Here is a 114,919-nt window from a genome sequence, read left to right on the forward strand (position 1 = left end):
GTATGAGCGCGGGGTCTGCCAGCAGGCTTGCGCTGCTGCCGTCCCATTGCACGCGGGCCTGGTCTTCAGGCGTCATGGCTGCAAAGATGTCACGAATGACGCTGGACGCTTGTATGCGTTGACGCTGTAATGCAGCGCTTTGCGTGTGCACCGAGTGCTGGTTGAGCATGGCCGTTACCAGCTGGTTCACACGCTGTGTGCTGACGCTGATTTTCGCCATGCGTGACAACACTTGTTCGTCGCTGCTAACGCGCTCAACGCTTTGCCGGCAGGCGTCTATGACTGACAAGGGTGTTTTAAGCTCGTGCGCCATCATGGTCACCCAGTCGGTTTGCGCAGCGTGCATCTCACCTTGCAGCACCATGCGTTGCGCACTCATGTGTGCGTGGTTCTGCGCCTGTTGCGCTTGCCATACCGTCTGCTTGTGTTCACCCACTACAAACGGAATAAGCATTAACAGGTACAACGCACTAGAGCTTTGTGCAATGTGGCTCAACACAGCTGGGTGTGCCAATTCAAGTCCAAACAAGTTGAGCACCAGTGGAATATGTAGCGCCACCAAACTGGCGTAAGGCACGACCAGCCAGGCGCTGACAGCGCGCAGCCGCCACACCACATGGGCTACCAAGCTTAGGGTGATCAACGGCAATATGGCACCTGTCAACACGTTGACCAGCAAGGCCTTGGCGTGCAGTGGCGTAAATGCCAGCAAGCCCAGCATCGCGCAAATGTAAGACACGCCACGCAGCACGCGGCCTGTTATGGGCATGTTGGTGCGCAGGTTCAGTACATACGCCGTTAGCCAAGCGTGGCTGCCCACATAAAAGCCTACGCAAGCACTCAGCAGTGAAGAGCCAAAAGGGTTTCTGAGCGCAGGCACCAAAGACCACCAGCCGTTTGATGCGCTGATATAAGCCATCACAACCAGGCTCACTATAGAAAACACCAGGTAAGTTTGCAGGCGCGTGTTAAGCCACAGTATCAGGGCGGCAACGGCAACAACAAAGCCAATGCCAGCCAGCGCACCTGTCACCAATGAGGCCGTGCGGCTGCTCATCATGGCTTGGCCGATGCTTTGTACCGATGGCTCTAGCAGCAGTGAGCTGGTAGACGCTACGCGCACATACACCTGTGCTTGCTGGTTGGGTTGCAGTGTGAGCAACATGTTGGGGCGCAAATCGGCCACTGCGCGCATGTCCCAGTCATGCGTATCCCCTTGTACAGACTGCAGCCACTGTTGGCCATTGATTTGCGCGGCTGGTGTTGGCTTGCCCAAGCTGGCGTTCAGCGTGCTGGGCCAAAAGAAATGCACGTCGTCCAAAAACGTGGGTCCCACACTGAGCAGCTGCTCTTGCGCCAAGGCTGATGTGTTGCGCAAGGTCAAGCGCAGCCACACGGCGGTGTCGCCGTAGCCGTTGGCCACCCAAAAGCGCTTGCTCGTAGCCCAGTCTGTGCGCGCTGCAACCTGGGCCAGACTGGCGTGCGTTGGCACGCCTTTCAGGGCTTCAAGCTGGGTGGTCACGCTGGCTGGTGCGGTCTCGCTTTGTGCCCAGGCATTGCCCAGCATGCAGCACAGCGCAAAAGCAACAAAAGTTGCAATTTGTCGTTTTAAATCAACAAGTTGCTGAATATTTGCCGTGAATTTTCTGTACATTGGCACAATGGGATTGGTTGTAATGCGTTCTGAAAGCCGCCGTGAAACGACCATTTATGATTTGTTTAAACAATCGGGCTTCGCGCTTGTACGCGAACCAGTTTGCCGACCATGTTCACCCCAACTCACTGCTTTTCGGCTTCAAACTGTTAACGCGTAGTGTAGGCGCGCTGGCGTACTCACCTCAAGTGCTTTAAACACATGGCCGCCAGAGCGTATACCGATGGTGCTTGCAATATGTATACACGCTTTGGCGCTCAGACTAGCGCAGCCTGACCCCACCACGTCTGCGCCCACATGCAGTGCAATTTTGAATTGCTTCAAAAGCATTCAAAAACCCTAACAACTCACTTCCATTGCAATTTGTAAGTTGTTCATTTTTAACCACTTTTTATATTGAAGATTGGCCGCGCAACCTCACTAAGTCATTGATTCCATTGAAAAAAACTCGTTAAACCGCTTGCATGGCAACAAAATCCTGATAAAGTGTCAAAAAGTGCAATTAGTGGTGAAAAGTGTTTTTCAAGGATTGATTACGGTGTTTCAAGGGGCTTCATCTTTAAATCTCGATGCCAAGGGGCGGCTGTCAGTGCCTACCCGGTATCGCGACGCGTTGCAAAGCGACGCGCAAGGATGCCTCACGATTACAAAACACCCGCATGGTTGCTTGATGGTGTTTCCCCGCCCGGCTTGGGAAGAGTTTCGTGGCCGCATTGCCGCCTTGCCCATGCAGGCGCAGTGGTGGAAGCGCATTTTCCTGGGCAACGCTTCAGACGTAGAGATGGATGGCACTTCGCGTGTGCTGATCTCGCCAGAGCTGCGCGCCGCCTCCGGCATAGAAAAAGACGTGATGCTGCTGGGCATGGGCAGCTATTTTGAATTGTGGGATGGCCGCGCTTACGCTCACCAAGAGGCGCAGGCCATGAAGGGCGATATGCCCGATGTGTTCAAAGACTTCTCCTTCTAAGGCGCAGCTTTGAATACGTCCTGGTCTCACGAAACCGTTTTGTTGCACGAAGCGGTAGATGCCCTAAACATAAAGCCCGATGGTCGTTATATCGATGCCACTTTTGGGCGCGGTGGGCATTCGGCGCTGATTCTCAAGCACTTGGGTGAGCAAGGCAGTTTGTTGGGCGTAGACCGCGATCCACAAGCCGTTGAGCACGCCAACACGTGGAGCGATACGCGCTTTGCCATTCGCCACCAGGCTTTTCACACCATTGCCGATTTGCCAGACGCCAGCGTTGACGGCCTGTTAATGGACTTGGGTGTGAGCTCGCCGCAGCTGGACGATGGTTCGCGCGGTTTTTCGTTTCGCAAAGACGGCCCGCTAGACATGCGCATGGACACCACGCGCGGCATCAGTGTTGCCGACTGGTTAAAAGATGCTCCCCTAACTGAAATAACGGAGGTGATTCGTGAATATGGCGAAGAACGGTTTGCTGTACAGATTTCAAAGGCGATTGATCGCTGCCGACAGGAGCGGGGCGCTATTCGAACCACCCTCGAGCTGGCCCAAGTCGTGGCTGGCGCGGTCAAAACCCGCGAGCCGGGCAAGGATCCTGCAACGCGGACATTTCAGGCTTTTCGGATTTTCATCAACGCCGAGCTTGAGGAGTTGCAACAAGCGCTAGAGGCCTCTTTAAGTCTGCTAAAGCCCGACGGCCGCTTGGTGGTGATCAGCTTTCACTCGTTGGAAGACCGCATTGTGAAGCAGTTTATTGCCAGGCACGCGCGCGAGGTGGTGGACCGCAAAGCACTGTTTGCACCGCCTGCGCCACTCAGGTTGGAGGCCTTGGGTCGTGTGAAAGCCAGCGCTCAAGAGGTGGCGGTCAACCCCCGCTCACGCAGTGCGGTGATGCGCGTAGCCAAACGTACAGAGGTGGCGCTTTGATACGCGTGAACGCCGTGCTGGTCATTGCCGTCTTGGCGACGGCTTTTACGCTGGTCAACACGCAGTACCAGTCAAGGCGTTTGTACAACGAGGTTGACCAAGCCTCATCGACTGCGCGCCAACTCGCCAGCGACTTTGAATCCTTGCGTGTGCAGCGCCGCGGCGAAGCCGCGCCCGGACGTGTGCAAACCATAGCCGCCAAACGTCTGGGCATGCGAGCGCCAGACCCAAGCATTACCGAGTACGTGAGCACGCCTGGTGCGCCAACTGCAGCGCAAAGCGGGGCTGCGCAATGAGTACCAGTCGCCACACCATTGCCTACAGTGCCAGCCCGTTGTTGGCCAGTCGCACACCTGTGTGGCGCAGCCGCTTTGTGCTGGCAATGTTGGGTGTGGCCTTTGTGGGGCTTGCCGGGCGCGCCGTATACGTGCAAGTGATAGGCAACGACTTTTTTCAAAAGCAAGGCGAGGCACGCTTTGCCCGCACCATTGAGCTGCCACCCAGCAGAGGTCGAGTGCTGGACCGCAACGGTTTGATACTGGCCAGCAGCGTGCCAGCCTATGGCATTTGGGTAGACGGCGGTGACGCTGCAAGCCCCAAAATTGGCGAGTTGGCCAAGTTGTTGGGTATGAGCAAAAGTACTGTTGCAGCGCGTATCAAGAGCTCCAGCGGTGGTTTTGTGTATATCAAACGCCAAGTAGACGAGGCCACGCGCGAGCGCATCAAGGCGCTGGGTATCAAGGGTGTGTCCGACACCAAGGAGTACAAGCGCCAATACCCGGAGGGTGCGGCCGCTGCACACGTGGTGGGATTCACCAACATTGAAAACAAAGGCTTGGAGGGCGTGGAGCTGGCGTTTAATACCCAGCTGTCTGGCCATGCTGGTTCACGTCGCGTGATCAAGGACAGGGCCGGCGCCATCATTGAGGACTTGCGTGACATCGTCCCCGCCGTGAATGGCCAAGATGTGCAGCTGTCCATTGATAGCAAAGTGCAGTTTTTTGCCTATGACCAGCTGCGTAATGCGGTGACCGCACACAATGCCAAAAGCGGCAGCGCCGTGGTGTTGGACGCACAAAGCGGCGAAGTGCTGGCCATGGCCAACTACCCCAGCTACGACCCCAGCGACAGGCGGCAGCTAACAGGTGCGTTGTTGCGCAACCGCGCCATCACAGACACCTTTGAGCCCGGCTCAACCATCAAGCCGTTTGCTGTGGCATTGGCTTTGCAACGCGGCACAGTAACGCCGCAAACCAAATTCCAAACCGCGCCGGGCTACATTGAAATTGGCCGCCATCGTATCAGCGACTCACACGAACACGGCGTGTTGAGCGTGGCGCAAATTGTCGAGAAATCCAGCAACGTGGGTACGGTCAAGATTGCCATGGACTTGCCTGCGCAAGCCATGTGGCAAACCTTTACCGAAGTGGGTATTGGGCAAAAGCCCATAGTGCCCTTTCCGGGTGCGGCCGCGGGCAGACTGCGCAGCTACGAGTCTTGGCGCACGGTGGAAAAAGCCACCATGAGTTACGGCTATGGCCTGTCTGCCTCCTTGTTTCAGTTGGCGCGTGCCTATACGGTGTTTGCCCGCAATGGCGACATGGCACCCATCACCATGCTGAAAAGCACCAAGCCTGTCACGGGCATACCTGTGTTCACGCCTGAAGTGGCAAGGCAAATGCGTGACATGCTGGTCCTGGCCACTGGCGATGAAGGCACGGCCCCAAAAGCGCAAACCCTGGGCTACTCGGTAGCCGGTAAAACCGGTACGGCGCGCAAGGTTGAAGGCAAAAATTACGTACAGAAGTACCACGCATTTTTTGTGGGCTATGCACCAGCCGACAAGCCGCGCGTGGTGGTGGCCGTGATGATTGACGAGCCGCGCAAAGGCCAGTTTTATGGTGGCTTGGTGGCCGCACCTGTGTTTAGCCAAACCGTTCAAAACACGCTGCGCATCATGGGTTTGCAGCCCGATCAAGCGGTGCAGCCCAATATCAACGCAGTGGGTGTGGAGGAGTCGTTTTGAACGCAGCCGCACAACACACGCTAGACACACCGCAAGCCGTGGTGCAGTGGTTGCACGCGCGCAAGGTACAGCAGTTGTGCGCTGATAGCCGGGCTGTTGAGACTGGCGATGCCTTTGTGGCGTGGCCTGGCTATGCCACCGATGCCCGCGCTTTTGTTGCCGGCGCATTTTCAAAAGGCGCGGTTGCGGCATTGGTAGAGGCACGTGACGCAGCCAATAGCGCGTTGCCAGTGGCGCTGCTGGATGACGCGCGCGTTGCTTTGGTCAGTGGCCTGAAGACCATGTGCGGCGATATTGCAAGCCTGTTTTATCAGCAGCCCAGCGGCCAGTTGAACGTGGTGGCCGTGACCGGTACCAACGGTAAAACATCCACCACATGGTGGTTGGCACAAGCGCTAAGCGCCGCTGGCCAGGACTGTGGCCTGGTAGGCACCTTGGGTGTGGGTAGTATGCGCAACCTGGCTCAAACAGGGCTGACCACGCCAGATCCCATTCGTTTGCAGCAAACGCTGCGCAGTTTGGTGGACCAAGGTGTTGCAGCATGTGCGATAGAGGCATCCAGCATTGGCCTGGCTGAGGCGCGCATGGCGGGCACTGCAGTGCGTGTGGCGGTATTTACCAATTTGTCGCAAGACCACCTGGACTACCACGCCAACATGGACAACTACTGGCAAGCCAAGCGCGCCTTGTTTAACTGGCCAGGCCTGCAAGCCGCCGTTGTGAACATAGACGACGCACATGGTGCAGCCTTGGCTCAAGAGTTGGCGGGCCAGCTGGATGTGTGGACGATTGGCCTGGCAGCACAAAATGGTGTCGTACAACAGCCTCGCTTGATAGGGCACAACATACGCGCTACGCCAACAGGCACAGCCTTTGACGTGAGCGAATACAAAGACGCCCAGTTGCTTGAAACGCATAGTCTGGACTTGCCCATAGTGGGCAACTACAACGTGAGCAACATGCTTGGCGTGCTGGCCAGCATGCGCGCGCTGGGCATTGACTTGGCCGCCGCGTGCGCCAGTAGCCACAACCTGGAGGCAGTGCCCGGGCGCATGCAGTTGGTAGACGTTGGCCGCTCAGACATCAGTGTGCTGGTGGACTATGCCCACACCCCTGACGCATTGGTGCAGGCACTGCAAGCCGTGCGCCCCATGGTGCAGGGCAATGGTCAGCGCCTGTGGTGTGTGATGGGTTGTGGTGGTGACAGAGACACCGGTAAACGCGCACCTATGGCGCAAGCTGCGCTAGATTATGCAGACGCCGTGGTGTTTACCAGCGACAACCCGCGCACCGAGGAGCCGCAAACCATTGTTGACCAGCTCATGAGTGCAGCCTTGGCGCACGATCCAGCCAGCAGCAAAACCGTGTTGCAACAAGTCGACCGTGCACAAGCCATTGCCACGGCCGTGGCCAAAGCCAATAGAGGTGACGTGTTGCTGATCGCCGGCAAGGGCCACGAAGACTACCAGGAAATTGCTGGCGTTCGCATGCCATTTTCAGATGTGCAAGTGGCCAGTGCCGCTCTGCGTAGCTTGCGTCCAACAGGAGGCCTGCAATGAGTGTCTTGCAGGCCCAACACCCAGTGGCGCTGCTGGCGCAGTTGCCAAATGCCGTCATGGTTGACCAGGCGCGCGTGGATGACTGGTTGCGCAACTTGCCCGCTGATAGTTCTGTCGCGCGTGTGCACAGCGATACGCGCAGTTTGCAAGCTGCCGATTGCTTTGTAGCCCTGAAAGGCGAGCGTTTTGACGCGCACAGTTACTTGCCACAAGTCAGCAGCGCTGGCGTGCAAGTCGCATTGGCCAGCCACGGTTTGGCCCAGGCCAACCTGGCCGGTGCACAAGTGCCAGACACCCGACAAGCCCTGGGGCAGTGGGCTGGCCTGTGGCGCAACACCTTGGACTTGCCGCTGATTGCGGTCACCGGCAGCAACGGCAAAACCACGGTGACGCAAATGGTGGCGTCCATATTGCGCGCAGCGCATGGCGACAAGGCCTTGGCAACTGCAGGCAACTTCAACAACGACATTGGTGTGCCTCTGACGCTGCTGCGCTTGCGCAAGTATCACGCCAGTGCTGTGGTTGAGCTGGGCATGAACCACCCCGGTGAAATAGCTGGTTTGGCTGCGATGGCCAAGCCTACCGTGGCCTTGGTAAACAACGCACAGCGCGAGCATTTGGAGTTTATGCACAGCGTCGATGCGGTCGCTGCAGAAAACGCCTGCGTGTTTGGTGCGCTGGCCTCGCACGGCGCCGCCGTGTTTCCGTCTGACGACCATTACACCCACAGTTGGCGCGATGCCGTGCAAGCCTTGGACCGTGACTGTCAGGTGTGGACGTTCTCGGACAAAGACCAAGACGCCACCGTATTTGGCAAGGCCACATGGCTGGGCTCGGCATGGAGCGTGCAGATGATAACGCCAATGGGCGAACTCAGCACCTGCGTGGCTTTGGCCGGTCAACACAATGTGCGCAACGCTTTGGCCGCAGCTGCTTGCGCCCTAGCCAGCGGCGTATCGCTTGCGGCTGTGGACCAGGGTTTAAAAGCCTTTAAGGCAGTAAGTGGTCGCTCACGCGCTGCGTTGTTGCGACGCGGCGCGCAAACCGTAGGCCTGGTCGATGACACCTACAACGCCAACCCAGACTCTGTGCAAGCCGCCCTGTCTGTGTTGGCTGCCATGCCTGCACCACGCTGGCTGGTATTGGGCGACATGGGCGAGGTAGGCGAGCAAGGTCTGGCTTACCACCAGGAGGTGTTGCAAACAGCACTCGGCGCAGGCATTGAACGTATAGACGTGGCGGGCGACTGGTGGCAGCAAGTGGTGCAGCAAGCAGGCCCAACCCAGTCGCTTGTGCAGTGGCATGCCAACGTCGATGAACTCGCCAAGGCCGCACCGCAGCTGGGTGGGCAAGCAGCCAGTGTGCTGGTGAAAGGTTCACGCTTTATGCGCATGGAGCGCGTGGTGCAAAGCCTGGAACACGCGTGGCCCACCGAAGGCCCGGCAGATACAGAACAACAGGAAGGAGCGGCTCATGCTGCTTAATTTGGCAGATTGGCTACAAGGCCTGTCCCCTCATTTTGGATTTTTACGGGTGTTCCAGTACCTCACGTTCAGGGCGGTGATGGCCGCGCTGACTGCGTTGCTGATTGGTTTGGTTGCAGGTCCTGCCGTCATTCGCCGCCTGAGCGCCTTGAAAATAGGCCAGCCCATTCGCGACTACGCCATGCAAACCCACCTCATTAAAAGTGGCACACCCACCATGGGCGGTGTGTTGATTTTGCTGGCCATCACGCTGTCCACCTTGCTGTGGTCACACTGGAACAACCGCTTTATGTGGATTGTGCTCATTGTTACCTTGGCATTTGGCGCCATTGGCTGGGTTGATGATTGGCGCAAAGTGGTCGCCAAAGACCCAGAGGGCATGCGTTCGCGCGAGAAGTACATGTGGCAGTCGCTCATAGGCTTGCTGGCCGCGCTGGCCTTGGTCTTTAGTATTTCTGAAGGCTCCAACGCACGCGTGTGGGAGTTGTTTGTCACCTGGGTGCAATCTGGCTTTAACGTGGACTTGCCGTCCACCGCCAGTTTGCAAGTGCCGTTCTTCAAGTCTGTGACTTACCCATTGGGTGTGCTTGGCTTTGTGGTGCTGACCTACTTGGTGATTGTGGGCTCAAGCAACGCGGTCAACTTGACCGACGGGCTGGACGGCTTGGCCATCATGCCTGTCGTCATGGTGGGCTCTGCATTGGGTTTGTTTGCCTACATCACCGGCAACGCCAATTTCTCACGCTATTTGCTGCTGCCCAACATCCCTGGCACTGGCGAGTTGTTGATTTTTTGTGCGGCCATGGCGGGTGCAGGATTGGCGTTTTTGTGGTTCAACACCCACCCCGCGCAAGTGTTTATGGGCGACGTGGGCGCGCTGGCCCTGGGCGCGGCCCTGGGCACCATTGCCGTCATCGTGCGCCAGGAAATTGTGCTGGCCATCATGGGCGGCATCTTCGTGGTGGAGGCATTGTCTGTGATGCTGCAGGTGAGTTACTTCAAGTACACCAAGCGCCGCTTTGGCCAAGGCAGGCGGCTGCTGCAAATGGCACCACTACATCACCATTTTGAGAAAAAAGGCTGGCGCGAAACCCAAGTGGTTGTGCGTTTCTGGATCATCACCATGCTGTTGTGCCTGGTGGGTTTGTCAACCTTGAAGCTGCGCTAATTGTGTTGCACCATGACTGAGCAAACCGCACCATCCGCTGTACTTGTCCTGGGCGCAGGCGTGTCTGGCCTGGCCATGGCGCGTTGGTGCGTGCGCATGGGCGCACAGGTTACGGTGGCTGACACACGTCAGGACACAGCGCGCTTGCAGCAGCTACAAACAGCCTGGCCGCAGTTGAGCTTTGTGCAGTGCGCATTTGACAGCACGCTAATGGCATCTAGCAACTGGGGCGCCGTTTACCGCAGCCCAGGCTTGTCACCCGCACAGCTGCATGAGGTGCGTAGCTGGTGCGATGCCAACGGCGTGATCTATGGCAACGAGGTGGACTTGTTTGTGCAAGGCCTCATAGACCATGAGCCCCCGCCAGACCTGCCGGCGGTTGAGTCAGCGCCCGCCGATGACGACCAAGCCATGTTGGCGCAGGCCCAAGCCTTGAATGAAACCGTAGATGAAGCGGTGACGGAAGCGGTCGCTGACGTTTCAGCAATGGATGACGACCAAGAAGGGCCAGACGACGACATAAAGAATGACGAAGTTGAAGGCGATGCAGAAGGCGATGTAGAAGGCGACGGCGTTGAGGCCCACGAGTGCCCCATTGAGCCTGCCGCGCCCATCAGCCGCAAGCCCAAAGTGTTGGCCGTAACAGGTACCAATGGCAAAACGACGGTATGCGCCTTGACCGCACAGTTGTTGCAGCGCGCCGGCGTAGACGCTATCGCGGCTGGCAATATTGCGCCATCCTTGCTGGACGCCTTGAGCGCATGCCTGGACGAAGGTCGCTGGCCGCAGGTGTGGGTATTGGAGCTGTCCAGTTTTCAGTTAGACCATTGCACCAGTTTGCAGCCCGACAGTGCAACCATAGTCAACATCAGCCAAGACCACCTGGACTGGCACGGTGACATGGCCAGCTATGTAGCTGCCAAAGGTCATGTGTTTGGCAACCTGGGTCTGCGCCTGTTAAACCGTGACGATCCGCAAGTCATGCAGTTTCAGCCAGAGCCGCCCGCAGTGCCCAAGCGTGGTGAGGCCGTTGCGCCCCATGCCAAGTGGGCCAGCTTTGGCACCGACACACCCACGCGCGTAGGCGACTGGGGTCTGGACACTACCAATGGCCTGACCTGGCTGGTACGCGCGCAGCCACTCGATGACACCATACAAAAGCCCAAACGCGGCCAGGTAGCCGCGCCAGTTGAGGTGTACATGCAGCGCTTGATGCCAGCGGACGCGCTGCGCATCAGGGGGCAGCACAACGCGACCAACGCCTTGCTGGCCTTGGCCCTGGCCACCAGCACAGGCGCTGACTTGGCCGCCATGCTGCACGGCTTGCGTGAGTACACAGGCGAGGCGCACCGCATGCAGTCTGTGGCTGTGGTGAACGATGTGGAGTATTTTGACGACAGCAAAGGCACCAATGTTGGTGCAACCCTGGCCGCCATCAAAGGCTTGGGTAACGAGCGCCGTTTGGTGGTGATTTTGGGTGGTGACGGCAAAGGCCAGGACTTCACGCCATTGAACGCCGCCGTGGCTCAATATGCGCGTGCCGTGGTGTTGATAGGTCGCGACGCGCCAGCTATTCGCCAGGCATTGGCCAGCACAGGTGTGCCATTGCTAGACGCTACAGACATGGCGCATGCTGTGACCATCAGCCAAGCGCAGGCGCAAACCGGCGATGCGGTGTTGCTGTCGCCCGCTTGCGCCAGCTTTGACATGTTTGACAACTACGCCCACCGCGCACGCGTTTTTACGCAAGCGGTGTCTGACCTGGCCGCCGATGCAGGCGTGGAGCTGTCATGAGTCAGGCACGCGCCAACCCCAGAAACAGGCCAGCCGTTGGCAGCAAACTGGCGAGCGCATTGCGCCGCATGGTGGGGCTTGTTTGGCAGCACAGAGCAAACGCCTAAGCCAGAGTACATACCGGTGCGCGTGAACAGCCGCGACTTTGTGCGCAGCCGCCCACTGGAAGTGCGAGAGCATGGCTTTGACAAAGCGCTGCTGTGGGTGGTGTTGTCCATGGTGATGTGGGGCCTGGTCATGGTGTACTCGGCCACAGTAGCCTTGCCTGACGGCCCACGCTTTGCCAATTACTCAGCCACACATTTTGTATTGCGCCACAGCATCGCTATTTGTATTGGTGTGGTTGCGGCCGTGCTGGCTTTCCAGGTGCCCATGGCCAAGTGGGAGCAATACGCCAACCACTTGTTTGTGTTTGCACTGGTATTGCTGGTGCTGGTCTTGATACCGTTTATTGGCAAGGGCGTGAATGGCGCACAACGCTGGATTTCACTGGGCTTTTTCAACTTCCAGCCGTCTGAGTTGGCCAAATTTGCAGTGGTGCTGTACGCGGCCAGCTACATGGTGCGCAAGATGGCCATTAAAGAGAAGTTCATGCGCGCGGTGACACCCATGGGCGTGGCCATGGCACTGACCGGCGTGTTGTTGTTGGCCGAGCCAGACATGGGTGCATTCTTGGTGATCGTGGTGATCGCCATGGGCATCCTGTTTTTAGGCGGCGTCAACGCCAAGGTGTTCTTTTTGTTCAGCACCTTGATTGTGGGCGCATTCGCCGCCATGGTGTGGCTTAGCGACTGGCGTCGTGCCCGCATTTTTGCCTATCTTGACCCGTGGAGCGAAGAGCACGCCTGGGACAAAGGCTACCAGTTGTCGCACTCATTGATTGCATTTGGCCGTGGCGAGTTGTTTGGCGTGGGCCTGGGCGGCAGCGTTGAAAAGCTCAGCTGGCTACCCGAGGCGCACACCGACTTTTTAATGGCGGTACTGGGCGAAGAGTTTGGCCTGCTGGGCGTGCTGATTGTCATTGTGGTGTTCATGTGGATGACGCGGCGCATTGTGCAAATTGGGCGTCAAGCCATTGCCCTGGATCAGGTGTTCAGCGGCCTGGTGGCGCAAGGTGTGGGCATGTGGATTGGCTTTCAAGCCTTCATCAACATTGGTGTGAACTTGGGCGCTTTGCCCACCAAGGGCTTGACCCTGCCGCTCATGAGCTACGGAGGCTCGGCCATTTTGCTAAACCTGATTGCATTGGCGGTGGTGCTGCGCATTGACCACGAAAACCGCCAACTCATGCGAGGAGGCCGCGCATGAACGCCACACTGACAAGCCTGCAAAAGCCCTGCGCCTTGATCATGGCTGGCGGCACTGGTGGACACATCTTCCCAGGCTTGGCCGTAGCCAAAGACCTCATTGCCAAAGGCTGGCGCGTGCATTGGCTGGGCGCACCCGCCAGCATGGAGGCCCGCGTGGTGCCCACGTACAACATACCGCTGGAACTGGTGGCGTTTGCGGGTGTGCGTGGCAAAGGCATCAAGACCCTGCTCGCCGCGCCGTTCAAGTTGGTGAAAGCCATAGCGCAGGCCAGACGCATCATGCAAAGCCTGCAGCCTGATGTGGTGATAGGGCTTGGTGGCTTTATCACAGTGCCCGGTGCGGCTGCGGCGCGCATGTGCGGCGTGCCCATTGTGTTGCACGAGCAAAACGCCATCGCAGGCATGGCCAACCGCTACCTGTCTCACATAGCCAGGCGCGTATTCACCGCCTTCCCCAACGTTTTGCCCAAGGGCGAGTGGGTGGGCAACCCCATGCGCAGTGAGTTTTTGATGCAGCAACCCGCGCAGCAGCGCTACGCGCAGCGCACCGGCCCACTAAAGGTCTTGGTATTGGGCGGCAGCCTGGGCGCCAAGGCGTTAAATGATGCAGTGCCCGCAGCGCTGGCATTGATGCCGCAGCAGCAACGCCCACAAGTGGTTCACCAAAGTGGGGCCAATCACATTGACGCGCTGCGCGACACCTACTTTGCCGCTGGCGTTGACGGTGACTTGCGCGCCTTTATTGACGACGTGGCCACGCTGATGGCCAGTGCCGATGTGGTGATATGCCGCGCTGGCGCCAGCACCGTCACAGAGCTGACAGCAGTGGGTGCGCCTGCCCTGTTGGTACCTTTTCCGCACGCGGTGGACGACCACCAAACCGCCAACGCGCAGTTCCTGGTGCAGGCACAAGCGGCTTGGCTGGTGCAGCAAACAGAGCTAAGTCCTCATTGGCTGGCGAACTGGCTGGCGGGTTTGACCAGAGAGCAACTGACGCAGTGCGGCCAGAACGCCAGTGCGGTTGCCCAGACAGAAGCCGTGCAAGCCATTGTGCAAGCCGTGCAGCTATTGCGAGAGGAAGGCGTGTGATGAAGCACGTGATTAAACACATTCACTTTGTAGGCATTGGCGGCTCTGGCATGAGCGGCATTGCTGAAGTGCTCATGAACCTGGGCTACACCGTGTCTGGCAGCGACTTGAGTGAAGGCGCTTCTGTGCAGCACTTGCGTGCCATGGGTGCCACGGTACATGTGGGCCACGACGCGCAGCACATCGTGGGTGCGCATGCAGTGGTGACGTCTACCGCCGTTAAAGCCGACAACCCGGAGGTTGTTGCTGCGCGCACGCTGCTGATACCCGTGGTACCGCGTGCGGTGATGTTGGCTGAGCTCATGCGCATGAAAAAAGGCGTGGCCATCGCAGGGACACACGGCAAAACCACCACCACCAGCCTGGTGGCCAGCGTATTGGCGCAAGCCGGTGCAGACCCCACCTTTGTAATTGGCGGGCGCTTGAACAGCGCGGGCACCAACGCCAAGCTGGGTACTGGCGAATACATAGTGGTAGAGGCTGACGAGTCTGACGCCTCATTCCTCAATCTACTGCCCATTTTGTCTGTGGTCACCAATATTGACGCAGACCACATGGACACCTATGGCCATGACTTTGGCAACCTGAAAAAGGCATTCGTGGAGTTTTTGCACCGCATGCCGTTTTACGGCGCCGCCGTGGTGTGTGTAGACAGCCCAGCGGTGCGCGACATCTTGGCCGATATCGCGCGTCCCGTGGTGACATACGGACTAAGCGACGATGCGCAACTGCAAGCCACCGACATCAGGGCGGTGGGCGGGCAAATGCACTTTACCGTTAAGCGCCGCATGCCTGAGGCGTTGCCAGACATGCCGGTGGTGTTGAACCTGCCCGGCCAGCACAATGTATTGAATGCACTGGCCGCCATTGGCGTGGCCTACGAAATTGGCTTGGCAGATGCCGACGTGCAGGCGGCCTTGGCTGCATTTACCGGCGTGGGCAGACGCTTCCAGTTGTACGGTGACGTGACACTGCCGCAAGGCGGGCTTATGACAGTGGTAGACGACTACGGCCATCACCCCGTAGAGATGGCGGCCACTCTGGCTGCTGCACGTGGCGCCTATCCTGGGCGTAGGTTGGTGTTGGCATTTCAGCCGCACCGCTACAGCCGCACACGCGACTGCTTTGAAGACTTTGTCAAAGTCATTGCACAGGCCGATGCGGTACTGCTCACAGAGGTCTACGCCGCAGGTGAAACACCGATAGTGGCTGCAGACGCGCGCGCCCTGGCCAGAGCCATACGCGTGGGCGGTGTGCTGGAGCCACAATTTGTAGAGTCTGTCACTGACCTGGCCCAAACAGCGTTGGCCAGCGCGCAGGATGGTGACGTGTTGCTGTGCATGGGCGCAGGCAGCGTGGCCGCCGTACCAGCCCAAGTGCTGGAGTTGGCCAAATCGCAACCAGTGGCGCAGCAGGTGAGCGCATGAGCACCAGCACACACAACCAACAGCGCTGGCCGCTGCCTGATGCAAAAGCCATGGGCAAAGTCGCCGTGCTGATGGGCGGACATTCCGCCGAACGCGAAGTCTCATTGATGTCTGGCCAGGGCGTGCTCAGTGCGCTGCAAAGCCTGGGCGTTAACGCGCATGCCTTTGACCCCGCACATCAAGACTTGCAGCAGCTCAAGGCGCAAGGCTTTGAGCGCTGCTTTATTGCGCTGCATGGCCGCTTTGGCGAAGACGGTACGGTACAAGGTGCCTTGGAGCTAATGGGCATTCCCTACACCGGCGCGGGCGTGATGGCATCCAGCGTGGCCATGGACAAAGTCATGACCAAGCGCATCTGGCGCTCGGAAGGTTTGCCCACGCCGGCCTGGGCGCTGGTAGACAGTGTGCACGCCACGCAGCAAGCTTTTGCAACGCTTGGCTCGCCCATGATTGTCAAGCCAGCGCGCGAAGGATCCACCATTGGCCTGACCAAAGTCGAGCATGCCGATCAATGCGAGTTGGCCTACAACTTGGCCGCGCAACATGACCCCGAGGTTTTGTGTGAACAGTTCATCAGTGGCGACGAAGTGACTTGTCCCGTGGTGGGCACGGGCTCACAAGCGGTGGCGTTGCCGGTGATTCATATCAAAGCGCCAGACGGCAACTACGACTACAACAACAAATACTTCACCAACGACACGCAATACATAGTGCCTTGTCACTTGCCCGCTGGCGAAGAGGCAGCCATAAAAGAGCTGATTCTGAGTGCTTACTGCACATTGGGCGTGCGCGCCTGGGGCAGGGTAGACGTGATGATTGACGCCGCCACGCGCAAGCCTTACCTGCTGGAGATCAATACATCACCGGGCATGACTGGTCACTCGTTGGTGCCCATGTCGGCTGGCGTGGCGAATCTGCCCTACGCCGAGCTGTGTTTGTACATATTGGGCATGGCTGCGTTAGACAACGCCTTGCCAGCTGCAGCCACCGGAGGCGTGCAGTGACCTTGAACATGCCCTCAACCCCAGTAGACGTTCGCGTAATGGACGCACTAAGCCGGCTGCTGCTGCTGGTGTTGGTGTGCCTGAGCTTGTTCGTACTGGGGCAGTGGGCATACCGCCACCCGGCATGGCCTGTTCGCTCGCTGGTGTTGGTGGGCGATGTGGTGCACCAAAGCGCACCAGCACTGCGCGCGCAACTGAACGGTCGCATGGCGGGAAGCTTTTTAAGTGTGGATGTAGGGCGTATGCAAGTCTTGGTGGAAGACATGCCCTGGGTGCGCAAAGCCGTGGTGCAGCGCGCCTTCCCAAGCCATTTGCGCATCACCATTGAAGAACACCAGGCGCGTGCCTGGTGGGGTGAAGTAGGCGCGCAGCGCCTGGTGAACAACTACGGTGAGTTGTTTGAGGCCAGTGCCGACGATGCCGTCAGCGACGCCAGTCAGTGGCCAGTACTAGACGGCGCACCAGAGCAGGCGCGCGATATCTACCAAGCCTATTTGTCCATCAACCAAGCTGTGGTGCCGCTTGGCAAAACCGTGCAAAGCCTGCGCATGAGCGAGCAAGGCGGCTGGCACGCCGTGTTGTCGGGCAATGTGCACTTGGACTTGGGTCGTGGCACACCGGCAGACATCACCCAACGCGTGCAGCCCTTTGTCAGCACGGTTTCAGAGTTGACGCGGCGCTACCAGGGTGACCTGGAAGCTGCAGACCTGCGCTACCCCAACGGTTATGCGCTGCGCCTGCGCGGTGTCACAACTGGCAAGCAATAACAACACAACGGAATTTTTGCAAAAGAGAACATCATGGCCAAGGAATACAAAGACCTCATAGTCGGCTTGGATATAGGCACCTCCAAAATCATGGTGGTGGTCGCCGAGGTGCAAACCAGCGGGCAGCTCAAGCTGGCCGGCTTTGGCGTGTCCGAGAGTAGTGGCTTGAAGCGTGGCGTCGTGGTCAACATAGACGCCACCGTACAAAGCATTCAGGCCGCACTCAAAGAAGCCGAGTTTATGGCCGACTGCCAAATCACCCGCGTGTTCACCGGCATCACCGGCAGCCACATACGTGGCATCAACTCCAGCGGCATGGTGGCGGTCAAAGACAAAGAGGTCAGTGCCGCCGACGTGGCCCGCGTGATAGAGACTGCGCGCGCCATCAACATCTCTACTGATCAGCGATTGTTGCTGGTAGAGCCGCAAGAGTTTGTGATTGACGGCCAGGACGTCAAAGAGCCCATTGGCATGAGCGGCATACGCTTGGAGGCCAAAGTACACATCGTTACCGGCGCACAAAGCGCTGCAGAAAACATCATCAAGTGTGTGCGTCGCTGCGGCCTGGAAGTTGACCAGCTCATGCTCAACCCGCTGGCATCCAGCCAAGCCGTGCTCACCGAAGACGAGCAAGAGTTGGGCGTGGCCTTGGTAGACATTGGCGCGGGCACCACAGACGTGGCCATTTTCTCTGGCGGCGCCATTCGCCACACGGCGGTGATACCCATAGCAGGCGACCTCATCACCAACGACATCGCCATGGCGCTGCGCACGCCCACCAAAGACGCCGAAGAAATCAAGGTACTCAGCGGCTGCGCCAAGCAACTGCTGGCCGACCCAGACGCACAAGTAGAAGTACCAGGCCTTGGCGACCGCGCGCCCCGCATGCTTAGCCGCCAAGCCTTGGCCGGCGTCATTGAGCCGCGCGTGGAAGAAATTTTCTCGCTGGTGCAGCAAGTCATTCGCGACTCTGGCTTTGAAGAAGTCTTGTCGTCAGGCATTGTGCTGGCCGGTGGCTCAGCCGTAATGCCAGGCATGGTCGAGCTGGGCGAAGACATTTTCTTAAAGCCAGTGCGTCGAGGCATTCCCACGCACGCCAGTGCCATGTCAGACATGGTGGCCCACCCACGCGCGGCCACCGTTATGGGTTTGGTGGAAGAGGCCAGGCAAGCGCGCCTGCGTGGCCACACCGTGGCGCGCAAAGCCACATCCATGCAGTCTGCACTGGGCAGGCTCAAAGACTGGTTTATGGGGGTGTTTTAACAATGCTGCACATACAACACAAACACCACACTGGGCCACCGCGCAGCTATGTGGGCCTAGACCCCGGCACACGTGGCAGACACAAACGCCACAGACACCGACCGACCAGAAAGCCACACCCCTGTGTGGCCCCCATTTTTGAAATTTGAATTGACCCTCTAGGAGAACTATATGTCCATCGAAATGATTGAAACCGAAGAATTCAACCAAGGCACGCGCATCAAGGTAATTGGTGTGGGCGGCGGCGGCGGCAACGCTGTGGGTCACATGATTGCCACTGGCGTTAACGGCGTCGAGTTTGTGTGCGCCAACACCGACGCGCAAGCACTCACGCAAAGCGCAGCGCACAAGCTCATCCAATTGGGCGGCACCGGCTTGGGCGCTGGCAGCAAGCCAGAAAAAGGCTGCGAAGCTGCCGAGTTGGCCATTGAAGAAATTCGCGAAGCCATTGGCGACGCACACATGTTGTTTATTACCGCTGGCATGGGCGGCGGCACCGGCACCGGCGCAGCCCCCGTGATTGCGCGCGTGGCCAAGGAAATGGGCGTGCTGACCGTGGGCGTGGTCACCAAGCCGTTTGACTTTGAAGGTCAAAAGCGCATGAACAACGCCGACAGCGGCCTGACCGAATTGGAAGCCAACGTGGACTCACTCATAGTGGTGCTCAACGACAAGCTGCTAGAGGTGTACGGTGACGACATCACGCAGGAAGAAGCCTTTGGCCACGCCAACGATGTGTTGAAAAACGCAGTAGGCGGTATTGCTGAAATCATCAACGTGCCTGGCCACGTGAACGTTGACTTTGAAGACGTGCGCACAGTCATGGGCGAGCCCGGCAAAGCCATGATGGGCACGGCCGTTGCCAGCGGCCCAGACCGCGCCCGTTTGGCCGCCGAGCAAGCGGTTGCCTGCCCGTTGCTGGAAGGCATAGACTTGTCCGGCGCACGTGGCGTATTGGTGCTGATCAGCGCGGCCAAGGGCTCTTTGAAGTTGAAAGAATCCAGCCTGGCCATGGAAACCATTCGCGCCTACGCATCACCCGATGCGCACGTGATTTACGGTACGGCTTACGACGACCAGCTGGGTGATGAAATCCGCGTCACAGTGGTGGCAACAGGCTTGGCCCGCAGCGGTGCCAAGCGCCAAAGCACACCACTGACCGTGTTGCGCACGGGTACCGACAACATGCCCGTGACGGACGTGAACGCCAACGGCGGTTATGCCGACAAGCTGGCCGGTGCCCAAAGCAACGTGCCAAGCGTTTGGCGCAACAACCGCACGCAAGCCAGCGAGCGCGTAAACGCCTTGTCATCTGGCGGCATGGAAGACTTTGAAATCCCAGCCTTCCTGCGCAAGCAAGCCGACTAAGCAAAGCTGGTCTGCCAGTAGGTGTATGGCAAGCGCAGCTGCGCTTTGCCTGCACCCATTCATACAATAGCTGCCTATGCTCGCTCAACGCACACTCAAAACACTGACCAAAGCCACTGGCGTTGGTCTGCACAGCGGTGAGCGCGTAGAGCTAACCCTGCGTCCGGCGCAGCCCAATACCGGCATTGTGTTTAGAAGAGTGGACTTGCCCACCCCGGTGGACATACCGGTGAACGCTTTGGCCGTAACCGACACGCGACTGGCCTCAACCATTGAGAACAACGGTGCCAAGGTACACACCATCGAGCACCTGATGTCTGCCCTGGCGGGCTTGGGTCTTGACAATGTGTATGTAGACATCACTGCTGAAGAAGTACCCATATTGGACGGCTCGGCCGCCTCGTTTGTGTACCTGCTGCAAAGCGCCGGTGTGGTGGTGCAAAACGCGCCCAAACAGTTCATACGCGTCACAAAGCCCGTTGAAGTCCGCGAAGGCGACGGCAAAAACGTCAAATGGGCCAGGCTGGAGCCTTACCACGGCTACAAACTCAAGTTTGAAATTGAGTTTGCCCACCCCGCCGTAGACGCCACTGGCCAGTGCGTTGAGTTTGACCTGGGCAGCGGCCAATACGCCCGAGAAATAGCCCGTGCGCGCACCTTTGGCTTTACCCGCGACGTGGAAATGATGCGCGCTAATGGTTTGGCGCTTGGCGGCGGCCTGGACAACGCCATCGTGATGGACGACGTCAAAGTGCTCAACGCCGACGGCTTGCGCTACAACGACGAGTTTGTGAAGCACAAGATACTAGACGCCATGGGCGACCTGTTTGTGGTGGGCAAGCCTTTGCTGGCTGCCTACACCGCCTACCGGTCAGGCCACGCCATGAACAACCAACTGCTGCGCGCCCTGATGGCCCAGCCAGATGCGTATGAAATAACCAGCTTTGCTGACGAGCGCGCCGCGCCCGCAGGCTTTGCGCAAACTGCACCGGCTTGGTGACCAAAAGGCTTAGCGACCAGCCATGATCATTGCCCGCCTAATCATGTTTGCCCTGCTGGGCACCTGTGTGCTGTCTTTTGTGATGTATGCCCTGACAGCAAACGCCGGCTACAAACGGTTTGGCCTTATGGTGCTGAAGTGGACGGTGTTTGCGGGGCTGGCGTTCTTTGCCATTCTGTTTGCCACGCAGTTGCTAAGCTAAGCCAAGCCCTAAGTGCGTCGCCGCTCAGCGTGTGAGCGGTCAACAAAAGCCTGGCCCGCGCCCTTTCAGATGTGGTGTGCCACCGTTGTCATCACCTTGGCCGCCGCACGCATGGCGTGTTGCACCGCTTGGGGCAAAGCGGTGGCACCAGCCTGAGCCTGCGCAGCATGCTGGGCCTCATCCGCCTTCATGTGCGTCACTATGGCCTGTGAGCGTACGTCCGCAGCGTCTAAAGCCTGCATGTGCTCGGCCAGGTGCGCCTCTACCTGCCGTTCAGTCTCCACCACAAAGCCCAAGCTCACGCCCTTGCCAAGACGCGCAGCAGCCAGGCCCAGTGCAAAGGATCCCGCGTACCACAGTGGGTTGAGTAAGGACGGGCGGGCTTGCAGCTCGGCCAAGCGTTGCGAGGTCCAGGCCAAGTGGTCGGTTTCTTCAGCGCTGGCTGCCTCCAGGTGCCTGGCCAAGGCCTCATCGCCATGAAACACGCGCGCGCCCAGCGCCTGAGACGCATACAAACCCTGAGCGCAGACCTCGCCCACGTGGTTTACCCGCATCAAGGCGGCGCTGTGTTGCTGCTGCGTTGGGGTGAGGGTGACATCTTGCGGCATGCCGCGCACGGCGCGTGTGGCGTGGGGTGCGGCAAACAAGGTGCGCAAGCCGCTGTCAAGGGCCTTGATAAAAGCGTCGGTGGTGTGTGTCATAAAAATCAACCTCTTTAGGCGCTAGGTTAGCTGAAAGACAGCAGGCGTTTAGCGCCCGCACCAAAAACACGCACAAAGCAATCTGACCATTGCGCCGCGTGTCTCAGTGACAAAACGCCTATCTTCCAGGTTTTGGCTGTCCAGGTGCCAGCTGTTGCCCCGGTGGTGCCAAGACGCCATCAAGGCGACATACCCCGCAAAACAGGCCAAACGCTGCGGCGGCAGCAACGCCAAAGCTGGCAAATTCGCCAAAATCGGGTTTACCCTTAAAGCCCTTGGTGAGGCCTTGTGTTGGGATAAAAACAAATAATAATCAATGGGTTAGACAATTAATCAGATATTTGGCTTTTAAACCCTGTGGCATTCAAACAACGAAAACAAAGCTTTTTGTTAAAAACCTTTGCCAGCAGTCTCATGATCTGGTGGAATACACACAACTTCCTACTTGGAGGTTGGCGAGGGAAACAATTCCCAAGCCCCTATTTCAACTTTGGAGAAACTCTCAATGAAAAAAACTCTGATTGCTCTGGCTACAGTGGCTGTCGCCGGTGCTGCTTCTGCTCAAGTAACCCTCTCTGGCAAGCTTGCCTATGGTTGGGAAACAGCTTCTAACCCTGCAGGTGTGACCACCAGCAAAGGTTTGAAAGTGACCGACGGTAACTTCACACTGGCTGCCACTGAAGACCTAGGCGGCGGTTTGAAAATGGCTGCAAAAATGGACATCCAAAGCCGCGGTCGTGGTACGGACATTGCTGGTCGTGACGCGTCTTTGACGCTCACTGGTGGTTTTGGTGCTTTGACCATTGGCGCTGTTGAAGCCGCTAACGGCATACTGGACTTGGGTGGCGCGGGTGCACCGGTTATTGGTTTGGACGACAACAATCCTGTATTGATCGGTACTGTCACTGCAGCAACGCAAAACAAAGCCGTGTTGGACAGCGCAACCAACGTGGACGTTCTTGCTTATGCCTTGCCAGTTGGCAACGGTTTGACGCTGACCGTGAAGCGCACAGACGCTAACAAAACTGGCGAAGGCAGCAACCCTGGCACCACCTACGGTGCTGAGTACGCTGCTGGCGCTTTGAGCGCAAAGCTCGACCGCACCAGCGCAGCCTTGGTGAAGCGCACACGTGTCAGCGCCTCTTACGACTTGGGCATGGCCACCATTGGTTACGGTTACCAAACGGTTAAGGCAACAACCGATGGACTGGCTAGCGTGGGTGCTGGTACCAACAAGCAGACCCTTGTTGGTGTTGCTGTGCCGATGGACGCGTGGACTTTTGGCGTGAACTACGGCACCAACAAGAACACCACCACTGGTTTGGACAACAAGGGTACCGACTTGGGCGTGAGCTACGCTTTGAGCAAGCGCACCACTTTTTACGTGCAAAACCAGCGCGTGAAAGTTGGCACCAATGCAGCCTCCAAGACCACACGTGTCAAGTTGATGCACACTTTCTAATTTGACGCTGGCTGGTGTCAAGCCGACATCAGCCAGCTGATAGCCAGATTGCAAGCCCCTAAGGCCAAAAGCCTTAGGGGCTTTTGCTTGTCGCGGGCGTAAATGTAATTGCTTCATGTAGTACTCATTATTAGGAAATATTCCATTAATGAGTACTTTATATTTATTTCACATACAACTCAACCACTTTGTGCGATTTTCCCAACATCCGCACCAAATCGTGTCACAACCAACCCCACCGTGCACTGCAATAAGCGCCAGTGACACAGCGTTTACTTTTTTAGCAGCCAAACACCCACAAGCCAAATTTTCATCACACTTTTGCCGTCTAGCGCTTGAATACCTGAAACAGCTAGCCTTGCGGCATGTATAACCGCGCAACACCCCACAAACAAAAAGCCCCCCGGTATCACTACCGAGGGGCTTTGCTAACTAATCGTCAACTGGCTAATGCCAGCGTTAAATTAGAAAGAGTGAGACAACAACAACTAGCTTTGCTGGTAGCAGTTGCAGATGTATCCCACTTTTCAGTCTTAGCTGTCAAAGCTGTACGCTTGCTCAAAGCGTAAGAAACAGTCAGGCTGTTACCTTTGTTGGTCTGACCAGCAGCGATCGCGCCTGTACCGGTTGTTGGACCGCCTTTAGCAGAACCACGCTCGTAAGACACGGCAAAAGGACCAACTGGTGCGGAGATTTGGATAGCTGTGTTCTTCAGGTCAGCAGTACCAGCTGCGGTGTAAGACTGCTTGCCGTAGAAAACACCAACTTTGGCAACGCCCAGATCGTAGGAAGCTGTCAAAACGGTACGTGCATCAGCTGCGGAAGTGCTGTCGTTCCAGCTCAACGCGCTGATACCAGCTGCCACAGGACCTGCAGCGTACTTAGCGGCGAAAATATTGATCGAAGCATTGCTACCGCCAGCGCCTTTACCCAATTCGGCATCGCCAGACTTGCGTGTGAAGCTCAATGTGACTGGACCGAAAGCTGGTGCTGTGTAGCCAATGGTAGAGCCAACAGTGCCGTTACCCAGAGACATAACTTGGTCAAGCGCAACTGCGTCGCCACCTACACCGGTATTCATAGATACGGTACCAAAACCACCAGCAAGGGTGATGTTGTTGCCGTTAGCCATTGGTGAAGTCGTGCCGTCTGTGGTTTCGATGATGCCATCGATACCGAAAGAGGCAGACAGCTTCAAGCCGCCGCCCAAGTCTTCAGAAGTAGCAAACTTCAAGGATGCGTCGTCAGTACCGAAGCCTGAAGCATCGTCAGATACAGAGTAGCCAAATGCTACTGAGCCAGACATTGTTACTTGAGCAGAAGCAACACCGGCAACAGCCACTGCAGCCAGAGCATCTGCAGTGGCATGTTGCAAGTGGTACCTGGTTGAAATAATGTATACCCCCAAAAAAATGACCACCATACTCCCCACCCTCATCACCTCCATGGCAGACCTTGCCAGTAATCCTGGCCATGTGCTGGCGCAGTCTGGCGATGGGCCTGTGGCGGTGGTGGTAGACAATCGGCCTGCGTTTTATGTGTTGACGCCTCAGGCTATGCAGGCCATGGTGTTGAGTGGCTTGGTGGGTGTGCCGGGTAGCGCCCTGCCCAGCTCGACTATGAGTGCGTCATCTGTGCTGACGCTGGATGTCACTGAAAAAAAACAAGCACAAGAACAAGCACAAAGACCAGCTAAAACCCGTACCCCAAAACGCGGCCACGGTGAGCAGCTTGCACAGCAGCGAGGTGGCGGGGGTAAGGGCAGGGCTGGACTGGATCAGTTTCACCTGCAAGCAGACTTTGAGGCCTTGGCCGATGACCTGATCGCGGCTGAGCGTCGTCGGGTGGCGCGTGGTGAGTTGGTCAACGCCTCTGTGGCCATCATGCGTCAGCGTCTTGATCTGAACATATTGCCGGTGCTTAAAAAAGTGAGGCCAGACGAGGTGGACGCCAACACGCTGGACGAAGTGGTGGACAGGCTTGGCGCGGCGGGTCTGTCTCCCACCACCATTTCGCAGTACATGGTGGTGGTGCGCAAGTTGCTCAAAATGGCGGTGCGCAGGGGTTTGCTGTTGGAGATGCCCGACTTTCCGAAGGTGCATATTAAAAACAAGCCACGTGCCATGTTTAGCGTGGCCGAATACCGTTGCCTCATTAAAACCGCCAGACGCTTGGCTAAAGACAGGCGCCCTGCGCCTTTGGTGAAGGAGGAAGGTGGCGCGCGTGAGCGCTTTTGGGTGCCCACCAAATACCTGCAGTTGTCACCAGACATGGCGTGGGTGATTGCGTTTATGGTCAACAGCTTTGTGCGCCCATCAGACATACGCCAGCTGCGCAACAAGCACGTAGAAATTGTGCGTGGTGAGCACACCTATTTGCGCCTGAACCTGCCCGAGAGCAAGCGCCACGACAGGCCTATTGTGACCATGCGCCCCGCTGTGCGTGTGTTTGAGCAAGCGCTGGCGCACGCCCAGGCCAATGGCCGCGGTGCACCCGACGATTATGTGTTTTTGCCAGAGCTGCGCGACAGGCAGCATGCGTTATCTATATTGGGGTTTTGGTTTAAGTGGGTGTTGCGCGAAGCGGGCATGTCGGCAATAGACCACCTGGGCCGCAAGCGCACGTTGTACAGTCTGCGCCACGCCGCCATCATGTACCGCCTGTTGTATGGTCAAGGCATTGACACCCTCACACTGGCGCGCAACGCGCGAACATCGGTGCAAATGATTGAGCGCTTTTACGCGTCCAGCCTCACAGGAGAGATGAACGTGGGCATGCTGCACAGTAAACGCAGCAGCGCCTCACAACGCAATGCGGCAAACCATGCTGGCTATGCGTAGGCGCAGCGGTGCAGCCGGCTTGCCACGCTTGGCTTAATAGTGCCGCCCATCCTTGAACGCCGCACTCTTGCGTGCGTTGGTGGCGCTGACCTTGTTGATGGCCTGCGTGGTTTTTGCCACTTGGGCGTGCATGATGGCCAAGCCCAAGGCGTCGGCCGCGTCTGGGCCGGGCAGGCGTGGCAGTTTGAGTAGGCGCATCACCATGTCTTGTACCTGGTGTTTGGCGGCTTTGCCGTGGCCGACCACGGCCTTTTTCATTTGCAAGGCGGTGTATTCGGCCACCTCCAAATCGGCGGACACCAGCGAGGTCAGGCAAGCGCCCCTGGCCTGGCCCAGCATCAGACTGGCCTGGGGGTTGACGTTGACAAACACGATCTCTAACGACGCTACGTCTGGTTGGTAGGTGGCGGCCACTTCGCGTATGCCTTGGTACAACATTTTCAGGCGCACTGGCAGCAGCTGGCTGGCCGCGCCGGTTTTGATGGTGCCGCTTGCCACGTAGTCCAGGTGCTGGCCCTGGGCGTCTATCACGCCAAAGCCTGTGCATTGCAAGCCTGGGTCAATGCCTAAGATGCGGGTCATGGTGCTTCCTTGGGCAGTTGTATGTGCGCCATGCGCGCTTGTATGGTGTTGGTGCGCCCGCGCAAATAGCCCGAGTTGGGCCTGTCTTCGAAAAACTTGGGATTGGGCAGCATCACTGCCAGCTTGGCTGCTTCACGCGTACTGAGTGTGGCGGCGGACTTGTTGAAGTAATGTCTGGCCGCTGCCTCTGCGCCAAATATGCCGTCCCCCCATTCAACGCTGTTGAGGTAAATGGTGAGTATGCGTTGTTTGCTTAAAAAGGCTTCCAAGCCAAAGGTCAGCAGCAGCTCTTGGCCTTTTCGCAAAAACGTACGCTCTTTGGAAAGCAGCAGGTTTTTGGCGAGTTGTTGGGTAATGGTAGAGCCGCCCACTACGGCAGGCGCCTTTTTGTTGCTACCCTTGTTGCTACCCTTGTTGGCGTCTTTGTTGGCGCGTTGCTCGGCGCGGCTGTTGCGTTGCCAGGCGCCTTTTATGGCACTCCAGTCCACGCCGTTGTGCTCAAAAAATTCTCCATCTTCTGACGCGACCACGGCCTTGCGCAAATGGTTGCTGATGGCTTGGTCGTCTACCCACACTTGCTGCCACCGCATGTTGTTGGGCTGCTCCATCAGTCGCCAGGCTTCGCTGCGCTGCAAAGTGGTGGACTGCGGGTTAACGACAGCCATCAGCGCAATACGCCCAAGGGCCAGGCCTTGCAACGCCATGCCAGCAAACAGCAGCCAGCCCAGCCAGGACCACAGCGCAGAGCGTTGAGTTGTATGGGCTTTCCGGGTGCGCTTGGCCATGGCTTTGTATTGTTTAGACGCTGGGCGTGTCAACAATGACGCGCAAGCGCTGCAACACATGGGCGGTGTCGGGCTGCACGCCGCGCCATATGGCAAAAGAGGCGGCGGCTTGTTCTACCAGCATGCCCAAGCCGTCCCGGGTGGCAGCACCACGGCTTGCCGCCCAATCTAAAAACACGCGGCTTGCTGGCCCGTAGGCCAGGTCTATGGCCAACGTGTGCGCGCCCATGCAACAAGGTGGCAGCACAATGCGCTGACCGCCCAAGCTGGCAGCACTGGCGTTGATCACGACATCAAACGCGGGCATGTCGCTTTGTGCATTCAGCGCGTCCAGGCTGCCTGCGCTTAATGCGCAGGCGTGCGTGTTGGTCAGGGCTTGGTGGCGTTGCACCAAGGTCAAGGCCTTGCTCTGGCTGCGGTTGGCAATGTGTATGCCGCCACAACCGGCCTCGATCAGTGGGCCCAGGATGCCAGCGCTGGCACCACCTGCACCCACTATGAGCAAGCGCTTGCCCGCCAACTGATAGTTGGCGTTGGTGGTGATGTCGCGTACCAGGCCAACGCCGTCTGTGTTGTGGGCCTTTAGTGCGCCTGCGTCCCACCACAAGGTGTTGCAAGCTTGCGCCAGCAAGGCCGCAGGGCTGTGCCATTGGGCCAGTGCAAAAGCATCGGCCTTGAATGGCATGGTGACATTGCAGCCCAGCAAGCCGCGGCTGCGCAACTGGGCCAGGCCGCTGTTAAAGCCGTCTGTAGGCAACAAGCTGCGCTCATAGCGCAGGCTTTGGTGGGTTTGCTCGGCAAACTGCTGGTGCAGCCAAGGGGACCGGCTGTGTGCAATGGGGTTGCCAATAACGGTGTAGAAGTCAGCCGCAGCGGTCATGCTTATTCGGTGGGTGAGGGGGGTGTGTGGCGGGCCGGCGAGAGCAGTTGCGTGGTCAGTGTGGCGTCGCGCAAAAAGTCAAATTGTGTCACGACCACCAGCTCTGAGGCTTTCCGCGCCAAGTCTGCATCAAACGCGGCAAACCGCATGCCAGCCACCAAGGCTTGTGCGCGCTGGTTGAGCGCGGCGCTGGCGCTGGCTTGCAGTATGCGTGTGGACTGCACGCGGCCCTGTGCGTCTACCGTTATAGCCATGACCAGTTGGCCATACAAGCGCTGGCCGTTGTGTGTGGGAAAGTAGCGCGTGCCACGCGCTTCAATGACCAGGCGCATCTGGTCGTAGTACATGGCGTATACGGCCGCGCGTGTTGCTGGGCTGATGAATTGGCGCTTGGGGCTTGCGTTGTCCAAGCGTATGGCTTGCTCAATGCGGCCAATGTGCTCCAGCAGCTGTAAGCGTTTGTCGCGCGCCTGAGCCAGGGCGTCTGTGTCGACCGCTTGCTCGCCGCTGTCCGATGAAGGTGGCAAGGCCAGCACAGCTTGGTTGGCTACTGTGTTTTTCAGGGCCGTTAGCACTTGTAGCTCTTGCGCTTTGGCGCTGCTGTGCTGCGCTTGGGCCACACTGTCTGTGCCCTGGCGTGGGTTGGGCGCGGGGGCTTGGTCAGACGAGGCAATGGCGCCCGCATGGGCTTGGCCGCCGCCGTCCAGGTTGACTTGCGCAATGGCCTGCGCAGCCGTGGGGGCCTCCTGGCTGTGGGCGTTGACCAGCACCACGTCCAGTGTGTTGGTGTGGGCCAATGGCGCGCGTTCAATAGTGGGCGCGCCGCGTTGCACCAGCAGCAAGCTGGCGTGTGCAGCTACAGACACCAGCAAGGCCACGTACAGGCTACGCGATGACGTCGTCGCTGCGTCACCTGCACGCAAAGCTTCAGCCGTTGCCATCTGGTTTGGCTGCCGCCTCAGCTGCAGTGCCTGCCTCATCGTCCAAGTCCAAGGCCAGCTTGAGGCTGCCGTTGTCGTCTGGTTCGCCCTGGTCGTCATCGTCGCTGTAGTGTGTGTCGTCGGTCACGGCATCAGCGTCCAAATGTTCAATAACAGTGCCGCCAATGTCCAGTGCCATGGTGTCGGCCTGGCCCAGTTTGACGCGCACGTGCGCGCCGCGCGGCAGGTTTTGCGCGCCCATGACGGGCACTACCAGCGGCAGGTGGTCAGCGCGTACCAAGCCTTCTTTAAACAGCTGGGCTGTTAGTTCTGTAATGCCTTGTTGCTCAAGGTGGCGCAGCGTCCAGTAACGCTCCATGGCGTTTTGAAACTGGTTGTAGGCGCTGTAAGTGGCTTCAAAGTTGCTGATGATGGCAAACAACTCTGCGGCTTTGGGCTTGAAGGGGGCCACCAGTGCAGCGGTTGCGCCGTGCTGTGCGCAAGCAATAAGTTGCCATTGGTTGACCAGGTCGGTGTAACGGCGCAGGGGTGAAGTGCTCCAGGCGTAGGCCGGCAGGCCAATGCCGGCGTGTGGTGCCATCTTGGTGCCCATGCGCACTTTTACGCCCGGTGCCATGCTGGCTTGGCTGCGGTAAATGCCCGGCACGCCCAAGGCGCCAAGCCATTGGCCCCAGGTGCTGTTGGCCAAAATCATGGCCTCTGCCACCACCAAATCCAGGTTGGAGCCACGCGCTCGCGTGGTGATGGTGACCAATTCATCGCCTGTTGGTAGCGCGTAAGAGTCGTCCGCTTTTGCCAGTGCAAAGTTGTAGTCAGGGCGGTTAAAGGTCTCTGGCTTGCCGCGTACCAGCTCGCGCCCAGCTTTGAGCTGCTTGGCCAGGCGGTTAAGCCAGCGCAGCTCTGTGCCCCACTTGGGCATATCTGAGGGCGCTTCTTCTGCGTCAAAAAACGCGCTGCCAAACACGTCGCCCAGCTGGTCGTGGCGCAGGTTGTCGGCAATGTGCACGCGCTCCAACACGGTTTGGGTCTCACCCAAGGCCAGGGTATGTTCGTCAATGGTGATGTACAGCGACAACGCCGGACAGTCTCGCCCTGCGGCCAAGGTGTAGTGCTGCACCACCTGGTCTGGCAGCATGGTGACCTTGAAACCGGGCATGTACATGGTGGACATGCGGTTGCGCGCAACGGTGTCTATGGCGTCGTTGGGCTGAATGGCCAAGCCCGGCGCTGCAATATGAATGCCCAGCGTAACGGTGCCGCTGCCCAGGCCTTGCACAGACAGGGCATCGTCAATTTCAGTGGTGTTGGAGTCGTCAATCGAGAAGGCTTGCGCGCCAGACAGTGGCAGTTTGGCCGTGTCTATGTTGGGCGCGTCCAGCGCCGGGAAGCCAATGCCTTTGGGGAACTGGTCGTACAAGAAGCGTTGCCAATGAAACTCGAACGCACTGCGAATAGCCCCGGCTTGCTGCAACAAATGCAGCGGCGCCATTTGGGTTTGCTTGGTAGCGGCCACCACGGCTTTGTATTCAGGCGCGTTTTTGTCGGGCTTGAACAGTATTTTGTACAGCTGTTGCGCAATGGGCTCAGGGCATTGGCCGTTGGCCAGTTCGGTGGTCCAAGCTTCTACCTGGGCTTGCACAGCGGCTTTTTTCTCGATGGCGGCCAGTGCTTGCTGTAGCACTTCGGCGCTGGCCTTTTTGAAGCGGCCTTTGCCTGCGCGGCGGAAGTAGTGTGGGGCCTCAAACAAACGCATCAAAGCGCTGGCTTGCTGCGTGATGGTGGGCTGTTCGCCAAAGTACTCAGACGCCATGTCGGCAAAGCCAAACTCTTGGTCGCCTGCGCATTCCCAGGCCAGGTCCAGGTCTATGTCTTGTGCGCCAGTGGCCGCCGCGCTGAGTAAGTCAGCAGGGCTGGGCTGCTCAAAGCGAATCAGCGCATTGGCCGCTTTAACCTTTTGGCGCTTGCCTGAGGCCAGCTCCACTTGGGCTGAGGCGTCTGTTTCAGACAGTATGCGGCCAGCCAAAAACTTGCCAGCGTCTTCAAATAATAAGTACATCCCCAGATTGTCCCATGCCTGCGGCGGCAAATGTGAGCCTTGGATGGCCGCGCCGCAAGGGCCATGCCGTTGTGAGGCGTTTGTCTGGCTTTCTCTGGCTTAATCTGGCCCGCTCAGCGGCTGAGCTGCAGAAAGTCCGCAATGGGCTCAAGCCAGGGCTCAAAGTCGCTCAGACCGTGGTCACCGTTGGGTAGCAGGTGCAGCTGGGCGTGTTGGTAGTGGACGGCCATGTCGTGCCAGTCTAAAACCTCGTCGCCCTTGGCAACAATGGCCATGGTGTTGGCGGGCACTTGGTCTGCGGCCAGCGCCAGGGTGGCGAGTTCGTCTACATAGCTGGGCACAAATGCCATGGTTTGGCTGGGGTCGTGCCACATGGGGTGGTTGCCTACCAGTCTGTGGCCGTGGGTGTGTGCAGCGACTGCGGGGTTGATGACAACGCTTGGCCAAGCGCGTTGCCGGGCGACATGACTGGCGTAAAAGCCGCCCAGACTGGAGCCCACGACTGCGCTGGCATGGGCTGGCCAATGGGCAGTCTGTGCGCTTATGAGGGCCATGGCCTCCTTGGGCGAGGCCGGCAAAGAGGGTGCCAGCCAGGTCACCGCGGGATAGTGTCGCCCCAACCAGTCGTGTAGCAAACGGGCCTTGGTGGATTGAGGCGACGACCGAAAGCCGTGCAGGTACAACAGGTGCGTGGTGCTCATGATGTGTGTGTGGTTGCTGGGCGCACAATGCGCCGCTTCGCAGACGATAATAGCGGCCATGCCTGTTGTTATTAAAAAGCCGACGTGGTCTGCGCGCCTAAGCCCCTGGTTTGCCGGCTTTGATGGCCCGTTGGTGTTCGCCGTGGTGGTGTTGGCGTGTGCGGGTTTGGCCACCATGTACTCCGTGGGCTACGACCACGGCACCCGCTTTATGGACCATGCCCGCAACATGCTGATTGCAGCGGTGGTGATGTTTCTGGTGGCGCAAGTCTCGCCTCAACGTTTGATGAGTGTGGCGGTGCCGCTGTACACAGTGGGTGTGGCCTTGCTCATTGCGGTCTTGTTGTTTGGCCTGACTAAAAAAGGCGCACAGCGCTGGCTGAACGTGGGTGTGGTGATACAGCCCAGTGAAATACTCAAAATTGCCATGCCGCTGATGCTGGCGTGGTGGTTCCAGCGGCGCGAGGGGCAAATGCGCTCCCTGGATTTTTTCGTGGCCGGTTTGATTTTGGTGATACCAGTGGGCCTTATCGTGTCACAGCCAGATTTGGGCACCTCTCTGTTGGTGCTGGCCTCGGGCGTGTTTGTCATTTACTTTGCAGGCTTGAGCTGGACGCTCATCTGGCCCCCTGTGCTGATTGCCAGCGTGGGCATTGTGACCCTCATCATCATGGAGCCCAGCTGGTGCGTGCCCGGCGTGGATTGGGTGGTGCTGCACGACTACCAAAAGCAGCGCGTGTGCACTTTGTTGGATCCGTTCAAAGACCCATTGGGCCGGGGCTTTCACATCATTCAGGGCATGATTGCAATTGGCTCTGGCGGCGTGTTTGGCAAGGGTTTTATGCAAGGCACGCAAACCCACCTGGAGTTTATTCCTGAGCGCACCACAGACTTTATCTACGCGGCTTTTGCCGAGGAGTTTGGCCTGGTGGGCACGGTGTTGCTGGTGCTGGGTTTGGTGTTTCTGATCTTTAGGGGGCTGGTGATTGCCCTTGAGGCGCCCACCTTGTTTGCGCGCTTGTTGGCCGGCGCCATTACCCTGAATTTCTTTGTGTATGGCTTTGTCAACATGGGTATGGTCAGCGGTATCTTGCCCGTGGTGGGCGTGCCACTGCCCTTTATCAGCTACGGCGGCACGGCCATGGTGACCTTGGGTATGGGTTTGGGTATTTTGATGGCCATTGCCCGCACCAAACGCTTGATACAAAGCTAAGCCATGCACGCCAACACCATGACCATGGGCTTTGTGGGTGTGGGCAACATGGGCATGGGCATGCTCACCCGCTGGCGCCATTGTGGGCACACAGCACTGGCATGCGACGTGGATGGCCAACGTACGGCACAAGCAAGCGCCCTGGGTGCGCAGGTGTTTGACACACCTGCTGCGCTGGCAAAAGCCCTGCCACAGAGTGCACTGTTGGTGGTGTGTGTGGTTGATGCCAGCCAGTGCGAGGAAGTCCTGTTTGAGGCCCAAACCGGTGCAGCCCAACATCTAAAGCCCGGCCATACGGTGTTGCTGACACCCACCTTGTCGCCAAACGACGTACAAGCCATAGGCCACAAGCTGCAAGCGATGGGCTTGCACATGCTGGATGCGCCCATGTCTGGCGGTCCGGTTCGTGCTGCCCAAGGCACCATGAGCCTGATGGTGTCTGGTCCTACGCGCCAAGCATGGTGGCCCACCTTAGAGGTATTAGAGCCCGTGTTTGACTTGGGCGGCACCGTTGGTGACGCGGCCAAGACCAAGCTGGTCAACAACTTGCTGGCGGGCATGAACCTGGTGGCCAGTGCGCAGGCCACACACCTGGCCCAGGCCGTAGGTCTGGACGCCAACCGCACCTGGGATGTGATTGAGCGTTCAAGCGGTGGCAACTGGATAGGCTCAGACCGCATGCGTCGCGCGCTGGCCGGCGACGACAGCGTCAAAGCCCATATGCGCCTGCTGGCCAAAGATACCCGGCTGGCCATGGATATGGCTCAAGCCGCAGGCTTGCAGCCCGCCATGGGCCATTTGGCAGCTGCGCTGTTTGCCCAGGCGCTGGACATGGGCTGGGTTGAGCGCGACGACAGCGCCATGCTGGCCTTGCACCAGTTGCCTTCATAGTGGGGCCAAGTCGCCCGAGACGCACGGACATTTATTAGTTTCTACAATACGGCTATGACCAGCCGAAACCCCACCATTGCCCGTTTGCAAACGGCCTACCAATACTTGCTAGAGCCGCATGGCCTGACCGAGACGCATGTGCGCCGCGCCTTGGGCGACATGCTTAGCGCAGGCGTTGACGACGCTGACCTGTACTTTCAATACACCCGCGCCGAGGGCTGGAGCCTGGAAGAGGGTATTGTGAAAAGCGGCAGCTTTTCTATTGATCAAGGCGTGGGCGTGCGCGCTATCAGCGGCGAAAAAACCGCGTTTGCCTACTCCGACGACCTGTCATGGACGGCCTTGCGTGACGCCGCACATACGGTGCGCACCATTGCCAACCACGGCCAAGACAAGCGCATCAAAGTGCCCACCAAAAAAATAGCCACAGCGCGTAGTTTGTACGCTGCTACAGACCCCACGCAAAGCTTGGACAGCGCCGCCAAAGTGGCGTTGCTGGAAAAGGTAGAGCGTCTGGCCAAAGCCGCTGACCAGCGTGTGGTGCAAGTCATGGCCAGCTTGGCCAGCGAGTTTGATGTGGTGATGGTGGCCAGAGCCGATGGTGTGATGGCGGCAGACGTGCGCCCCTTGTCGCGTTTGTCTGTGACCGTGATTGCGCAGCAAGGCGACAGGCGCGAAGTAGGCAGCGCCGGCGGCGGCGCGCGCTTGGGCCTGGATATGTTTGATGACGCTTTGGTGCAGCAGTATGTGCGCGACGCCGTGGGCAACGCCATTACCAACCTGGACGCGCAAGCCGCACCCGCTGGCGAAATGACCGTGGTGTTGGGCAGCGGCTGGCCTGGTATCTTGTTGCACGAGGCCGTAGGCCACGGCCTGGAAGGTGACTTCAATCGCAAAGGCTCCAGCGCCTTTGCCGGGCGCATTGGCGAGCGCGTGGCAGCCAAGGGCGTGACGGTGCTGGACGACGGCACCATTGCCGACAGGCGCGGCTCACTCAACATAGACGACGAAGGCAACACCAGCCAGCGCAATGTGCTGATTGAAGACGGCATCTTGCGAGGTTACATACAAGACAGCATGAATGCGCGACTAAGCGGTGTGGCACCTACAGGCAATGGCAGGCGCGAGAGTTATGCCCACGTGCCCATGCCGCGCATGACCAATACCTACATGCTCAATGGTGAGCACACGCCACAAGAAATCATTGCTTCTATCAAGAAAGGCTTGTACGCCACCAACTTTGGCGGCGGTCAAGTTGACATCACCTCTGGCAAGTTTGTGTTCTCGGCCAGCCAGGCGTGGTGGGTGGAAAACGGCCAACTCAAATACCCGGTCAAGGGCGCTACGTTGGTGGGCAACGGCCCAGATGCGCTCACCCGCGTGAGCATGATTGGCAACGACATGGCGCTGGACAGCGGCGTTGGTACTTGCGGCAAAGAGGGGCAAAGCGTGCCGGTAGGCGTTGGCCAGCCCACCTTGCGCATTGACGGCCTGACCGTTGGTGGTACGGCCTAAACGCGATGCGGCTAACAGCCGTCAGCAGGCCGGCATTGTGATGTGCTACATTTCAGACTTATGAACAAGCAGTCGTTGTTTGGTTTGGTTACTTTTTTATCTCACGCGCAACAAGCGGTCGAGAGTGAGTAGCCTGAGCCAACTACTGCTTCTTCTCAATCAACCGCCCAGTGAGGCGGTTTTTTTTTGCATCACCCCCATTCATTCACCAACAGTCGTTAACAGTCACACACCAGGAGCTCACCATGACCAGTCACAGCAAGCCGACCAGCCTCACAGACGATGCGCGTATCAAAGACATCAACGTGTTGCCGCCACCTGAGCACCTGATTCGGTTTTTCCCCATTGCTGGTTCACCTGCCGAGACCCTGATTACGCAAACCCGCGGCCATATCCGCGACATGATTCAAGGCACGGATGACCGCGTGCTGGTGGTGATTGGCCCTTGTTCCATTCATGACCCAGCAGCAGCCATGGAATACGCCAAGCGCTTAAAGCCGTTGCGCGACAAATACGCCGATACCCTGGAAGTAGTGATGCGCGTGTACTTTGAGAAGCCACGCACCACGGTGGGCTGGAGGTTTGATCAACGACCCCTACATGGACGAGAGCTACCGTATTGACGAGGGTTTGCGCATGGCGCGCCAGCTGTTGATTGAAATCAACCGCTTGGGCTTGCCCGCAGGCAGTGAATTTCTGGATGTGATTTCACCGCAGTACATTGGCGACCTGATTGCGTGGGGCGCCATTGGTGCGCGCACCACCGAAAGCCAAGTCCACCGCGAGTTGGCGTCTGGTCTGTCTGCGCCGATTGGCTTTAAGAATGGCACAGACGGCAACATCAAAATTGCCACAGATGCCATACAAGCTGCAGCGCGTGGCCACCACTTTTTGTCCGTGCATAAAACAGGTGAAGTGGCCATTGTGCAAACCAACGGCAACAAGGACTGCCATGTGATTTTGCGTGGCGGTAAAACGCCCAACTACGACGCTGCCAGCGTACAAGCCGCTTGTGACGAGCTGGGCGCAGCCAAGCTGCCAGCCCGCCTGATGGTGGACTGCAGCCACGCCAACAGCTCCAAGCAGTTTGAGCGCCAGCTGGATGTGGCCAAAGACGTAGCGGCACAAATTGCCGCGGGCTCAACCCAGGTGTTTGGCGTGATGGTAGAGAGCCACCTGGTACAAGGCGCACAAAAATTTACGCCAGGCAAAGACGATGTAGCTGCTTTGGCCTACGGCCAAAGCATCACCGACGCATGTCTGGGCTGGGACGACTCTGAGGCCGTGCTGCAAGTACTCAGCAACGCTGTGAAACAGCGCAGAGGCTAAGTCGGCGTTACCGCGCTGGGGCTGCTGTGTTCAGCGTCCCAGCTATGCAGTTCAGCCAAAAAGCCACTGCGTTGCAGCAGCGACAGCGGCTGAGCCTGCAACTGGTGCATGTGCAGCGTGCAGCCATGTTTGTGCAGGGTATGGGCTATCTCTTTAAGGCCATCCAGGCCAGTGGTGTCAAGCGCAATGAGGCGCTGCGCATGCAAGTGCACCGCGCAACCGCTGGGTGCATTGCGCGCCAACTCGCCCAGGGTGTCCAGTTTGCCAACGGCGCCAAAAAACAAACTGCCGTAGGTGACCACGTCCACACGCGACGGCGTGGTCTGCTCAATACGCACCTGAAAAATATCGCTTTGGCGTTTGATGAACAGCACAAACGCCATGGCCAAGCCCAGTTGCACGGCCAGTGTCAAGTCAAACACCACTGTTACAAAAAAAGTGGACAACAGCATCAGCCGGTAATGGCCGCTGAAGTGCTTGAGCTTGGCAAACTCACGCCATTCGCCCATGTTCCAGGCCACAAACAACAAAATACCGGCCAGCACTGCCAGCGGTATGTGTACCGCTAGCGGTGCTGCTAACAGCACAATGGCGCATAGTGTGAGTGCATGCACCATGCCTGAGACTGGCGATGTTGCACCCGCCCTGATGTTGGTCACCGTGCGGGCAATCGTGCCAGTCACAGGCATGCCACCAAAAAACGGCACGCTGAAGTTGGCCACGCCTTGCGCCATCAGCTCTTGGTTGGGGTTGTGTTTGGGCAGCTCTATCAGCTGGTCTGCCACGCGTGCGCACAGCAATGACTCTACGGCCCCCAACATGGCGATGGTGATGGTGGGCAACACCAACTGTTTGACGCTGGCCCATGAGAAGTCTGGCAGTGCAAACGCTGGTAGGCCGCTTGGAATGCGGCCAAAGCGTTGGCCTATGGTTTCAACCGGTAGTTGCAGCACATAGGCCAGTGCCGACAAACTCACCAACGCAACAATGGGCCCTGGCAGGCGTGCGGTCACGTTCAAGGCGCGCGACGCACCGGGTAAGTGTTGCAAGTTTTGCAAGGCGCTAAGCGGTGTGTTTTTCAGCTGCTGCCAGATCCGGCTCCAGGCAAACAAACCAACCACGCAAGCGCTGGTCAGTGCAAACGCATAGGGGTTAAAGCTGTGCAGGTGCGTGACCAGCACTTGCATTTGCGAAAAAAAGTCAGCGGGCATGTTGGGTACATCAAGGCCCAGCCAGTCTCGCAGTTGCGACACGGCAATGAGTACCGCAATGCCATTGGTAAAGCCAATCACCACGCTAACAGGCACATAGCGCACAAGACTGCCCAGCTTGAGCCAGCCCATGACAAACAGCAACAGGCCTGCGCAGGAGGTGCTGACCAACAAGCTGCCCACGCCATGCTGTTGGACAATGCCGTAGACGATCACGATAAACGCACCCGCAGGCCCGCCTATTTGCACGGACGAGCCCCCCAGTGCGGCGACCAGAAATCCCCCAATGATGGCAGTCCACAAGCCCGCTTCTGGGCTTAGTCCGCTGGCGATTGCAAACGCCATGGCCAGCGGCAGCGCCACAATGCCTACGGTGATACCAGAGCCAATATCCTTTAGCGCGTTGGCTCGGCCGTAGTGTTTAAGATGCCATAGCACGCGCGGTGAAAACTGCAAACGCGGTATGTGCCAGTGTGACCCGGCGCGCGTCTGGTCTGAGCCGTTGTCTGGGGCCGGGGCTTTGGTGGCAGTCATTGCACCAGATGCCGGTGTTATGGCGTCACTGGATTGGTTGGTTGAGGGGCTGGGCGTTGTCATTTTGAAACATATTACGCCCGCCGACTTACAAGGTGGATCAGCGCACGCGCATACCGGGTTGTGCGCCGGGCCAGGCCTTCATGATGTAAATGCCTGGGTGGGCTTTTTCATCGGCGTGACTGCCAGCCAAGACCATGCCCTCGCTCACACCAAACTTCATTTTGCGTGGTGCCAGGTTGGCCACCATCAGGGTGTATTGACCAATGAGGTCTTCAGGCTTGTAAGCGCTGGCAATGCCCGAGAAGACGTTGCGTGTTTGCGCCTCGCCCACGTCCAGCGTCAAGCGCAGCAGCTTGGTTGAACCCTCAACCGCTTCGCAGTTTTGTATGAGGGCCACACGCAAGTCGACTTTGGCAAAGTCGTCAATGCTGATGGTCTGGGCAATGTCTTCGCCACCGGGCGCAGGTGCGGCCTCTGCCACTGGCTCAGGGGCCTCAAACAATGCGTCCAGTTGCTTCACGTCCACGCGCTGCATCAGGTGCTGGTAGGTGCCAATGGCATGGCCGGCAGGCATGAGCGTGTTTAAGTCAGCGAAGTTCATGGGTTTGATGCGCAAGAACGCTTCGACTTGTGCTGCCAATGCGGGCAGTACCGGTTTCAGCGCCAGGGTAAGCAAACGGAAGGCCTGAATGCACGTGCTGCACACATCTTGCAGGCGTGCGTCAGCGCCGTCCTGCTTGGCCAGCTCCCACGGCTTGTTGGCGTCAACATAGGCGTTGACGTTGTCGGTCAGCGCCATGATGTCGCGCAGTGCACGGGCGTAGTCGCGCTCTTCGTAGCGGGTGCTGACAGGCTTTAGCGCGGTTTGCATGGCGGCCAACAAGGCTGCGCCATCAGCGCTTGAGGCGCTGAGTTTGCCCTCAAAGCGCTTGGTCAAAAAGCCTGCGCTGCGGCTGGCAATGTTGATGTACTTGCCCACAAGGTCGCTGTTCACGCGTGCCATGAAGTCGTCTGGATTGAAGTCCACGTCTTCGTTGCGACCATTGAGCTTGGCTGCAATGTAGTAGCGCAGCCACTGTGGGTTCATGTCCAGGTTCAGGTACTTCAATGGGTCGAGGCCAGTGCCGCGGCTTTTGCTCATCTTCTCACCGCTGACTGTCAGGAAGCCATGCACAAACACGGCGTTGGGTGTTTTGCGCCCGCTGAAGTGCAGCATGGCGGGCCAAAACAGCGTGTGGAAGTAGGTGATGTCTTTACCGATAAAGTGGTATTGCTCTGTGGCTGGGTCGGCCATGAAGGCGTCAAAGTCGCCGCCGGTTTTGCCAAAGTGGTTTTTTAGTGAAGCCAGGTAACCAATGGGCGCGTCCAGCCACACGTAAAAGTACTTGCCTGGCGCATCTGGAATTTCAATGCCGAAGTATGGCGCGTCGCGGCTGATGTCCCAGTCGCTGAGGCCGCCGTTGCCCTCTTCGTCCACGGCAAACCATTCTTTGATTTTGTTGAGCACCTCGGGTTGCAGACGGCCTTCTTCAGCGGTCCACTGTTTTAAAAACTCAATGGCGCGAGGGTCGGACAGCTTGAAGAAGTAGTGCTCTGACGACTTCATGACGGGTGTTGCACCTGATAGGGCTGAGTAAGGGTTTTGTACCTCTGTGGGCGCGTACACAGCGCCGCACACCTCGCAACTGTCGCCGTATTGGTCTTTGGCGCCGCACTTGGGGCAGTCGCCCTTGATGAAGCGGTCTGGCAAGAACATGTTTTTCTCGGGGTCGAAAAACTGCTCAATGGTTTTGGTGGCAATAAAGCCGGCGTCGCGCAAGTCGCGGTAAATGGTTTGGGCCAGTTCGTGGTTTTCGGGGCCGTCTGTGTTGTGCCAGTTGTCAAAGCCAATATGAAACCCGTCAAGGTAGGGCTTGCGACCCGAGGCGATGTCGGCTACAAACTGCTGCGGCGTTTTGCCTGCCTTTTCTGCAGCGATCATGATGGGCGCGCCGTGGGCGTCGTCTGCACAGACGAAATGCACCTCATTGCCTTGCATACGCTGAAAACGCACCCAGATGTCAGCCTGTATGTACTCCATGATGTGGCCAATATGGAAGTTGCCATTGGCATAGGGCAGGGCGGTGGTAACAAACAGGCGGCGCGTGGACATAAAGAACTTCTTTGCAAATGAGGCAGGCGGCTCCGAACAGAGCCCAACCCGCTATTTTAGAAGATGGCATGCAGGCCTTGTTTTTCCATGCTGCTCACACCAGACTTGATTTGCTGCGCATGTTGGCGCGCCACGCACGATTGCAGTGCCTAAAGCCCGTGCTGAATCGGGTTGGGCTTGCAATAGCCATGCGCAAGAGCAAGTCAAACGCCAAGCCTGATAATCGGGCCATGACTTTTTCTATAGAGGCGGCCAACGCGGCCCTGAACGCGTTAACAGACGACCATACCGGCCAGACACTGGGGCAGGCCAAAGCCATTAAAAACCTGCGCCTGGACGGCCAAATGGTATTGCTGGACCTGGTGCTGGGCTACCCGGCGGCCAGCACCCACGCACTGTGGGTGGAGCGCATCAAGGCGGCTATTGCAACCTTGGACGATAGTGCACAGGTGCAGGTCAACGTCACAACCGATATTGCTGCGCACACCGTGCAAGGCGGCACGCAGCGTATTGAGGGCGTAAAAAACATCATTGCAGTGGCCTCTGGCAAGGGTGGTGTGGGCAAGTCCACCACCGCGGTGAACCTGGCATTGGCCCTGAGCGCCGAGGGCGCACGCGTGGGCATTCTGGATGCCGACATCTACGGACCCAGCGTGCCTACCATGATGGGCCTGGTTGGCAAGCCCGAGGTTGTGGACGGCAAGTTCATGAAACCCATGGTGAACCATGGTTTGCAAGTGATTTCAATGGGCTTTTTGGTGCGCCCGGACGATGCGGTTATTTGGCGCGGCCCCATGGCCACGCAAGCCCTGGACCAGCTGCTGCGCCAAACCAGGTGGGACAACTTGGACTACCTCGTTATTGACATGCCACCGGGCACGGGTGACATTCAGTTGTCGTTAAGCCAGCGCGTGCCGTTGACTGGCGCTGTGGTGGTGACCACGCCGCAAGATATTGCGCTGATAGACGCACGAAAAGGCATACGCATGTTTGAAAAGGTCAGCGTGCCTATCCTGGGTTTGGTTGAAAACATGGCGGTATTTTGCTGCCCCAATTGCGGCCATATGGAGCACATTTTTGGCGAAGACGGCGGCCAGGCCATGGCCTCTGAAATGGGCCTGAATTACCTGGGTGCATTACCGCTGAACCGTGGCATTCGTGAGCAGGCTGATGCGGGCACGCCTACTGTAGCGCTGGACGTCAACAGTGAACTGTCGTACTTATACCGTGGTGTTGCCTTGAAGGTGGCCGCGCAAGTCGCCAACAAGGCGCGTGACTACAGTGGCAAATTCCCCAGCATCAAAGTGTCCAGCGCCACCTAACACCACACCGGCAAGCGTTTGGTCTATCCAAGCGCTTATTCAACGCGCCCAATGGCGTTGGTGCGTGATGGCCTGCCCTGAAGGCATTAAAGCCCTTCACGGCGCCGCCTGGGCGCCAAGTCAGGTCTTCTAGTCGAGTAAGCCCAAGTCAAAGTGGGCTTGCATCAGCGCGTACAGATCAGCGTCCAGGTCCAGTGCTATCGCCAGTTCGAAGCGGGCGTTGCGCACAAGGCGCTGGTCATCGACCGACCAGCGCGCCAGGCCTTCTCCGGCCTGGTCAGGTGGGCCGCCATGTGTGTGCAGCCATGCCAACAAGGCCTCGGCATCCGTCACAACGCAGTGTTGGTGGGCCAGCTCAACGCTGGCGGCTATGTCCAAAGCCACGCGCTCGCCGTCGTTTGGGGAGTGGCCAAGGTCTAGCCAGTTAAGACTGCGGCGCATGCTGTGGTTCAGGGGGCTTAGGGATTTAGGGGCTTAGTGCCTTAGTGCCTGAAGTGGCGCACACCTGTAAACACCATGGCAATGCCACGCTCGTTGGCGGCGTCTATCACCTCTTGGTCGCGCATGGAGCCACCTGGTTGAATCACGGCAACGGCACCGGCGTCTACCACCACGTCCAGTCCATCCCGGAATGGGAAGAACGCGTCGCTGGCCACTACCGTGCCGCCAAGGCTTAGCCTGGCGTGTTCGGCCTTGATGCTGGCAATGCGGGCTGAGTCTAGGCGGCTCATCTGGCCTGCACCGACGCCCATGGTCATGCCGTCTTTGCAAAACACAATGGCGTTGGACTTTACAAACTTGGCCACCGTCCACGCAAACATCAAGTCCTGCATTTGCGCTGCGGTAGGTGCCAGTTTGGTCACCACGGTGCAGTCGTCAATTGTGAGCTGGTGGTTGTCTGCTGTTTGCATCAACAAGCCAGAGCCCACGCGTTTGACGTCCATGGCGTTTTGGCCTTTGTCCCAGGCGGATGCGCCACCCGGTGGCAATGCAATGTGCAACACGCGTACATTGGCTTTGGCTTTGAACTCAAGCGCGCCGGCGGTGTATTCGGGTGCCATCAACACTTCAACAAATTGCGTGCTGATGGCCTTTGCAGCGGCTTCATCCACCACGCGGTTGAGCGCAATAATGCCGCCAAAAGCCGATGTCGGATCGGTCTGAAAGGCCTTTTGGTAAGCGCTTAAGGCGTCAGTTGCCACGGCCACGCCGCATGGGTTGGCGTGTTTCACGATTACGCAGGCGGCTTGCTCAAAGCTTTTGACGCATTCCCATGCGGCATCGGCGTCAGCAATGTTGTTGTACGACAGCTCTTTACCTTGCAGCTGTTTGGCTGTCACCAATGAGCCGGGTGCGGGGTGCAAGTCTCGGTAAAACGCAGCACTTTGGTGTGGGTTTTCGCCGTAGCGCAAGTCTTGCAGCTTGACGAAACGCCCATTGGACTGCGCAGCAAACTGGGCGCGCGACTGGTCAGCCAAGTTGAAAGACGACAGGTAGTCGCTGATGGCCGCGTCGTAGTTGCTGATGCGGTTAAAAGCCGCAACCGACAGCGCAAACTTGGTCTCTGTGCTGACTGCGCCAGTGGTTTCCAGCTCGGAAATGACTTGTGCGTATTGGCTGGCGTCTGTGAGGACGGCTACGTCTTTCCAATTTTTGGCAGCGCTGCGCACCATGGCGGGTCCGCCAATGTCTATATTTTCAATGGCGTCTTCAAGCGTGCAGCCTGGCTTGGCCACAGTGGCTTCAAAGGGGTACAGGTTGACCACCAGCAGGTCTATGGTGTTGATGCCGTGGGCTTGCAGCGCAGCCATGTGCTCTGGCAAGTCACGCCTGGCCAGCAAGCCGCCGTGCACTTTGGGGTGTAGCGTCTTGACGCGACCGTCCAGCATTTCTGGAAACCCTGTCATATCGGCCACTTCCGTGACGTGCAGGCCAGCGTCGGCCAGCAGCTTGGCCGTGCCACCAGTGGAGAGCAAGCCAATATTGAGTGCGGCCAATGAGCGTGCAAGTTCAACAATGCCGGTTTTGTCTGAGACGGAGATAAGTGCGTTCATCTGATGATTAGGTAAAGTGAAAAAATGGGAATGGGAATGGGAAAGGGAAAGTGCAGCGTACTGAGTGGCCGTTGGCTTAAATCAGCTTGTGGGCCAACAATTTTTTGCGCAGTGTGTTGCGGTTAAGACCCAGCCACTGCGCCGCCAGGGACTGGTTGTGGTTGGCGCGTGCCATCACGTCCTCCAGCAAAGGCTTTTCGACCACATGCATCACCATGTCGTAAATGCCGTGTGGCTCGTTGTCGCCCAGGTCGTCAAAGTAGGCTTGCATGCTGTGACGCACGTCTTTTTCTATGTCTGCTCGGCTCATTGTGGGGGGTGCTCTGTTTGTTCTGGTGGTGTTGCGCGCCACATGGCGGGCAGTTCATGAAGTTGCTCAGCGGCCCAGGCGCCAAAGTAGTCTTGAACGGCGGTTATTTGTTGCTGTGCATCGGTGATGCGGTTGACGTGCTTTCGTAATAAATCGCCACTGGGCAGGCTTTGCGCGTACCAGCCCAAGTGCTTGCGTGCAGAGCGCACACCTGTAAATTCGCCGTACAACTCATGGTGCTCAGCCAAGTGTGCCAGCATCCACTGACTCAACTCTTGCGGCGTTGGCGCTGCCAGCTCTTGGCCAGTCGCCAGATAGTGGGCTATTTCTCTGAATAGCCAGGGCCGGCCTTGTGCTGCGCGTCCCACCATTACCGCGTCGGCACCTGTTGCCGCCAGCACTGCCTTGGCGGCTTGCGGGCTGTTGACGTCGCCATTGGCCACCACGGGAGTAGACACGCGCGACTTGATATTGGCCACTGTTTCGTGTTCGGCAAAGCCTTTGTAGCCTTGCTCGCGCGTGCGGCCATGAATGGTGAGCATGGACACGCCTGCGTCTTGTGCGGCCAAGGCCAGCGTGAGCGCATTTTTGGCATGCTGCGCCCAGCCCGTGCGCATCTTCAGTGTGACCGGCACACCCTGCGGTGCGCAGGCGCTGACCACGGCTGAGACGATGTCAATGGCCAGCGCCTCGTCTTGCATCAATGCCGAGCCCGCCCACTTGTTGCAGACCTTCTTGGCTGGACAGCCCATGTTGATGTCAATGATTTGTGCGCCACGGGCCACGTTGTAGCGGGCCGCGTCTGCCATCATGGCCGCGTCAGTACCTGCAATTTGCACGGCTATGGGGGCAGTCTCGCCTTCATGATCGGCGCGGCGTGATGTTTTGAGGCTGTCCCACAAGTCTGGTCTTGAGGTGACCATTTCGCTCACGGCATAGCCCGCGCCAAGTGTTTTGCACAGCTTGCGAAATGGCCTGTCTGTGACGCCGGCCATGGGTGCCACAAACAAGTTGTTGGGTAAGGTGTAAGAGCCGAGGTTCAACGTACAGGCGCCACAAATGGCAACGCGCCCCGCAGGGCGCGTGCTTAAAATTTAAGCAGTATTGTAGCTCGGTAAATCGCGTTTGGCCAGTTAAACATGGCACGCCACACCTATACTGCCCAGGCTATGACCGATTGGCTACACATCACCATGAACTGGCTCAGCCTGCCTGAAGTTGGCTTGCCCGCTTTGTTTGTGGCCGCTTTTGTATCGGCCACCTTGCTGCCCATGGGCTCTGAGGCGGTGTTGTTTGGTGTGGTCACACTCCAGCCCGAATTGTTGTGGCCAGCTGTGGCCGTTGCCACGCTGGGCAATACAGGTGGTGGTGCCTTGTCGTGGGCCATGGGCTTGGGGTTGCACAAGGCGGTCGACTTGTCACGCGATAGGCGTGGCCTCGCGCCGCTGCCACAGCAATACCAAAACCGTGCTGGGCGCTATGCCATTGCATGGCTTGAGCGCATGGGTCCCAAAGCGTGCCTGTTGTCCTGGCTGCCCATTGTGGGCGACCCGCTGTGTGCTGTTGCCGGTTGGCTGCGCCAGCCGTTCTGGCCTTGTGTGGCCTACATGGCTTTGGGTAAGTTTGCGCGTTACGTCACCATGACGTATGCGCTGCTATGGGGGCTGGCACAACTGGTTGTAGCGTGCCTGCAGCCCCACTGGAGGCTTAAGAGCTGAACAGGAAGTTCATCACGTCGCCGTCCTTGACCACATAGTCCTTGCCTTCTGCGCGCATCTTGCCAGCGTCTTTGGCACCTTGCTCGCCCTTGAAGCTGATGAAGTCGTCAAAGGCAATGGTCTGGGCACGTATGTAGCCCTTTTCAAAGTCGGTGTGAATCACGCCAGCCGCTTGCGGGCCGGTGTCGCCCACGCGTATGGTCCAGGCACGCACTTCTTTCACGCCAGCGGTGAAGTAGGTTTGCAAACCCAGCAGTGCGTAGGCAGAACGAATGAGGCGGTTCAGACCAGGCTCGTCCTGGCCCAGCTCCTGCAAAAACATATCGCGGTCTTCGTCGTCCATCTCGCTCATCTCGGCCTCTAGCTTGGCGCAAATAGCCACCACTGGCGCGCCTTGGGCTGTGGCAAAAGCGGTGAGCTTGTCTAGCAGCGGGTTGTTGTCAAGCCGTCTTCGGCCACGTTGGCCACAAACATGGCGGGCTTGGCGGTGATGAGAAAAAACTGTTTCAGCTCTGCGCGCTCTTCTTTGGAGAAGTCAATGGTGCGCACAGGTTTGGTGTCATTCAGGGCGGTTTGGCACTTCTCCAGAATCGCCACTTGCTTGGCTGCATCCTTGTCGCCAGAGCGCGCAATTTTGCCCACGCGGTGCAGCGCCTTTTCTACTGCGCCCAGGTCTGCCAAACACAGCTCGGTTTGTATAACTTCTATGTCAGCAATGGGGTCTACCTTGTTGGCCACGTGCACCACGTTGTCGTCTTCAAAGCAGCGCACGACGTTCACGATGGCGTCTGTTTCGCGAATGTGGGCCAAAAACTTGTTGCCAAGGCCTTCGCCGGTGCTGGCACCAGCTACCAGGCCGGCGATGTCTACAAACTCCACAATGGCGGGCACCACGCGCTCTGGCACGACGATGTCGCTGAGCTGCTTGAGGCGCGGGTCTGGCACTTCCACCACGCCCACGTTGGGCTCAATGGTGCAAAAGGGATAGTTTTCTGCCGCAATACCTGACTTGGTCAGTGCGTTAAACAGGGTGCTTTTACCAACGTTGGGCAGGCCAACAATGCCGCATTTCAAACTCATGATGTTCCTCAAAAACTGAACCAGTAGTTTAAGCCACGGGCGCTTCTACAATCTGTTGATGACTACAACCGCCGACATTGCCGTTTATGGCAGCGGTATCACCGCGCACACCACTGCTTTACTCATGGCTGACATGGGTTTGCGGGTGCAGGTGAGTGCGTCGCCGTCTTCCCAGTCAGTGGCCGACATTCGCGCCTACGCCATCAACCATGCATCGCGCAGCACGCTGACTGCGGCTGGCGTATGGCCAGCCTCGGGTGAGGCCGCCTGGCTTACACCGGTAGACCACATGCGTGTGTTTGGCGATGGTGTGGGCCAGTTGTTACTGGACGGCCAGGGCGATCAGCCTGTGGCTTGGATGTTGGATGTAGCCGCTTTAGAGGCTTTACTGGCTCAAAAAGTAAGTGCTCACCCACGTATCGACTGTTGCGCAGCAGGTCAGGCGCCTGTGGGCACGCTGAGCGTGTTGTGTGAGGGCAAGCACAGTGCTTGGCGTGCCAGGCTGGGCATTGACACCCAGCCCGTGATGTATCCGCACCGCGCCTTGGCGGCACGCTTGCAGCTGTCCGAGCCCCATGGCGGCGTGGCGCAACAGTGGTTTGACGGCGACACCATACTGGCCTTGCTGCCTGTGGGCGGTGCCAGCGGGCGTGAGTTGGCCATGGTGTGGTCTATGGCGCAAACCGCTTGCAACGACTGGGTGGCCCAAGCGCATGGCGACGACGGCGCACTGGCCTTGGCGCAAGCCATACAACAGGCCAGCCGCCACACCTTTAAAGACATCACGCTCATAGGCCGCCCGGTTGCGTTTGACCTGGTGTTGTCCAGGGCCACGCAGTGGGTGCGCCCTGGTGTGGCCTTGGTGGGTGACTCTGCACACACCATTCACCCCCTGGCGGGCTTGGGCTTAAACATGGGCCTGGCCGATGTACAGGCGTTGGTCAACGTGGTCGCGGCGCGGCGCAGAGGCCAAAGCGTGGCAGACATGCGCTTGCTGCGTCGCTACCAGCGCGCGCGTGCCACCAGCACCATCAGTTTGCAATGCGCCACACATGGCTTGTTTCATTTGTTCACCCAGCCGTGGGCAAAGGCGCAGCCTGTGCAAGGTTTGCGCAACTGGGGCATGCTTGCAGTCAATGCTGCCACTCCCCTGAAAGCCTGGATAAAAGCACAAGGCATGGGCCGCGCTGAAACTTAATTCCCCCTTTTTACTCACACACCCAATATGACACACATCAAACGCATCGCGCGCGCCCTGACTGCCTTGGCCCTGGTTGGCCTGTTCAGCACACAAGCCACGGCGCAAGAAGCGCCGCAAGCGGCAACGATCAAGAGCAACCTGGCCAGGCAGTTGCCCAACCTGCCCGCTATTGACAGCGTGCAAGCCACGCCCATGAAGGGTTTGTTTGAGGTGCGTTTTGGCGGCAGCGACATTTTGTACACCGACGCGGCTGGTGAGTTTTTGATTCAAGGCGCGCTGATTGACCTCAAAGCCAAGCGCAACCTCACCGAAGAGCGTATCAATGCGCTGTCTGCAATTGCTTTTGACAAGCTGCCACTGAAAGACGCGTTTGTGATCAAGCGCGGCACAGGCGAGCGCAAGATCGCCGTCTTTGAAGACCCCAACTGTGGTTACTGCAAGCGCTTTGAGCAGGGCTTGGCCACCATTGACAACATCACGGTCTACGTTTTTTTGTACCCCATCCTGGGCCCAGACTCGGTTAAGAAATCGCAAGCCATTTGGTGCGCCAAAGATCCAGGCAAAACATTTGAAGACTGGATGCTGGAAGGCGTTACGCCACCGGCGGCCAGTTGCAACACAGACGCCATTACCCGCAACACCGCGTTTGGTCAGCGCAACAAAATACAAGGCACCCCTGCCATCTTTTTTGCAGACGGCACACGCGTGCCAGGCGCGATTTCTGCCGATGAGGTTGAGAAGCGCTTGGCTGCCAGCAAATAAAGACAGCCATGGCGACACGCGCACCTGTCAAGTTGGCACAGAGCAAGGCCGACGTTTCCTACACAGTTGGTGTTGACCATGTGGAAAGCCATTTGTTTCATGTGGAGTTGCGCATTGCAAAGCCCGCCAGACAGCAGCTTCTGAGCCTGCCCGTGTGGATTGCCGGCAGCTATCTGGTGCGTGAGTTTTCAGGACAATTGCAAAGCCTCAGCGCTACCCAAGGGCGCAGTGGCTGTGTGGTTCATCAGCGAAGCAAAAACGAATGGATGGTGAGCACCAAAGCTGGCGCACCACTAACGGTGCGCTACGCCGTTTATGCATTTGATGCCTCGGTGCGCACCGCTTACCTGGACCAGACGCGCGGATTTTTTAACCCCACCAGCCTGTGCTTGCGCGTGGCACAAACCCATGCGCCGCTGCAGTTGACGATCAACAAGCCTGCAAAAGCCGGCCTGGCTGCGTGGCGCGTGTCTACAGCCCTGTTGCCTCAACAACTTGATGGCAAAGGCTTTGGCCGCTATGTGGCCGCCAACTACGACGAGCTCGCCGATACGCCCGTGACCATGGGTGACTTTTGGCGTGGGCAATTCAAGCTGCGTGGCGTGGTGCATCAGTTTGTGGTGACAGGCATGGGCGGCAGTGCCAACCCCGGCTTTGACACCAAGCGTTTGCTGGCTGATACCAAACGCATTTGTGAGGCCCAGATGGCCTTGTGGCATGGCACCGGTGCGAGGGCGACTGCATTGCCATTTGACCGCTATGTGTTCATGTTGCACGCCAGTGGCAGCGGCTACGGTGGCCTGGAGCACAAGCACAGCACCGCACTGATTTGTCAGCGCGCTGACTTGCCGCGCCTGACCACCAACGGCGCGGCGCCAAGCGTGCCGCCCACCGCACAAGATGGCTATACCCAGTTGCTGGGACTGATTAGCCACGAGTATTTCCACACCTGGAATGTCAAGCGCATGCGCCCAGCCGAGCTGGCCAGCATCAACTACGACCGCGAAAACTACACCGAGTTGCTGTGGTTTTTTGAGGGCTTCACCAGTTACTTTGACGACCTGCTGGTCCAGCGCGCAGGCCTTTTTTCGCGCGACACATACCTGGAGCTGCTCACCAAAACCATTAACCAGGTGGCGCAAACGCCCGGGCGCTTGGTGCAAAGCGTGGCCCAATCCAGTTTTGATGCTTGGGTGAAGTACTACCGCATCAACGAAAACACGCCCAATGCCACGGTGAGTTACTACACCAAAGGTGCGCTAGTGGCCTTGTGCCTGGACCTGTGTTTGCGCAGCGCAGGCAGCACACTAGACCAGCTCATGCGCAGGCTATGGGTTGACACCGGTGGTGGTCCCATGCGTGAGCAAGATGTTGTCAGCGCGCTAAAGCAAATGGGCCACGCCGACCTGGCGCGCCAGTTGTTGAGCTGGGTGCACAGCACAAACGAACTTCCTGTAGCGGCCTTGCTGGCACAGTTTGGTGTGCAACAAAGCACCAGTGCCGCTACCACTGCGCAGCAGCTGGGCGTGCGGGTGCAAGAGACCAATGGCTTGCGCATCAGCCACGTTCAACGCGGCAGTGCGGCCGAGGCGGCTGGTTTGGCCAGTGGTGATGAGTGGCTGGCGATTGCTGTCAATGGTCAAACCTGGCGTGTGAACAAACTGGCCGACGTATTGGCCTGGCTGCCCGAGTCTGGCGAGATGCAAGCCCTGGTCAACCGCGATGGTCAAGTGCTAACGCTGGCGCTGCAGTGGCCTGCGCAAAAGCCTTTGCAGCCGGTACAACTGCGCGTTGTCGATGAGGCATTGTTAAAGACTTGGCTAAGCGTTTCTTGATTGAACGCCGTTTGGGCTTGACTGCGCACCTGCATCAGCATCAGCATCAGCATCAGCATCAGCATCAGCATCCATAAGCCACTGCGTTATTTGGTTGTTACGTTATTACGCTGTGGTGCCATTGCGTGTTGACCATGGCTTTACCGCGTGTCAACAACGCGTTTGGCTTTGCCCATGCTGCGCTCTACGCCGCCAGTGGCTTGCAACACGACCGTGATGCTGCTGCCTACAAACGTCTTCACGTCTTGCGCCAGCGCTTGGGCAGCGGCCTTGGCCGCCGCGCCATCTACAGTCTGGCTGGGAGCGACTTCCACGTGAACAGTCAAGCAGTCCAGGTGGCCGTCTTTGCTGAGCACGCATTGGTAGTGCGGCGTCAGGGCGGTTTGCCTGAGTATCAGCTCTTCAATTTGTGTGGGAAATACATTAACGCCGCGCACAATCATCATGTCGTCGCTGCGCCCTGTGATTTTTTCCATGCGGCGCATGGGGCGTGCGCTACCTGGTAGCAGGCGTGTGAGGTCGCGTGTACGGTAACGAATAATGGGCAATGCCTCTTTGGTCAGGCTTGTGAACACCAACTCGCCCATCTCGCCGTCGGCCACCAGTTCACCGGTTTCGGGGTTGATGATCTCTGGGTAAAAGTGGTCTTCCCAAATGGTGGGGCCGTCTTTGGTTTCAATGCACTCGTTGGCCACACCGGGGCCCATCACTTCAGACAGACCGTAAATGTCTACCGCGTCTATGCCCATGCGCTGCTCAATGGCCACGCGCATGTCGTTGGTCCAGGGCTCAGCGCCAAACACGCCCAAGCGCAGTGAGCTGCTGCGCGGGTCAATGCCCTGGCGCTCAAACTCGTCTGCAATAGCCAGCATATAGCTGGGTGTCACCATGATGATGTCGGGCTTGAAGTCTTGAATGAGTTGGACCTGGCGCTCGGTTTGCCCGCCGCCAAAGGGCACCACCGTGAGGCCCAAACGCTCTGCGCCGTAATGCGCGCCCAGGCCACCCGTAAACAAGCCGTAGCCGTAGCTCACGTGCACCATGTCGCCACGGCGGGCACCGCTGGCGCGCAAGCTGCGCGCGACCAGGCCGGCCCATGTGTCTATGTCGTTTTGCGTGTAGCCCACCACCGTGGGCTTGCCCGTGGTGCCGCTGGACGCGTGTATGCGCACCACCTCGCTGCGCGGTACGGCGAACATGCCAAAGGGGTAGTTGTCGCGCAGGTCTGCTTTGGTGGTGAATGGAAACTTGGCCAGGTCTGCCAGGCTACTGCAATCGTTGGGGTGTACGCCAGCAGCGTCGAACTTGGCCTTGTAGACGGGCGAGTTGGCGTAGGCGTGTGCCAGTGTGGCCTTGAGGCGCTTGAGTTGCAGTGCGCGCAGCTCATCAACGCTGGCGGTCTCCATGGGGTCTAGTGGCAAGTTAGTGCTTGTCATGTGGTGGGCTCCCGGTGTTGTCAGTCTGGAAAAACGCTGCCTTTAATCGCCATTGACTTGCCCCTAAACAAGGCAATGGTCTTGTTGTCCTGGTTGGTCACGCGTATGTCGTACACACCGGCACGCCCGCGCAACGCTTGCTCTGAGGCGGTGGCTTGCAGTTGATCACCCAAACGGGCGGCCTCTAAAAATTCAATACTGCAGCCCGACGCAACCGTGGCTTGATTGCGGCTGTTACAGGCAAACGCAAAGGCTGAATCGGCCAGGGTAAAAATAAAGCCGCCATGGCAAATGCCCAAGCCATTGAGGTGTTTGTCTTGTACGGTCATGTGCATGACCGCCTCGCCTGGCGTGCACTGGGTCAGTGTCATGCCCATGGTGCTGCGACTGGCCTGGTCGGCCTCAAACATGTGTGCGCTTGTGCGTTGGGCCAGCGCCAGTGCTGCCGCTGGTGTTTGGCTTGTGGCTGTGCTCATGTTGTTTACTGCCCCGTGAACTTGGGCGCGCGTTTTTCTAAAAACGCTTGCACGCCCTCCATGTAGTCGTGCGTTGCACCCAGTTGTGACTGCGTATCGCGCTCCAGGTCCAGCTGCGCATCCAGTGTGCTGGTGGTACTGGCGCGCAGCAAGTGTCTGGTTGCCACCAGTGCTTTGGTGGGCATCACGGCCAGCTTGTTGGCCAAGGCCATTGCAGCATCCAACAAGGCCGCCGTGTCACCTTCGACAACATCCCAAATAAGCCCCCACTCTTTAGCCTGTGTTGCACCCAGTTTGTCGCCGGTCATGGCCAGGCCCATGGCGCGGGCCAGGCCCAAGCGCTCAGTGAGCAGCCACGAGCCACCCGCATCGGGTACCAGGCCAATTTTGCTAAAGGCTTGTATGAAGCTGGCGCTGGTGCTGGCCAGCACCATGTCACAGGCAAATGCAAAGGATGCACCTGCGCCTGCTGCTACGCCGTTGACCGCGGCAATGGTGGGCATGGGGTGGGCCTGTAAGCGGCGCACTGTGGGGTTGAAGCATTGGTCAATCACTGGTCCTGGGTCTGCACGCTTGACCATGTCGGGCCCGGGCGTGAAGTCAAAGTCTGACAAGTCGGCACCGGCGCAAAAGCCTCTGCCAGCACCTGTTATGACTGTGCAGCGCACGCCAGGCGTGGCGGCGGCCTGGTCTAAAGCTGCCCACAAGTCGGTGTGCATGGGGCGGTTAAAGCTGTTGAGTGCCTGTGCGCGGTTGAGTGTGATGAGCGCAACAGGTCCAACGATGTCGCATAAAACATGTGCACTGTTGTTGGCGTGGGGTGGATTGGCTTGAGATTGAGACAAAGGGTCACCTTGGTTGCGTGGACTGATTGCTTTTCAATGTAGCATTAACCAACCGATCGGTCGGTTAATTTTCTTAAGCGTTTACCCTAGAGTGGCATACCTGCTGTGGGCAGGCGCGACGCTTAAACTGCTAGCCAACCCCACATTTTTGCAACCTGTTTTGAAGGACATCCCATGAGCGACGCACTGGTTTTAACGCAGACAGAAGGCCGCGCGGCCATCATCACGCTGAACCGACCCAAGCAGCTCAACGCGCTGAATGATGCGTTGATGGACGAGCTGGGCGCGGCACTGAGCGCCTTTGACAACGACGATGACATTGGCTGCATCATCATCACCGGAAGCGACAAAGCCTTTGCCGCTGGCGCAGACATTGGCGCCATGGCCAGTTACACCTTTGCCGACGTGTACAAGGGCGACTACATCACCCGCAACTGGGAGGCCATTCGCCGCATTCGCAAGCCCGTAATTGCGGCTGTGTCTGGGTTTGCGCTGGGTGGCGGCTGTGAATTGGCCATGATGTGCGACTTCATCATTGCGGCGGACACCGCCAAATTTGGTCAGCCAGAAATCAAGCTGGGCATTATTCCCGGTGCGGGTGGTACCCAGCGCTTGCCACGCGCCGTGGGCAAGTCAAAGGCCATGGACATGACGCTCACGGGGCGCATGATGAGTGCCGACGAGGCCGAGCGCGCAGGTCTGGTCAGCCGCGTGGTGCCGGTCGACAAGCTGATGGACGAGGCACTGGGCGCCGCCCTCATGATTGGCGGCTACTCCATGCCCAGCGTGATGGCTGCCAAAGAGGCTGTCAACAAGGCGTTTGAAGGCTCGTTGGCAGATGGTGTGCACTTTGAGCGCCGCTTGTTCCACGCCTTGTTTGCCACGGCTGACCAAAAAGAAGGTATGGATGCGTTTGTAAACAAGCGCCAGCCCAACTTCACGCACCAATAATTTTTTGCACGCCGCGCAAGCTGTGCGTGTAAAAATTGGCTATAATTTGCGGCTTCGGTGATGTAGCTCAGCTGGTTAGAGCACAGCATTCATAATGCTGGGGTCGGTGGTTCAAGTCCACCTATCACCACCAAACACGTAAAAACCCGCCAAGTGTTGCGCTTGGCGGGTTTTTTATTGGCAAAAGCGCAGCCTGGCAAGCTATAATGTGAGGCTTCGCTGATTGCGCCGCGCTTGCAAGTGCGGTGTCATGAGTGATGTTTAGTTACCGCTGGCACAACAGCAGACTGCTTGAAAGCAAACCGTCCGTAACAGGGGCGGCCCCGTCAAGCAGCTGGCCCAGCGAGGTGCGGCGCAAGCTGTTAACGTTTTTAGGAGTGTCCACAATGGCACGCGTATGTGATGTAACGGGCAAAAAGCCCATGTCGGGAAACAACGTTTCCCACGCCAACAACAAGACCAAGCGTCGTTTCCTGCCCAACTTGCAGTACCGTCGTTTTTGGGTAGAGACAGAGAACCGTTGGGTGCGCTTGCGCGTATCAAGCGCGGCTTTGCGCTTGATTGACAAAAACGGTATTGATTCAGTGCTGGCCGATTTGCGCGCCCGCGGTCAAGCTTAATAGGTAGGAGAACCGAACATGGCAACCAAAGGCACACGTGAGAAAATCAAGCTGGAATCCACTGCAGGAACCGGCCATTTCTACACCACCACCAAAAACAAAAAGACCACACCCGAGAAAATGGAGATCATGAAGTTTGATCCCAAAGCGCGCAAGCATGTGGCTTACAAAGAGATCAAGCTGAAGTAATTCAGCGTCCATTTCTGCAAAAACCGCCTATGGGTTACCTGGGCGGTTTTTTTACGTCCATAACACCTGTTGCTCAGGCGTGGCGCACGCATCAAGCCTACAGGTAGGCCGTGGCGCGCATCGAGGTGCGCATGGTGGCGCCCACAAAAAAGCCACTGACCAGCAGTGGCTTTTGCACACACAACAGGCGCAGGGCCTGTGTGGGTGTTGTTGTCAGAGCGCTTTGACTGAACGCAGCTTGACCGAGAACTCGCGCAACGCGGCAATACCGCTGGCCTCAGCTTTGACACACCAGGCTTGCAAATCTGCCGCCAGCTGGTCACGGGTTTGCGTGGTGCTGCTCCAGACCTGGCGCAACTCTTCACGCATGTGTGTCATGGTGTCCAGTACGGGGTGTGCTGCACGCGCCTCAGCCAGTTGCGGCTTGACCGAAGCTGGTACCTTGTCGTCGTCGCGGTGCAACCAGCGCTTGGCGGCGGCGAGGTTGACCCAGTCCTGACCCTTGGCTTTGGCTGATGCCAGCTCGGTGCTGGCCGCGCCGCGCAAGGCCTTGGCAAAGTTGGCCATAACCTCATAGCGGTTGGCAATGACAGCCTCCAGCGTGTGCTCGTCTGCCACTGGCTTGACATCACCCAGCACCAATTGGGGCGGCACTTTGCGTACCTTGGCCCAGCCCAACATTTCAAACATGCGGATGTAAGCCCAACCCAGGTCAAACTCGTAGGGTTTGACCGAGAATTTGGCAGACGTGGGGTAGGTGTGGTGGTTGTTGTGCAACTCCTCACCGCCAATGATGATGCCCCAGGGCGACACATTGGTGCTTGAATCGGCCGCTTCAAAGTTGCGGTAGCCCCAGTAGTGGCCAATGCCATTGATCACGCCAGCAGCCCAGATTGGTATCCAGGCCATTTGAATAGCCCAAATGGTCAGGCCCAGCACGCCAAACAGTGCCACGTTGATCACAAGCATCAAGCCGACGCCAGTGGCGCTGAAGCGGCGGTAGACATTGCGATCAATCCAGTCATCTGGCGTGCCGTGACTGAATTTTTCAATGGTCGCGGCCACTTTTGCCTCTGCGCGGTATAGCTCAGAGCCGCGGAACAACACCGTACCAATGCCGCGGGTGACCGGGCTGTGGGGGTCGTCGTGTGTTTCGCACTTGGCGTGGTGCTTGCGGTGAATGGCCACCCACTCGCGTGTGACCATGCCCGTGGTCATCCACAACCAAAAACGGAAGAAATGCGATGGTATTGGGCCCAGGTCCATGGCGCGGTGCGCCTGGTGGCGGTGCAGGTATATGGTGACACCGGCAATAGTGAGGTGGGTCACGACCAGGGTATATATGACCAGCTGCCATCCTGTGGCATGGGTTAGGCCGTTGGTCAGCCAATCAATTGCTATATCCAGCATTGGGGAGTCCTTGTGTGGTGGTACGAGTACCGAGTACCCAAGCGCATTGGCACCAGGATGGGTGCCGCTGCTGTTGGGTGCAACGTCTCAGATTTTAAAGGTTTTGGCCGGTTTCGCCTAATCTGCAAGGCGTGGGCGCGACACAAATAGCGTGGTATTGATGCACATCAAGCGTAAACGCCCTGCAAGCGCGTTATCTGGCTAAAAGATGACATTTGTTGCTTAAATAGTCTCTTTACGCCTCCAAATGGCGGCAAAAAATCCATCTGTGCCATGCTGGTGCGGCCATAAACGCAGGAAATCACCCTGGCACAAGCTAACCGCCAGGCTTTGGTTGTCATCAGCGTCTTTCCCGCCCTTTTTTGCATCGCCCTTGGCGTCGCCTTTTGACAACACCCCTGTCAGCACAGACCATACCGGTACCACTTCAAAGTCGGCATGGGCTTGGGTGAAGGCGTTGGCAATGTCTTCGTTTTCAGCTTGCAGCAAACTGCAAGTCGCGTACACCAGACGCCCGCCGGGCTTCACCATGTTGGCGGCGCTGTCCAGGATAGACGTTTGCAGCTGCACCAATTCGTCTATGTCCTTGGCTTTCAAGCGCCACTTCAGGTCTGGGCTGCGGCGCATGGTGCCTGTGCCAGAGCACGGTGCGTCTACCAATACGCGGTCCATCTTGAAGCTCAGGCGCTTGACGCGTTCGTCGCGCTCGTGACTGATGGCGGCGGTTTGCACATTGCTCAAGCCGCTTCTGGCCAAGCGTGGTTTCAGGGCGTCCAAGCGGTGACCTGATGTGTCAAAGGCGTACAAGCGCCCGGTGGAACGCATGTCTGCGCCCATGGCCAGCGTTTTGCCGCCAGCGCCGGCGCAAAAGTCGGCCACCATGTCGCCACGTTTGGCACCCACCAGGGCCGCTAGCAGTTGGGAGCCTTCGTCTTGCACCTCAAAGTCGCCCGCTTCAAAGCCGGCAAATTTACGCAAAGACGGGTTGCCCTCCAGGCGCAAGCCCAGCGGTGAGTAAGGCGTGACCTCGCTGGTAATGGACTTGGCAGCCAGGGCTTTTTGTACGGCCTCTCGTTTGGCTTTCAGGGCGTTGACCCGTATGTCCAGCGGGGCAGGTGTGTTGAGTGCGTTGGCCAGGGCCATAAAGTCATCGCCAACTTGCGCCTTGAGCGGGTCTACCAGCCACTGGGGCAGGTTGTGCAAGTGCAAATCAAGAAAGTCTTGGTCTTTGGTCGCGTCGCAAGTGGCCAGCCAGGCGGTTTCTTGTGGCGTCAGCGACGAGGCAATCAGGTCGCGCGGACCGTGAAAACCCAGAATGGCCAGCTTGCGCTCGCGCCCACCCGGGCCAGAGCGGGCCAGGTATTCAAAGCGCGCTTTGAATCGCAGCACTTTGTACAGGGTCTCGGATATGGTGGCGCGCTCGCGCGGGCCCAGCCCTTTGTTGTCGCGGCAGTATTTGGCTACGGTTGCGTCAGCGGGGTGGGTAAAAGTCAACACGCGGCCAATCAGTGCAGCGGCGTGGTCAATAAGGGCGTTTGGATGCATGGCGTCATTGTCCCACGCGCCGTGTCGTGCAGACCTCAACGAGAGCTCAATGCCCGATAATGCTGGGTTATGTCCGAAATAGTCAAACAAGTTCGTCGCAGGCGCACCTTCGCCATCATTTCTCACCCAGACGCGGGTAAAACCACGCTGACCGAAAAACTGTTGTTGTTTTCAGGTGCGATCAATATTGCCGGTAGCGTCAAGGCCCGCAAAGCGGCGCGCCATGCCACCAGCGACTGGATGGAAATTGAAAAGCAGCGCGGCATTTCAGTGGCCAGCTCGGTGATGCAAATGGAATACCGCGACTGCGTGATCAACCTGCTGGACACGCCAGGGCACCAAGACTTTTCAGAAGACACCTACCGCGTGTTAACGGCTGTAGACGCTGCATTGATGGTGATTGATGCGGCCAACGGCGTAGAGCCCCAAACCCGGCGCTTGCTGCAAGTATGCCGTGCACGCAACACGCCAATCCTCACATTCGTGAACAAGATGGACCGCGAGGTGCAAGGCCCACTGGACGTGATGGACGAAGTTGAGCGCGAGCTGGGCATGACGGTGGTGCCCTTTACGTGGCCAGTGGGTATGGGTAAACGCTTTCACGGCGTGTATGACCGACGCACCGATCAAATGCGTGTGTTTGACGGCGGTGACGACAAGCGCGGCGGCGAAGAGGAAGTACTGTCTGGCCTGGACAATGCCCAGGCCGCCCAGCGCTTTGGCGCTGAATTTGAAGACGCCAAGGGCGAGTTGGAGCTCATCGCAGGTGCCAGCCCGGCATTTGATGCAAAAGCCTTTTTGGCAGGCGAGCAAACGCCCATGTTGTTTGGCTCGGCTGTCAACAACTTTGGCGTGCGCGAAGTGCTGGATGCCTTGGTGGACCTGGCCCCGCCGCCAGATAAACGCGACACCTTGCAGCGCACGGTCGATCCTGCAGAGCCCAAGTTCACAGGTGTGGTGTTCAAAATTCAGGCCAACATGGACCCGGCGCACCGCGACCGCATTGCGTTTTTGCGCGTGGCCAGTGGCCACTTTGAGCGCGGCATGAAGCTCAAAGTGGTGCGCTCTGGCAAAGAGCTGCGCCCCAACACGGTGGTGAGCTTTTTAAGCCAGCGCCGTGAGCTGCTCGAAGAAGCCTATGCAGGCGACATTATTGGTATTCCCAACCACGGTGTGCTGCAACTTGGTGACACACTCACTGAAGGCGAACAGCTGCAATTTACGGGCTTGCCGTTTTTTGCGCCTGAAATGATTCGCACAGTTGAAGTGGCCGACCCATTGCGCACCAAACAACTGCGCGCCGGCCTGACGCAGCTGGGTGAAGAAGGTGCCATTCAAGTGTTTCGCCCCATTGCCGGCACGGTGTTGTTACTGGGTGCCGTGGGACAACTGCAATTTGAAGTGGTGGCCCACCGCTTGCAAACCGAATACGGCGTCAAAGCCCGCATTGGCAACAGCTCTTACTCATTGGCGCGTTGGGTGACTTGCGCACCTGAAGACGGCGGTGAGGCGGAGCTGAAACGGTTTATGGCTGCCAACGCCCACCGTATTGCATTGGATGCGGTAGACGCGCCGACCTTGCTGGTAGACCACAGCGCAACGCTGCGCGCCGTGGAGGCCAACTGGCCCAAGATTAAGTTTCACACCATGCGTGAGCATGCGGGCCTGGTATTTCAAACGGGCATGTAAGCACCACACCCAGCCGTTTATGACCGCTGGCTAAGCGTTGGCTTGCAGCCACTGCGCAATGGCTTGCGGGTATATCAAGTGCTCCTGGGTGAGCACCCGCGCCGCCAAAGTTGACGCAGTATCCGTGGGCAGCACGGGTACTGCAGCTTGCGCCAAAAACGCACCGTGGTCTAACTCGGCGGTAACCTGATGCACGGTTGCCCCAGCAAATTTGCAGCCCATGTCCAGGGCGCGCTGGTGCGTGTGCAACCCTGCAAATGCGGGCAGCAAGCTGGGGTGTATGTTGAGCAAACGGCCCTGGTAATGCGCCACAAACGCTGGCGTGAGTATGCGCATAAAGCCAGCCAGCACCACCAAGGCAGGCGCATAACCGGGCGTGGGCGGGTCCAGCTCGTCTATGGTTTGAACCAGGGCTTGGTCAAAGGCCTCGCGGCTGTCAAAAGCCGTGTGTGGCAGCACCGCCGTGTGTATGCCTTGCGCTTGGGCAAAGCTCAGGCCAGACGCGTCGGACTTGTTGGCAATAACCGCTGTGACTTGCGCGCGCAACCGCTGTTGCCAGTGGTCGCGTTGAGCCGCTTTCACAATGGCCGCCATATTCGAGCCGCCACCTGAAATCAAAATAATGATGCGGCGTTGCTGCTGTTGATGCGGCTCAGACATTGAAGACTGTGTGTTGGACATAGCGGTATTGTGCCCCGCCAGCACGTGGTTGAAGCCCAGGGCAGCATATGAGGCAGAATATCAGCTACCTCTTATATTCAAGGAATGCCCTCATGCTGATACCGACCGTCGCCCGCGCTGCCTGCTTGACCGCAGCACTACTGTGTGTGCCCGCCTGGGCGCAGTCTGAAGCAGCAACCGAAGTCATGGCCGACTACATGGCCTTTGCCGAATATGGTGGCGGCACTATTTTTGCCGAGCAAATACCTGCCGACCAATACGCCAAGACCTTCATCATTGACGCGCGGGACGCCAAGCAGTTTGAGGCCTCGCACATACCCGGCGCCGTCAACATGGAATGGCGTGAAGTATTGGCCAGGCGCAGCGAGATACCCAAAGACCAGATGGTGCTGATTTACTGCAACACAGGCTCTCTGTCGGCACAGGCAGGCTTTGCTTTGCGCGTGGCGGGTTGGAGCAATTTGCGCATTTTGCAAGGTGGCTACCAGGAGTGGCTGGCCAAAGGCGGCATGCAAGCCAATGCACTGGCAGCGGGCAAGACGCCAAGCCATTAGCCAAGTCATTTGCCAGATCATTGGCCACGCCAGCTTGGGCGGGCTTGTAGCTGTCGCAACTCGGACAGGCTAAAAGTGCACGGTCGTGCTAAAACAGCAAGTTGTTGTTTTTAAACCATCAAGACCGCTTGGAGACCCGCACATGGACTTAGCCTTTACACCCGAGGAACAAGCCTTTAGGCAAGAGGTGCGCACTTGGGTTGAAGCCAACCTGCCCAAAGACCTAGCTGCCAAAGTGCACGGTGCACAGCGCCTAAGCCGTGACGATATGCAACGTTGGGCTCAAATTCTGGGCAAAAAAGGCTGGCTGGGTTACGGGTGGCCTACGCAGTTTGGCGGGCCGGGCTGGAGCGCCATACAAAAACACTTGTTCGAAGAAGAATGCGCCATGGCCGGCGCGCCGCGCATAGTGCCCTTTGGCCCGGTCATGGTGGCACCCGTGATCATGGCCTTTGGCAACGACGAGCAGCAAAAGCGGTTTTTGCCGGGCATTGCCAGCGGCGACGTTTGGTGGAGCCAGGGCTACAGTGAGCCCGGTGCCGGCTCTGACCTGGCCTCGGTCAAAACCACAGCGGTGCGAGAGGGCGACCACTACATCGTCAACGGCCAAAAAACATGGACGACCTTGGGCCAGTTTGGTGATTGGATTTTTTGCCTGGTACGCACCGATCACTCGGGCAAGCCACAAACGGGCATCAGCTTTTTGCTCATAGACATGAAGTCACCAGGCGTGTCTGTGCGTCCTATCAAATTGTTGGATGGCGAGTGCGAAGTCAACGAAGTGTGGTTTGACAACGTGAAAGTGCCCGCCAACAACCTGGTGGGCGAAGAGAACAAAGGCTGGAACTACGCCAAGTATTTGCTGGCACACGAGCGCACCAATATTGCAGACGTAAACCGCGCCAAGCGCGAGTTGGAGCGCCTAAAGCGCATTGCCAAAGCCGAGGGCGTGTACGACGACCACCGGTTCAGAGACCAAATTGCTTTGCTGGAAGTCGACATCGTGGCCTTGGAGATGATGGTGCTGCGTGTGCTGTCTGCCGAGACGTCAGGCAAGAGCTCTCTGGATATTGCGGGCCTGCTCAAAATTCGCGGCAGCGAAATCCAGCAACGCTACTCAGAACTGATGATGCTGGCCGCTGGGCCTTCATCGCTGCCCTTTATTGCCGAGGCCATGGAAGCAGGCTGGCAGGGCGACGCCGCGCTGGGCTTGTCGCAGTTCCCCGGCGGCGACACCTCTAACGCGCCACTGGCCAGCACCTACTTCAACATGCGCAAGACCACCATATACGGCGGCAGCAACGAAGTTCAACGCAATATTGTTGCTCAAACCGTGTTCGGTTAAAGCACTCAGGAGTACTCACCATGGATTTCAATTTTTCAGACGAGCAAGTGCAGTTGGGCGACGCCATAGGCCGTTGGGCAGACAAGGCCTACACCTTTGATCGGCGCACTGGCATTGTGCAAAGCGGTGGTTTTTCAAAAGAGGCTTACCAGGAAATGGCAGAACTGGGCTTGACAGGCCTGGTCACCAGCTCGGACTTTGACGGCATGGACATGGGCGCCACCGAGTGCATGATTGCGCTTGAAAAAATGGGCAATGCCTTGGTGCTGGAGCCGGTTGCGCACACCTGGATTGCAAGCCTTTTGTTGCAACATATGGCCACTCAGGACTTGCAGACCGCTTGGTTGCCAAAGCTGGCCAGCGGTGAGGCGTTTGTGGCGCTTGCCACTACAGAAAAGCGCGCCCGTTACAAGCTGGATGTCTGTGCGGCCACCGCCAGCAACAACACCATTACAGGTGTCAAGCATGTGGTCGCAGGTGCTGCGCAGGCCGATGCGCTGTTGGTCAACGCCATGCAAGGCGATAGCCAAGCGCTTTATCTGGTAGATGCCAAAGCCACAGGCGTGCGCATTGAGTCTTACACCACGCAAGACGGCGCAAATGCGGCAGACGTGTACTTTGACAAGGCACAGGCAACGCTGGTCACGGCCAATGGCCTGGAGGCCGTGCAGCTCATGCGCGATGTGGGCATTGCCTACCTGTGCGCCGAGGGCGTAGGCATCATGGAAAAGACACTGGCCATGACCGTGGACTACATGAATACGCGCAAGCAGTTTGGCGTTGAAATTGCAAAGTTTCAAGCGCTGCGCCACCGCGCCGCAGACGTGAAAATGGCCTTGGAGCTGGCCCGCTCCATGAGCTACTACGCCACACTCAAGTTGGAAGCACCTGCGCCTGAACGCACAGTGGCTATGGCCAGGGCCAAAGTGCAGCTGGGCAACAGCATGCGCTTTGTCGGCCAGCAATGCGTGCAGTTGCACGGCGGCATTGGCGTGACAGACGAGTATGCCGTCAGCCACTACTTCAAGCGGCTCACGCAAATGGAAATGACTTGTGGCGACACCATGCACCACCTGGGTGAGGTGAGTAGCCGCATGCAAGACAGCGCGGGCGTGTTTGCTTGAGCGCCGCCGGCCGGCCTTAGGCCAAATGCAATAAGTGCAAAAAGTCCCAATCCAGCCGTGGGTTGGGCAATGCGGCGCGCTCGGCGTGCTCGTGGCGCTTGATGCCGACGTAGGCATCCACCAAATGTGTGCCCAAGTGGCGTCGCATGTCGGCGCTGGCCGCCAAGGCATCCAGGGCTTGCGGCAGCGAGGCGGGCAAGCGCAGTTGCGCCACCGCGCTGTTGGCTATGGGCTGCATGGCTTGCTGTAGGCCGTCCAGGCCCGCACCCAACATGGCCGCCAGTGTCAGGTAAGGGTTGGCGTCACCACCGGGCAAGCGGTTTTCTACGCGCCTGGCTGCGGCGGCGCTGCCTGGTACGCGCAATGCCACACCCCTGTCCTCTTGGCCAATGCTGGCGTGAGTGGGATTGGCGTCGTTGTTGTTGATGCGATCAAACGACATGTCGTAAGGGGCGAAAATCGCCATAGCGGCATGGGTTTGACGCTGCATGCCGGCCATAAAGTGCGCAAGCTGCGGTGTGTCCTGGCCGCCTTGTTCCGCAAACAAATGAGGCCATGCCCGGCCGTCTGTGTGCTGCAAGCTGATGTGCCAATGCATACCGCAGCCCGGGTCTTCATCTATGGGCTTGGGTGCAAAGCTGCCAATAAAGCCATGTTGAGCCGCAATCTCACGAACAAGCCGTTTGAAGCGAAATACAGCATCTGCCTGGGCCAACACCGGCCCTGGCGCAAAGTTGACTTCAAACTGGCTGAACGATGCCTCGTGTGCGTGACCAGTGGCAGGAATGCCCAAGGTGTTGCAGCCCGCGTACAAGTCTGCAAAAAAAGCGTCAAAGCCAGCGGCGCGCTCAACGCTGTTGCATTCCGTAAACACCTCTACCACTGGCGCGCCAGGCCATGGCGATGCCGCAACAACAGGTTGGGTGCTGCCAGCAGGGCTGCGGCTGAGCAAGAAAAACTCCAGCTCTGGCGCCACCGTGGCTTGCAAGCCTGCAGCATCAAGCCTGGCCAATACCTTTTTCAGTGCGGCGCGAGGTGACAAGTCGGCGGCCGATATGGTCTCGCCGCTGGCGGTGGTGTGCAGGTGGCCTGCGCTGTCGCAAATAACAGTGGCCTGCGTCTGGCCTGCCGGGCCGTGGCGGCGCCTGAGCGTGTGCATGTCCGCCAGCATGTGCAAGTCGGTGAAGTTGTTGGGCACTATGGGCCCCATCACGTCATCGGGCACGCCCGTGGTCAGTGTGACACCCAGCACGGCACTGGACATGCGACAGCCCTTGGCCGCCAAAAAATCAGCCTTGCCAACGGTTTTGCCGCGGGCCAGCGAGGTGAAGTCGCCGAGCACACACTCCACCCGCTCAACGCTTTGCAACAGTTGGTCGTTGGTGGTTGAGTTCATAAGGGTCTGATGTGCATATGCGTTGGTAAGCGATGCGTGATTTTAGACCTTGCCCTCAGCGCATTTGAGGTCATGGCAATTGCGCTACGCTAGGCGCTATGACCACTATCACCGCCCCCAGCAACCAAGCATTCAGTCACCGCCACTCTGTATCAGCGTGGCGCTTGGCCTGGCAAAACGGCACCCGCAACTGGCGTGCTGGTCGCTGGCGATTAATGGTGGTGGGTGTGGCGCTGGCAGTCGCGGCATTGAGCGCCGTAGGCTTTTTTGCCGACAGGCTGCAAGGCGGACTCAACCGGGACGCCCTGGCACTGTTAGGTGGTGACCTGGTTGTGCGCAGCGACGAGCGAGCGCCGCAGGCTGTACACGATTTGGCCCAGCAGCTGGGGCTGGCCACCAGTGCTTCCATTCGCTTCCCGACCATGGTTCGCGCGCCTGATGCCGCAGGTGGCGAGGCCCGTCTGGTGTCTTTGAAAACCGTGGACGCGCAATACCCCTTGCGTGGCAATTTGCGCGTGGCCGACGGCACCAGTGAGGCGGCACTGCGTGCAGACCGAGCGGTAGCCAGTGGCCCACCTGTTGGCCACGCCTGGGCAGATGCCGCAGTGCTGGATGCCATCAACGTCAAGGTGGGCGACAGTATTTTGTTGGGCGACACCACTTTGGTGTTGTCACAAGTCATCACCCTGGAGTCAGACAGGGGCGGCGGCTTTATGAGTTTTTCGCCGCGTTTGATGATCAACGAGCAAGACCTGGAGGCCACTGGTCTGGTGCAGCCTGCCAGTCGGGTGAACTGGCGGCTGGCCGTGGCAGGACAGCCCGACGCGGTAGCGCAGTTTGAAGCGGGCGTGCAAACCATGATTGCACAGGCGGCCAATAGCGACGCCTCGGATGAGCAGGCGCAAAGCATGGCCTCACGCGGCATGCGCGTAGAGACTTTGGAAGAAGAGCGCCAAGAAACCACGCAGACCCTGTCAAGAGCGCAAAAGTTTTTGAACCTGGTGGCCATGCTCACGGCCATGTTGTGTGCCGTGGCGGTGGCCATTGGCGCGCGCGGCTTTGCAGCCAGCCAGTTGGATACCTGCGCCATGTTGCGCGTGTTGGGCCTGCCCCAACGCAGCATTGCGCGCAGCTTCATGCTGGAGTTCTATGTGGTGGGCTTTGTGGCAGCCTTGTTGGGTGTGGCCGTGGGGTGGGGCGTGCACTGGGTGTTTGTGTGGCTGTTGGCAGAGCTGGTCAAAACAGAGCTACCCAGTGCCAGCTTGTGGCCCATGCTCACTGGCCTGGGTGTGGGTCTGAGCCTCATGACCCGCCTTTGGTGTGGCGCCCATATGGCAGTTGGCCAAGGTGCCGCCATTGCGCGTGATGCGCCGCGACACTGGGGGTTTACAGCCTGCGTCCTTGTGGGTGTGGGGTGCTGGCCTGTTTGGTTTTGCCGCCTTGCTCATGGTGGTCAGCCGTGACTGGCTCATGGGCGCAGCCGCTGTGGGCGGTTTTGCCGTGTCGGTGGTGGTGTTTGCAGGCTTGAGTTGGCTGGCTTTGGGGCTGCTACGCCGCCATGTGCGCGAAGACAAGGCGCCCCGTTGGCTGGTATTGGCCACGCGTCAGCTGGTGGCCCGCCCTGGCCTGGCCGTGGTGCAGGTGAGCGCTTTGGCAGTGGGCTTGTTGGCCCTGGCCTTGTTGGTGTTGCTGCGCACAGACTTGATCGCCAGCTGGCGTGACGCCACGCCTGCCGATGCGCCCACGCGCTTTGTCATCAACATCCAGCCTGATCAGGCGCAGGCCTTCCAGGACCAACTCAGCGCAGCCGGTGTCAGCGGCTTTGACTGGTATCCCATGTTCAGGGGCAGGCTGGTGAGCATCAACGGCGCAGCGGTAAAAAGCCAAGACTTTGCAACCGAGCGCGCGCAGCGCTTGGTCAGGCGTGAATTCAACCTGTCGCACAGCGCCGAGCTGCCACTGAAAAACGAAGTGGTAGACGGTGAGTGGACGCCCAATACACCCGGCACCATCAGCATAGAAGAGGGCTTGGCAGACGAGCTGGGCCTCAAGGTAGGCGACAGCTTGGGCTTTGATGTGGCAGGCGAGGTGATCAACGCGCGCATCAGCGACTTGCGCCGCGTGGACTGGGCCAGCATGCGGGTGAACTTTTTTGCGCTGTTTCCAGTGGCCGATATGCCTGACCTGCCCATTACTTACATCAGTGCGTTCAGGGCACCCGATGCCAAGGTGATAGGCGTGGACGGCATAGAGCGGTCTTTTGACAACCAGCTCAGCCGCGATTTTCCCAACGTGACCAACATCAACACCGCAACAACCCTGGCGCAAGTGCAGCGCATTCTGGACCAGGTCATACGCGCCATTGAGTTTTTGTTTGGCTTTAGTGTGATAGCTGGCTTGGTTGTGCTGTTTGCTGCCATCACGCACACGCGCTCCGAGCGAGCCCGCGAGTACGCCATATTCAGGGCCGTGGGTGCGCGCTCAAGCTTGCTGCGTCAAGTACAACGCGCTGAGTTGGCCGGTGTTGGTCTGCTGGCGGGTAGCATGGCCACCACGGCTGCCATGGCGTTGGGCTGGGTGTTGGCCAAGCAAGTGTTTGAGTTCAGCTGGTACCCGCCTTTGTGGGCGCCTGTGGCAGGCGCATTGTGTGGCGCTTTGCTCGCATTGTTGGCGGGTTGGTGGGGGCTGCGCGAAGTGCTCAACACACCCGCATGGCAAACCTTGCGCCAGCGCTTGGATTGATGCACGCGGTTGATTGACGTCACAATTTACAAACGATGCAGATACAAACGCCACCACCCAATAACGACTCTGGCCAACCCGCTACGCCATTCGAATGGATAGGCGGCGAGGCCAACGTGCAAGCCATGGTCACTCGGTTTTACGACTTGATGGACTTAGAGCCCGCTTATGCAGCGCTGCGTGCCTCGCACGGCGACAACCTAGACAATGCGCGCACGCGTTTGTTTTACTTTTTGTGTGGTTGGTTGGGCGGGCCTAGTTACTACACAGACCGCTTTGGCCACCCCATGTTGCGTGCTAGGCACCTACCGTTTTCTATTGGCATTCAGGAGCGTGACGAATGGGTGGCCTGCATGCGTCAGGCCATGATTGAGACGAATGTGCCGCCACCGCTGCGCGAGCGCCTAGAGCAGTCGTTTTTTCAAACGGCTGACCACATGCGTAACCGTTAAGAGTTTTGCAGCAGCACCATCAGTGCGCCTGCGCCGCCGTCGCAGCCTCTGGCCTGCACAAAGGCCAGCACCTCTTTTTTCTGCACCAACCAGCGCTGGGTTTTGATTTTGAGCACTGGTGTTTTGCCCACAGAGCCCAAGCCCTTGCCATGAATCACGCGTACGCAGCGCCAGCCGTTGGCCACGGCTTTGCGCAGAAATGCAGCCAAGGCTTCGCGCGCTTGGTCGCTGCGCAGGCCGTGTAAATCAATTTGGCCTTGTAGCGCCCAGTGGCCACCGCGCAGCTTGCGCATCACGTCGTCGCCTATGCCGCTGCGTCGGTAGCTCAGGGCGTCATCGGTTTGTAGCAAGCTGGTCACGTCAAAGTCATCAGACAAAGCCGCGCTCATGACTGTGGCGTTATCGGAGTCGCGTTGCTTGGGCGTGGGCTCTACCGGCACAGGGGGGTGGCTGGCACGCCCTGCGTCTTTGATGGGGCGCACGTCACCTACGGTTAATTCAAACAAATGCCGCTCACGCCTGAGTTGCTCTTGGGCCAGGGCTTGCTCAGCCTGCGCCTGAGCCGCTGCGCGGGCTTGGTCACGCAATAAATGCTGCATGGCTTTTAGGTCTGATAGGGCGCGCGCTTTCATGTTGGCATTGTGACAAATTGCCATGAGTGGCAGCTTGCGCCCTACAGTAGCCCTTGCTCGGCCATGGAGTACACCTTGCCCTGTGTGACCACCATGTGGTCCAGCACGCGTACGTCCACCACGCGCAGGGCTTCTCGCAGGGTGTGCGTGAGGTGTATGTCGGCTGGAGAGGGCTCGGCGCAGCCGCTGGGGTGGTTGTGCGCCAATATGACAGCGGCGGCCCCATGTTGCAAAGCGCGCACCAAGACTTCTCTGGGGTAGACACTGGTTTGGTTGATGGTGCCTTGAAACAAGGTTTCAAGTGCCAGCAAATGGTGTGCTGTATCCAGAAACAACACGGCAAAGTGTTCGGCAGGCTGGTGGGCCAGGTGCAGTTGCAAGTAGTGCTTCACCATGTGCGGCTGTGTGAATGCAGGTTTGTCTTGCAGGTGCTGGGCAGTGGCGCGTTTGGCCAGTTCTGCGACGGCACACAACTCGGCTTGTTTGGCAGGGCCCAAGCCTTTTACGGTGCTGAGCTGCTTGGGTGTGGCGCTGAGCAAGCCGGCCAAGCCGCCCAATTGAGCGAGTACCGCGCTGGCCAAGTCCAGCACGTGTTGCTGGCTTGTGCCTGTGCGCAGCAGCAGCGCCAACAACTCCGTGTCTGACAAGGACGCCGCGCCCATGTGGTGCAGTTTTTCTCGGGGTCGGGTTTCGTTGGGCCAAGTGGTTTGCATCCGTGCTCCTGCAGGGGCCTTGTGAGTGGCTTTGCCGTGCGTCTTGCCAAGTTTCTACAATATGGGCTTACGCCCGTTTTGAGCTTTACTTATAGCGCCGCTAAAAGCGGTGCAGGCTAGGGCGCAACCCTGATGGTTTACGCATACATGTCCACACCTATTGTTGAGCAAGGCTCTTTTTTAACGCTGCACTACCGCATGTGCGGTGTAGATGGCCAAGACATCATCAGCACCTTTGGCGGCCCGCCCGCCACGCTTAGCGTGGGTGGTGGCCAGTTGTCGCCTGCCATTGAGCAGCATTTGCTGGGGCTGGCTGAGGGCACGCGTACCACGCTGCAGCTGCCTGAGGGCGATGCCTTTGGCCCACGCAACCCTGAGTTGGTGCAGTGGGTGGCGCGCGCCATGTTGAACGAGCTGGGTGACCCGCTTGAGACCTATGCGCCTGGTGTGGTGGTCCAGTTTCCAACGCCTGACGGCACTGGCCAATATGCCGGTGCGGTGGTGCAAGTGAAAGACGATGGTTCTGCGGTGCAGTTTGACTTCAACCACCCCTTGGCAGGCCAGGCGGTGAGCTTTGAGGTGGATTTGATTGGGGTGTTGTGATGACAGATTCGACCGATTCAGGCGCTTTAGCGGGTGCTGCAGTGAGCACAGCGGTATTGCTGGCTCAACCACGCGGCTTTTGTGCAGGCGTTGACCGCGCCATAGACATTGTTGAGCGCGCCATCACCAAGTTTGGGGCGCCCATTTATGTGCGGCACGAAATTGTGCACAACACCTATGTGGTGAACGACCTGAAAGCCAAGGGCGCCATTTTTATTGAAGACCTGGCCGATGTGCCGCCGGGCGCGACCCTGGTGTTTTCAGCACACGGGGTGAGCAAGGCTGTGCAAGACGAGGCGCAGCAGCGCGGCTTTTCCATTTTTGACGCCACCTGCCCACTGGTGAGCAAGGTGCACGTAGAGGTGGCCAAGTTGGCCAAAGAGGGCTACGAGTTTTTAATGATTGGCCACAAGGGTCATCCTGAGGTGGAAGGCACCATGGGCCAGCTCAGCAGCGGCATACATTTGGTGGAGGACGAGGCCGATGTGTTGCGCGTGCAGCCCGCACAAACCGACAAGCTGGCGGTGGTGACCCAAACCACGTTGAGCGTAGACGACGCAGCCAGCATCATGCGCGCCATCAAGACGCGTTTTCCGCAGGTGCGTGAGCCCAAGCAGCAAGACATTTGTTACGCCACACAAAACCGCCAGGATGCGGTCAAGGTAATGGCCAGCAAAGTGGATGTGGTGATTGTGGTGGGCAGCCCCACCAGCTCCAATAGCAACCGCTTGCGCGAGTTGGCCCAGCGTCTGGGCACGCCTTCCTATATGGTGGACGACCCTGCAGACCTGGACCCCGAATGGGTGCGCGGCAGCACGCGTGTTGGCTTGACCGCAGGTGCGTCTGCGCCAGAGGTGTTGGTGCAAGAGGTGATTGCGCGTTTGAAAAAACTAGGCGCAGTGACGGTGCAAACCATGGACGGCGAGGATGAAACCATACAGTTTCCGCTGCCCAAAGGCTTGCGCCTGGATGCCTGAAGGTCTGAACGCTTGAGCGCTGTTGACGCGTTGCTTATGCGTATTTGGCTTTGAGTGCGCTGAGCAGCTTGTCATGCACACCGCCAAAGCCGCCATTGCTCATGCACACAATGCGGTCGCCTGCCTGGGCCGCCTGGGTGACCATGGCAACCAGGACATCCAGGTTGTCTGTGCACATTGCGCGTTGCCCAATGGGTGACAAGGCGGCGGCTGCATCCCAGCTCAGACCAGCGGTATGGCAAAAGGCCATGTCGGCGTTGGACAAACTTTGGGGGAGTTGGTCTTTCATGGCGCCAAGCTTCATGGTGTTGCTGCGCGGTTCAAATACGGCCAATATGCGCGCACTGTTATGACCTTGGGCGTTTAGCAGGTCGCGCAAGCCGTCTACCGTGGTGCGTATGGCGGTGGGATGGTGGGCAAAGTCGTCAATCACCGCTATGGCATTGGCGCCTTCGCCAACGGTGCCGCGCAGCTCCATGCGTCTGCGCACATTGTGAAAGTCAGCCAGTGCGCTGCAAGCCTGGGCAGGCGCGACGCCCACATGCGCGGCAGCGGCAATGCTGGCCAAGGCGTTGCTTTGGTTGTGCTGGCCGCTTACAGCCCATTTGACGTGGCCTACGACTTGGCCTTTGTGCAGCACGTCAAAGTCGTGTGCAGGGCCACTGGCTTGCCAGTCGGCCCCTGAGCCAAACTGCGTGTGCGCACAGTAAATGCCTTGATCTGCCACGCGTTGCAGGGCGGCATTGTTGGCCTCGCTCACCACCAGACCGCTTGGGGCAATGGTGCGCAGCAAGTGGGCAAACTGGCGCTCAATCGCGGCCAGGTTGTCAAAGATGTCGGCGTGGTCAAACTCCAGGTTGTTGAGTATGGCTGTTCGTGGCTTGTAGTGCACAAACTTGCTGCGTTTGTCAAAAAAGGCCGTGTCGTACTCGTCTGCCTCTATGACAAACAGCGGGCGCTGACCAGGCGCACCAGGTGCACCCAAACGAGCCGACACACCAAAGTTCAGTGGCACGCCACCAATGAGAAAGCCTGGCTCTTTGTGATTGGCTTGCAGTATCCACGCCAGCATGGCGGTGGTTGTGGTTTTGCCGTGGGTACCAGCCACTGCCAGCACATGTCGCCCATTGAGCACGTGCTCGCTGAGCCACTGCGGCCCGCTGGTGTAGGGCAGGCCTTGCTCCAATATGGCCTCCATGAGCGCAAACTTGGGCAAGCCGTTGGCCAGTCTGGCGCGCGAGACCACGTTGCCCACCACGTACAAGTCAGGCTTGAGGTCTAGCTGCTCGGCGCCAAAGCCTTCAATGAGGTCTATGCCCAGCGCACGCAGTTGGTCGCTCATGGGCGGGTAGACACCAGCGTCGCAACCCGTCACGCGGTGACCAGCCTCGCGTGCCAGCGCGGCCAAGCCGCCCATGAATGTGCCGCAAATACCCAAGATATGAATGTGCATGGCGCTATTTTAGGTGGCTCAACCACGCACCACCTCAAGGCCTGAGCCCTTTACGCCGCGTTTGCACAAGGCAGGCGTGGCCCAGCACGCCAAAGCCTTGCCGCCGCCTAGCCCAGCCAAGGAGTTGGTGTCAGATTCATTTTTGTTAATGCTTTATTAATATAAAAATACTTATAATGAATGCCTAATTAACTTTTAGGGAGTAACTCATGAAACAAAATGCAGTTATTAAGTATTCAATCGCAGCCGGCCTTCTGGCTGAAATCACCCGCGGCGGCTGCTACCGGGTTGAGGGCTGGGACAAGGAAAAACGCCGTGTCAAGCAGTACTACAACGCGCAGACCGGCGAACTGGTGCGCTCACGCATGGACCGCGACTGGGATGATGACCGTTACGACGATGGTTACGGTGACGGCCGCCGCTACCAGGGCTACATGGGGCGCTGGCACGACGGCATGATGCGCCGAGACGACATGCGGTAAACCGAACCAGCGTGTGGGGGGATTGCTGCACCAGCTGCAGTCGCCCCCACTTTATCGGCCTACCATTGGGGCTTTGCTGTCAACCGCTCCCCAATGCCATGAACGCTCCCGAAGTCGTCTCCCACACCATAGCGGCCAGTGCCGCCCAGCTGATCGTGGAGGAGGGCATGGAGTGGGGCCCAGCCAAGCGCCAGGCACTGGACGACTTGGACTTGCCAGCACGCACACCCTTGCCAGACAACACCTTGCTGGAAGCTGCAGTGCGTGAGCACATTGCCATTTTTTGCCCAGATACCCAGGCACAGGCCATGCACACCTTGTTGACGTGTGCCGTGCATTGGATGGCGCGTATGGCGCAACATAACCCCTATCTGACAGGGGCAGTATGGCAAGGTCTGGCAACCGATAAAAGCGACGTGTACATTCAGCTGTTCAGTCCAGACAGCAAAATGGCGCAAATTGACCTCATCAATATGGGTCTGCGCCTGGACACCACCGAGATAACCGGTATGAACGGGCGCGAGGTGGTGACGTTAAGCCATGTGGTGCAGCTTGCAGGCTTTGCCTGGCCCAGTAGCGTGCACTGGGTGCTGTATGACGAGGATGACTTGCGTGGCGCCTTAAAGCCCAAGCGCAGCAGCCTCAATGGGCGAGCAGCCAGAGGGGCATTGCCGGCTGTTCAGGCTATGCTGGACGAATTACAAACTGCGTAGATACGCACTGTTGCAAGGTTGATAAGGTGAATAGACGACATTTGTTGAGTGCTTTGACGGTGGTTGGCGCGGGTGGCCTGGGGGTGGGGCTGGGCTGGCAGCGATTTGCACCCGAGCCCGCACTGCCGCAGGCACAGAGAGACTTCTGGGCCAGTAGCGTGAGCCAGCTCAACGGCGCGGATTTGCCCATGAGTCGCTACAGCGGGCGTGCGTTGCTGGTCAATTTTTGGGCCACCTGGTGTCCGCCCTGTATTGAAGAATTGCCGCTAATTGAGCGTTATTTTCAGCAACACCGCGATACCACCGCCGTTCTGGCGATTGCGGTAGACAACGTGGCTGCCGTACAGCAGTTTTTACAGCGCACGCCTTTGGCTTTTGATGTAGGCATTGCGGGCATGTCTGGCGTGGCCTTGTCAAAAAGCCTGGGTAATGCAGGTGGTGGCTTGCCTTTTTCGCTTATGTTCAATGCATCAGGGCTTATCACCCATCAAAAAACTGGAAAATTAGACGAGCAGGACCTGGACCAATGGTTTGCTGCTGGTAATGCGTGATCTACGGTGTTTTTTCGCCATTTACCACGCTTTTTTCTTTTACTGTGCGCAATTCGCATCTATCAGGCGTTTAAAACTGCTTTGTAGCACCGGCTGTCTGTGCGCTTGACGTGCTGTTTCTCTAGTACACTGCGTTCATTGCTCGGCGTCGCCTGTAACGGCCGGCCGCAGCCTTGATCAAACTGTACCCCAAGCGGTACCAAACACTAAGGACACACAGCATGGATTTGCGCAAACTCAAAACCTTGATTGACCTGGTCTCAGAGTCCAACGTCTCAGAGCTGGAGATTACAGAGGCTGAAGGCAAGGTGCGTATTGTGAAGAGCGAGCCTCAGGCCGCAGCGGTGGCGCAAGTCGTGGCCGCGCCTGTGGTGCAGCAAGCCGCACCCGCACCGGTAGCTGCTGCCCCCGCAGTGGCAGCGCCAGCAGCGCCCGCGCCTGAGACAGGGCACAGTGTGAAGTCGCCCATGGTGGGCACTTTTTACCGCGCGGCCAGCCCGGGTGCTGAGCCTTTTGTAGGCGTTGGCACACAGGTCAAGGTGGGACAGCGTCTGTGTATTGTGGAGGCCATGAAGATTTTGAACGAGATCGAGTGTGACCACGCTGGCACGATTACTAAAGTGTTGGTAGAGGATGGCCAAGCCGTGGAATACGGTCAACCCCTGTTTGTGATCGAGTAAGCGGCCTATGTTTAAAAAGATACTGGTTGCCAACCGAGGCGAGATTGCGCTGCGCATTCAGCGCGCGTGCCGCGAAATGGGTGTGAAGGCGGTGATGGTGTACTCAGAGGCTGACCGTGACGCCAAGTACGTCAAGCTGGCTGATGAGGCTGTGTGTATTGGCCCAGCGTCCAGCACGCACAGTTACTTGAACATGCCGGCCATTATTTCGGCGGCCGAGGTGACAGATGCCGAGGCGATTCACCCTGGCTACGGTTTTTTGAGCGAGAACGCCAACTTTGCCGAGCGTGTTGAAAACAGCGGCTTTGTGTTCATTGGCCCAACAGCTGCGTCGATTCGCTTGATGGGCGACAAGGTTTCTGCCAAACAGGCCATGATCAAGGCCGGCGTGCCAACCGTACCCGGCTCTGAAGGCGCACTCAACGACAACCCAACAGATATCAAGCGCACGGCCAAGGCCATTGGCTATCCTGTCATCATCAAGGCAGCGGGCGGCGGCGGCGGGCGCGGTATGCGCGTGGTGCACACAGAAGCAGCCTTGTTGCACGCGGTGCAAACGACCAAGGCAGAAGCGGGGACAGCCTTTGGCAACCCTGAGGTGTACATGGAGAAGTATTTGCAAAATCCGCGTCACGTGGAAGTGCAAATCATTGCAGACACCTTTAAAAACGCGGTTTACCTGGGCGAGCGTGACTGCTCCATGCAGCGTCGTCACCAAAAAGTCATTGAAGAGGCGCCAGCGCCCGGTATCCCCAGGCGCCTGATTGAAAAAATCGGTGAGCGTTGTGTGGCTGCCTGTAAAAAGATTGGCTACCGCGGCGCAGGCACCTTCGAGTTTTTGTATGAAAACGGCGAGTTCTACTTTATCGAGATGAACACCCGCGTGCAGGTTGAGCACCCGGTCACCGAGCTGATTACGGGCATAGACATTGTGCGTGCGCAAATCGAGGTGGCTGCGGGCTTGAAGCTGGCGTTTACGCAAAAGCAAGTGGTGATCAATGGCCACTCTATTGAGTGCCGCATCAACGCCGAAGATGCTTTCAAGTTCACACCGTCGCCTGGGCGCATTACCGGATGGCATACCGCTGGTGGTCCAGGTGTGCGCGTTGACTCGCATGCGTATCACAACTACACCGTACCCTCGCACTACGACTCCATGATTGGCAAGTTGATTGTGCATGGCGACACGCGCGATCAAGCGCTGGCGCGCATGCGCTCTGCCTTGGCCGAGATGGTGGTTGAAGGCATCAAGACCAACATACCCCTGCACCGCGAATTGATGGCCGACGCCAAATTTATGGCCGGTGGTACCAATATTCACTACTTAGAGAGTTGGCTAGAGCAGCACCCGCGCTAATGGGCACACACCCATTGGCCATTGTTGGCAAGCGAATATCCATGAGAGAGCTACATGTTTGAGTTGAAACTACTGGTGCCGCAAGAGCATGTAGAAACTGTGAGCGATGCGCTTGAGGCTTTGGACGCGTTGAGTGTGTCTGTAGAAGATGCCGATGCGCACACCGACGCCGAACAGGCCTTGTTTGGCGAGCCGGATATGCCAGCACCGCAGCCGGGCTGGAACCGCTCGCGTATCAACGCCTTGTTCAAGGCGCAGGATGAGGCGCAAACCGCTGGCAACTTGCTGCAGGCCCAGGATTTTTTTGCTGCTTGCAGTGTCGCTGCCATCGTGGCGGTAGAAGACCAGGACTGGGTTCGTCTGACCCAGTCGCAGTTTGAGCCAGTTGAAATCACACCCGAGTTTTGGATTGTGCCTACCTGGCACGAGCCGCCTGAACAGGCGCGCATTGCGCTGCGCTTGGACCCGGGCCTGGCTTTTGGTACCGGTACACACCCCACCACACGCATGTGTTTGCGCTGGATTGCGCAACGAGATCTCAGCGGCTACCGCGTGCTGGATTACGGTTGTGGCTCTGGCATTCTGGCGATGGCTGCCAGCAAGTTTGGCGCGACCAATATTGATGCTGTGGATATTGACGAGGCGGCGGTGCAGTCCACCATTGCCAATGCCAGCTTGAACAACACGCCTTTGAATGCTGGCCTGCCCGACAAAGCCAGCAGTGAATACGCCGTGGTGTTGGCCAATATTTTGGCCACGCCGCTCAAAGTGCTGGCCCCCTTGCTGTGCGCGCATGTGCAAGCCGGCGGCGACCTGGTACTGGCAGGTATATTGAGCCGCCAGGTTGATGAGCTGATTGAGGCTTACGCTCCTTATGTTGCCTTGTCGGTACTGGACGAGCAAGAAGGCTGGGTGCTGATGGGTGCCCGCAAACAATAAGGCCAAGCCATGTTCGAAGACAACCGCTCACCTGTTCAACTCAGCACCCAATGCCCACATTGTCAAACGCCACTACAAGCTGATGTAGGGGCCTTGCAGCGCTCAAAAGGCTGGGCAAGATGTGGTCGTTGTCACTATTTGTTTGATGCGGTGGCGCACACCGGCATACCAACACTGGCCCCCGTGAGCAGTGGCTTTGCAGACGACACACCGACCGCCACGCCCCAGGCGCCCGGTATGCGTCAGGCGGTGGCGCAGGTACCAGACGGTATTGCACCAGAGCCTGTTGGCAAAGCGCCCATGCAAGATGAGTCTGCAGCCTTTGTGACGCAGCCCGCAGATAGCTTTGACACCCAGTCTGAGCCCGCGTCAGAGCTTGAACCAGAGCCCGAGCAAGAGCCCGAGCAAGAGCCCGAGCAAGAGCCCGAGCATGACGTTGCAGCGCCGGTCGAAACACCAGGCACTGGGCTGGCGGAACCGGTTGCGGTGATTGGGTCTGAGCCTGTCGCAGCTGGCGATGTGTCAAAAGCCTCTTACGCGTTACCAGAGGTGCCCAGCAGCTGGCAGGCTTTGTCGCAGGCTTTGGATGACGCCATTCCCGCCAAGCAGGCCGCGCGCAGCGAAGCGGTCGTTGAAGATGCCAACCTGTCTGAGCCCCAGCTGGAAGGGCAGGCCGTTGGTGACAGCGATGTCAGCGAGTCTTTGCCGCCGTTGTCTGACCAGGCCGCACAAGACACGCCCGCCACCATCCAGTCTGATCAGGATTTGCTGGGTGCGCCTGTGGCTGCGCCAGAACTGGTAGCCGAGCCTGCACCATCTCATGTGGGCAGCGACCCGGCTTCAGATCAGGACGACCGGGCCAGCACTGGTGTGCGCTGGGTGTTCTTGCTGGCGGCGTTTGTGTTGTTGCTGTTACTTGGTGCGCAGCTGACGTATTTTCAACGTGACTGGTTGGTTGCGCGCATGCCCCAGTTGCAGCCTGTTGCACAGCAGATTTGTCAGCGTATGGGTTGCACGATTGAGCCAGTGCAGGACATGAGCCAAATGCGCATATTGTCATCATCGGTGATGCGTTTGCACAGCGGTGAATTGCAGCTGGACATCACACTTGAGAACAAGGGTGAGCTGCAGCTGGCGGTTCCCAACATTGATGTGTTGCTAACCGATGGCACCGATCAGGTCTTCATGACACACCAGGTGAGGCCTGCAGATTGGCCCCAAGTGCTTGAGCGCTTAGACGCCAATAGTCGCTATCCCGTAACCGTGCGTTGGTCAACCAATGACAAGGATGCGGTGCGTATGGTGGGTTACCGCACACAGCTGTCTTACGACTAGCGGTGGCTAGGGTGGCGCAGCGCACCCTTTGTACAAGTCGCAGACGTGAAAAAGCCCAAAGCAGCCAGCTGCTTTGGGCTTTTTACTGTGACCGCCAACTACTAGCTTGTAACCTTACGGCTTGGCTGAGGTTGGGAACGGCCATGCCGCTTGTGGTGTCAAGGTTGTCTTGGCCACAGCAGCAGGTTTTTTAGCCGTTACTTTTTTTTTGCAGCAGGCTTGGCGGCTGCTTTTTTGGCAACTGCTTTTTTAGCTACTGGCTTCTTGGCAACGGCCTTTTTTGCAGCAGGCTTAGCGGCTGCTTTTTTAGCAACGACTTTCTTGGCAACTGCTTTTTTGGCTGCTGGCTTCTTGGCAACGGCTTTTTTGGCAACAACTTTTTTGGCTACTGGCTTTTTGGCTACAGCTTTCTTGGCTACAGCTTTCTTGGCTACAACCTTTTTGGCCGCAACTTTTTTGGCTGCTGGCTTTTTGGCTACAGCTTTCTTGGCTACAACCTTTTTGGCCGCAACTTTTTTAGCTGCTGGCTTCTTGGCGGCAGCTTTCTTTGCTACTGGCTTTTTAGCGGCAACCTTCTTGGCTGCTACCTTTTTTACCGGTGCTTTCTTCGCTGCTGGCTTTTTAGCCGCCACTACCTTTTTCACGACGGCTTTTTTAGCCGGAGCTTTCTTTGCTACGGCCTTTTTAGCCGGTGCTTTTTTTGCAGTTGCCATGATTTTCTCCTTATTGGATTTTCAAATTACGCCTGGCGTGTAGTTGGCTACGCTAGGCGATTCAGAGGTATTACCTGCACTCCGTACTGTGTGCGGGGTGCGGGTGACACCAACGAATGCTGCGACAAAGCCCACCACTGCGCCGAATGGCACAGTGATGGGCTTTGACATGTAGGCTTCATGTGAATGGGTTAGTCCCAGGACAGAGCGCCACCGGTCTGGTACTCGATCACACGAGTCTCAAAGAAGTTACGTTCTTTTTTCAAGTCAATCATTTCGCTCATCCAAGGGAAGGGGTTTTCTTCATTTGGGAACAAAGCCTCCAAGCCAATTTGTTGAGCACGTCGGTTCGCAATGTAGCGCAAGTAGCCTTTAAACATCGATGCATTCAAGCCCAACACGCCACGCGGCATGGTGTCTTCTGCATAGCGATACTCTAACTCAACTGCCTGCAAAAATAACGCCTTGATTTCGTCTTTGAATTCAGCAGTCCACAAATGTGGGTTTTCAAGCTTGATTTGGTTGATAACGTCGATGCCGAAATTGCAGTGCATGGACTCATCACGCAGTATGTACTGGTATTGCTCTGCAGCACCGGTCATCTTGTTTTGGCGGCCAAGCGCCAAAATCTGCGTAAAGCCAACGTAGAAGAACATGCCTTCCATCAGGCACGCAAACACAATCAATGACTTGAGCAAGTCCTGGTCTGTTTCAACAGTGCCGGTCTTGAAGTGTGGGTCACACAGCTTGTCGATAAACGGAATGAGGAATTGATCCTTGGCACGGATTGATTCGACTTCGTTGTAGGCGTTGAAGATCTCGGCTTCGTCCAGGCCCAGCGATTCGGTAATGTATTGGTAGGCGTGTGTATGAATGGCTTCTTCAAACGCTTGACGCAATAAAAACTGGCGGCATTCAGGCGCGGTGATGTGGCGGTAGCTGCCCAGCACGATGTTGTTGGCAGCCAGTGAGTCGGCTGTTACAAAGAAGCCCAGGTTGCGCTTGATGAGGCGACGCTCGTCGTCTGTCAGGCCGTTGGGGTCTTTCCACAACGCGATGTCACGGGTCATGTTGACCTCTTGTGGCATCCAGTGGTTGGCACATGTGGCCAGGTATTTTTCCCACGCCCATTTGTATTTGAACGGCACCAACTGGTTGACGTCGGTCTTGCCGTTGATGATGCGCTTGTCTGATGCCTTGACGCGTGCGGTGCTGGTGGCACTCATGGTGTGCGCAGCCGAAGCGTTGGCGGTGGTTGCACCCATGGCTTGCGCGTTGGGTGCAGAGGCAGTCGTGCTGTTGGCAGCGTTAAAAGCTGCTGAGGCGGCAGACGCTTGGTCTGCGGTGGCCTGTGTTTGGTTCACGGTGTTGGAGTCGTTATCCCAAGTCAACATAGTTGTGTGTTTCCGGTTTGTTGAATTATCAAAGCGAGTGTTAAAAACGCCAAGCGAATCAGTTGAATTAATGCATGCGGTGTTGTGTGCATACATCACACATACGTCAACTGATTGTGCTGTGCGTCTTTGGTTCTCGCTGAGTGCTTCGTAAAAGTTAGAGGGCTTGTGTGGTTAAGTTGCGTGTCTTGTCAGGCAGCACTTATTGGCAAGCCTCGCAGCCTGGATCATCAATGGCACAAAATTTCACATCGGTTGCAGCCACTGCTGGCTCAGCCGCTGGTGCTGCTGCGGCGCTTGCGCCTACCGGGCCAGACTCGTTGGACACAGCGTTGTGTGAGCCACTGCTGCGACCGGTTGATTTTTCAATGCCGGTAGCAGCCATGGTGCGAAGGTAGTAGGTGGTCTTGAGGCCACGCAACCACGCGAGTTTGTAGGTTTCGTCCAGTTTCTTGCCAGATGCACCAGCCATGTAAATGTTCAGTGACTGTGCCTGGTCAATCCACTTTTGACGACGCGCACCAGCTTCAACCAACCACTTGGTATCGACCTCAAATGCGGTGGCGTACAGCTCTTTGATGTCGTCTGGGATGCGGTCAATTTGACGCAGTGAGCCGTCAAAGTGCTTCAAGTCCATGACCATGACGTCGTCCCACAATCCGAGGCGCTTCAGGTCGCGCACCAGGTAGCTGTTGACGACTGTGAACTCGCCAGACAAGTTGGACTTCACCGACAAGTTGCCAAAGCAAGGTTCAATTGAGGCGTCTACGCCAATGATGTTGGAGATGGTGGCTGTTGGCGCAATGGCCACACAGTTGGAGTTGCGCATGCCGTCGGTTTTGATCTTGGTGCGCAGGCTGTCCCAGTCCAACGTGCTGGAGCGGTCAACCTCCACGTAGCCGCCGCGTGCTTGCGCCAGCAGGTCAATGGAGTCGATTGGCAAAATGCCCTGGTCCCACAGTGAGCCCGCGTAGGAGGAGTAGCGTCCGCGCTCTTTGGCCAGCTCGCTTGAAGCGAAGTAGGCGTTGTAGCAAACCGCTTCCATGGCACGGTCTGCAAATTCCACGGCCGCTTGTGAGCCGTAGGCGGTGCGCATTTCGTACAGGCTGTCTTGAAAGCCCATGATGCCCAAGCCCACTGGGCGGTGACGCAGGTTGGAGTCGCGCGCTTTTTTGACGGCGTAGTAGTTGATGTCAATCACGTTGTCCAGCATGCGCATGGCAATGGTGATGGTTTGCTTGAGCTTGTCGTGGTCCAGCTCTTTGCCGTTGGCACCGTCCTTGAGGTGGCGCGACAAGTTCACAGAGCCCAAGTTACACACAGCGGTTTCGGTGTCGCTGGTGTTGAGCGTGATCTCTGTACACAGGTTGCTGGAGTGCACCACGCCGCAGTGTTGTTGTGGTGAACGTACGTTACAAGCGTCCTTGAAGGTGATCCATGGGTGGCCGGTTTCGAACAGCATGGTCAGCATCTTGCGCCACAGGTCCGTCGCTTCAACGCGGCGGTAGTGTGTGATTTCGCCGGTATCGGCCTTGGCTTCGTAGGCCACGTAAGCCTTCTCGAATGCGGCGCCAAACAAGTCGTGCAAGTCTTCGGTGTCAGCCGGTGAGAACAGTGTCCACTGGCCTTTTTCCATCACGCGGCGCATGAACAGGTCTGGAATCCAGTTGGCGGTGTTCATGTCGTGCGTACGGCGGCGATCGTCACCGGTGTTTTTACGCAGCTCTACAAACTCTTCCACGTCCAGGTGCCATGTCTCCAGGTAGGTACACACCGCGCCTTTGCGCTTGCCGCCCTGGTTCACGGCCACTGCTGTGTCGTTGACCACTTTCAGGAATGGCACAACGCCTTGTGACTCACCGTTGGTGCCCTTGATGTGCGAGCCCAGTGCGCGTACGCGCGTCCAGTCGTTGCCCAAGCCGCCTGCAAATTTGGACAGCAGCGCGTTTTCCTTGATGGACTCGTAAATGCCGTCCAGGTCGTCTGGCACGGTGGTGAGGTAGCAAGATGACAACTGGCTGCGCAAAGTGCCGCTGTTGAACAGCGTGGGCGTGCTGGACATAAAGTCGAAGCTGGACAGTATGTTGTAGAACTCGATAGCACGCGCTTCACGGTCTACTTCGTTCAGGCTCAAGCCCATGGCTACGCGCATGAAGAATGCCTGTGGCAATTCAATGCGCTGCTTGCGGATGTGCAGGAAGTAGCGGTCGTAAAGCGTTTGCATGCCCAGGTAGTCAAACTGCATGTCGCGCTCAGGCTTCAAGGCTGCGCCCAAACGCGCCAAGTCAAACTGGCCCAGCTTCTCGTCCAGCAGTTCGGCCTTGATGCCTTTTTTGATGAAGCCGGGGAAGTAGTCGGCGTAAGAGGCGTTGAGCTCGGTTTGCGTAACAGGCTTGCCCAATACCTCTTTGGCTATGGTTTGCAGCAACAGGCGTGCTGTGGCGTAGGTGTAGTCGGGGTCTTTTTCGATCAGCGTGCGAGCGGCCAGAATGGAAGCCTTTTGCACCTCGTCCAACGGCACACCGTCGTACAGGTTGCGAACTGTCTCGTTAAAGATGGGGTCTGGCTTTACGTCCGAGCTCAAGCCTTCACATGCGGCTTCAATGTTGTGGCGCAAGGCGTCCATGTCCAGCGGCATGCGCTTGCCGTTATCGGTGACGTGCAAACGATCGGCTTCTGGCGCTTGCTCGACTTGCTCTTTGGAGTTGGCGCGCTCTTGCGTGCGGCGCTCACGGTACAACACGTAGGCGCGAGCAACCTCATGGTGGCCGCCGCGCATCAGGCCCAGCTCAACCTGGTCTTGAATATCTTCAATGTGGAAGGTGCCACCAGCTGGGCGTGAGCGCAGCAACGCCTTGACAACGCCTTGGGTGAGTTCGTCTACGGTTTCACGAACGCTGGCAGATGCAGCACCCTGTGTGCCGTGTACGGCCAAAAAGGCCTTCATCATGGCAACCGCCACCTTGTTTGGCAGAAAAGGCACTACCGCGCCGTTGCGGCGAATGATCTGGTAGTGGCTAAACGCGTTGGCGTCGCTCAAGCGTGGGGTGGTTAGGTCGTCGTTGTAGGCAGACTGGCCCTGGGTTGACGGTGCTACAGCGGTATCTGTGTGCATGTTGTATCTCTATGTAGGTTGCGAATCGGTTGTTTTGCGAGTACCGAGGCAAGACCTTGACGCGCGGGTTGCGCAAGGCTTGGCAGTCACTCAGCAGGATGTCCACCCTGTGTTCGCTAGGCAATTTACGAACAGACCCACACTATAGCTAGTGTTTGTGACTGGTTCAAGACACTAGGGGTAGTGTTACCAACTTTATTTTTGTCAAGTGGTAAATACGACTACTTTTGACAACTGATTCGTCATTGGCCATCAATTGGTGGCCAGTGAAGCGCCTGGGCGCTCGCCCCCAGGGAGTTCTGAAAGTGGTCCCATTCAAAGCCTGCGCCGGGGTCTTTTTTGCGTCCTGGCGCGATGTGTTCGTGGCCAGCAAATCCTTCAATCTCTGGAAAAGACCCTAATAGGTCCAGGCTTAATTGGGTCAATGCGCGGTATTGGGCTTGTTCAAAAACACCACCTTCCAGACCCTCCAGCTCTATGCCAATGGAAAAGTCGTTGCAGTCGCTGGTGTGACGCCAACTAGACTGTCCAGCGTGCCAGGCACGGTCTGATACCGATACAAACTGGGTGATGTCCCCGGTTCTTGCGATGACAAAGTGACTGGACACCTGCGCGCCGCGAATGCTTTGAAAGTAGGGGTGTGCGTCCCAATCAAGGCGATTGGTAAACAGCTGCTCAATGCAACCGTTGCCAAACTCCCCCGGGGGCAGACTGATAGAGTGCAGCACCACCAGGCGGATCTTGGCCAAGCTCGGGCGCGGCCCGAAGTTGGGTGAAGGCAGGTGTCTTGCGCGGGTGAGCCAGCCGCGCTGCCAGGCGTCGCCGCTGTGGCTGGGTGTTGCAGGCCGGCTCAATGTTTTGCGCGGTCACCGCTTAATTGGCAGTGCGCTTTGCTGCAGTAGACGCCCAGCTGGCCATGCACCACGTCGCGGGCATCGGTGTGGGTGCCGCAGTGGCTGCACGCCACCATGGGTAAAGCCGCTAGGGCTTTGGTGGGTGTCGATGGTTTTTTGGCGGCGGGCGGTGGCCTCACGCCGGTACGGTCTTTGCGAAAAAGCCACACGCCGAACATGACGACAGCAGCAACGAGTAACAACTTCAACATAGATTTAGGCGCGGGCCAGTAAAACTTCCAAGACAAAGCGCGAACCCACGTAGCCCATTAGCAACAGCCCTGCGCCCACATACAACACGCGTGCAGCCGTTTTGCCACGCCAGCCCAGGCGCCAGCGCGCCACAAGCAAACCACCAATGGTCAGCCAAGCCAACACAGAAAACACGGTTTTATGGTCCAGACGCCAGCTGACACCATATACAGACTCGGTAAAACTCAAGCCCGCCAGTAAACTGGCTGTGAGCAAGACAAAGCCCGCGCCCACAAACTGAAACATCAAGCGCTCTAGCGCCAGCAAAGGGATGTGGTCATCGGGCGCTTGGGCGTGACGAATGGCAAATTCTGTGCGCTTGACCAGCCATGCATGAAACACGGCCACTGCAATCAGGCCATAAGAGGCCAGACCCAAGGCCCAGTGAATGGGCAGCCACACCGAGTGTGCACTGGGGTGCGCCTCGCCTGGAAACAACACCGCCAAGCTCACCGCCACCGCGCCCAAAGCAGACAATACCCATCGCGCACGCAGTTTGGGTTGCAGTTGTGTCTCAATGCCGTAAATGGTGGATACCAACCAGGCCGTCACGCTGATGGCGACTGCAAATCCAAAATGATTTGGGTTGCTCCACCAGTAAGCCATCAGCGCCAGGCCGTGCAGGGCCCAGGTGAGCGCAAAAAGCCATTTGGCCATTTGCGTGCCCAAACGCTGGTGTGCCGCTGCCACAACCAAGTAGCCAGCAGCAGCCGCGCCAGACGAGGCGAGAAATAAAGGGCTGACCGGTAGAATCATAGGCAACAGTTTAACGCTGCCGCACACTTAACGTTTAGAGAATCAAGCTATGGCCTCCGCCTTATCAGACCGCCTATCGCGCATAGTTAAAACCATGCGTGGCCAAGCCCGCATCACCGAGAGCAACGTGGCCGACATGCTGCGCGAGGTCCGCATGGCGCTGCTAGAGGCCGACGTGGCCTTGCCAGTCGTGCGCGACTTTATTGCACAGGTCAAAGAAAAAGCCCTGGGCGAGGCGGTGGTGGGCTCACTCACGCCTGGCCAAGCGCTGGTGGGCGTGGTGAACAAAGAACTGGTGGCCTTGATGGCCGGTGACGATGGGGTCAGCGGTGGCTTGAATCTTGCCGCCCAGCCACCCGCCGTGGTGTTGATGGCGGGCTTGCAAGGTGCGGGTAAAACCACCACCACGGCCAAGTTGGCCAAGCATTTGGTGAGCAAGCAAAAAAAGAAGGTCTTAACGGTCAGCGGCGACGTGTACCGTCCAGCCGCCATTGAGCAGCTCAAAACCGTCACCGCCCAAGCCGGCGCTGAGTGGTTCCCGAGTACGCCAGACCAAAAGCCACTGGATATTGCCAATGCCGCGCTGGACTATGCGCGCAAGCACTACTTTGATGTGTTGCTGGTGGATACCGCCGGACGCCTGGCTATTGATGAGTTGCTGATGAGCGAGATCAAAAGCTTGCACGCTGCGCTCAACCCTGTAGAGACCCTGTTTGTGGTGGATGCCATGCAGGGTCAAGACGCGGTGAACACTGCGAAAGCCTTTAAAGAAGCATTGCCCTTGACAGGTATTGTGCTCACCAAAACCGATGGCGACTCGCGCGGCGGTGCGGCCTTGTCTGTGCGCCATGTGACCGGCGTGCCCATCAAGTTTGCCGGCGTTAGCGAAAAGATAGATGGCCTGGAAGTGTTTGACCCTGAGCGCCATGCACAACGTGTGCTGGGCATGGGCGATATTGTGGCCCTGGTTGAGCAAGTCACCTCTGGTGTTGACATGGACGCGGCGCAAAAGCTGGCCACCAAAGTCAAGAGTGGCGCGGGCTTTGACCTTAACGACTTTCTGGACCAGCTCCGTCAAATGAAAAACATGGGAGGCCTGGCCGGCCTGATGGACAAGTTGCCCGGTCAAATGGCCGCCAAAGCGGGCGACATGGACATGGACAAGGTTGAGCGCGACCTGCGCCGCAAAGAAGGCATTGTGTGCAGCATGACCTTAAAAGAGCGCAGCAAGCCAGAGCTCATCAAAGCCACCCGCAAGCGCCGCATCGCCGCCGGTGCCGGCGTTCAAGTGCAAGACGTCAACCGTTTGCTCAAGGAGTTTGAGCAAATGCAAGGCATGATGAAAAAAATGAAGGGCGGCGGCATGATGAAGATGATCAAGCGCATGGGCGGTATGCGCGGTATGCCGGGTATGGGCTGAGGTGAGGGCGCGTCTCGCCGCTCAGCTCAACTTCACTTCAGTACCAACTCACCCCGTAGCGAATGCGGCAGCGCTTGCGTGATGGTGACATCCAGCATTTGCCCTTTCAGGCGCTCGGGGTTTGGACCTGCTGGAAAGTTGACGATGCGGTTGCACTCCGTGCGCCCCATGTATTCGGTGGCATCTTTTCTTGATGGGCCTTCTACCAAAATGCGTTGCACGGTGTTTTCACGTGTGGCGCTGATGGCGCGCACGTTTTCTTCAATGGTGGCTTGCAAGTGCTGCAAGCGTTTGAGCTTGACCGCGTGTGGTGTCTCGTCAGGCAAGTTGGCGGCTGGCGTGCCTGGGCGTGGGCTGTAAATAAAGCTAAAGCTGGTGTCAAAGCCTACGTCTGTGATGAGCTTCATGAGCTTGGCAAAGTCTTCTTCAGTCTCACCCGGGAAGCCCACAATAAAGTCTGAACTCATGGCAATGTCTGGGCGAATAGCGCGCAGTTTGCGCACGGTGCTCTTGAATTCCAAAGCGGTGTAGCCGCGCTTCATGGCGGCCAAAATGCGGTCGCTGCCATGTTGCACAGGCAAGTGCAGATGGTTGACCAATTGCGGCACGCGCTCGTAGACATCCACCAGGCGCTGCGTGAACTCTTTGGGGTGGCTGGTGGTAAAGCGTATGCGTTCAACGCCTGGCAGGGCAGCGACATATTCAATGAGCAAGGCAAAGTCGGCAATCTCGGCGGTGTCGCCCATAACGCCTCTGTAAGCGTTGACGTTTTGTCCCAGCAGGGTGATTTCCTTTACGCCTTGCTCGGTCAGGCCAGCCACTTCGGCCAGCACGTCGTCAAACGGGCGAGAGACCTCTTCGCCACGCGTGTAAGGCACCACGCAGTAGCTGCAGTATTTGGAGCAGCCTTCCATGATGGACACAAAGGCGCTGGCGCCCTCGACCTTGGCCGGTGGCAAGTGGTCAAACTTTTCAATCTCGGGGAAGCTGATATCGACTTGCGGTTTGTTGGCACGCTCGCGCTCGTTGAGCATGTCTGGCAAGCGGTGCAGCGTTTGCGGGCCAAACACCACGTCTACAAAAGGCGCGCGCGCGATGATGGCCTCACCTTCTTGACTGGCTACGCAGCCGCCCACGCCTATGAGTACGCCTTTTTTCTTGAGGTGTTTGACGCGGCCCAGGTCACTAAATACTTTTTCCTGTGCTTTTTCGCGCACCGAGCAGGTGTTGAACAAAATCAAATCTGCTTCTTCCACATCTGTCGTGGGCTCGTAGCCTTGGGCAGCTCCCAAAACGTCGCTCATTTTGTCTGAGTCGTATTCGTTCATTTGGCAGCCAAATGTTTTGATAAAGACTTTTTTGCTCATGGTGTGTGCTCAGTGTGTGCAAGCCTTGACCATTGCTGCGCACTACAAATCCGGTGGGATGTAGCCAGGCATGTCAACAGTCGGCGTTGCGTGGTGTAGATCCAGTGGCCGACCAGCGCTGGTGCGCTGTGGGTGTCTATTGTATGTGCGCTGGCGGCAACAGGCTGCTCACCCGGTAGGCATTAGCCACTTCTTTTGCCAGTTGGGCAGGGCGAAAGACGCTTGGTGCACTTGTGCGTTGTAGTGCTTGCCCTCAAAGCCTTTGACGGGTTTGCGCAAAGACACCCCATCCCGGCTGTAGAGAAAAAACCCAAAGTCGGCGCCAGGGTACAAGGGGATGTTGGTGTGATAAACGTCTATGTGAGGCAACAGTCTGGTGCGCTGCATCACTGTCAACAAGTTGTCGCCATCGCCGCTGACCTCTTGCAAAAAGTCGCCACCGCGCGTTGACAAGTAAATGCTGTCCGAGTCCAGAATCACGCCTGTGTCCGACACCAGTGAGACAACCTGGGTTAAAAACTGCTCGGTGAATAGGCACGACGAGGGGCCCACGGGCTCGGTGAGGTCTAACACGATGAGGTCGTAACGCTTGCCGTCTTTGGCAGCATGGCTCACAAAGTTGGCGGCGTTGTCAATGATGAGTTCGACGCGCGGGTCGTTGTAATCGCCATTAACAGCCAAATACGCTTGTGCCAAGTCCACCACACGCCTGTCGATTTCGACCATGGTGACGCTTGTGACGAAGTCGTGTTTGAGGCTTTCGCGCAGTATGCCGCCTTCGCCCCCGCCTATGATGAGAACGCTGGCGTCTTTACGTTCGCGCCCCAGCAGCGGCACGTGTACGGCCATCTCGTGGTAGATGAATTCGTCGGCCTGACTGGCCTGGATGTAGCCGTCCAGCACCAGCAAGCGTCCGAAGGATTGGTGGTCGTATATTTCGACAAGCTGGTATGGGCTTTGCTCTGAATGCAGCAGCTTCAAATCCAGTGATGTGGTGATGCCGTGGCCGTCAGAGCGTTCGTGCCACCATTTGAGTTCATTCATGCACGTGGCCTCTCAATATTTCCTGTACCGTGACGCGCTCTGCTTCAAAGGCGTCGCGCAGGATATCAACGCATACCAATGGGTCTGTGTCGCCACACATAAACACATCAAAGGCTGCGTAACGGTTTTCAGGCCATGTGTGTACCGATATATGGCTTTCGGCCAGCAGGGCCACGCCGCTCACGCCATCGGGTTTGAAGCGATGCAGGTGTATGTGCAGCAGCGTTGCGCGCGCTGCTTCAACGCAGTGGCGCATGGTGGACTCTATAAAAGCTGCGTCGCCCAAATGTGTTGCACCGTGTAAGTCGATTAACAGGTGAATGCCCGCGTAGCGTTTGCCATCGCGCACGACAAAGTAATCTTTTTGCGGCAATGCCGTACCGCTTTTTGTCGCTTGATCTGTTAAATCCATCTTGCTCCAGTCTTTTTAGCAAGTGGCTAAACAGCCTAGTTTAAGAGCATATGCTTTTATGGGGCTTGGACGCTGTGCCCAGCCGCTTAAATCATTGCCGTTTCAGGCGTAGCGTTTGGAGCGCAAATTCTGTTTCATGTCTTTGAGCTTGGGCAGCAGCTGTGCGCTGTCCAGGCGCAGTGCGACCAGTGTGGCCAGCACATCCACCACGGTGAGGTGTAGCAGGCGCGAGGTCATGGGGCTGTATTTGTCAAAGCCCTCTGGGTGGTCGGCTGCTAAGTGGATATGAGCGGCGCTAGCCAGGGGTGAGCCGCTGCAGGTGATGGCGATGGTGGTGGCGCCGTGCTTGCGGGCAATGTCAGTGGCGTCCATCAGGTCTCGCGTGCGCCCAGAGTTGGAAATGACCACCAAGCAGTCACCGGGGCCCATCATGGATGCGCTCATGACTTGCATATGGCCGTCGCTGTAAGACACGGTAGACACGCCCAAGCGGAAGAACTTGTGTTGCGCGTCCAGCGCCACAATGCCCGAGTTGCCGGCACCGAAAAACTCAATGCGCTTGCCCAGTACACAGGTGTTGAGCAGGGCTGCAGCCGCTTTTTCTATGGCGTGGGTAGAGGCGTCGTTGCGGTACTTTAAAAACGCAGCCACGTTGTTATCAATGACCTTGACCAGGACGTCGCCGACTTTGTCGTCTAGGTCAACGCTGCGGTGTATGAAGGGCACGCCTTCACTAACGGTGCCCGCGAGCTTGAGCTTGAAGTCACTAAGCCCGTCGTAACCCATGCTGCGACAAAAGCGCACCACAGTGGGCTGCTCACATGGGCGCGCTCTGCGAGCTCTGTGACTGGCAGGCTGGCAAAGGCGCGCGGGTCCAGGAGTACGAGTTTGCCTACGCGTTGCTCAGCGGGGGCCAGTGAGGGGAGGGAGGCGGTAATGCGGTCTAACATACGGGACACTCGTGTGACGATGCGGTTTAAAATGGGTACCGCATGAACTCCATGTAATGTAACTTTATTTCATTTCGCACGCAATATTGAGGCACCGCCCAGATGAACCAACTAGACGCATTAAAGCAATACACCACCGTGGTCGCTGACACGGGTGACTTTGCACAATTGGCTGCTTTTGCACCACAAGATGCCACCACCAATCCGTCGTTGATTCTCAAAGCGGTGCAAATGCCTGCCTACCAGCCATTGCTGGCCGAGGTGGCCGCCAGCGTGAAGGCCAAGGGCATCACCGACAAGCAACAGGCAGGTGAGGCGGTGATGGACGCTTTGCTGGTGCGCTTTGGTTGCGAAATTTTGAAGCATGTGCCGGGGCGTGTGTCTACAGAGGTGGATGCGCGTTTGAGTTTTGACACGGCCGCTACAGTGGCCAAAGGCCGTCAGCTGGTTGCCTTGTACAACGCACAAGGCATAGACAACAAACGCTTGCTGATTAAAGTGGCTTCAACCTGGGAAGGCATTCAGGCTGCAGCCCAGCTGGAGGCCACAGGCATTAAAACCAACCTCACCTTGTTGTTTTCATTTGCGCAAGCCGTTGCCTGTGCCAATGCTGGTGTACAGCTGATTTCGCCGTTTGTGGGGCGTATTTACGACTGGTACAAGAAACAGGCGGGTGCGGCTTGGGACGAAGCCGCTATGGCCGGTGTCAACGACCCGGGTGTGGCCTCTGTAACCCGTATTTACCGCTACTACAAGCGCCATGGCATTGCCACCGAGGTCATGGGCGCCAGCTTTAGAAACGTGGGACAAATCAAAGCCCTGGCGGGGTGTGACCTGCTCACCATCAGCCCAGACCTGCTGACCCAGCTGCAAGCCAGCGAAGAAGCCTTGCCGCGTTTGCTAGACCCGGCCGATCAGGCCAGTGCCGATGATTTGTTGCAGCTCAACGAAGCGACCTTCCGCTTGATGCACAACGAAGACGCCATGGCCTCAGACAAGTTGAGCGAGGGTATCAGGGCTTTTGTAAAAGACACCCACACGCTAGAGGCTTTGATTGCGCCGTTGGTGTAATTTCACAAGTCATACCTGTGCACTGGCGCGTGGCGCGCCAGCTTTGCTGGGGCCATGTTCATTGCAGCAGCGGCTACTCGCGTTAATGTGCCAGGCGTAAAAAAGCCCCGCAAGGCGTAAACCTTGCGGGGCTTTTGAGTGCGCGAGGGGCGCGGGCTTGTTACATGCCCATGCCGCCCATACCACCCATGCCGCCCATGCCACCCATGTCGCCGCCGCCCATGGCTGGACCGTCGTCTTTAGGAGACTCGGACACCATGCACTCGGTGGTCAACATCAAAGAGGCCACTGATGCAGCGTTTTGCAAGGCAGTACGTGTCACTTTCGTTGGGTCCAAAATACCCATTTCGATCATGTCGCCGTAGGTATCGTTGGCTGCGTTGAAGCCGTAGTTACCCTTGCCGCCCATCACGTTGTTGATCACAACTGAAGGCTCGCCACCAGCGTTGGCTACGATTTCACGCAAAGGCGCTTCGATGGCCTTGAGCACCAGCTTGATACCAGCGTCTTGGTCAGCGTTGTCGCCCTTGATTTCGCCAGCGTTTTGACGAGCGCGCAACAATGCCACGCCACCGCCAGAAACCACACCTTCTTCAACAGCTGCGCGCGTGGCGTGCAACGCGTCTTCAACGCGGGCTTTCTTTTCCTTCATTTCGACTTCGGTAGCTGCGCCAACCTTGATCACGGCAACACCGCCGGCCAGCTTGGCCACGCGCTCTTGCAGCTTTTCACGGTCGTAGTCGCTAGAGGCTTCTTCGATCTGGATGCGCACTTGCTTCACGCGGGCTTCGATGTCGCCTGCGTCGCCTGCACCGTCGATGATGATGGTGTGCTCTTTGCCCACTTCAACGCGCTTGGCTTGACCCAAGTCGGCCAAAGTCACTTTCTCAAGTGTCAGGCCAACTTCTTCAGCAATCACCTTGCCGCCAGTCAAAATGGCGATGTCTTCCAGCATGGCCTTGCGACGGTCACCAAAGCCTGGAGCCTTGACAGCTACAACCTTCAAAATGCCGCGAATGGTGTTCACCACCAATGTCGCCAATGCTTCGCCATCTACATCTTCAGCGATGATCAGCAGTGGGCGGCTTGACTTGGCAACTTGCTCCAATGTAGGCAACAGGTCACGGATGTTGGAGATCTTTTTGTCGCACAACAGGATGTACGGATCTTCCAAAATCGCAGACTGCTTCTCTGGGCTGTTGACAAAGTAGGGTGACAGGTAGCCACGGTCAAACTGCATGCCTTCAACAACGTCCAGCTCGTTTTGCAGTGACTTGCCGTCTTCAACGGTGATCACGCCTTCCTTGCCCACTTTGTCCATGGCTTCAGCAATGATCTGACCGATAGACTCGTCAGAGTTGGCAGAAATGGTGCCGACTTGAGCGATTTCCTTGTTGGTGGTCGTGGCCTTGCTGGTCTTTTTCAGCTCTTCGATCAGGCGGGCTACCGCTTTGTCGATACCGCGCTTCAAGTCCATGGGGTTCATACCGGCTGCAACGTACTTCATGCCTTCACGCACGATAGATTGTGTCAACACGGTTGCAGTGGTGGTGCCGTCGCCAGCGTTGTCGCTGGTGCGTGAGGCAACTTCTTTCACCATCTGTGCACCCATGTTTTGCAGCTTGTCTTTGAGTTCAATCTCTTTAGCCACGGACACGCCGTCTTTGGTCACGGTAGGGGCGCCGAATGAGCGCTCCAACACCACATTGCGGCCCTTTGGGCCCAATGTCACTTTGACCGCATTGGCCAAAATGTTCACGCCTTCAACCATGCGTGCGCGGGCTTCGCCGCCGAATATGACGTCTTTTGCTGCCATTGTTATCTCTCCAAAAATTTAAAAATCTGTTTAACGGTCTTGCTGTTGGGCGTGGTGTAAGGCTTAGGCCTGTACCACTGCAAACAAGTCGTCTTCTTTCATGACCAACAGCTCTTCGCCGTCAACCTTGACGGTTTGGCCGCTGTACTTGCCGAACAATACTTTGTCGCCTACGGCAACTGACATGGCTGATAGCTCGCCCTTGTCGTTCTTTTTGCCTGGGCCTACAGCCAGTACTTCACCTTGGTCGGGCTTTTCGGCCGCGTTATCAGGAATCAAGATGCCAGAGGCAGTCTTGGTTTCGTTTTCAACACGCTTAACGATCACGCGATCGGCTAAAGGACGTAGTTTCATTGCATCTCCTAGATAGAACTACACAGTTTCAAAAAACAAACAAAACAGCCGTGCTGGGCACGACTAGACGGCTTGATTGGTTGCATCGGCGCCAAGCGTTGGGTTGACCCAGTGCGCCATTGTTAGCACTCAATGCCATCGAGTGCTAATGATAAGGGCAGTCTTGCTGTTTTCAAGGGGGCGGTGCAGATAAACCTGATGACTTCTGGCAAGTATCTTTTAACACTACCAATACGGTAATATTTATAATTTAAGTATTTAAAAGAGCACTTTTTAATGCTCAGTAAGTGAATAAATGTAGCTATTTTGTGTATAAATAGTGCTGTCACGACAAGCTGCTAACAGCGATGTTTACCCAATAAACCATGCACGAAAAGGACCGCCATGAGCAAGACAACTTACACCTATGCCGCCCGCACCCCACAAGTGGTCCAATCATGTCTGTCCTGGTTGAGGTCCTTGAAAGTGGCCAAGCCCATGTCTATCAACCGAAACAATCTGGCGTTGTGCTCATTGGTAGGCCGCAACCTCACCATCAACGGCGATATGTGGGTAGACGATTTTGGCTTGCGCATTGACGGTCATGTTGTGGGCAACGTCAACGCAGAGCATGGTTTGGTCATGGTAGGCGCAGGTGGCAGTGTCATGGGTAGCATTCGCGCTGCACGCATCATCGTGGCTGGCAAGGTTGTGGGCAATCTCATTGCCAGTGACATCGTTGAATGCAGCGCAACCGCACAAGTGCAGGGTCACGCGCATTCAGCAGGCCTCTTAATCCACGCTGGTGCCATTGTGCGCGGCACCATGGCGGCTATAGACGCCAAGCCATCCATTGCGCTGGCGCAGGCCTCGGCAAACGACGACAAGCATGAGGCCGTGCGGCAGCGCGCGGTTGGTTAACGCGTGGTGCATCCCATACGCAACAAAGCCACCTGGCCTGTTGGGGCGAGGTGGCTTTGTTGTGTGAGCGCCCGCTGCTAGGCGCTGCAAACAGCTGCTATCAACGTTTGTCCAATGGCATAACGTTGCGAACTTCTGAGCCGGTGAACAACTGACGTGGACGGCCGATTTTGTATTCGGGGTCGCCAATCATTTCGTTGAGCTGCGCAATCCAGCCAGAGGTGCGGGCCAAGGCAAAGATGCCCGTGAACAGGTTTACTGGAATACCAATGGCGCGCTGCACGATGCCTGAGTAGAAGTCAACGTTGGGGTACAACTTGCGCTGCACAAAGTAGTCGTCTTCCAAGGCAATTTTCTCAACCGCCATGGCGAGCTTGAACAAGGGGTCGTTTTCCAGGCCCAGTTCTTCCAGCACTTCTTTGCAGGTTTCCTGCATCAGTTTGGCGCGCGGGTCGTAGTTTTTGTACACGCGGTGGCCAAAGCCCATCAAGCGCACGCCTGAGTTTTTGTCTTTGACTTGCTCCATGAATTCGCCTACTTTTTCCAGGCCGCCCATGCGCTGAATGTCTTCCAGCATGTTCAAGCATGCTTCGTTGGCGCCGCCATGTGCAGGGCCCCACAAACACGCCACGCCAGCAGCAATGGCTGCGAATGGGTTGGTGCCAGACGAGCCACACAAACGCACCGTAGAGGTGGAAGCGTTTTGCTCGTGGTCAGCATGCAGGATGAAAATGCGGTCAAGCGCACGCTCCAGCACGGGGCTGACTTTGTACTCTTCGCATGGCGTGGCAAACATCATGTGCAAGAAGTTACCGGCGTAGCTCAGTGAGTTCTTGGGGTAGATGTAAGGCTGGCCAATTTTGTATTTGTAGGCCATAGCCACCAGGGTTGGCATCTTGGCGATCAGGCGAATAGCCGCAATGTGGCGGTGCTCAGGGTTGGTGATGTCGGTGCTGTCGTGGTAGAAGGCTGACAAGCCGCCCACCAGGCCGGTTAGCACGGCCATGGGGTGGGCGTCACGGCGGAAACCGCGCAGGAAAAACTGCATCTGGTCGTTCACCATGGTGTGGCTGGTGACCAGGCGGTCGAAATCTTTTTTCTGTTGCGCGTTGGGCAGCTCGCCGTTGAGCAACAGGTGGCATGTGTCCAGGTAGTCACACTGCGTGGCCAGCTGCTCAATGGGGTAGCCGCGGTAACGCAGCTCGCCTTTGTCGCCGTCGATGTAGGTGATGGCGGACTGGCATGAAGCGGTGGACAGGAAACCGGGGTCGTAGGTGAACATGCCTGTTTGCCCATACAACTTGCGAATGTCAATGACGTCTGGGCCAACGGAGCCGGTATAAACAGGCAGCTCAATGCTGGGGCTGCCGTTGCTGAATGACATCGTGGCTTTGTTGTCAGATAAATTCATGACGCGGATTCCTTAAAAATATCGAATAAAAGTGAGTGTCACCCCGGCGCGCTACGCCGTTTGGGGTTTGGCTCTGATGAGCTTGAGCAAGTCGGTCACGGCGGCGGTGGCCAGCTCACCCTCAGGCTCTTTGCGCACCAATAGCAGGTCTAGCAAGTCGTTGTCAGACAAGTCCATTAAGGCATTCATCGCTTGTGCCTGGCTGACAGTGAAGCCCGCCTGGTAAGTTTTGAAAAAGCGCTCAATGAACAAGTCGTTTTCCAGCAGGCCACGCCTGCAACGCCACTTGAGCTTGCTCATGGCGCGCTCGTCCAAAAGCGCGTGCAAGGGCTGTTCTGTGGTGTTGTTGTGTGTGGTCACGGCGGGCCTGTTGGCTAATAGGAGCTGGGGGTTTAAACCGCGCGCAGCACCATCATTTCTTTGATCTTGCCGATGGCCTTGGTAGGGTTCAAACCCTTGGGGCATACATCAACACAGTTCATGATGGTGTGACAACGGAACAAACGGTAGGGGTCTTCCAGGTTGTCCAGGCGCTCGGCAGTGGCCTGGTCGCGGCTGTCTGCAATAAAGCGGTAGGCCTGCAACAAACCTGCGGGGCCTACGAACTTGTCTGGGTTCCACCAAAAGCTGGGGCAGCTTGTTGAGCAGCTGGCGCACAAAATACATTCGTACAAACCGTTCAACTCGTCGCGCTCTTCAGGCGACTGTAAACGCTCCTTGTCTGGAATTTGCGTGTCGTTGATGAGGTAGGGCTTGATGGAGTTGTACTGCTTGAAGAACAAGGTCATGTCAACAATCAAGTCGCGCACCACTGGCAAGCCTGGCAGGGGCTTCAGCACAATGGTTTGTGGCAGTGTGAGCAAGTTGGTCAGACAAGCCAAACCGTTTTTGCCGTTGATGTTCATGGCGTCAGAGCCGCACACGCCTTCGCGGCAAGAGCGGCGGAAGGAGATGGTGGGGTCTTGCGCCTTGAGTTTCATCAGTGCGTCAAGCAACATGCGCTCAGAGCCGTCGAGTTCAACGTCTATGGTCTGCATGTAGGGCTTGGCGTCCTTTTCGGGGTCGTAGCGGTAAATTTTGAATGTACGGGTAGCCATGTGTGTGTTCTCCGTGTGTATTTAGAACGTGCGAACTTTGGGGGGCACTGAGTCAACGGTTAGTGGCTTCAGGTTCACTTCCTTGTAGGTCAGGCTGTTATCAGCGCTGTGCCACAAGGTGTGCTTCATCCACTCTTTGTCGTTGCGACCCAACGGGAATTCCGCGTCATCTGCACCGCGTTCGTAGTCATAGACAGTGTGTGCACCACGGCACTCGTGGCGTGCAGCTGCAGACGTCATGGTGGCTTGTGCGCATTCAATGAGGTTTTCAACTTCCAAGGCCTCGATACGCGCGGTGTTGAAGGTCTTGGACTTGTCGCCCAGGTGAATGTTCATCACACGCTCGCGCATGGCGTTGATTTGCGTGACACCTTCGTCCATGGCTTTTTGCGTGCGGAACACACCGGCGTGCAGTTGCATGGACTTGCGGATGTCGTCTGCCACAGCTTGCGGGTATTCGCCGCTGGTGGAGGCGTCCAATCGCGCCAAACGGGCCAGCGACTTGTCTGCGGCGTCTTTGGGCAGTGGCTTGTGCTCTTTGTTCTTGTCGTTGAACTCAACAATGTGGTTGCCCGCTGCACGGCCAAACACCAGCAAGTCCAGCAATGAGTTGGTGCCCAGGCGGTTGGCGCCGTGCACGCTCACACAGGAGCATTCGCCCACTGCGTACAAACCGTTGACGACGTGTTGCTTGCCGTCGGCACCTGGCGTGACCACTTGACCGTTGATGTTGGTGGGAATACCGCCCATCTGGTAGTGGATGGTAGGCACGACGGGAATAGGCTCACGCGTGATGTCCACGTTGGCAAAGTTCACGCCAATCTCGTAGACAGACGGGATGCGTTTGTGAATGGTTTCAGCGCCCAAGTGGTCCAGCTTCATGAAGATGTAGTCTTTGTTGGGACCACAGCCTCGGCCTTCCTTGATTTCCTGGTCCATACAGCGTGACACAAAGTCACGCGGTGCCAAGTCTTTCAAGGTCGGTGCGTAGCGCTCCATGAAACGCTCGCCTTCGCTGTTCAGCAAAATAGCGCCTTCGCCGCGGCAACCTTCGGTGAGCAGCACGCCAGCACCGGCAACGCCAGTGGGGTGGAACTGCCAAAACTCCATGTCCTGAAGCGGGATGTCTGCGCGTGCAGCCATGCCCAGGCCGTCACCGGTGTTGATAAAGGCGTTGGTAGAGGCTGCAAAAATGCGGCCTGCGCCACCAGTGGCCAGCAACGTGGTTTTGGCCTCCAGAACGTACACGTCGCCGGTTTCCATTTCCATGGCGGTTACGCCTACGACGTCGCCAGACTCGTCACGAATGAGGTCAAGCGCCATCCATTCAACAAAGAAGGTGGTGCGTGCGGCAACGTTTTGTTGGTATAGCGTGTGCAACATGGCGTGGCCAGTACGGTCGGCTGCAGCACAGGCGCGCTGTACAGGCTTTTCACCGTAGTTGGCGGTGTGTCCGCCAAACGGGCGCTGGTAGATGGTGCCGTCAGGGTTGCGGTCAAACGGCATGCCCATGTGCTCCAGGTCGTAGACCACCTTTGGTGCTTCGCGACACATGAATTCGATGGCGTCCTGGTCGCCCAGCCAATCCGATCCCTTGATGGTGTCGTAGAAGTGGTAGTGCCAGTTGTCCTCGGACATGTTGCCCAGAGACGCGCCAATGCCGCCTTGCGCCGCCACTGTGTGCGAACGGGTTGGGAACACTTTGGACAATACCGCCACATTGAGACCAGCGCGAGCCAGTTGCAATGATGCGCGCATGCCTGAGCCGCCCGCACCGACGATGACAACGTCAAATTTGCGTTTGGGTAGTGATGAAGTAGTTGCTGTCATGGCTTAGAGCCTCCAAAGAGCTTGAATGGCCCAGGCCGCGCACGCGATCAGCCAGACCAAGGTAAACAAGTGCAACGCCAAGCGCACACCAACGGGCTTGACGTAATCCATCCAGATATCGCGCATGCCAACCCACACGTGGTACAGCATGGACACAATCACGACAAAGGTGAGTGTCTTCATCCACTGGGCAGCGAAAATGCCCGCCCATACTGCGTAAGTGATGGGGCCGGTGCTGAACAGCACCTGGGCCAGCAACACAACCGTAAACAAGGCCATGAGCAAAGCCGTGGCGCGTTGTGCCATCCAATCGCGCAAGCCGTAGTGCGCGCCAGTAACGACGCGCTTGGAACCAAAATTCACTGACATGGTTTTTCCTTTTTGTTGGTGTTGAAGTGCTACTTAGTACAAGCCAAATAGCTTTGCACCCAACACCGCTGTCAGGCCTAAGCCAATAACCAAAGTCGCCACAGCGGAGGACTTGCCAAACTCTTTGGTGACCGAGTGGGTGGCATCCATGTACAGGTGACGCACACCTGCGGTGAAGTGGTGCAAGTAGCCCCACAACAGTGCCAACACCACCAGTTTCAAAAACCAGCCAGGGTAAATACTTACACCGTTTGCGAATGCCGACGTGAGGTACTCAAAAGACACCTCGGAACTGATGGATTTGTCAAACATCCAGATGATGAAGGGCATCAGCACAAACATCAGCAAGCCGCTCACGCGGTGAAGAATCGACACCCAGCCTGCTGGTGGCAAACGGTAAGTGGTCAAGTCCTTGAATGCATTGATATTGCGGAACTCAGGCCGCGGTTTTTTCAACTCGGTCATGGTCAGGGGCTTTCTTGTGAAAAATGGGTTCTGGCGTTCGCCAACCCAGGGAGGTAACTGGCTTGTAACCGCCGCTTGGTTGCCAAGATTCTATTGCAACGCAACATGCGTACTTCATGCTGCCACGCATGTTTCCGATCAGTTTGCTACGGCTTTTGAAGGCGGCGGGTCAATTGGTGAGGGCTTTAGTTCAAGTCATTTTGGTAGTGGTGTGTGTCGGTCAGGTACAGGCCTCGCCTGAGCTCCATAGGGGTGTCGTTGTAGGTGTAGGCAATTCGCTCTACGCTTAACAGGGGGGTGCTGGTGGCTACCTGCAGCAACACAGCGGCTTGCTCATCTGGCAGCACCGCTTTGATTTTTTCGCTGGCACGCACCATACGCACGCCAAATTCGGTCTCAAACAGGCTGTACATGGCACCGGGGTGTTCGCTTAGGTGCTCAGCGCTCAAGCCCTTGAAGGGGCCGGCGGGCAGCCAAAGGTCTTCGCAAATGGTGGCTACGCCAGCAAAACTCAGCACGCGGCGCACCTGAATCAGCGGGTCTGCGGTGCGCAGGCTCAGCAAGCGGGCCACCTCGGCGCTGGCGCGTACTTTTTTGCAAGACACGATGTTGCGCTGCGCTGGCCCTTCGCTTTGTATGGTGCCCAAATCGGGCTGCAGACGCAAAAAGCGGTACTGCACTTGTTGCTCGGCGTGGGTGGCTACAAAAGTGCCTTTGCCTTGCTTGCGCACCAGCAGGTTGTCGGCCGCCAGCTCATCAATGGCTTTACGAACCGTGCCTTGGCTGACCTTGAAACGCGCTGCCAGCTCAAACTCGCTGGGAATCACGTCGCCGGGCTTCCACTCGCTTTGCTGCAGGCTTTGCAGTATCAGCGCCTTGATTTGCTGGTACAGCGGGCTGAATGCGGGCGGCGCCAACACGCCACCCGCGGCAGAGACCGCGTCGCTTATGGCGTCGCCAGGGGCTTCTGTGGCTGAGGTGGTTGATTGGCTGGTGCTCATGTATGGGGTGAGGGCGTTTGCAAGACGCCTTGTTAATCGCTTGCCATTGTGGCACAGCTGCGGCTGATATCATATCTTATATAAGACATAAGACAAATTGACGGCTAGGGTTTACGCGAGTACACTGTCGCCCAGTTTGTCGGTGCGTCTTCGAGGCTGGCAACCACATTGTTTCTTTCATTTTCGTGTTCTCAATCCGTTGGAGTTAATCACTATGAGTAAAGCCCCCGTTCGCGTTGCCGTTACAGGCCCTGCTGGTCAAATTGGCTACGCCTTGTTGTTTCGCATCGCTTCTGGCGAAATGTTGGGCAAAGACCAACCCGTCATTCTTCAGCTGCTAGAGATCCCGGACGAAAAAGCGCAAAAAGCCTTGCAAGGCGTGATGATGGAGTTGCAAGACTGTGCATTCCCATTGCTGGTCGGTATGGAAGCCCATTCCGACCCTATGACGGCTTTCAAAGACACCGACTACGCGTTGCTTGTTGGCTCACGCCCACGTGGCCCTGGCATGGAGCGCGCCGAATTGCTGGCCGCCAACGGCGCCATCTTTACAGCCCAGGGCAAGGCCTTGAACGCTGTTGCCAGCCGCGACGTAAAGGTATTGGTGGTGGGCAACCCCGCCAACACCAACGCCTACATCGCCATGAAAGCTGCACCAGACTTGAAGCGCAGCAACTTCACCGCCATGCTGCGCCTTGACCACAACCGCGCCCTGAGCCAAATTGCCAGCAAAACCGGCAAGGCCGTTGCTGATATCGAAAAGCTGTGCGTATGGGGTAACCACTCACCCACCATGTACGCCGATTACCGCTTCGCCACCATCAAAGGCGAGTCGGTCAAGGACATGATCAACGATCAAGACTGGAACGCCAACACCTTCTTGCCAACAGTTGGCAAGCGCGGCGCCGCCATTATTGAAGCGCGTGGCCTGAGCTCGGCAGCCTCCGCTGCCAACGCCGCCATTGATCACATGCGCGACTGGGCCTTGGGCACCAACGGCAAGTGGGTGACCATGGGTATTCCTTCAGACGGCCAGTACGGCATTCCCAAGGACGTGATGTTTGGCTTCCCTGTCACATGTGACAACGGCAGCTACACCGTCGTGGAAGGTTTGGAGATTGACGCGTTCAGCCAGACTTGCATCAATAAAACCCTGAGCGAGTTGACCGACGAGCAAGCCGCTGTTGCGCATTTGGTCTAAACATTGCGAAGCCGCACACACCATCACACAACGGGAGCAACGCCATGACAGTTGTTAGCGCTTTGCACCCGCGCGATGTGTTGTTGGGCGCGCAAGCCGCACAAGTGGGTTTGCCCGTTTGTGACCACTACTGCGGTGTGTTGCCGCGCATGCTTAAAAGCTTGCAGCTTCAGCGTGAGTTGATGGCCGAGTTTGGTGCATGCGTCATGGACGTCACACTGGACTGTGAAGACGGCGCGCCTGTGGGCCATGAGCAGGCGCATGCGCAAAGCATTGCTGACCTGTTGCTGGCGCAGCAACCCGCCTTGGCTGGTGCCCGAGTGGGCGTGCGCGTGCACGCGCTTGATCACGCGCAGACGGCAAGCCTGGCCACTTTAAAACCGACGTGCACACGATTGTGGGTGCGGCGGCGTCTCAAGTCGCCTTTGTCATGCTGCCCAAAGTCGAGCGCCGCGCCGATGTGGACGCAGCCTGCGAGGTGATAGACGCGGCAGCCAACAAGTGCCTGCCCATTCATGTGCTGATTGAGTCACCCGCCGCGGTGGCGCAAGCGCATGACATCGCAGCCCACCCGCGTGTGCAAAGTTTGAGCTTTGGCCTGATGGATTTTGTGTCGGCACATGGTGGTGCGATACCCGCTTCAGCCATGAGCGTAGCGGGGCAATTTGAGCACCCGCTGGTGTTGCGTGCCAAATTGGAAATCGCAAGTGCCGCCCATGCGCACGGCAAGGTGGCGTCGCATTGTGTGGTGACCGAGTTCAAGGACAGCGAGGCCTTAAGCCAGGCGGCGCGCTTTGCCAGCCAGCGTTTGGGCTACACCCGCATGTGGAGTATTCACCCTGACCAAGTGCGCGTGATTGTGGCGGCCTTGTCGCCACAGCTTGATGAAGTTGCTCACGCTGCTGAGGTGATAGAGGCTGCCCTGGCAGCGCATTGGGCGCCCGTGTCTGTGAACGAACAGCTGCACGACCGTGCCAGTTACCGGTATTTTTGGCAGCTGCTTGAGCGCGCCCACGCCACTGGCGTGATGTTGCCCAAGTCGCTGCAATCGTTTTTTTGCTAGCCCCTTTTTTGAATGGAGCATCTGATGTCTGATTTTTTGAACAGCTACCAAGCCCACGTCGCCGAGCGCGCAGCCCTTGGTATTCCGCCGTTGCCACTGAATGTCGAGCAAACGGCAGCGTTGATTGAGCTCATTAAAAACCCACCTGCTGGCCACGGCGAAGACTTGGTTGAGATGCTCACCCACCGCGTGCCACCAGGCGTGGACAACGCTGCCAAGGTCAAAGCATCGTTCTTGTCTGCAGTCGCTCACGCTGATGTGGCCTGTGGTTTGATCACGCCAGAGCATGCCACCCAGTTGCTGGGCACCATGCTGGGCGGCTACAACGTCAAGCCTTTGGTTGACTTGCTAGACAAGCCTGCAGTCGCTGGTGTGGCCGCACAGGCGCTCAAGAAAACATTGCTGATGTTTGACGCCTTTCACGATGTTGCAGACAAAGCCAAGGCGGGTAACGCGCAAGCCAAAGACGTGTTGCAAAGCTGGGCCGATGCAGAGTGGTTTACCACCCGTCCCAAAGTGGCTGAAAAAATCACAGTCACCGTGTTCAAGGTGCCAGGCGAGACCAACACCGACGACTTGTCACCCGCGCCAGACGCTTGGAGCCGCCCCGACATTCCGCTGCACTACCTGGCCATGCTTAAAAACACCCGCGCGGACGCGGTGTTCAAGCCAGAAGAAGACGGCAAGCGCGGCCCCATGCAGTTCATCAACGACCTGAAAGAAAAGGGCAACTTGGTTGCCTACGTTGGCGACGTTGTGGGCACGGGTTCATCACGCAAGTCTGCCACCAACTCTGTGGTGTGGGCGACGGGCGAAGACATTCCGTTTGTGCCCAACAAGCGTTTTGGCGGTGTCACGCTGGGCGGCAAAATCGCCCCTATTTTCTTCAACACCCAAGAAGACTCGGGCTCACTGCCTATTGAGGTGGATGTGTCCAAGCTGGAAATGGGCGATGTCATAGACATCTTCCCCTACGAAGGCAAGATTGAAAAAGCCGGCGTTCTGGTTGAAAACTTTGCTCTCAAAAGCGACGTATTGCTGGATGAAGTCCAGGCTGGTGGTCGTATCAACCTCATCATTGGTCGCTCACTCACCGCCAAAGCGCGCGAGTTTTTGGGCCTGCCCGCAGCGACGACCTTCCGCTTGCCAAAGGCACCTGTAGACACAGGCAAAGGCTTTACCGTGGCGCAAAAAATGGTGGGCCGCGCCTGCGGCATGCCAGTTGCCAATGGCAACCAAACCGGTATTCGCCCAGGTACTTACTGCGAGCCCAAAATGACCACTGTGGGCTCTCAGGACACCACAGGCCCCATGACGCGCGACGAACTCAAAGACCTCGCGTGTTTGGGCTTCTCAAGCGACTTGGTCATGCAGTCTTTCTGTCACACCGCGGCTTACCCCAAGCCTGTTGACGTGAAGATGCACCACGAATTGCCATCGTTTATTTCTGACCGTGGTGGTGTATCACTGCGCCCAGGCGACGGTGTGATCCATTCGTGGCTCAACCGTTTGTTGTTGCCAGACACAGTGGGCACAGGCGGCGACAGCCACACCCGTTTCCCCATTGGTATTTCATTCCCAGCAGGCTCTGGCCTGGTGGCGTTTGCAGCTGCCACAGGTGTGATGCCGCTGGACATGCCAGAGAGTATTCTGGTGCGCTTTAAAGGCAAGATGCAGCCTGGCATCACCTTGCGCGACCTGGTACACGCCATTCCGTTGTACGGCATCAAGAACGGCTTGTTGACAGTTGCCAAGAAAGGCAAGATCAACGCCTTCTCAGGCCGTATTCTGGAAATTGAAGGTTTGCCAGATCTCAAGGTAGAGCAAGCGTTTGAATTGTCAGACGCGTCTGCCGAGCGCTCTGCCGCTGGCTGTACCGTCAAGCTCAACAAAGAGCCCATCATTGAGTACATGACCTCAAACGTCGTGCTCATGAAAAACATGATTGCCAGCGGTTACGAAGACAAGCGAACCTTGCAGCGCCGCATTGACGCCATGGAAGCGTGGATGGCCAACCCCGAGTTGCTGGAGGCAGACAAGGACGCTGAGTACGCCGAAGTCATAGAAATTGATTTGGCAGATATCACAGAGCCTATCGTGTGCTGCCCTAATGACCCAGACGATGCCAAGTTTTTGTCAGACGTGGTGAACACACCCATTGACGAAGTGTTTATCGGCTCTTGCATGACCAACATCGGCCACTTCCGCGCCGCATCCAAGCTGCTGGAAGGCAAGCGTGACATCCCCGTGAAGCTGTGGGTGGCACCGCCCACCAAGATGGACGCTGCCGAGCTGACCAAAGAAGGCCACTACGGCGTATTTGGCGCAGCCGGTGCGCGCACCGAAATGCCAGGCTGCTCACTGTGTATGGGTAACCAGGCCCAGGTGCGCGAGGGTGCGACTGTGATGTCAACGTCCACACGCAACTTCCCCAACCGTTTGGGTAAAAACTCAAACGTTTTCCTGGGCTCTGCCGAATTGGCCGCTATTTGTTCTAAGTTGGGTCGCATCCCAACCGTAGCGGAATACCATGCCGACATGGGCGTGATCAACCAGGCCGGCGCGCAGGTCTACCGTTACATGAACTTTGACCAAATCGAAGAGTACGTGGAGAACGCGAAGAACGTCAAAGCCTGAGCCTAGGCGGTGACCCCCTGATAAAAACGGCCCAGAGAGCGATCTCTGGGCCGTTTTTTTGTCAAATGAAGCAGCTCCGATTGCCGTTAGCAGCTTAGTTAAAATCAGTCACAACACACCCGCCACACGTCTTGGTTTCGGCCAAAGTTCTGCTGCAAGGCAGACGTGCAAAAGGCGGGTTTTTTATTGCTGCCAAGGTCTCGTCTGCTGCGCAGGCGAGGCTTTTTCATTGGTCTTTTCCATCGGCTAGGTCTGTCAAAATGGGCAGCTATTCGCAATAAGGAAAGTCATACGCATGGTGTGGGGTTGTGGCGGCTTAAGTGGTCGTGAATCTAGGGCGCAGGTCTTGGTTGCCGGTGCAGGCATTGGCGGTTTGGCCGCTGGCATCGCTTGTGCGCGCCAAGGCCACATGGTGCGCATGTTTGAGCAGTCAGGCGCCTTTGCGCCAGTGGGCGCTGGCATACAACTGGGGCCCAATGCCACGCGCATTTTAGAAGCGTGGGGCTTGCTGGACGAGTTGTTGGCGGTTGCCTGTGTGCCGCAAAACCTGGTTGTGCGATCGGTGCAAACAGGGCGTGTGCTGGCCCGTAAGCCTTTGGGCGAATCCAGTCTTGCGGCTTATGGCGCGCCTTATGTGTGCGTGCATCGTGCGGACCTGCACCGTGTGTTGCTCGATGGATTCACCCAACTCAGCGGCTTGTCTATTCGCACTGGGCGCAGTGTGGTGAGTGTGGACGACTCGTCGGTGGAAGGCGTTTGTTTGCAAGTGGGGGATGACCCGGCTGTGCAGGGTGATGTTTTAGTGGGGGCTGATGGCTTGTGGAGTCGCACGCGTGAGGCGCTGCTGGGCAGTGCCGCCCCTGAGCCTACAGGCCACGTGGCTTACCGTGCCATGGTGCCTTGTGCCGATATGCAGCCTGTGGCACGTAGCCCGGATGTGACCGTGTGGCTGGGCCCATTGGTGCACGTGGTGCAGTATCCGGTGCGCAGCGGTGAGGCCATGAATGTGGTGGTGGTGGCACACGCCACCTTGAATGGCGAGGCGCAGTGGTGGGACAACGTCACGCCTGCCTTTGAGGTTAAAAATGCATTGGGCAATACCTGCAAGATGTTGTCAGACCTGATTGCCAGCGTGCCCGACGAGCGCAGCATTGATCACCCCGATGGTTGGCTGGCTTGGCAGCTGTTTGAGCGTGCACCCGTGAGCGGGCCTGATGATATGGCCATGGGCCGTGTGGCGTTGTTGGGCGATGCGGCTCACCCCATGCGCCCCTATTTGGCACAAGGCGCAGGCATGGCCATTGAAGACGCTTACGAGCTGGGCCGCGTGTTGGCCATGCCGGCACTGAGCGTGCCACAACAGTTGCGTACCTATGCCGTCAATCGCTGGCAGCGCAATGCCAAGGTGCAGCAACGTGCCAAACGCAATGGGCGTATTTTCCATGCCAGCGGTGTCAAGCGCGTGGCGCGCAATACGGCCATGTGGGCTTTGGGCGGGCGTTTGCTGGATCAGCCGTGGCTTTATGGCTATGGCTTGCACACCGCCCTGACCAGAAAGTAAGCCGCCACGCCAGCCGATGTTGCTGGTGGCTAGTGGTCAGGCTGCCTCTGGCCTGTCGCCATCGTTGTTACCGGTATTTACCAAGTCCGGCCTGCGCAGCGTCGGGTTTAGCCGCTCACACGTCCCAACAGCAAAAACTCCATCAGTGCTTTTTGCACGTGCATGCGGTTTTCTGCCTCGTCCCACACAACAGACTGTGGCCCATCTATCACTTCGGCCTCTACTTCTTCGCCACGGTGTGCGGGTAAGCAGTGCATAAACAGCGCATCGGGCTTGGCTTTGGCCATCATGGCCTCGTCTACACACCAGTCGCCAAAGGCTTTGCGTCTGGCTTCGTTTTCAGCTTCATAGCCCATGCTGGTCCACACATCGGTGGTGACCAAGTCAGCACCGGCGCAGGCTTGTGTGGGGCTGGCAAATGTTTTGACACAGTCGGGGTTGTTGACGTGCGCCAGCTTGGCGTCGACTTCGTACCCACTGGGCGTGCTCACGTGTACGGTAAAACCCAAAATGTCTGCGGCTTGCAGCCAGGTGTTTGCCATGTTGTTGCCGTCACCTACCCATGCCACGGTTTTGCCTGCGATGGGGCCGCGGTGCTCAATGTAGGTGAAGATGTCCGCCAAAATTTGGCAAGGGTGGTATTCGTTGGTGAGGCCATTGATCACGGGTACGCGTGAAAACTCGGCAAAGCGCTCTAGCTTGCTTTGCTCATAGGTGCGAATCATCACGATATCTGTCATGCGGCTGATCACACGGGCGCTGTCTTCAATGGGCTCAGAGCGCCCCAGTTGGCTGTCGCCAGTGGTGAGGTGCACCACAGAGCCACCCATTTGGTACATGCCTGCCTCAAAGCTCACGCGGGTGCGGGTACTGGCTTTTTCAAAGATCAGCGCCAGCGTGCGGTCGCTAAGGGGTTGGTATTTTTCGTAAGACTTGAACTTGGCTTTGATGATGCGCGCGCGTTCCAAAATCCACGCGTAGTCGTCGGCTGAGAAGTCACTGAACTGTAGGTAATGTTTCATGGGGTAGCGTGGTGTTTAGGCGTTGCCTGCAAGTACGTCGTTGACCAAGGGCTTTAGTATGGCCACGATTTCGTCGGCTTGCGCGCGCGTCAGTATGAGCGGTGGTACCAGTCGAATGACGGTGTCGGCTGTCACGCTAATCAGCAGGCCATGTTGCATGGCCAGGCCAATGAGTTGGCCGCAAGGCTTGTTGAGTTCCACGCCAATCATCAGGCCTTTGCCGCGCACACTCACAACGCCGGGCTGGTCTGCAAAGGCGTCTTTGAGTTGCGCTTGTAGGTATTCACCCACATCCGCGGCGTTGGCCATGATGTGCTCGTTTTGCATGATGGCCAGCGTCTCAACGCCAGCGCGCATGGCCAGCGGGTTGCCGCCAAAGGTAGAGCCGTGGTTGCCGGGCTGAAGCACATGGGCCGCCTTGGGGCCTGCCACGATTGCGCCTATGGGCACGCCAGAGCCTAGACCTTTGGCCAGGGGCATCACATCTGGCACTATGCCTGCCCATTGGTGGGCAAACCATTTGCCAGTGCGGCCAATTCCGCATTGCACCTCGTCAATCATGAGCAGCCAGTCGCGTTCATCGCACAGCGCGCGCACAGCCTTTATGTAGCCGTCGTCAAGGGGGTGTACGCCACCTTCGCCTTGAATGGCTTCAAAAAACACGGCCACCACGTCGTTGCGCTCGTGTGTGGCTGCCTTGAGGGCGTTGATGTCGTTGAGCGGTACACGAATAAAGTCGTCTACCAATGGGCCAAAGCCGGCGTGAATTTTGGGGTTGCCCGTGGCGCTGAGTGTGGCAATGCTGCGGCCATGAAAGGCACGCTCGTACACCACCACCTTGGGCTTGTCTATGCCCTTGTCGTGGCCAAATTTGCGCGCTATTTTGAGTGCGCCCTCGTTGGCCTCCAGACCACTGTTGCAAAAGAACACATTGGTCATGCCAGACAACTCCACCAGTTTGGCGGCCAAGGCTTCTTGGTGCGGCACATGGTAGTAGTTGGAGGTGTGAATGAGTTTGCCGACTTGGTCCTGCAATGCCGCAACGAGTGTGGGGTGTGCATGGCCCAGCGTGTTGACGGCGATGCCGCCCAAGGCGTCGAGGTATTGCTTGCCTTCGGTGTCCCACACTGTGCAGCCCTTGCCGTGTGACAACGCTATAGGCAGTCGCCCGTAGGTGTTCATCACGTGTGGTGAGGCGACTGGGGCGGGTGTGGTCATGGCGGCGTGTCCGTAGGGGCGGTAGCAAACAAAAGGGGAAACGCCGATTTTAGGGGCTTATCAGGCCAAGGCGTGCAGGCAACGACAGTGGGCTGTTAGCGTGCATTGGCGATGTGTTTCGGGGGTATCAAGTCTTATACAAGATACAATACATCTGGCACACAATGCATGCCGACCAGGCGACTTTTAAAGCCTGGCTGCGCTAGAGTTGCGCATTGCCGCATAACCAAACCCCCTCATGGTTTCCAATAACGCCAAAGAAGTTTTCATTCAAGGCATTACCAGCAAAGGTAAGGTCTTCAGGCCCAGTGACTGGGCCGAGCGGCTTGCGGGCGTCATGTGTTCGTTTAGCCGGGTGGGGCGCAGCCTGGTGACCACTTAACCTATTCGCCGTGGTGCGTGCCCATTTTGCTCAATGGCGTGCGTTGCGTGGTTGTGCAGGCAGAGCTGAGAGCGTTTGAGCCCATGGCCTGGGATTTTGTGATCAATTTCGGGCGTGATAACGACTTGGTGATTTCAGAGGCGTGCCTGTTGCCCGATGCTGATAACAAGACCGCGCCCCCAAAGGGTTAGTACAAAAAGTCAGACGAAAAAAAACCGCTGAATTCAGCGGTTTTTTCATGCGGGTTTAGCTGGCAGCGCACCCAATTCAAACGGCGCGGTTTAAAAACTTGTTTTAAACCTCGTGCTTGTAGCTGAAGCCTGTGTACGAGTGTCAGGCTCCCAAAACAGCCAGTTAGGCTGCAGCAGTTGCCAAAGCTTTTACTTTGGCGCTCAGGCGGCTCTTGTCGCGAGCAGCCTTGTTTTTGTGGAAGATGCCCTTGTCAGCAATGCTGTCAACAACAGCTTGCATCTTTGAGAACAACTCAACCGCTTTGTCTTTTTCGCCAGCTGCAACAGCTTTTTCGACGTTTTTAACAACGGTGCGGTACTTTGAACGCAGTGAGGTGTGCGCTGCGTTCAGTTTGATGTTTTGGCGTGCGCGTTTACGGCCAGAGGCTAGGCGCGGGTTCTTTTTCTTTGGCTTGGTTGCCATAATATGATTTCCTTAACGGTTTGTAGATGTTGCCAGCTAACCCAGCATTATAGCCCGAGTCTTGGCCTTGTACAAACCGCTACACTGGTTGCGTGAACTTATTCAAAGCTGCCTCTTTGGTGTCTGTACTGACGCTGGCCTCGCGCATTACCGGATTGATGCGCGAGTTGCTGGTGGCTGCCTTTTTTGGTGCCAGCGCCACCACAGACGCTTTTAATGTGGCGTTTCGCATACCCAACCTGCTGCGGCGCTTGTTTGCAGAGGGCGCTTTCAGCCAGGCTTTTGTCCCCGTGCTGGCCGCCACCAGAGCCAGTCAAGGCGATGTGGTCACCAAGCAATTGGTCGATTCCGTGGCCACAGTGCTGGTGTGGGCGCTGCTGCTGACTTGCGTTGCGGGTGTGGTGGGCGCGCCGTGGGTGGTGTGGGCCATGGCCAGTGGTTTGCAGCAAACCGGTAACGGGTTTGACACGGCGGTGCTGCTGACGCAGTGGATGTTCCCCTATATTGGTTTCATGTCGCTGGTGGCCTTGGCCGCTGGTGTGCTCAACACCTGGAAGCGGTTTGTGGTGCCCGCGGCCACGCCGGTGCTGCTGAATGTCGCCATGATTGCCGCCGCCGCCTTGGGTGCGCCATGGCTGGCTGGCAAGGGCATAGAGCCTATTTACGCCATGGCGGGTGGTGTGATGGTGGGTGGTTTGCTGCAATTGGGCGTGCAAATACCAGCGTTGTTGCGTATTGGCATGTTGCCGCGCATTGCCTGCCGCCCAAGCGTGGTGCGTGACGCTTGGCGCGATCCTGGTACGCGACAAATTCTCAGGCTCATGGGCCCGGCCTTGTTGGGTGTGAGCGTGGCGCAAATATCGCTGCTGATCAACACCCAAATCGCCTCACATTTGCAGCCGGGCAGTGTGAGCTGGCTGACTTACGCTGACCGTTTGATGGAGTTTCCAACGGCCTTGTTGGGCGTTGCATTGGGTGTGGTGTTGCTGCCGCAATTGGCGGCCTCCAAAGCGCGTGGCGACGATGCAGCTTACAGCGGGCTGCTGGACTGGGGCTTGCGCCTGGTGGTGTTGCTCACTGTGCCATGCGCGTTGGCCTTGTTGCTAATGCCGCAGGCGCTGGTGTCTGTGCTGTACCACTACGGCCGCTTCAATGACGGCGACTTGCACCAAACAAGCCTGGCTTTAATGGGTTATGGCGTGGGCTTGGTGGGTTTGGTGGCCATCAAGATTTTGGCGCCTGGCTATTACGCCAAGCAAGACATCAAAACGCCGGTCATGATTGCCGTTGTGGTGCTGGTGTTTACCCAACTGCTCAACCTGGTACTGGTGCCGCACTTTGCCCATGCCGGTTTGGCGTTGGCCATAGGCGCGGGGGCGGTGTTGAACGCGACCTGGCTGTGGGTGGGTTTGGTGCGTAAGGGCACCTTGCGCATGTCGCCTGGCTGGGGTTTGTTTTTGTTGCGCATTGCCGTAGTGTCCACAGCCTTGGGTGCGTGGATGTGGTTTAGTGCACAAGCCATTGACTGGGCCGCATGGCAAAGTCAATGGTCTTTGCGCATTGCTGCCCTGGCGGGTGTGGCTTTGGGCTGCGCGGTTATTTACTTTGGCGGTTTGGCTTTGCTGGGTATGCCGCTGCGCCAACTCATGCGACGCGCCAGCGTGTCTACGGCACTTGCGTCGGGTGTGCCCGATAAGGAGCGGTCATGAACTGGACGCCGCCTACCCAGTCTGCGCTGGGTTATTTCGCCATGTTGGTGGCCGACGAGTCGGACTTGCCGCTACTGGAAACCATTGCCAGCTTGGCCATGGACGAATACCCGGAGTTGGATGTGGCCGCTGTGCCCAATGCGGTAGACCAACTGATAGAGCGTTTGCACAGACGCGTGCCTGCACAGGCCAAGCCAGTGGACAGGCTGCGCGCCTTGAACCAGTTTTTCTTTGTGGACCTGGGGTTTCAAGGCAATCTCAACAACTATTACGACCCGGACAACAGTTATTTGCATGTGGTACTGGCCACACGTCGGGGCATACCCATTTCGCTGGCTGTTATCTGGCTGGAGCTGGCAGCCAGTCTGGACCTGACCGCACATGGTGTGAGCTTTCCCGGACACTTTTTATGCAAACTGGCCTTGCCTGAGGGGCAAGTCATTGTTGACCCGTTTGGTGGTGTGAGCCTTAGCCGGGAAGAGTTGTCAGAACGTGCGGAACCATTTAAGGCGCAATTGGGTATGACTGGCGCAGATGACGCGCCTGTTGACTTGTTTTTGCAACCTGCCAGCAACCACGACATTGTGGTGCGCGTGCTGTGCTGTCCAATTTGCGCGAAATTCACAAAAGCCAGGATGATGCGCCGCGTGAGCTTTGCGTACATGAGCGTCTGGTGTTGCTAAGCCCCAGGCGCTGGGAGTACCGGCGTGACCGCGGCCTTTGTGCTGCAAGATTGGGCGACAAGCACAGTGCCGTGCGCGACTTGGAGACTTACCTCCGAGAAGCGCCTGGCGCACCGGATGCCGCGCAGGTGAGCGCGGCGTTGTTGCAATTGCAAAAATTGTAGGCCACGCGCTTGCAGTTACCAGCCGCCGCGCGCAAAGGCGGCGTTGGCTTGTTAATGCACCTGAACCACAGCGCCTTGGTCTGGGCCTCTGTGCACCACTGTGCCCATGGCATAGACCGTCTCGCCAGCGGCGCTCAAGTGGTCTTTTAGCGTTTGCGCGTGCTCAGGCTTGCATACCAGCACCATGCCAATGCCATTGTTAAAGGTGCGGTTCATTTCTACTTCGTCAATGCCTGCTGTTTGTTGCAGCCAGGCAAACAGCTCGGTTTGTGGCCATGCGCTGCGACTGAGGTCTACGCCCAAGCCCTCGGGCAGTACGCGCGGAATGTTCTCCAGCAGGCCGCCACCGGTGATGTGAGCCAACGCCTTGATGCTGCCCAATGTGAGCGCGCTCAATACGCTTTTGACGTACAAGCGGGTAGGGGCCATCAGCGCTTCTTTAAAGGGCTTGCCATCCAGTTGCCGGGGTAGGTTGCTGGCTGCGCGCTCAATGCACTTGCGTACCAGGCTAAAGCCATTGGAGTGCACGCCGTTGGATGCAAGACCAAGGACCACGTCGCCAGCGGCCACGGTGCTGCCGTCCAGGATGTTGGCCTTTTCAACAACGCCCACAGCGAAGCCTGCAAGGTCGTATTCGCCGTCGGGGTACATGCCTGGCATTTCTGCCGTCTCGCCACCGATGAGCGCGCAGCCACTGGCTTCGCAGCCCGCTGCAATGCCGCCGACCACCGCTGCCGCGGTGTCCACGTCTAGCTTGCCGCATGCAAAGTAATCCAGAAAGAACAAAGGCTCTGCACCTTGCACCAATATGTCGTTCACACTCATGCCTACCAGGTCAATGCCCACGGTGTCGTGCATGCCCCATTCAAAGGCGAGTTTGAGTTTGGTGCCTACGCCGTCGGTGCCGCTGACCAGCACGGGTTCCTTGTAGCGCTTGGGCACTTCAAACAGCGCACCAAAACCGCCAATGCCGGCCATCACGCCCTCGCGCAATGTCTTTTTCGCCAACGGCTTGATG

101 protein-coding genes, 1 tRNA gene and 6 pseudogenes (2 of these 108 running past the window's edge) are annotated in these 114,919 nt (G+C 57.7%); 58 read left to right on the forward strand and 50 right to left on the reverse strand.

Going from position 1 to position 114,919, the window contains the following annotated elements; all coding sequences use genetic code 11:
• Positions 1–1,567, reverse strand: the 5' portion of a protein-coding gene (locus LN050_10660) for an ATP-binding protein (GenBank protein UFS56179.1). The gene continues 317 nt to the left of window position 1, outside the view; only the first 1,567 of its 1,884 coding nucleotides appear in the window; it begins with the start codon at positions 1,565–1,567; its stop codon lies off the left edge, out of view.
• A gap of 625 nt (positions 1,568–2,192) precedes the next feature.
• On the opposite strand from LN050_10660, the gene mraZ reads away from it, so the two are divergent.
• The 17 genes from mraZ to LN050_10745 all read left to right on the forward strand — a co-directional run bounded on the left by mraZ (position 2,193) and on the right by LN050_10745 (position 21,009).
• On the forward strand, positions 2,193–2,621 hold the full coding sequence (gene mraZ / locus LN050_10665) for a division/cell wall cluster transcriptional repressor MraZ (GenBank protein ID UFS56180.1): 429 nt from the start codon (positions 2,193–2,195) through the stop codon (positions 2,619–2,621).
• Between the two features lie 9 nt (positions 2,622–2,630).
• Positions 2,631–3,548 carry a 16S rRNA (cytosine(1402)-N(4))-methyltransferase RsmH gene (rsmH, locus tag LN050_10670; protein ID UFS56181.1) on the forward strand — a complete coding sequence of 306 codons (918 nt, stop codon included), beginning with the start codon at positions 2,631–2,633 and terminating at the stop codon, positions 3,546–3,548.
• Positions 3,549–3,553: 5 nt separating this feature from the next.
• Entirely contained in the window at positions 3,554–3,844 is a 291-nt protein-coding gene (gene ftsL, locus LN050_10675; protein ID UFS57396.1) for a cell division protein FtsL, read from the forward strand.
• Complete coding sequence (locus LN050_10680) at positions 3,841–5,574, forward strand: penicillin-binding protein 2 (protein UFS56182.1); 1,734 nt, start codon at positions 3,841–3,843, stop codon at positions 5,572–5,574. Before ftsL ends, LN050_10680 begins: the two co-directional genes overlap by 4 nt.
• Positions 5,571–7,133 carry a UDP-N-acetylmuramoyl-L-alanyl-D-glutamate--2,6-diaminopimelate ligase gene (locus LN050_10685; GenBank protein ID UFS56183.1) on the forward strand — a complete coding sequence of 521 codons (1,563 nt, stop codon included), beginning with the start codon at positions 5,571–5,573 and terminating at the stop codon, positions 7,131–7,133. Before LN050_10680 ends, LN050_10685 begins: the two co-directional genes overlap by 4 nt.
• Positions 7,130–8,617, forward strand: a complete 1,488-nt coding sequence (gene murF, locus LN050_10690) for a UDP-N-acetylmuramoyl-tripeptide--D-alanyl-D-alanine ligase (protein ID UFS56184.1) — start codon at positions 7,130–7,132, stop codon at positions 8,615–8,617. The genes LN050_10685 and murF overlap by 4 nt, the downstream gene beginning before the upstream one ends.
• Positions 8,607–9,785, forward strand: a complete 1,179-nt coding sequence (gene mraY / locus LN050_10695) for a phospho-N-acetylmuramoyl-pentapeptide-transferase (protein UFS56185.1) — start codon at positions 8,607–8,609, stop codon at positions 9,783–9,785. The genes murF and mraY overlap by 11 nt, the downstream gene beginning before the upstream one ends.
• 12 nt (positions 9,786–9,797) lie before the next feature.
• A complete protein-coding gene (gene murD, locus LN050_10700; protein ID UFS56186.1) occupies positions 9,798–11,579 on the forward strand; it encodes a UDP-N-acetylmuramoyl-L-alanine--D-glutamate ligase in 1,782 nt (593 codons plus the stop codon).
• Positions 11,580–11,657: 78 nt separating this feature from the next.
• Positions 11,658–12,887: a putative lipid II flippase FtsW gene (gene ftsW, locus LN050_10705; GenBank protein UFS57397.1), complete on the forward strand. Its 1,230-nt coding sequence runs from the start codon at positions 11,658–11,660 to the stop codon at positions 12,885–12,887.
• A complete protein-coding gene (murG, locus tag LN050_10710) occupies positions 12,884–13,978 on the forward strand; it encodes an undecaprenyldiphospho-muramoylpentapeptide beta-N-acetylglucosaminyltransferase (GenBank protein UFS56187.1) in 1,095 nt (364 codons plus the stop codon). The genes ftsW and murG overlap by 4 nt, the downstream gene beginning before the upstream one ends.
• Positions 13,978–15,405 carry a UDP-N-acetylmuramate--L-alanine ligase gene (gene murC, locus LN050_10715; GenBank protein ID UFS56188.1) on the forward strand — a complete coding sequence of 476 codons (1,428 nt, stop codon included), beginning with the start codon at positions 13,978–13,980 and terminating at the stop codon, positions 15,403–15,405. The genes murG and murC overlap by 1 nt, the downstream gene beginning before the upstream one ends.
• Positions 15,402–16,409 (forward strand): D-alanine--D-alanine ligase, encoded by a 1,008-nt coding sequence (locus LN050_10720; protein UFS56189.1) that lies wholly within the window; start codon positions 15,402–15,404, stop codon positions 16,407–16,409. The genes murC and LN050_10720 overlap by 4 nt, the downstream gene beginning before the upstream one ends.
• Positions 16,406–17,176, forward strand: a complete 771-nt coding sequence (locus LN050_10725) for a cell division protein FtsQ/DivIB (GenBank protein ID UFS56190.1) — start codon at positions 16,406–16,408, stop codon at positions 17,174–17,176. Before LN050_10720 ends, LN050_10725 begins: the two co-directional genes overlap by 4 nt.
• 33 nt (positions 17,177–17,209) lie before the next feature.
• Positions 17,210–18,439 carry a cell division protein FtsA gene (gene ftsA / locus LN050_10730; protein UFS56191.1) on the forward strand — a complete coding sequence of 410 codons (1,230 nt, stop codon included), beginning with the start codon at positions 17,210–17,212 and terminating at the stop codon, positions 18,437–18,439.
• 171 nt (positions 18,440–18,610) lie between these two features.
• Positions 18,611–19,807, forward strand: a complete 1,197-nt coding sequence (gene ftsZ, locus LN050_10735) for a cell division protein FtsZ (GenBank protein UFS56192.1) — start codon at positions 18,611–18,613, stop codon at positions 19,805–19,807.
• A 76-nt stretch (positions 19,808–19,883) separates the two neighbouring features.
• Complete coding sequence (lpxC, locus tag LN050_10740) at positions 19,884–20,807, forward strand: UDP-3-O-acyl-N-acetylglucosamine deacetylase (GenBank protein ID UFS56193.1); 924 nt, start codon at positions 19,884–19,886, stop codon at positions 20,805–20,807.
• A 22-nt stretch (positions 20,808–20,829) separates the two neighbouring features.
• On the forward strand, positions 20,830–21,009 hold the full coding sequence (locus LN050_10745; protein ID UFS56194.1) for a hypothetical protein: 180 nt from the start codon (positions 20,830–20,832) through the stop codon (positions 21,007–21,009).
• A gap of 65 nt (positions 21,010–21,074) precedes the next feature.
• Here the strand turns inward: LN050_10745 and coq7 are convergent, their stop codons facing one another.
• Positions 21,075–21,710, reverse strand: coding sequence for a 2-polyprenyl-3-methyl-6-methoxy-1,4-benzoquinone monooxygenase (coq7, locus tag LN050_10750; protein UFS56195.1), 636 nt, complete (start codon positions 21,708–21,710; stop codon positions 21,075–21,077).
• 505 nt (positions 21,711–22,215) lie between these two features.
• On the opposite strand from coq7, the gene LN050_10755 reads away from it, so the two are divergent.
• Entirely contained in the window at positions 22,216–23,172 is a 957-nt protein-coding gene (locus LN050_10755) for a porin (GenBank protein UFS56196.1), read from the forward strand.
• Between the two features lie 439 nt (positions 23,173–23,611).
• Here LN050_10755 and LN050_10760 read toward each other — a convergent pair whose 3' ends face one another.
• The gene (locus tag LN050_10760) at positions 23,612–24,595 is read right to left on the reverse strand and encodes a porin (protein UFS56197.1); all 984 of its coding nucleotides are present in this window, start codon (positions 24,593–24,595) and stop codon (positions 23,612–23,614) included.
• On the opposite strand from LN050_10760, the gene LN050_10765 reads away from it, so the two are divergent.
• Complete coding sequence (locus tag LN050_10765; protein UFS56198.1) at positions 24,585–26,012, forward strand: hypothetical protein; 1,428 nt, start codon at positions 24,585–24,587, stop codon at positions 26,010–26,012. The two genes, LN050_10760 and LN050_10765, sit on opposite strands and share 11 nt — an antisense overlap.
• A gap of 33 nt (positions 26,013–26,045) precedes the next feature.
• Here LN050_10765 and ruvC read toward each other — a convergent pair whose 3' ends face one another.
• The 6 genes from ruvC to LN050_10795 form a co-directional block, all read right to left on the reverse strand.
• Complete coding sequence (ruvC, locus tag LN050_10770) at positions 26,046–26,594, reverse strand: crossover junction endodeoxyribonuclease RuvC (protein UFS56199.1); 549 nt, start codon at positions 26,592–26,594, stop codon at positions 26,046–26,048.
• Positions 26,591–27,379, reverse strand: coding sequence for a transglycosylase domain-containing protein (locus tag LN050_10775; protein UFS56200.1), 789 nt, complete (start codon positions 27,377–27,379; stop codon positions 26,591–26,593). Before LN050_10775 ends, ruvC begins: the two co-directional genes overlap by 4 nt.
• Before the next feature lie 13 nt (positions 27,380–27,392).
• A complete protein-coding gene (aroE, locus tag LN050_10780; GenBank protein ID UFS56201.1) occupies positions 27,393–28,259 on the reverse strand; it encodes a shikimate dehydrogenase in 867 nt (288 codons plus the stop codon).
• 2 nt (positions 28,260–28,261) lie between these two features.
• Positions 28,262–29,200, reverse strand: a complete 939-nt coding sequence (locus LN050_10785) for an energy transducer TonB (protein ID UFS56202.1) — start codon at positions 29,198–29,200, stop codon at positions 28,262–28,264.
• Entirely contained in the window at positions 29,187–31,256 is a 2,070-nt protein-coding gene (locus LN050_10790) for an RNB domain-containing ribonuclease (GenBank protein ID UFS56203.1), read from the reverse strand. Before LN050_10790 ends, LN050_10785 begins: the two co-directional genes overlap by 14 nt.
• Positions 31,257–31,369: 113 nt before the next feature.
• On the reverse strand, positions 31,370–31,957 hold the full coding sequence (locus tag LN050_10795) for an esterase (GenBank protein ID UFS56204.1): 588 nt from the start codon (positions 31,955–31,957) through the stop codon (positions 31,370–31,372).
• 58 nt (positions 31,958–32,015) lie between these two features.
• Here LN050_10795 and rodA point away from each other — a divergent pair, with 58 nt between their 5' ends.
• The 4 genes and pseudogenes from rodA to LN050_10815 all read left to right on the forward strand — a co-directional run bounded on the left by rodA (position 32,016) and on the right by LN050_10815 (position 36,905).
• The gene (rodA, locus tag LN050_10800) at positions 32,016–33,170 is read left to right on the forward strand and encodes a rod shape-determining protein RodA (GenBank protein UFS56205.1); all 1,155 of its coding nucleotides are present in this window, start codon (positions 32,016–32,018) and stop codon (positions 33,168–33,170) included.
• Positions 33,171–33,173: 3 nt separating this feature from the next.
• On the forward strand, positions 33,174–34,061 hold the full coding sequence (locus LN050_10805; protein ID UFS56206.1) for an NAD(P)-dependent oxidoreductase: 888 nt from the start codon (positions 33,174–33,176) through the stop codon (positions 34,059–34,061).
• A 54-nt stretch (positions 34,062–34,115) separates the two neighbouring features.
• Positions 34,116–35,576 carry a metalloprotease TldD gene (gene tldD / locus LN050_10810; protein UFS56207.1) on the forward strand — a complete coding sequence of 487 codons (1,461 nt, stop codon included), beginning with the start codon at positions 34,116–34,118 and terminating at the stop codon, positions 35,574–35,576.
• Positions 35,577–35,821: 245 nt separating this feature from the next.
• Positions 35,822–36,905, forward strand: a pseudogene (locus LN050_10815) (3-deoxy-7-phosphoheptulonate synthase).
• Here LN050_10815 and LN050_10820 read toward each other — a convergent pair.
• The 3 genes from LN050_10820 to LN050_10830 all read right to left on the reverse strand — a co-directional run bounded on the left by LN050_10820 (position 36,902) and on the right by LN050_10830 (position 41,037).
• Positions 36,902–38,650: a sodium-independent anion transporter gene (locus LN050_10820; protein ID UFS56208.1), complete on the reverse strand. Its 1,749-nt coding sequence runs from the start codon at positions 38,648–38,650 to the stop codon at positions 36,902–36,904. The pseudogene LN050_10815 and the gene LN050_10820 sit on opposite strands and share 4 nt — an antisense overlap.
• A gap of 100 nt (positions 38,651–38,750) precedes the next feature.
• Entirely contained in the window at positions 38,751–40,805 is a 2,055-nt protein-coding gene (metG, locus tag LN050_10825; protein ID UFS56209.1) for a methionine--tRNA ligase, read from the reverse strand.
• Positions 40,806–40,899: 94 nt separating this feature from the next.
• A complete protein-coding gene (locus tag LN050_10830) occupies positions 40,900–41,037 on the reverse strand; it encodes a hypothetical protein (protein UFS56210.1) in 138 nt (45 codons plus the stop codon).
• Between LN050_10830 and apbC the strand changes: the two genes are divergently transcribed.
• Positions 41,036–42,127: an iron-sulfur cluster carrier protein ApbC gene (gene apbC, locus LN050_10835; protein UFS56211.1), complete on the forward strand. Its 1,092-nt coding sequence runs from the start codon at positions 41,036–41,038 to the stop codon at positions 42,125–42,127. The genes LN050_10830 and apbC overlap by 2 nt on opposite strands.
• A gap of 129 nt (positions 42,128–42,256) precedes the next feature.
• Here the strand turns inward: apbC and LN050_10840 are convergent, their stop codons facing one another.
• The 4 genes from LN050_10840 to dusB all read right to left on the reverse strand — a co-directional run bounded on the left by LN050_10840 (position 42,257) and on the right by dusB (position 45,534).
• The gene (locus tag LN050_10840; protein ID UFS56212.1) at positions 42,257–42,568 is read right to left on the reverse strand and encodes a hypothetical protein; all 312 of its coding nucleotides are present in this window, start codon (positions 42,566–42,568) and stop codon (positions 42,257–42,259) included.
• A gap of 41 nt (positions 42,569–42,609) precedes the next feature.
• Positions 42,610–44,181: a bifunctional phosphoribosylaminoimidazolecarboxamide formyltransferase/IMP cyclohydrolase gene (gene purH / locus LN050_10845; GenBank protein ID UFS56213.1), complete on the reverse strand. Its 1,572-nt coding sequence runs from the start codon at positions 44,179–44,181 to the stop codon at positions 42,610–42,612.
• Between the two features lie 76 nt (positions 44,182–44,257).
• Positions 44,258–44,491 (reverse strand): Fis family transcriptional regulator, encoded by a 234-nt coding sequence (locus LN050_10850; GenBank protein ID UFS56214.1) that lies wholly within the window; start codon positions 44,489–44,491, stop codon positions 44,258–44,260.
• Positions 44,488–45,534, reverse strand: a complete 1,047-nt coding sequence (dusB, locus tag LN050_10855) for a tRNA dihydrouridine synthase DusB (GenBank protein ID UFS56215.1) — start codon at positions 45,532–45,534, stop codon at positions 44,488–44,490. The genes LN050_10850 and dusB overlap by 4 nt, the downstream gene beginning before the upstream one ends.
• A 126-nt stretch (positions 45,535–45,660) precedes the next feature.
• On the opposite strand from dusB, the gene LN050_10860 reads away from it, so the two are divergent.
• Positions 45,661–46,209, forward strand: a complete 549-nt coding sequence (locus tag LN050_10860; protein ID UFS56216.1) for a DedA family protein — start codon at positions 45,661–45,663, stop codon at positions 46,207–46,209.
• On the opposite strand, the pseudogene ychF reads toward LN050_10860, so the two are convergent.
• Positions 46,199–47,289, reverse strand: a pseudogene (gene ychF / locus LN050_10865) (redox-regulated ATPase YchF). The gene LN050_10860 and the pseudogene ychF overlap by 11 nt on opposite strands.
• Positions 47,290–47,347: 58 nt before the next feature.
• Between ychF and LN050_10870 the strand changes: the two are divergent.
• Genes LN050_10870 through LN050_10880 form a run of 3 tightly spaced genes read left to right on the forward strand, consistent with a single transcriptional unit; the run spans position 47,348 to position 51,087 of the window.
• Complete coding sequence (locus LN050_10870; protein UFS56217.1) at positions 47,348–48,487, forward strand: FAD-dependent monooxygenase; 1,140 nt, start codon at positions 47,348–47,350, stop codon at positions 48,485–48,487.
• A 27-nt stretch (positions 48,488–48,514) separates the two neighbouring features.
• Positions 48,515–49,252, forward strand: coding sequence for a DsbC family protein (locus tag LN050_10875; GenBank protein UFS56218.1), 738 nt, complete (start codon positions 48,515–48,517; stop codon positions 49,250–49,252).
• Between the two features lie 8 nt (positions 49,253–49,260).
• The gene (locus LN050_10880; protein UFS56219.1) at positions 49,261–51,087 is read left to right on the forward strand and encodes a peptidase M61; all 1,827 of its coding nucleotides are present in this window, start codon (positions 49,261–49,263) and stop codon (positions 51,085–51,087) included.
• 140 nt (positions 51,088–51,227) lie between these two features.
• On the opposite strand, the gene paaF is transcribed toward LN050_10880, so the two are convergent.
• From paaF to paaG, 3 genes are read right to left on the reverse strand one after another with little or no spacing between them, the layout of a single operon-like run.
• Positions 51,228–52,523 carry a phenylacetate--CoA ligase gene (gene paaF / locus LN050_10885; GenBank protein UFS56220.1) on the reverse strand — a complete coding sequence of 432 codons (1,296 nt, stop codon included), beginning with the start codon at positions 52,521–52,523 and terminating at the stop codon, positions 51,228–51,230.
• Between the two features lie 20 nt (positions 52,524–52,543).
• Positions 52,544–52,999 (reverse strand): hydroxyphenylacetyl-CoA thioesterase PaaI, encoded by a 456-nt coding sequence (gene paaI, locus LN050_10890; GenBank protein ID UFS56221.1) that lies wholly within the window; start codon positions 52,997–52,999, stop codon positions 52,544–52,546.
• A 5-nt stretch (positions 53,000–53,004) separates the two neighbouring features.
• Positions 53,005–53,784 (reverse strand): 2-(1,2-epoxy-1,2-dihydrophenyl)acetyl-CoA isomerase PaaG, encoded by a 780-nt coding sequence (gene paaG, locus LN050_10895; GenBank protein ID UFS57398.1) that lies wholly within the window; start codon positions 53,782–53,784, stop codon positions 53,005–53,007.
• Positions 53,785–54,018: 234 nt separating this feature from the next.
• Here paaG and LN050_10900 point away from each other — a divergent pair, with 234 nt between their 5' ends.
• The 4 genes from LN050_10900 (at position 54,019) to rpmG (ending at position 55,604) form a co-directional block, all read left to right on the forward strand.
• Complete coding sequence (locus tag LN050_10900) at positions 54,019–54,795, forward strand: enoyl-CoA hydratase (protein ID UFS56222.1); 777 nt, start codon at positions 54,019–54,021, stop codon at positions 54,793–54,795.
• Between the two features lie 56 nt (positions 54,796–54,851).
• Positions 54,852–54,928, forward strand: a tRNA-Met gene (locus LN050_10905).
• A 253-nt stretch (positions 54,929–55,181) separates the two neighbouring features.
• Complete coding sequence (gene rpmB, locus LN050_10910) at positions 55,182–55,415, forward strand: 50S ribosomal protein L28 (protein ID UFS56223.1); 234 nt, start codon at positions 55,182–55,184, stop codon at positions 55,413–55,415.
• An 18-nt stretch (positions 55,416–55,433) separates the two neighbouring features.
• Positions 55,434–55,604 (forward strand): 50S ribosomal protein L33, encoded by a 171-nt coding sequence (gene rpmG / locus LN050_10915; protein UFS56224.1) that lies wholly within the window; start codon positions 55,434–55,436, stop codon positions 55,602–55,604.
• A gap of 213 nt (positions 55,605–55,817) precedes the next feature.
• Here rpmG and LN050_10920 read toward each other — a convergent pair whose 3' ends face one another.
• Together LN050_10920 and LN050_10925 are read right to left on the reverse strand one after the other, a co-directional pair.
• Positions 55,818–57,014, reverse strand: a complete 1,197-nt coding sequence (locus LN050_10920; GenBank protein ID UFS56225.1) for a fatty acid desaturase — start codon at positions 57,012–57,014, stop codon at positions 55,818–55,820.
• A 222-nt stretch (positions 57,015–57,236) separates the two neighbouring features.
• A complete protein-coding gene (locus tag LN050_10925; GenBank protein UFS56226.1) occupies positions 57,237–58,559 on the reverse strand; it encodes an RsmB/NOP family class I SAM-dependent RNA methyltransferase in 1,323 nt (440 codons plus the stop codon).
• 69 nt (positions 58,560–58,628) lie between these two features.
• Here LN050_10925 and LN050_10930 point away from each other — a divergent pair, with 69 nt between their 5' ends.
• Entirely contained in the window at positions 58,629–60,248 is a 1,620-nt protein-coding gene (locus LN050_10930) for a peptide chain release factor 3 (GenBank protein UFS56227.1), read from the forward strand.
• Between the two features lie 30 nt (positions 60,249–60,278).
• Here LN050_10930 and purN read toward each other — a convergent pair whose 3' ends face one another.
• Positions 60,279–60,929 (reverse strand): phosphoribosylglycinamide formyltransferase, encoded by a 651-nt coding sequence (gene purN / locus LN050_10935; protein UFS56228.1) that lies wholly within the window; start codon positions 60,927–60,929, stop codon positions 60,279–60,281.
• Between the two features lie 92 nt (positions 60,930–61,021).
• Between purN and LN050_10940 the strand changes: the two genes are divergently transcribed.
• The 3 genes from LN050_10940 to LN050_10950 all read left to right on the forward strand — a co-directional run bounded on the left by LN050_10940 (position 61,022) and on the right by LN050_10950 (position 63,952).
• Positions 61,022–61,483 (forward strand): rhodanese-like domain-containing protein, encoded by a 462-nt coding sequence (locus LN050_10940; protein UFS56229.1) that lies wholly within the window; start codon positions 61,022–61,024, stop codon positions 61,481–61,483.
• A 142-nt stretch (positions 61,484–61,625) separates the two neighbouring features.
• Positions 61,626–62,828 carry an acyl-CoA dehydrogenase family protein gene (locus LN050_10945; protein ID UFS56230.1) on the forward strand — a complete coding sequence of 401 codons (1,203 nt, stop codon included), beginning with the start codon at positions 61,626–61,628 and terminating at the stop codon, positions 62,826–62,828.
• A gap of 20 nt (positions 62,829–62,848) precedes the next feature.
• Entirely contained in the window at positions 62,849–63,952 is a 1,104-nt protein-coding gene (locus LN050_10950) for an acyl-CoA dehydrogenase family protein (GenBank protein ID UFS56231.1), read from the forward strand.
• A gap of 16 nt (positions 63,953–63,968) precedes the next feature.
• On the opposite strand, the gene LN050_10955 is transcribed toward LN050_10950, so the two are convergent.
• On the reverse strand, positions 63,969–65,348 hold the full coding sequence (locus LN050_10955) for a glutamine synthetase family protein (GenBank protein UFS56232.1): 1,380 nt from the start codon (positions 65,346–65,348) through the stop codon (positions 63,969–63,971).
• Between the two features lie 98 nt (positions 65,349–65,446).
• Here LN050_10955 and LN050_10960 point away from each other — a divergent pair.
• Positions 65,447–68,090, forward strand: a pseudogene (locus LN050_10960) (FtsX-like permease family protein).
• A gap of 35 nt (positions 68,091–68,125) precedes the next feature.
• Positions 68,126–68,542 carry a group II truncated hemoglobin gene (locus tag LN050_10965; protein ID UFS56233.1) on the forward strand — a complete coding sequence of 139 codons (417 nt, stop codon included), beginning with the start codon at positions 68,126–68,128 and terminating at the stop codon, positions 68,540–68,542.
• Here LN050_10965 and LN050_10970 read toward each other — a convergent pair.
• Both LN050_10970 and radC read right to left on the reverse strand, forming a co-directional pair.
• On the reverse strand, positions 68,539–69,174 hold the full coding sequence (locus LN050_10970) for a Smr/MutS family protein (GenBank protein ID UFS56234.1): 636 nt from the start codon (positions 69,172–69,174) through the stop codon (positions 68,539–68,541). The two genes, LN050_10965 and LN050_10970, sit on opposite strands and share 4 nt — an antisense overlap.
• 41 nt (positions 69,175–69,215) lie before the next feature.
• On the reverse strand, positions 69,216–69,887 hold the full coding sequence (gene radC / locus LN050_10975; GenBank protein ID UFS56235.1) for a DNA repair protein RadC: 672 nt from the start codon (positions 69,885–69,887) through the stop codon (positions 69,216–69,218).
• A 147-nt stretch (positions 69,888–70,034) separates the two neighbouring features.
• On the opposite strand from radC, the gene LN050_10980 reads away from it, so the two are divergent.
• Positions 70,035–70,490 (forward strand): FKBP-type peptidyl-prolyl cis-trans isomerase, encoded by a 456-nt coding sequence (locus LN050_10980; GenBank protein UFS56236.1) that lies wholly within the window; start codon positions 70,035–70,037, stop codon positions 70,488–70,490.
• Complete coding sequence (gene ispH, locus LN050_10985; GenBank protein ID UFS56237.1) at positions 70,490–71,467, forward strand: 4-hydroxy-3-methylbut-2-enyl diphosphate reductase; 978 nt, start codon at positions 70,490–70,492, stop codon at positions 71,465–71,467. The genes LN050_10980 and ispH overlap by 1 nt, the downstream gene beginning before the upstream one ends.
• A 34-nt stretch (positions 71,468–71,501) precedes the next feature.
• Here the strand turns inward: ispH and mpl are convergent, their stop codons facing one another.
• Complete coding sequence (gene mpl, locus LN050_10990; GenBank protein UFS56238.1) at positions 71,502–72,920, reverse strand: UDP-N-acetylmuramate:L-alanyl-gamma-D-glutamyl-meso-diaminopimelate ligase; 1,419 nt, start codon at positions 72,918–72,920, stop codon at positions 71,502–71,504.
• 209 nt (positions 72,921–73,129) lie between these two features.
• Between mpl and LN050_10995 the strand changes: the two genes are divergently transcribed.
• From LN050_10995 to LN050_11025, 7 genes are all read left to right on the forward strand, one after another.
• Entirely contained in the window at positions 73,130–73,402 is a 273-nt protein-coding gene (locus tag LN050_10995) for a PepSY domain-containing protein (protein UFS56239.1), read from the forward strand.
• A 98-nt stretch (positions 73,403–73,500) separates the two neighbouring features.
• The gene (locus LN050_11000) at positions 73,501–74,115 is read left to right on the forward strand and encodes a hypothetical protein (GenBank protein UFS56240.1); all 615 of its coding nucleotides are present in this window, start codon (positions 73,501–73,503) and stop codon (positions 74,113–74,115) included.
• 44 nt (positions 74,116–74,159) lie between these two features.
• Positions 74,160–74,666: a TlpA family protein disulfide reductase gene (locus LN050_11005; GenBank protein UFS56241.1), complete on the forward strand. Its 507-nt coding sequence runs from the start codon at positions 74,160–74,162 to the stop codon at positions 74,664–74,666.
• A 221-nt stretch (positions 74,667–74,887) separates the two neighbouring features.
• Positions 74,888–75,346: an acetyl-CoA carboxylase biotin carboxyl carrier protein gene (gene accB, locus LN050_11010; protein ID UFS56242.1), complete on the forward strand. Its 459-nt coding sequence runs from the start codon at positions 74,888–74,890 to the stop codon at positions 75,344–75,346.
• 7 nt (positions 75,347–75,353) lie between these two features.
• A complete protein-coding gene (gene accC / locus LN050_11015; protein UFS56243.1) occupies positions 75,354–76,703 on the forward strand; it encodes an acetyl-CoA carboxylase biotin carboxylase subunit in 1,350 nt (449 codons plus the stop codon).
• Positions 76,704–76,757: 54 nt separating this feature from the next.
• The gene (gene prmA / locus LN050_11020) at positions 76,758–77,642 is read left to right on the forward strand and encodes a 50S ribosomal protein L11 methyltransferase (protein ID UFS56244.1); all 885 of its coding nucleotides are present in this window, start codon (positions 76,758–76,760) and stop codon (positions 77,640–77,642) included.
• 9 nt (positions 77,643–77,651) lie between these two features.
• A complete protein-coding gene (locus LN050_11025; GenBank protein UFS56245.1) occupies positions 77,652–78,977 on the forward strand; it encodes a DUF3426 domain-containing protein in 1,326 nt (441 codons plus the stop codon).
• A gap of 197 nt (positions 78,978–79,174) precedes the next feature.
• On the opposite strand, the gene LN050_11030 is transcribed toward LN050_11025, so the two are convergent.
• From LN050_11030 to ccsA, 6 genes are all read right to left on the reverse strand, one after another.
• Entirely contained in the window at positions 79,175–79,690 is a 516-nt protein-coding gene (locus LN050_11030) for a histone H1-like repetitive region-containing protein (protein UFS56246.1), read from the reverse strand.
• 191 nt (positions 79,691–79,881) lie between these two features.
• A complete protein-coding gene (locus LN050_11035) occupies positions 79,882–81,084 on the reverse strand; it encodes a ribonucleotide-diphosphate reductase subunit beta (protein UFS56247.1) in 1,203 nt (400 codons plus the stop codon).
• A gap of 202 nt (positions 81,085–81,286) precedes the next feature.
• Positions 81,287–84,199 carry a ribonucleoside-diphosphate reductase subunit alpha gene (locus LN050_11040; protein UFS56248.1) on the reverse strand — a complete coding sequence of 971 codons (2,913 nt, stop codon included), beginning with the start codon at positions 84,197–84,199 and terminating at the stop codon, positions 81,287–81,289.
• 242 nt (positions 84,200–84,441) lie between these two features.
• Positions 84,442–85,053, reverse strand: a complete 612-nt coding sequence (ampD, locus tag LN050_11045) for a 1,6-anhydro-N-acetylmuramyl-L-alanine amidase AmpD (protein UFS56249.1) — start codon at positions 85,051–85,053, stop codon at positions 84,442–84,444.
• Entirely contained in the window at positions 85,050–85,304 is a 255-nt protein-coding gene (locus LN050_11050) for a hypothetical protein (GenBank protein UFS56250.1), read from the reverse strand. The genes ampD and LN050_11050 overlap by 4 nt, the downstream gene beginning before the upstream one ends.
• Positions 85,305–85,308: 4 nt before the next feature.
• A complete protein-coding gene (gene ccsA / locus LN050_11055) occupies positions 85,309–86,100 on the reverse strand; it encodes a cytochrome c biogenesis protein CcsA (GenBank protein UFS56251.1) in 792 nt (263 codons plus the stop codon).
• Positions 86,101–86,149: 49 nt separating this feature from the next.
• Here ccsA and ffh point away from each other — a divergent pair, with 49 nt between their 5' ends.
• Positions 86,150–87,520 (forward strand): signal recognition particle protein, encoded by a 1,371-nt coding sequence (gene ffh, locus LN050_11060; GenBank protein UFS56252.1) that lies wholly within the window; start codon positions 86,150–86,152, stop codon positions 87,518–87,520.
• Positions 87,521–87,552: 32 nt separating this feature from the next.
• Here ffh and miaB read toward each other — a convergent pair whose 3' ends face one another.
• The 4 genes and pseudogenes from miaB to LN050_11080 all read right to left on the reverse strand — a co-directional run bounded on the left by miaB (position 87,553) and on the right by LN050_11080 (position 91,293).
• Positions 87,553–88,887, reverse strand: a complete 1,335-nt coding sequence (gene miaB, locus LN050_11065; protein UFS56253.1) for a tRNA (N6-isopentenyl adenosine(37)-C2)-methylthiotransferase MiaB — start codon at positions 88,885–88,887, stop codon at positions 87,553–87,555.
• A gap of 168 nt (positions 88,888–89,055) precedes the next feature.
• Positions 89,056–89,931 carry a hypothetical protein gene (locus LN050_11070; GenBank protein UFS56254.1) on the reverse strand — a complete coding sequence of 292 codons (876 nt, stop codon included), beginning with the start codon at positions 89,929–89,931 and terminating at the stop codon, positions 89,056–89,058.
• On the reverse strand, positions 89,924–90,343 hold the full coding sequence (gene speD / locus LN050_11075) for an adenosylmethionine decarboxylase (protein ID UFS56255.1): 420 nt from the start codon (positions 90,341–90,343) through the stop codon (positions 89,924–89,926). Before speD ends, LN050_11070 begins: the two co-directional genes overlap by 8 nt.
• 102 nt (positions 90,344–90,445) lie before the next feature.
• A pseudogene (locus LN050_11080) lies at positions 90,446–91,293 on the reverse strand (MurR/RpiR family transcriptional regulator).
• A gap of 102 nt (positions 91,294–91,395) precedes the next feature.
• Between LN050_11080 and tal the strand changes: the two are divergent.
• Positions 91,396–92,364 carry a transaldolase gene (tal, locus tag LN050_11085; GenBank protein UFS56256.1) on the forward strand — a complete coding sequence of 323 codons (969 nt, stop codon included), beginning with the start codon at positions 91,396–91,398 and terminating at the stop codon, positions 92,362–92,364.
• Positions 92,365–92,524: 160 nt separating this feature from the next.
• Here tal and groL read toward each other — a convergent pair whose 3' ends face one another.
• Positions 92,525–94,180 carry a chaperonin GroEL gene (gene groL / locus LN050_11090; protein ID UFS56257.1) on the reverse strand — a complete coding sequence of 552 codons (1,656 nt, stop codon included), beginning with the start codon at positions 94,178–94,180 and terminating at the stop codon, positions 92,525–92,527.
• Positions 94,181–94,243: 63 nt separating this feature from the next.
• Complete coding sequence (locus LN050_11095) at positions 94,244–94,534, reverse strand: co-chaperone GroES (protein UFS56258.1); 291 nt, start codon at positions 94,532–94,534, stop codon at positions 94,244–94,246.
• 477 nt (positions 94,535–95,011) lie between these two features.
• Between LN050_11095 and LN050_11100 the strand changes: the two genes are divergently transcribed.
• A complete protein-coding gene (locus LN050_11100; GenBank protein ID UFS56259.1) occupies positions 95,012–95,434 on the forward strand; it encodes a polymer-forming cytoskeletal protein in 423 nt (140 codons plus the stop codon).
• 100 nt (positions 95,435–95,534) lie between these two features.
• On the opposite strand, the gene LN050_11105 is transcribed toward LN050_11100, so the two are convergent.
• From LN050_11105 to LN050_11135, 7 genes are all read right to left on the reverse strand, one after another.
• The gene (locus LN050_11105) at positions 95,535–96,845 is read right to left on the reverse strand and encodes a citrate synthase (GenBank protein ID UFS56260.1); all 1,311 of its coding nucleotides are present in this window, start codon (positions 96,843–96,845) and stop codon (positions 95,535–95,537) included.
• A gap of 51 nt (positions 96,846–96,896) precedes the next feature.
• Positions 96,897–97,145 carry a succinate dehydrogenase assembly factor 2 gene (locus LN050_11110; GenBank protein UFS57399.1) on the reverse strand — a complete coding sequence of 83 codons (249 nt, stop codon included), beginning with the start codon at positions 97,143–97,145 and terminating at the stop codon, positions 96,897–96,899.
• 92 nt (positions 97,146–97,237) lie between these two features.
• A complete protein-coding gene (locus LN050_11115; protein UFS56261.1) occupies positions 97,238–97,942 on the reverse strand; it encodes a succinate dehydrogenase iron-sulfur subunit in 705 nt (234 codons plus the stop codon).
• A gap of 21 nt (positions 97,943–97,963) precedes the next feature.
• Positions 97,964–99,772, reverse strand: a complete 1,809-nt coding sequence (gene sdhA, locus LN050_11120; GenBank protein UFS56262.1) for a succinate dehydrogenase flavoprotein subunit — start codon at positions 99,770–99,772, stop codon at positions 97,964–97,966.
• Between the two features lie 3 nt (positions 99,773–99,775).
• Positions 99,776–100,141 carry a succinate dehydrogenase, hydrophobic membrane anchor protein gene (sdhD, locus tag LN050_11125; GenBank protein UFS56263.1) on the reverse strand — a complete coding sequence of 122 codons (366 nt, stop codon included), beginning with the start codon at positions 100,139–100,141 and terminating at the stop codon, positions 99,776–99,778.
• Positions 100,142–100,174: 33 nt separating this feature from the next.
• The gene (gene sdhC, locus LN050_11130) at positions 100,175–100,606 is read right to left on the reverse strand and encodes a succinate dehydrogenase, cytochrome b556 subunit (GenBank protein UFS56264.1); all 432 of its coding nucleotides are present in this window, start codon (positions 100,604–100,606) and stop codon (positions 100,175–100,177) included.
• 185 nt (positions 100,607–100,791) lie between these two features.
• Entirely contained in the window at positions 100,792–101,607 is an 816-nt protein-coding gene (locus LN050_11135) for a GntR family transcriptional regulator (GenBank protein UFS56265.1), read from the reverse strand.
• 214 nt (positions 101,608–101,821) lie between these two features.
• Between LN050_11135 and LN050_11140 the strand changes: the two genes are divergently transcribed.
• The 4 genes and pseudogenes from LN050_11140 to LN050_11155 all read left to right on the forward strand — a co-directional run bounded on the left by LN050_11140 (position 101,822) and on the right by LN050_11155 (position 108,069).
• Positions 101,822–102,808: a malate dehydrogenase gene (locus tag LN050_11140; protein ID UFS56266.1), complete on the forward strand. Its 987-nt coding sequence runs from the start codon at positions 101,822–101,824 to the stop codon at positions 102,806–102,808.
• A 44-nt stretch (positions 102,809–102,852) separates the two neighbouring features.
• Positions 102,853–103,871 (forward strand): annotated as a pseudogene (locus tag LN050_11145) (aldolase/citrate lyase family protein).
• Between the two features lie 24 nt (positions 103,872–103,895).
• Entirely contained in the window at positions 103,896–106,508 is a 2,613-nt protein-coding gene (acnB, locus tag LN050_11150) for a bifunctional aconitate hydratase 2/2-methylisocitrate dehydratase (GenBank protein UFS56267.1), read from the forward strand.
• A gap of 295 nt (positions 106,509–106,803) precedes the next feature.
• Positions 106,804–108,069 (forward strand): FAD-dependent monooxygenase, encoded by a 1,266-nt coding sequence (locus LN050_11155; protein UFS56268.1) that lies wholly within the window; start codon positions 106,804–106,806, stop codon positions 108,067–108,069.
• Positions 108,070–108,176: 107 nt separating this feature from the next.
• On the opposite strand, the gene argF is transcribed toward LN050_11155, so the two are convergent.
• Positions 108,177–109,091, reverse strand: coding sequence for an ornithine carbamoyltransferase (gene argF, locus LN050_11160; GenBank protein UFS56269.1), 915 nt, complete (start codon positions 109,089–109,091; stop codon positions 108,177–108,179).
• 15 nt (positions 109,092–109,106) lie between these two features.
• Positions 109,107–110,309 (reverse strand): aspartate aminotransferase family protein, encoded by a 1,203-nt coding sequence (locus LN050_11165; protein UFS56270.1) that lies wholly within the window; start codon positions 110,307–110,309, stop codon positions 109,107–109,109.
• Between the two features lie 238 nt (positions 110,310–110,547).
• On the opposite strand from LN050_11165, the pseudogene LN050_11170 reads away from it, so the two are divergent.
• Positions 110,548–110,882: pseudogene (locus LN050_11170) on the forward strand (DUF3579 domain-containing protein).
• 163 nt (positions 110,883–111,045) lie between these two features.
• Here LN050_11170 and rpsT read toward each other — a convergent pair.
• Positions 111,046–111,345 carry a 30S ribosomal protein S20 gene (gene rpsT, locus LN050_11175; protein UFS56271.1) on the reverse strand — a complete coding sequence of 100 codons (300 nt, stop codon included), beginning with the start codon at positions 111,343–111,345 and terminating at the stop codon, positions 111,046–111,048.
• 92 nt (positions 111,346–111,437) lie between these two features.
• Here rpsT and murJ point away from each other — a divergent pair, with 92 nt between their 5' ends.
• The 3 genes from murJ to LN050_11190 are packed head-to-tail and all read left to right on the forward strand — an operon-like array spanning position 111,438 to position 113,901.
• Positions 111,438–113,054, forward strand: coding sequence for a murein biosynthesis integral membrane protein MurJ (murJ, locus tag LN050_11180; protein ID UFS56272.1), 1,617 nt, complete (start codon positions 111,438–111,440; stop codon positions 113,052–113,054).
• On the forward strand, positions 113,051–113,737 hold the full coding sequence (locus LN050_11185) for a transglutaminase-like domain-containing protein (protein ID UFS56273.1): 687 nt from the start codon (positions 113,051–113,053) through the stop codon (positions 113,735–113,737). The genes murJ and LN050_11185 overlap by 4 nt, the downstream gene beginning before the upstream one ends.
• Positions 113,653–113,901, forward strand: a complete 249-nt coding sequence (locus LN050_11190) for a tetratricopeptide repeat protein (protein UFS56274.1) — start codon at positions 113,653–113,655, stop codon at positions 113,899–113,901. The genes LN050_11185 and LN050_11190 overlap by 85 nt, the downstream gene beginning before the upstream one ends.
• 51 nt (positions 113,902–113,952) lie before the next feature.
• On the opposite strand, the gene purM is transcribed toward LN050_11190, so the two are convergent.
• A protein-coding gene (purM, locus tag LN050_11195; protein ID UFS56275.1) for a phosphoribosylformylglycinamidine cyclo-ligase crosses the window boundary here: on the reverse strand, positions 113,953–114,919 show its 3' portion. It continues 71 nt past the right edge of the window; 967 of the gene's 1,038 nt are visible here — the last part of the coding sequence; its start codon lies off the right edge, out of view; the stop codon is at positions 113,953–113,955.

The sequence above is a fragment of the Comamonadaceae bacterium M7527 genome, from assembly GCA_021044545.1.
Lineage (GTDB): Bacteria > Pseudomonadota > Gammaproteobacteria > Burkholderiales > Burkholderiaceae_C > RS62.

Bases quoted from the DNA above. Each gene is read 5' to 3' on its own strand.
- LN050_10860 (UFS56216.1), top strand. From the start codon at position 45,661: ATGACCGATTGGCTACACATCACCATGAACTGGCTCAGCCTGCCTGAA.
- LN050_10680 (UFS56182.1), top strand. From the start codon at position 3,841: ATGAGTACCAGTCGCCACACCATTGCCTACAGTGCCAGCCCGTTGTTG.
- ftsZ (UFS56192.1), top strand. From the start codon at position 18,611: ATGTCCATCGAAATGATTGAAACCGAAGAATTCAACCAAGGCACGCGC.
- lpxC (UFS56193.1), top strand. From the start codon at position 19,884: ATGCTCGCTCAACGCACACTCAAAACACTGACCAAAGCCACTGGCGTT.
- ftsA (UFS56191.1), top strand. From the start codon at position 17,210: ATGGCCAAGGAATACAAAGACCTCATAGTCGGCTTGGATATAGGCACC.
- LN050_10820 (UFS56208.1), bottom strand. From the start codon at position 38,650: ATGACTGCCACCAAAGCCCCGGCCCCAGACAACGGCTCAGACCAGACG.
- murG (UFS56187.1), top strand. From the start codon at position 12,884: ATGAACGCCACACTGACAAGCCTGCAAAAGCCCTGCGCCTTGATCATG.
- LN050_11100 (UFS56259.1), top strand. From the start codon at position 95,012: ATGTCTATCAACCGAAACAATCTGGCGTTGTGCTCATTGGTAGGCCGC.
- LN050_10760 (UFS56197.1), bottom strand. From the start codon at position 24,595: ATGGTGGTCATTTTTTTGGGGGTATACATTATTTCAACCAGGTACCAC.
- sdhD (UFS56263.1), bottom strand. From the start codon at position 100,141: ATGTCAGTGAATTTTGGTTCCAAGCGCGTCGTTACTGGCGCGCACTAC.
- LN050_11115 (UFS56261.1), bottom strand. From the start codon at position 97,942: ATGGCTACCCGTACATTCAAAATTTACCGCTACGACCCCGAAAAGGAC.
- ccsA (UFS56251.1), bottom strand. From the start codon at position 86,100: ATGATTCTACCGGTCAGCCCTTTATTTCTCGCCTCGTCTGGCGCGGCT.
- ffh (UFS56252.1), top strand. From the start codon at position 86,150: ATGGCCTCCGCCTTATCAGACCGCCTATCGCGCATAGTTAAAACCATG.
- LN050_11030 (UFS56246.1), bottom strand. From the start codon at position 79,690: ATGGCAACTGCAAAAAAAGCACCGGCTAAAAAGGCCGTAGCAAAGAAA.
- paaI (UFS56221.1), bottom strand. From the start codon at position 52,999: ATGAGCACAGCCACAAGCCAAACACCAGCGGCAGCACTGGCGCTGGCC.
- LN050_10720 (UFS56189.1), top strand. From the start codon at position 15,402: ATGAGCACCAGCACACACAACCAACAGCGCTGGCCGCTGCCTGATGCA.
- LN050_11035 (UFS56247.1), bottom strand. From the start codon at position 81,084: ATGTTGACTTGGGATAACGACTCCAACACCGTGAACCAAACACAGGCC.
- metG (UFS56209.1), bottom strand. From the start codon at position 40,805: ATGTCCACGCGCCGCCTGTTTGTTACCACCGCCCTGCCCTATGCCAAT.
- LN050_11050 (UFS56250.1), bottom strand. From the start codon at position 85,304: ATGTTGAAGTTGTTACTCGTTGCTGCTGTCGTCATGTTCGGCGTGTGG.
- LN050_10850 (UFS56214.1), bottom strand. From the start codon at position 44,491: ATGAGCCGAGCAGACATAGAAAAAGACGTGCGTCACAGCATGCAAGCC.
- groL (UFS56257.1), bottom strand. From the start codon at position 94,180: ATGGCAGCAAAAGACGTCATATTCGGCGGCGAAGCCCGCGCACGCATG.
- LN050_11110 (UFS57399.1), bottom strand. From the start codon at position 97,145: ATGAGCAAGCTCAAGTGGCGTTGCAGGCGTGGCCTGCTGGAAAACGAC.
- LN050_11070 (UFS56254.1), bottom strand. From the start codon at position 89,931: ATGAATGAACTCAAATGGTGGCACGAACGCTCTGACGGCCACGGCATC.
- LN050_10980 (UFS56236.1), top strand. From the start codon at position 70,035: ATGTCCACACCTATTGTTGAGCAAGGCTCTTTTTTAACGCTGCACTAC.
- LN050_10805 (UFS56206.1), top strand. From the start codon at position 33,174: ATGCACGCCAACACCATGACCATGGGCTTTGTGGGTGTGGGCAACATG.
- LN050_10880 (UFS56219.1), top strand. From the start codon at position 49,261: ATGGCGACACGCGCACCTGTCAAGTTGGCACAGAGCAAGGCCGACGTT.
- sdhC (UFS56264.1), bottom strand. From the start codon at position 100,606: ATGACCGAGTTGAAAAAACCGCGGCCTGAGTTCCGCAATATCAATGCA.
- LN050_10995 (UFS56239.1), top strand. From the start codon at position 73,130: ATGAAACAAAATGCAGTTATTAAGTATTCAATCGCAGCCGGCCTTCTG.
- LN050_11040 (UFS56248.1), bottom strand. From the start codon at position 84,199: ATGCACACAGATACCGCTGTAGCACCGTCAACCCAGGGCCAGTCTGCC.
- accB (UFS56242.1), top strand. From the start codon at position 74,888: ATGGATTTGCGCAAACTCAAAACCTTGATTGACCTGGTCTCAGAGTCC.
- prmA (UFS56244.1), top strand. From the start codon at position 76,758: ATGTTTGAGTTGAAACTACTGGTGCCGCAAGAGCATGTAGAAACTGTG.
- LN050_11165 (UFS56270.1), bottom strand. From the start codon at position 110,309: ATGACCACACCCGCCCCAGTCGCCTCACCACACGTGATGAACACCTAC.
- LN050_10795 (UFS56204.1), bottom strand. From the start codon at position 31,957: ATGAGCACCACGCACCTGTTGTACCTGCACGGCTTTCGGTCGTCGCCT.
- LN050_10785 (UFS56202.1), bottom strand. From the start codon at position 29,200: ATGGCAACGGCTGAAGCTTTGCGTGCAGGTGACGCAGCGACGACGTCA.
- LN050_10745 (UFS56194.1), top strand. From the start codon at position 20,830: ATGATCATTGCCCGCCTAATCATGTTTGCCCTGCTGGGCACCTGTGTG.
- speD (UFS56255.1), bottom strand. From the start codon at position 90,343: ATGGATTTAACAGATCAAGCGACAAAAAGCGGTACGGCATTGCCGCAA.
- LN050_11135 (UFS56265.1), bottom strand. From the start codon at position 101,607: ATGAGCACCAGCCAATCAACCACCTCAGCCACAGAAGCCCCTGGCGAC.
- ruvC (UFS56199.1), bottom strand. From the start codon at position 26,594: ATGACCCGCATCTTAGGCATTGACCCAGGCTTGCAATGCACAGGCTTT.
- aroE (UFS56201.1), bottom strand. From the start codon at position 28,259: ATGACCGCTGCGGCTGACTTCTACACCGTTATTGGCAACCCCATTGCA.
- rodA (UFS56205.1), top strand. From the start codon at position 32,016: ATGCCTGTTGTTATTAAAAAGCCGACGTGGTCTGCGCGCCTAAGCCCC.
- LN050_10920 (UFS56225.1), bottom strand. From the start codon at position 57,014: ATGCTGGATATAGCAATTGATTGGCTGACCAACGGCCTAACCCATGCC.
- LN050_10955 (UFS56232.1), bottom strand. From the start codon at position 65,348: ATGAACTCAACCACCAACGACCAACTGTTGCAAAGCGTTGAGCGGGTG.
- accC (UFS56243.1), top strand. From the start codon at position 75,354: ATGTTTAAAAAGATACTGGTTGCCAACCGAGGCGAGATTGCGCTGCGC.
- sdhA (UFS56262.1), bottom strand. From the start codon at position 99,772: ATGACAGCAACTACTTCATCACTACCCAAACGCAAATTTGACGTTGTC.
- apbC (UFS56211.1), top strand. From the start codon at position 41,036: ATGACTTTTTCTATAGAGGCGGCCAACGCGGCCCTGAACGCGTTAACA.
- LN050_10925 (UFS56226.1), bottom strand. From the start codon at position 58,559: ATGCATCCAAACGCCCTTATTGACCACGCCGCTGCACTGATTGGCCGC.
- LN050_11095 (UFS56258.1), bottom strand. From the start codon at position 94,534: ATGAAACTACGTCCTTTAGCCGATCGCGTGATCGTTAAGCGTGTTGAA.
- LN050_10775 (UFS56200.1), bottom strand. From the start codon at position 27,379: ATGGCCAAGCGCACCCGGAAAGCCCATACAACTCAACGCTCTGCGCTG.
- LN050_10875 (UFS56218.1), top strand. From the start codon at position 48,515: ATGACACACATCAAACGCATCGCGCGCGCCCTGACTGCCTTGGCCCTG.
- miaB (UFS56253.1), bottom strand. From the start codon at position 88,887: ATGAGCAAAAAAGTCTTTATCAAAACATTTGGCTGCCAAATGAACGAA.
- tal (UFS56256.1), top strand. From the start codon at position 91,396: ATGAACCAACTAGACGCATTAAAGCAATACACCACCGTGGTCGCTGAC.
- rpmG (UFS56224.1), top strand. From the start codon at position 55,434: ATGGCAACCAAAGGCACACGTGAGAAAATCAAGCTGGAATCCACTGCA.
- tldD (UFS56207.1), top strand. From the start codon at position 34,116: ATGACCAGCCGAAACCCCACCATTGCCCGTTTGCAAACGGCCTACCAA.
- LN050_10765 (UFS56198.1), top strand. From the start codon at position 24,585: ATGACCACCATACTCCCCACCCTCATCACCTCCATGGCAGACCTTGCC.
- murF (UFS56184.1), top strand. From the start codon at position 7,130: ATGAGTGTCTTGCAGGCCCAACACCCAGTGGCGCTGCTGGCGCAGTTG.
- ispH (UFS56237.1), top strand. From the start codon at position 70,490: ATGACAGATTCGACCGATTCAGGCGCTTTAGCGGGTGCTGCAGTGAGC.
- rpsT (UFS56271.1), bottom strand. From the start codon at position 111,345: ATGGCAACCAAGCCAAAGAAAAAGAACCCGCGCCTAGCCTCTGGCCGT.
- LN050_11025 (UFS56245.1), top strand. From the start codon at position 77,652: ATGTTCGAAGACAACCGCTCACCTGTTCAACTCAGCACCCAATGCCCA.
- LN050_11105 (UFS56260.1), bottom strand. From the start codon at position 96,845: ATGAATTTATCTGACAACAAAGCCACGATGTCATTCAGCAACGGCAGC.
- murC (UFS56188.1), top strand. From the start codon at position 13,978: ATGAAGCACGTGATTAAACACATTCACTTTGTAGGCATTGGCGGCTCT.
- LN050_10970 (UFS56234.1), bottom strand. From the start codon at position 69,174: ATGAAAGCGCGCGCCCTATCAGACCTAAAAGCCATGCAGCATTTATTG.
- purN (UFS56228.1), bottom strand. From the start codon at position 60,929: ATGTCCAACACACAGTCTTCAATGTCTGAGCCGCATCAACAGCAGCAA.
- LN050_10945 (UFS56230.1), top strand. From the start codon at position 61,626: ATGGACTTAGCCTTTACACCCGAGGAACAAGCCTTTAGGCAAGAGGTG.
- coq7 (UFS56195.1), bottom strand. From the start codon at position 21,710: ATGACACACACCACCGACGCTTTTATCAAGGCCCTTGACAGCGGCTTG.
- LN050_11155 (UFS56268.1), top strand. From the start codon at position 106,804: ATGGTGTGGGGTTGTGGCGGCTTAAGTGGTCGTGAATCTAGGGCGCAG.
- LN050_10930 (UFS56227.1), top strand. From the start codon at position 58,629: ATGTCCGAAATAGTCAAACAAGTTCGTCGCAGGCGCACCTTCGCCATC.
- mraY (UFS56185.1), top strand. From the start codon at position 8,607: ATGCTGCTTAATTTGGCAGATTGGCTACAAGGCCTGTCCCCTCATTTT.
- LN050_11185 (UFS56273.1), top strand. From the start codon at position 113,051: ATGAACTGGACGCCGCCTACCCAGTCTGCGCTGGGTTATTTCGCCATG.
- LN050_10790 (UFS56203.1), bottom strand. From the start codon at position 31,256: ATGTACTTATTATTTGAAGACGCTGGCAAGTTTTTGGCTGGCCGCATA.
- LN050_10965 (UFS56233.1), top strand. From the start codon at position 68,126: ATGCAGATACAAACGCCACCACCCAATAACGACTCTGGCCAACCCGCT.
- murD (UFS56186.1), top strand. From the start codon at position 9,798: ATGACTGAGCAAACCGCACCATCCGCTGTACTTGTCCTGGGCGCAGGC.
- purH (UFS56213.1), bottom strand. From the start codon at position 44,181: ATGAACGCACTTATCTCCGTCTCAGACAAAACCGGCATTGTTGAACTT.
- paaF (UFS56220.1), bottom strand. From the start codon at position 52,523: ATGACAAGCACTAACTTGCCACTAGACCCCATGGAGACCGCCAGCGTT.
- LN050_10900 (UFS56222.1), top strand. From the start codon at position 54,019: ATGAGCGACGCACTGGTTTTAACGCAGACAGAAGGCCGCGCGGCCATC.
- LN050_10950 (UFS56231.1), top strand. From the start codon at position 62,849: ATGGATTTCAATTTTTCAGACGAGCAAGTGCAGTTGGGCGACGCCATA.
- LN050_10830 (UFS56210.1), bottom strand. From the start codon at position 41,037: ATGGCCCGATTATCAGGCTTGGCGTTTGACTTGCTCTTGCGCATGGCT.
- LN050_11140 (UFS56266.1), top strand. From the start codon at position 101,822: ATGAGTAAAGCCCCCGTTCGCGTTGCCGTTACAGGCCCTGCTGGTCAA.
- acnB (UFS56267.1), top strand. From the start codon at position 103,896: ATGTCTGATTTTTTGAACAGCTACCAAGCCCACGTCGCCGAGCGCGCA.
- LN050_10940 (UFS56229.1), top strand. From the start codon at position 61,022: ATGCTGATACCGACCGTCGCCCGCGCTGCCTGCTTGACCGCAGCACTA.
- LN050_10755 (UFS56196.1), top strand. From the start codon at position 22,216: ATGAAAAAAACTCTGATTGCTCTGGCTACAGTGGCTGTCGCCGGTGCT.
- mpl (UFS56238.1), bottom strand. From the start codon at position 72,920: ATGCACATTCATATCTTGGGTATTTGCGGCACATTCATGGGCGGCTTG.
- rpmB (UFS56223.1), top strand. From the start codon at position 55,182: ATGGCACGCGTATGTGATGTAACGGGCAAAAAGCCCATGTCGGGAAAC.
- LN050_10840 (UFS56212.1), bottom strand. From the start codon at position 42,568: ATGCGCCGCAGTCTTAACTGGCTAGACCTTGGCCACTCCCCAAACGAC.
- LN050_11000 (UFS56240.1), top strand. From the start codon at position 73,501: ATGAACGCTCCCGAAGTCGTCTCCCACACCATAGCGGCCAGTGCCGCC.
- radC (UFS56235.1), bottom strand. From the start codon at position 69,887: ATGCAAACCACTTGGCCCAACGAAACCCGACCCCGAGAAAAACTGCAC.
- argF (UFS56269.1), bottom strand. From the start codon at position 109,091: ATGAAACATTACCTACAGTTCAGTGACTTCTCAGCCGACGACTACGCG.
- LN050_10870 (UFS56217.1), top strand. From the start codon at position 47,348: ATGACTACAACCGCCGACATTGCCGTTTATGGCAGCGGTATCACCGCG.